Raw genomic sequence first — 114,098 nt, 5'->3', positions numbered from 1 at the left:
GATTTATTTGAATAGCATTAAAAAAGATAATGATGCCGAGATACCTTTAGGGTTTTTTAATGACGAATACATGAGTGAGATTAGTGCTGTTATTTTTAGTTGTAATGCAACTTGGTCTAAACTAAGAAAATACAAAAAAACTTTGATGTTTCTAACCTTAGATGGCCTTGTTGCGGAAAACACATATGAGCTTGTTGAGGATGGATTATTTATTTTTCATAATCCGTATGCAAAGTATCCTTTGGATAGGTCTGTTTTTAAGCGAAACAGGGTTTGTCAGGTATATCCTCCCAGCAGTAGGTTTGGTGAAATCAAAAATGCGATCTATATATGTCTAGAAAACGGCAAAGAGTTGGTTGTGGATTTTGGTGAAAAACATATGACGTTTAGGTGTCCAATTGTTACTTAAATCACTCCCAAAATCTTTTTATAATTACTAAAAATCGGCGAATCCTCGCCAAAATACAAACTCATCGCGCGCACGTATCGATCGAGCGGATTTTGGATACGATTTAGCGCCAGTCGCTCGCGAAAAGGCAGGTCGTAACTGCTTAAAATCACGCTAAAAGGCACGGGAAAATCGGTGCCGAAAAGGATTTTGTCGTGGATTTGAGTTTGGGTTTTTAGATGCGGCAGGATGCGGGCCTTGTTTATGCAAAGCAGCGCCGAAATGTCGGCGTAAAGCCCGTCAAATTCGCGCAGCCAACGAAGTAGAGTGAGGTAGTTGGCGCCCAGTTTCTCTGGATCGCGCGAAAACATAGACAAAACGCCGTCGCTTGAGGCGCCCATATGAGCGCAGACGATGCGGCAACCAAGATTTAGCGGGGATTTTAGCTGCTCGATGCTCTCAAGCGCCTTATTTGAGGCGAGCGAGTTTTCGTCGCCCACGTGGATAACAAGCGGTAGCCCAAGCTCGCTAAGTAGCCTAAAATAGGGCTCATATCGCTTGTCGTTTAGATCCGTCTCCCAGTAAGAGTGCAAAAGCTTGCCGCCTTTAAAGCCCATTTTGTGGTATTTTTCGATCAAATTTAGCGCGTCTTTGCGGTTTGGATTTACGCTAAAAAACGGCACGACCTCGTTTGGATTTTGCTCGTAAAAGGCAAAAACATCTTCGTTTGAGGCGCAGACGGTTTTGTCCTTGTGCACGAGGTTTCCGCTCTCGTCAAATTTCGCATCGACGCCGAAAACCACGGACTTTTGGACGAAATTCGAGCTTTTTATCAGCCGCGCGAAGTTGCTTTTGTAGCCCTCAAAGCCGTTTTTTATAAGCTCGCTCCTGTTTATGTCGAATTTTTTAGCGAAAAACGCAAGCGCTAGCTTGTCGTAAAATCGGTCGAATTTCACGTCCGAGCTAAGCAAGTGTGAGTGGATATCGACGGTTTTTATCTGCGTTAAATTTGCGCTTTGCAAGCCGCCAAATTCGCTTTCCCGCACGGCGGTTTCGTTAAATTTACCCCGCGAAAATCCGCCCGAATTTGCTTCGTTTGCGGTTAAATTTACGCTCGCTTTGGCAAATTTATCTTTGGCGCAAATTTGATCCGCCGCGTTTTGGCAAAACCCGAGCGTTTTTGGCGCAGCCGTCTCGCTCGCTCTCAAATTTGAGCTCAAATTTACCCGCGCGTTCTGCTTGGTTAAATTTGCGCGAGTTAAATTTTCCTCCGTTTTGCGAGCTACTAAACCAAAGCTTGTCGCCGTTTTGCCGGCTCTTAAATTTACGTCAAAACCCAAAGCGTCCAAGCGCTCGTTCGCGCGGTTAAAAACATCTCGAAACATCGTTTCTCCTTTTTAAAATTTGGCGAAATCATAGCCTAAATTTTAGAAAGTGTCAAGTGACGCTTTACGCTTTATGGTTTTCTAAGCTAAATTTGCGTAATATTTCGTCAAATTTAACGAAAGGAAAGAGATGAGCTACAAGATGAGCGAGCTTTGCGAACTCTCGCAAACGCCCAAATCAACGATACTCTTTTACGTCAAAGAAGGACTTCTGCCCGAGCCCGTGAAGGTAAAAGACAACGTACATCAGTATGGCGAGGATACGCTTTTGATGCTAAATTTCATCAAATACGTCCAGAGCAATTTCCACCTCAGCCTAAAAGAGGTAAAGGCGCTCACGCAGCAAAAGGGCTTTAGCTTTAAGCGCTGCTACGAGGTGCTTTTTGATTCGCTCGACACCTTTATGGGGTCAAATTTCGCCCAGACGCTAAGCGCCGAGCAAGCGTGCGAGAGGCTGGGTATCACGGAGACTGAGCTAGATAAATTTATCGAAGATGGATTTATCTTTATGCGAGGCGGCAAGCTAACGCAAAAAGAGGTCGAGATCCTGCAAATCGTGCTAGAAACGCAAAAAAGTGAGCACGGGCGGGAAATTTTACAGACCTATATAAATTTAGCCAAACAAACGGCCAAAATCGAAGCCGAGTGCGCGCGCGAAATTTACGCGAAAGCAAAGGATAAAAACGCGGCTCTAAAGCTCGTTTTCGACAATATCTTGATCCTAAAACCTTACATCTTAAATTTCCACACATTCGATGCCTACAAAAAGGAGAACAAATGAAAGGCGTTTTTTCGGTTAGGGGCTTTTTGCCCTTTTTGATCGTTATGTTTATCAACGCAGTCGTAGATCTTGGCCACAAAATCACGATCCAAAACATACTTTTTAAGAGCATCGAGGATGAAAATTTACAGATCATCCTGACCTCGCTCGTAAATTTGCTAATCTTGCTGCCCTACATTATGCTTTTTAGCGTTTCGGGCTTTTTAAACGATAAATTTTCGCGCACCCGCATCACGAGATATGCGGCGGCAAGCGAAATTTTACTCACGCTTTTTATCACTATAAGCTACCTTTGCGGTTGGTTTTACGTGGCGTTTGGCACGACGCTGCTGCTAGCGGTGCAAAGCGCGGTATATAGCCCCGCCAAATACGGCCTTATCAAAAAAATCGTGGGCGGCGAGAAGCTGGGCGCGGCAAACGGTATCGTGCAGGCCTTTACTATCGTGGCGATACTGCTTGGCTCGTTTGTTTTCTCGGCGATTTTCGAGAGCTACGCCGTAGCGAGCACGGACGCCGGAGAGATGATAAAATCAGTCTGGTTTATCGGTGCGATACTTTTTGTTTGCTCGGTAGCCGAGACGATTTTTACGTTTAAGATTCCGTTTTTTGAAGCAACCGACGCAGGGCTTAAATTTGACGCGAAAAAGTACTTTAAACTAGGCTACTTAAAAGAAAACACGAGGCACATCTTTAACAACAAAAACGCCTTTTTATGTACGCTTGGGCTTTCTGTTTTCTGGGCGGTGGCGCAGCTGGTTATCGCCGTTTTCCCCGCTCACTACAAGGCTATGAGCGCGGATAACAACGTCATGATCGTGCAGGCTATTTTAGCCGTTAGCACTATCGGTCTGGTCGCCGGCTCGGCGTTAGCTGGCAGCTACTCGAAAAATCACATCGAGATGGGCATCGTGCCTTTTGGCGCGCTCGGGCTTTTTGCTTCGCTGCTTATGTTCGCTCAGGGCTCTAGCGCGGCGTTTATGACGCTGGCGTCCTTTTTGTTCGGCTTTAGCGGCGGTATTTTCATTGTGCCGCTAAACGCAAATATCCAGTTTTTCACGCCCGAAGAGCAGATGGGCCGCACGCTGGCGGGCAGTAACTTTATCCAAAACATCTTTATGGCGGCGTTTTTACTGCTTGCGATGGCGTTTAGCATATTTGCCGTTAGTACGCCGGGGATCTTCGTCATTACCTCCTTTAGCGTGCTTATCTGCGCGCTGGCGACGATAAAATACCTGCCGCATCTTTTCGCGCGTTTGCTTATCATGCCGTTTTTTAGGATCGGCTATACGATCAACGTCGACGGCGTCGAAAATATCCCGCAAAAAGGCGGCGCGCTGCTGCTTGGCAACCACATGAGCTGGATAGACTGGGCGGTGCTGCAGATGGCCTCTCCGCGTCCGATCAGATTTGCGATGCATAAGAGCTTTTATGAAATTTGGTACCTAAAATGGCTGTTAAATTTATTTGACGTGATCCCGATAGGCGCGGGAGCTAGCAAAAGTGCGCTAGAAAAGATCCGCGAGTGCCTAGACGCGGGCGACGTGGTGGCGCTGTTTCCTGAGGGGCACATCAGCTATAACGGCCAGATAGACGAGTTCCAGCACGGTTACGAGATAGCCGCAAGCGATACGAACTCCGTCATCGTGCCGTTTTATCTGCGCGGTCTTTGGGGTTCGAGCTTCTCGCGCGCTCAAAAATACTACCAAAGAATCAGCCGTAAAGTAGACGGCAAGCGCGCTATCAGGGTGAGCTTCGGCGCGCCTTTGGCACCTGAAACCAAAGCCCCACAGGTGCGCGAAAAAGTAGTCGAGCTATCGTTTTTTAGCTGGGCCGAGTATCTAAAAACTCTAGAGCCTATGCAGTTTAGCTGGCTAAAACACGCTAAAGCGGATCTGTTTAAACGCTCGATGGTAGATAGCACGGGCGCTGATCTAAACAATCTCAAGGTTATCGCTACGGTGCTAGTATTTTTGTCTAAATTTAAATTCTCGTTTTTAAAAGAGCGAAACGTCGGCGTGATACTGCCGTCCTCGGTGATGGGTAGCATTATAAATTTGATGTTATTTATTAGAGGCAAGATAAGCGTAAATCTAAACTACACGCTCAGCGAGCAAAATTTGATCGGCTGCGCGGACAAGGCGGGGCTAAGAAGTATAATCACGTCGCGCCAGTTTATCGCCAAACTAAAGGCTCGCGGCTTTGAGCTAGAAGAATCTCTAAAAGGCAGACTAATCTATCTCGAAGACGTCGCGCAGGGCATAAGCAAGGCTGATAAAATTTGCGCGATGCTAAAGGCGGTTTTGATGCCGCGCTGGCTGATTGAGCTTATATATTTTCGCGACGTTCGCATAGACGACGATGCGACGATACTCTTTAGCAGCGGCAGCGAAGGCACGCCAAAGGGCATCGTGCTAACGCATAAAAACATAATGGCTAACATCAAGCAAATTTCAGAGATCGTAAACACGGACGGCAACGACGTGATCTTAGCATCGCTACCGATATTTCATTCGTTCGGGCTTACCGCGGCGACATTTTTCCCGCTTAGCGAGGGTATCGCCTCGGCTCACGTGCCCGATCCTACAGACGCCTTTGCCGTGGGCAAGATGGTTGCCAAATACCACGCGACGATAATGTTTGGCACTTCGACGTTTTTTAGGCTCTATACCAAAAACAAAAAGCTAAATCCGCTGATGTTTTCTACGATCCGCTACGCCATCGCGGGTGCGGAGAAGCTAAACGCAGCCGTTAAGCGCGAGTTTAAGATGAAATTCGGCGTCGAAATTTACGAAGGCTACGGTACGACCGAGACTTCGCCCGTCGTTAGCGTAAATACCGCAAACGTACTAGAGCCCGAGTTTTTTAAAGAGCTCGTTTTTTCAAAAGAGGGCAGCGTGGGTCTACCGACAGCCGGCACGATAATACGAATCTGTGATCCAACAAGCCTAGAAAAGCTAGAAAATGGGCAAGCAGGCCTAATCCTAATCGGCGGCCATCAGGTGATGAAGGGCTACTATCTAGATGAGGAGCGCACGAAAGAAGCGATCGTCGAGCTAGACGGCGTGCGCTACTATAACAGCGGCGACATCGGCTTTTTAGACGAGGCGGGCTTTTTAACCATCACGGATAGGCTATCTCGCTTTGCTAAAATCGGCGGCGAGATGATAAGCCTGGGCGCGCTCGAGGCTCAAATCTCAGGCGTGCTGGGCGATGAGGTTACCTTTGTCTGCACCAATGTCGCCGACGAGAAAAAGGGCGAGCAAGTCGTCATGCTCTTTAGCGGCGAGATAAGCCAGGAGGAGCTAGCCGCGCGTATCAGAGCTTCTGCGATACCTTCTATCATGCAGCCTTCAAAGATTTATAAAGTAGGTGCCGTACCGGTGCTGGGAACGGGTAAGGTGGACTTTAAATCAAGTAAAAAGCTAGCGGCCGAGCTTGTTGCTGGTGAGGGGAATTTAGGCGCGGCGGAGGAAGCGTGAATTTGAGCGGTAAATTTAGGGCGGCAAAATTTGACGCCCTAAATTTGCAAATTCGACGAAACGGGCTTAAATTTGCGAGTTAAATTTAAGCCCGCCAAAGCTAGCGAAATAACGTAAATTTGACTCAGCAAACGAGTCAAATTTACACCAAATCCCTGCTGCTAAAGATAAAATATCCGCCGACAAGCATAATCGCGCCTAAAATCAGCGGGTAAAAAATCGAGTAAATAACAAATCCAAACGCGCTAAAGTTGTTTAGCACGAAATTTGACGCCACTCCGATAACGGCTAAATTCGGATCAAACAGGCTAATCGCCGCGATCCTAAAGACCTCGATCGGGTTAATGAGCGCGATAAAAAAGATGATATCCTCGCGTACGTTAGTTTTCATCAAAAAGCCGATCAGCGCGAGATCCAAAAACGCCAGCAAGATAAGCCAGAGTAAAAACGCGACGCCTTGACCCATTTCTTGATTTTTTATAGCCGAGGAGATGAGAAATCCAAATGACAAAAACACGAAGCTAAGCGCGAAAAGTAGGGCGGTGTAGAGGCTTAGGATATCCCACGGGATTTCGATTTTTTTAACCAGACCCGCGACTACTGCTAAAACGAAAGAGAGCAAAAGCGGCACGAAAATAACGAAAATGCGCCCCAAAGCTTTGCCGAAATAGTATTCGCCCAGGCTAACGGGGAAGCTAAGCATGTATTCGAGCAGATTCGTATCGCGGTCGGCGCTGATGCTGCGCACGGTCGAGATGAGGATAAAAATAGGCACGATAACGATGCAAATTTGGATAAAAAGCAACAAAAGCCGCGTAAGTCCGCTAAAACCCAGCACCCGCGAGTCCGTCACGCCGCTAAAGATAAAAGTAACGATAAGCCCCATAAAAACTAGCATATAGATGAGGAACCAGCGCGAGCGTAGCGACTCGGCGACGTCTAGTTTGGCGATGAGTAACAGGTTACGCATGAGCGCCTCCTTGAGAGATTAGCTCGTCTTTTATGATCTGCCCCAGATCCATCTCGACGTAGCGGTTTGATATACCCTGCACCTCATCAAGCCTGTGCGAGATGAAAACCAGCGTCTTTTCGCGCGCGAACTCGCCTAACAAGTCCATAAAATTTCGCCTGGCTTTGGGGTCTAAATTTGCCGTCGGCTCGTCAAACATCATAGCTTCGGTATCTTTAGCAAAGGCGATTGCGATTAGCATTTTTTGCTTCATACCGCCTGAGAGTTTGTAAAAGGGCTTGTGAAAATTTCCTTTTAGATCAAGCTCCATTTTCTCGCAAAATTTCTCTATGTTTTCCTGGGCAACGTTTGAACTTTTGCAGACGAACTCGCAAAGCTCTTTTAGGTTAAATTTAAGCGGCGGCGGCGTTTGCGGGACGAAAGATATCACGCTAAGGGCTTCTTTGCGCGCGGTAAAAGGATCAAAGCCGTTTACTCGCACCTCGCCGCTGTTTGGTTTAAATTCGCCCAGGATTATGCGCATCAGCGAGCTTTTGCCCGCGCCGTTTTGTCCTAGCACGACCGTTTTTTGTCCTTTTTCTATGCTTAAATTTACGTTTTGCAGTATCTTTTGCGAGCCAAAAGCCTTGGTGATGTCTTTTAAGATTATCAAATTTATCCTTTTAGATGAGCTTTTTAAAGCCGTTGTCGAATTTCAGCGCGTCGTGGTGACACACGTCGATACAGCGTCCGCAAAGCGTGCAGTCGCCGCCCACGAGACGAAATTCTTTTTTATTTTCGTCGCCGTCTAGTTTGGCGTTTTTCTTCGTGATTTCAAGCACGTGCGGCACGAGGCAGGTATCGATGCAGACTAAACAGTGATCGCAGCGATCTTTGTTCCAGCTGACTTTAACGGCGTTGGTGCGGGTTAGCAGCGAGTAGGTCGCGCCGATGGGGCAGACGTAGCGGCACCAGCCTCTGCGGGAGTAGAAAATCTCGACTAAAAGCACGAAAAGGGCAAACCAAATCGCGTGAAAATAGCCGTAAATAACAAACCTAGACACGATACCCGTCACGCTAAAAATCTCAAACACGAGCTGCGAGCTAGCAAAGCTCATCGCTATAAAAAGCGCGGTAAAGACGTAGCGCCATTTCGGATCGAAATTTCGGCGTTTGATTATCTTTTTGGCGGCTAAATTTTCGTGTATTTTCTCGCCGATCTCACCCAGAAAAGTATAAGGGCAAATCCAGCCGCAAAAGGCTCGTCCGCCCACAAGCGCATAAAAAAGTAAAATCGTAGCCGTGCCGATGATCAAATTTGTCGGAAACTCGTGCGTCGCGGCAAATACCTGAAAGCTCATAAAAGCGTCGGTCAAATGAAAGCCTAAAATCCTTGATCCGCTGATGTCGCCTTCTAAAATTTGAATATCCGCGCGGTAAGAAAGCACGAACAAAATATGCACGAGCGCGATAACGATAAGCCGCCAAGCGCGGATGCTAAGGCGCTTTTTGCCCTCGGCGTTTTTTACCGTGAGCGTGCTTAGAAACGGGACTTTGGCGACCGTGCAGCGCGTGGCGTACTTGTCCATTTTCTACTCTTTAAATTTTGAAATTTCATCAGCTAACGCGCCTAGATCCTCGTCTGAAACATTTGTAAGAAGCCCCTTCATCAGGCTATTTGGCACCTTGCCCTCTTTGTAGTTTTTTAGCGAAGCTAGGATTTCGTCCTTGCTTTTGCCCGCGATGCTAGGCGCCATCACGCCCTTGCCGTTTGCTCCGTGGCAAGGCGCGCAGGAGGTTAGGTATCGTTTGCTAACGCCCTCGCTAGGCTGATTTGAGACGCTGTTTTGTAGCTGTTTGATCTTTTTTATCTCTTCGCTATCTTGCAAATTTAGCTCTTCGTTTACGACTTTTTGCTGCGTTTGCTGCGCCGGTTTTAGCTCGGGCCTGCTGGCGTCCTTTATGGGTGCTGAGGGCTGGCTAGTCAGCATAAAAACCATGAGCGCAAGTACCAAAACTCCAAAGATTATCGCTATTTTCTTTCCCATTTTAGCCTCCTATTTTTTTCTAAATTGCTCGTTAAATTCGCTAATCTCGTTAGCCATCGCTCTGATCTGCGTATCGTCCATGCCGCGCACCAGATCTTTCATCAAAGGATTTGCCTTTTGCTTGCTCTTATACGCGGCGATCATGTCGTAAATTTGATCCGAGGTTTTATTTAGCAGCGACGGGCCGATGATGCCGTTGGCGTAGTCGTCGTGGCAGGCGGAGCATTTTACGATAAAGTCCTTGCTAAGTCGCCCTTTGATGAGTTTTAAATTTATACTTTGCAGCGGGCTTCGCACCATCGCTAGTGCGCCGACTGAGCGGCTAGTCTCGCTCTCCTCGTCGTCCAGGCCGAATTTGACTCTTTTTTTACCGTTTATATCGTAGGTCATAAACTGATCGTAGTCTTTTTGCGCGGTTGCGTTAGCGTCCGCTTTTTGCGTCTCTATCATGCCTGCGGCGGCGGGAGTCGCTTGCGTTTTTGCCGCTTGCGTCGTCGGTTTTTTATCATCCTTGCTCTCGCAGCCCGTTATCAGCGCGGCGGCGGCGAGGGCGACGAGACAGCCTAAAATTTTATTTCTCATTTTTATCCTTTGTAAATTTCGTCATAGCTGCGGTTTGGCGCTATATCGATGATCTGTGCCGGGCAAACCTCGGCGCACACTCCGCATCCGACGCAGCCTTGTTTAAATTCGGGCAAATTTCGCCCGTCGCTTTTAGCCATCGATATGGCGGCGTCTCCGACCGGACAGAGGCTAACGCACAGATCGCAGGGCTTATCCACGCTATTTTGAACGGCGTCTTTTACGGCTTGCTCGCGGTCGTTGTAAATTTTACGCTCGAGCATTTTCGTAACGCCGCTTAAATTTACGTTTTCGTTTTTATAAGCAAGACAGGCCTCGCGCCCTCGCAGCACTCCAACGCCCATCTTTACGTCGCTGATTTGCGTCGTGGCGTGATCTAGCGCGCCGCTGGGACAGGCTAAAACGCAAGGAAAAAGGTCGCACAGATAGCAGCCTCGCTTGTGCGCGTCAATGTAGGACGTGCCGTTTGAGTAGCCCTGCGCGATGTCTAGTAGCTCGATACTGTGATAGGGGCAAACCTGCACACACTGGCCGCATTTTATGCAGAGCGATTCGAAATTTTTAACCGCTCCGGGAGGCCGTAAAAAAAGCTCGTCCGCGCGCGTTTTAGGTAAAAAATATCCGATGCCGTAGCCTGCCGCTGCCGCGCCTGCCGTTAGGGCGATAAAATTTCGTCTATTCATAGCGTTGCCTTTTGAGCGTTATTGGGGCGCATTTTAGGAGAGCCGTCCTCTAAAAGCTTAAGCGGCTCGGAAAACGGCGCAAGCTTAGCTAGGAAATTTAGCCCGCTAATCACGGTCGAACCGTAGAAAAAGCGCAGAGTGGGATAATACTGCCAAAGCTTGTCGGCGTAAACGAAGTGCAAGTATGGCGTATCGCCGATCCCGTCTCTATCGACGTCTAGGCCTTCGTATTCGTCGAAATAATTACCGCTCCACTCGTTTAGCTCGATCTTTGAACCCGGAGTATCGTTGATAGCCGTTTCCATGTTGCCGATAAAATCATTGCCCTTAAACACGCTTTTTTCCTGCGTCGCGTGCATTTGCAGCCCGATGACGTTGTATAAAATTTGATTGTTTTCTATGGTGTTTACGGTGCCCGGATTTAGCGGCGAGCGGTCGGAGTAGATGCCGCGCGAGTTATACAAAAAGGTATTTTCTCTGATGTTAAATCCCGAGGCATCTTTTAGCGCGATACCCACGCCAAACGCTCCGTTTGAGTTGATTATCACGTTTCGGCGCACGAGAGAATTCGTAGAAAACATAAAATACATCCCCACTGCTCCGCCGCTAAATTCGTTATCCTCGATGAGGTTGTCCGCCGAATACATCGTATGCACGGCGTAGCGGTTATTTTTGCCGAAATTTTTGCGGATTACGTTGTTACTGGAAAACCACGCCACAATATCGCGGCTGTTATAGACGTAGTTTCGCTCGATCAAATTTTCGTGCGAATACCACGCGCGCACGGCGTCGCCGCGTCTAGGCACGTCAAAGCCTTCTTTTGAGGTGATGTTGTTGTCTCTGATGACGGCTTGGTTGCACTCTGATAGCTCGATACCAAACAGTACGTCTTTAAAGCGGCTTTTTTCTACCAAAAGATTATTGCCTTTTAGGCAGCTAACGCCGGCGTCCAGCTCCATCTGGCTCGTGCCGCTGCCTTCGATGTTTAAATTTATGAGTTTAACGTTTTTTGCCGTTACTTTTATCACGCTTGATTTGCGGTCGCCTCGTATCACGGCGCCATCGCCTTTGCCTATTATCGAGAGCGGTTTATCGATTACGATATTTCCTTCGTAAAGGCCGTCGTTTAGGCGCAAGATGTCGCCGGGTTCCGCAGCGTTTATAGCGTCTTGCAGCGGGCCGGCGAAGGCCGTCAAATTTAGCGCGCAAAAGAGCAAAAGCTTAAATTTCATTTCGCGTCTTTGAGCTCTTTTTTCTTTGAAAATACGGCTAGGATACAAAGCGCGCTCATAGCCATCATCACCCAAAATCCTATGCTAGGATACGAGTGCGTGGTAAACTGTGCGACCTTGCCGTCGCCAAGCACGGTCGGCATAAACGGTTTGATCTTAAACGCGCCCCACTCTTGCATATTGTGCCCGTACCAATAAAGCCAGCCCGCAAACGCGCCCATAAAAAGTAGCGGAGCGATGGTTGGAAGCACCATTAGCAGGGAGTTAAATTTGCCGTCATAGTATAAAAAGGCTAGCATGCAAAGCGTGGAAATGAGCAGATAATAAGGCGCAATCGCGCGCTCGACGTTGCCGCCGTGCTCCATCGGATACATGCCGATGTAGTGGTTTATGGTGTTCATCTCGTGCACGTCGCCGCTGTATCCGTCAACGTGAAAATAAACCGGAATGCCGTCTGGAAAGGCGTCTTTTGGATAGTTTGGCGCTTCAAGCGCGACGTACCAGATAGGAAAAGACGGCGTGCCGATCTCGGCTTTTTGCTCGATCATCTTTTCTAGGCTACTGGCGACGTCCTTTGGCATCAGGTGGTTTTTGTACTGAAACGAGGTGTAAAGGTCGTAAATTTTATACGAATACCCGGCAAGCGGCTCGCCCGCGGCGATCTTGGCTTTGGCTCCGAAAAAGCCCAGCACCGGGATCGTAAAACAAACGGTCATCAAGACTAACGCGATAATAGTGTAAATTTGATACTTCTTCATCGTTTCTCCTTTATTAAATTTAAAAAATTTTTCGCAAAACGCTTTTTAAATTTAACATAGGAGGCTCGGGTTACGCGCGCCGAGCCTTAAATTTAGCGTACTGATTCGGACCGCTAAGCCCGAATCAAATTTTGATTACATTCCTGCGTTTTCGTCGATCCATTTTAGGTATTCGATGATATCTTTGATCTCTTGATCGCTCATGTGCTGATTAGGCATTCTTAGGTTAAAGTAATCGATCATAGACTTGATATACTCGTCGCCGTAAAATTTAGCTGGATCTTTGATAAAGTCAAACACCCATTTCTCGCCGTTTTCGTGACGCAAAAGAACGCCGGTTAGATCTGGACCCGAGCTAACCTGACCGATGACGTGGCAGCCGTTACAACCGCCTTTTAGATAGGCTTCCTCGCCTTTGGCGGCAGCCGGGCTCATAGGCGTGGCGATCTCTTTAGCGAGATTGTTTTTAGCTCTTAGGCCGACGTCTGCGGTTTTAACCATATACTGCCATACTTGGTACTCCCATAGTATCGCGCCGTTTACGTCGCCTTTTTTATAGGCTTCGTCGGCTTTTGCTTTTGCTTCAGGGATTTTGCCGTATTGATCTAGCGCGTCCGTAACTAGCTCTTTTACCTTAGGATATTTTTCGTAATGCTTCTCTTTTAGATACGTAACGACGCTTTGGATAACCTCGTCGGTAGCTTTGTTCGTAGCGATTACTTTATCGTATTCGGCTTTTAGAGCTTCCGGGCTTAGGGTTTTTAGCTTGCTTGCTTTGGCGGATTCGTATTTTTTGTTCGGATCTTTAACTAGCAAGTAACCCATCATCTCAAGGTGCAGCGCAGAGCAAAACTCGGTGCAGTAGTAAGGGAATACGCCCTCTTCGTCCGCTACGAAATTTACGGTCGCTGTTTTACCCGGCTCTAAAGAGGCGTGGATGTTGTAAAGATCCACGGTAAATCCGTGCGTCTCGTCCTGGGCGCGCTCTAGGTTCGTTAGGTGGATAGTTACGTTGTCACCTTTATTTACTTCGATGTGTTCAGGGTTGATGTGGCTTCTGATCATCGTAGCGTAGACGGTTACGTTTTTGCCGTTACGCTCGACTCTCTCCTGTCCGGCAAGAGTTACGAACGGACTTTCTTTGCCCGTGCGAGAGTTTGTTCCCATAGTATAGGTAGTGGCCGGTTTTAGCTTGCTAGCCGCGATAGAAACTACGTCGTGAGGCTCGCCAAGAGGTATCGGCATATCGTACAAAAGCTCCATCTTAGCACCCGTGATGTCGATAAGCTGGTGGTTTTGCGGGTGAAGAGGACCTACCGGGTTAAAGCGATCGATTGAAAGTTTATCAAGAGCGATAGCGTATTTACCCTTAGGTTTTGACGATTTGCCCTCCATAGTATCAAGGTGTCCGATGTTGTAGTGGACGTTGATCCTATCTAGAACTTTTAGATTTTTATAGTCCCATTTCACGATCTGGCTATCGACGTAAAGAGAGGTATAGATGATGCCATCTTTCTCGTCAAAAGAGTTGTGCAGAGGTCCAAGGCCAAGTTCCACTTGTCCTTGCAAGCTCTTTGCCATATCAAGCACAGGGATACCGTACGGATCAGTGCCGGCGAACTCTTTTTTGTCGATTAGGTTTTTGATCTTTTTAAAATCATAAACCGTCGCGTGAGTATCTAGCTTGCCGCCGATAACGATATAGCGACCGTCAGGAGTGACGTCTACGCCGTGCGGGCTCTTTGGTTCAGGGATCAAAAATAGCGCGCCGGCTTTAACCGCGGCGTCTATGGTAACTACTCTATGGCCGTTTATCTCCATGTAGTTTTTCTTATCCTGAGCTAGTTTTTCTAAAATTTGCCAGTTATAAACGTGCAAATAGTCAGTGTCGTTTCTGCTGGCGCCCGCTTCAAACGGAGGCAAGCCCTTTTCGATACCGCCCGTATACATCTCGGAGTTTATCGAGTTTGTAAACGCCCAGCCGAAGCTCTCGCCCTTACCGGCGTCGCTTAGGTCCTGCCAGTACGGAGGAAGCTCGAGCGAGAAGGAGGCTTTCTCGTCTATCTTGCCTTTTGGATAGTCGAATTTCCAAAACGTTACCGCACCGCGGTATGCGCTTTCGTACTCGTCTATCGAGTGGTAGCCGTTATCTAGCGGAGCCGCGTACTGCGCCGCTTCGATGACGTATTCGCTATTTGGAGTGATGAAGCTGCCGCCGTGTTCGCTTTTTACGATTGGATTAACGACGATTTGCGTAGTTTCGAAATCGTGCAAATTTATCACCGCGATGCGAGGGTTGGCTTTGTCGTTGATGAAAAGATAATCGCCGACGTATTCGCCGTTTTTCTCGGTTAGAGCAGGGTGGTGAGTGTCGCCCCAAGTTATCTCTTTGCCTCTAATAGCTCCGCTTTTTAGGATAGCCTTAGACTCCTCGTCGTATCCGTATCCCTGCCAAGGCTCGGGCGTAAAGACGCCGATAAATTTGTAAATCCTCATTGAAGGCACGCCGTAAACCATCACTTGCCCGCTTTGGCCTCCTGATGAGAAGACGATATAGTCGTCCTTCTTGCCGCTCGGCTGATACGTTTTAGCAGCCGCCAGGATGTCTTTTTCCGTTAGACCGCGCGCTTTCATGATAGCTTGCAGGTCGCTATCCGATGCACACGCACTGCTAACGGAAAACGCGAGGCCTGCAGCCGCAACGATACCGCAACTAAGTAGTTTGTTCATTGAAAATCTCCTTTCCTAAGATTTTTTCTTGTAAATTTGGATCTCGCCGTTTATGCTAACGGCTATGATGCTATCTTCGTCGTTAAAAATTTTTATCACGGCGTCGGAGTTTTTGCCTATTTTTTCTATCTGTTTAAACTCCGCGTCGCTTCGTAAAATTTCGCCGTTTCCAAGCCCGATATAAACTTTATCCTGCACGACCAGCAGGCTTTTAACGCGCGAATTTGAGATTTTGTAAATTTGAATTTCTGCGTCCGTCAAATTTGCGTTTGCTTTGCCGTTAGTTAAATTTAAATCTGCTCTGTTTTGCGCGTTTTTGACGGAGGTCAAATTTGAGCTAGCGTTGTATTTGTCGTTTATTTTCGTCAAATTTGCTTCGGCGGTCAAATTTGCCGCGCTAGGCTGCTTGCTTGCTAAATTTTCATTCGTCAAATTTTCGTCTGCGTCAAATTTGAGGCTAGCTATCTCGCCGCTAGCAAGTCCGAAAATCACGCCTGAATTTATCTCTGCCGCGCTCAGAGCTACGGATTTTAATCTGCCTAGGTTTTTTGCCTGCATCGTGTTTAAATTTATGGCAAAAACCGATCTATCCCAGCTAGTTACCAGCGCGGCGCCGTTTAAAATTTGACAGGTTGCGATACGGTATGCGCCGTCAAAATTTGCGCGCGTCAGCTTTTTTGACGCAAGATCGTAAGAGATAAAGACGTTTTTGCCGGCGACCGCGTAAATTTTGCCGTTTGCGACGTGAAGGTGCGTTACCTGCGCATCAAGGCTTAAATTTGAAAGATTTAGCGCGCTAGCATAAGAACTAAAATCCTCGCTAAATTTAGCTATCTCGCCGCTCGCAAATCCTGCATATAAATTTGCGCCGTCAAAGGCTAGCGAGGTTATCTCGTTTGTTTTAAAGTCAAATTTGCTTATGGGTTTTAAGTCTTTTTGATTAAGTATTTTTAGCGAATTTTTGGTATCGTAGACGGCTAGGGTTTTGTTCTGCTCGCTATACGCGCAGCTTTTTACGTCGATGCTAGCCGTAGCGCTAACATCGCTTGCGAAGGAGAAAACAAATAGAGCGCATACGAGCGCTATAATTTTCATAAAAGTCTTTCAAATTTAAATTTTCTATTAATGAAACTATACAACTGGAAGGCTTAAAGTATATTGATTTAAATCAAAATCGTTAATAATTGAGTATAAAAAAATATCTTTGTGTTATAACGTAACACCTACAATTTACGAAATAATAAAGCTGTTATTATTTCAGATTTTCCAGCGTTTTCTTGATGTTTTGCGCCGTTAGATTGGAGATTTCGGCGACGAATTTATCGTTTTTGTCTAACACATAAAGCGAGGAGCTATGAGCGACGGAGTACTCTATCGCCGATTTTTCAAGCAGCACCTTTTGATACTTCACGCCGTAGTTTTTTGCAACCTTAGGCAGATCGTCTAACACTATGCCGTAAGAATTCGGATAAAAATACTTCGCATACTCGTCGACGTTTTTAGCCTCGTCGCGCTCCGGATCGAGAGTGACGAAAATCACTACGATATCGTCTCGTTTAAGCTCGTTTAAAACGCCCGAAAGGATACCTAGAGCCGCAGGGCAGACGTCTGGGCAGGTGGTGTAGCCGAAGTAGATAATCTTATTTTTGCCCTCAAAGCTCTTTAGACTCACCGCGCCGTTTGCGCCTTGGCCGGTAAGGGCGTATTTGTTTGAGTAGAGTGCGAGATAACCTGCACCAAGAACCGTTAAAATCAGTACAAGTACGATAAGAAGCTTTTTCATCATCTGCCCTTTCAAGTGAAATTTGCGCCTATTGATGCAAGTCGAAGTCTATATAAAGTCCGCTTTTTTTACCGTTTTCTAGCACCTCGAAACGGTACCTCATGATGTTTATCAGGCACGCGCTTAGCACGATGTTTGATACGTAGGCGTTGTCGCGCTTTTCGACTTCGGCTTTGATGACGCCCATGTCCATATTTACGCCGTGGATCTCAAGACTCGGGTTTTTAAACCCTTCTAGTCCCTCGATACGCACGATAGTCGGTTGCATCGTGTAAACGGGCTTTGGCGAGAGGCTAAATTTAACCGTCTTGCCGCGAAACTCTACGCCGCAGGAGTGCTCGGCGTTCATATCGCAAGAAAGCGGGGTTAAATTTGCCCCCACGTCCTCTGCGCTCAAAAAGTCCTCTTGCGCTTGCGGTTTAAAAAACAGGTACGCCGAAGTACCTAAAACACTGACTAGCAGGACTAAAATAATGAGAAATTTTTTCATTAATGCTTATGATGTCCGTCGTGATCGTGCGCGCCGTGATCGTGTCCGTGTTCGCCGTCTTTTTTAGCTACGACCGACTTTGCGACGATATCTTTTAGCTCGAGTTTTTGTCCGTTATCAAACTCTAGCGTAGCATCTAGTTTGTCGCCCTCTTTGATCGGAGCTTTGATGTTCATCAGCATCACGTGCAGACCGCCAGGTTTTAGGCTCACGGCGCTTTCCGGCGCTACTTCGATGCTATCTATCTGCACCATCTTTTTCATGCCGTCTACTTCTTTGTGCGTATGTATCTCGCCCGTAGCTGCTGCCGGCGAGCTAGCGCCGATTAATTTTATAGGTTTGTTGGTGTAGTTTTTGATCTCAAAAAATAGAGCCGTATTTTTGGCGCCAGGAGGCGTAGCTTTAGCGTAGATATCAACGATCTCGATATCTGCGGCATTTGCAAAGCCCAAAGAGGCGACTAATAGAGATAAAGCTAAAAATTTGCTTTTCATTTTTTGCGTCCTTTACGTATAATTTTGATATTCGCTATTGTAACACAAAATAAAAGCTTTTTAAAATTTTTAAGAGAAAATGTAATATAATTCTGGCCTTTATTACGAAAATACTCAACGTTAGGAAAATTTTGAAAAAACTACTCGGCTTACTTATTTTTTCTGTCTTTTTTTCTCAAATTTTATCCGCCAATGTTCTAGCGGACGCAAATTTGACGGGTACAAAATACTGGCTGGAAAAGCTAGCCGCAGCCGACGTCAGATACGGCTACTACGAGGCTAAAACCAAAATCATCGTCGTAAATAAAGCGCAAAAAACCCTGCAAAGCTTCGAGTATGCGGGCGGCGCGCTGGAGCAAATCTTTTCTCAAAGCGTGATAACTGGCAAAAGCGGGGATAAATTTAAAGAAGGCGACCTAAAAACGCCGGTCGGGGTTTACGACATCACGGACAAATTTACGCCGCCCGATCCCTTTTACGGGCCGCTTGCTATGTCGTTATCGTACCCAAACGCCCACGATAAGGCTGCGCAAAAAACGGGCGGAGGCATCTGGATACACGGCCTGCCGATGAAAGGCAAACGCGAGGACGAGGTAAAAACGCGCGGTTGTGTGGCGTTTAACAACGATGCGCTGGTGAAATTCGGCCAACTGATCGGCAGCGAGGGCGTCGTGATAATCAGCGAAAGCCAGAAGGTAGACGCTAGCAAAGACGACGTCGCGCGCGTGCTGGCACATCTGCACGAGTGGTTGCAGGCGTGGCGAGATAACGAAACTAAAATTTACCTCGGCTTTTATGCGGACGAATTTGTAAAAATAGACGGCAAAAACGCTCTAACGAGGGCTAAATTTGCCGAAAATAAAAAGAGAATTTTCGCGCTAAACGAAAAAAAGAGCATAAAAGCTTCAAATTTTAGCGTGACGCCGTACCCAAACGTCAAAGGGCAAAATCTTTTTAGAGTGGTTTTTGACGAGGATTATACTGCGCCCAGTCACGAATTTAAGGGGCAAAAAGAGCTCTACGTGCGGCTAGATAAAGATAAATTTAAAATCTTAACGGAGAAGTAAATGCAAGAAAAAAAAGAAATAGTAAAAAATCAGATCGAGGAAATTTTAAAGGCTAGAGGCGAGTTTTTCGCCGAGCTAGACCGCCAAGTGCCAAAGGTTGCGGGCACTGACGTGTTTGACTTCGCGGCGGTTAAAGAGGCAGATCTAAAGGCGCTTTACGCTAAATTTTACTCTTACGATTATAGTATTAGGAAGCTGCTTCCTAACGTTTATGAGGCGTTTGGCGTAAAATTCAATGTCTGAACTCGTTTTAAACAGATCCGCCTACATCCACAATCTAACTAAAATTTGCGCCAAAGCCGGCGGCAAAGATCGCGTGATTTTGGTGTTAAAAGACAATGCCTACGGGCACGGAGCGGCGCTTGTGGGGCGTGAGGCGGCGAGCTACGGCATCAAATTTTGCGCAGTCAAAAACGAAGTCGAGGCGCGCGAGCTGGAGCCCTTTTTCGAGCACATCCTCATCCTTTCGCATATCCCTACGGGCGGCGAGAGCGAGCGATTTATCTACGCCATAAACGACATTTCGCTGATTGCTAAATTTAAAAAAGGCGCACGCGTGCATATCGCCGTCGATACGCTCATGCACCGAAACGGCGTCTCGGTGGGCGAAGTGCGCGCGGCATGCGAGTCGGCCTTGGCGCACGGACTGCAAATTTGCGGCGCATTTACGCACTTTAGAAGCGCCGAAGAGCTTAGTAGCGATTATTTTGTGCAGAGGCGAAATTTCGCCGCGGCAAAAGCCGTGGTGCGCGAAATTTGCGGCGACGGTTTGGCCTTTCACTCGCATAACTCCGCTGCGACCGAGCGCTTCGGCGAGCTAGTGGACGAGTACGTGCGCGTGGGCATCGCCGCCTACGGCTACGCGCAGTTTGACGATAGTTTGGGGCTAAAGCGCGTGGCGTCGCTCTGGGCGCATAAGGTTAGCGGCAGAGTGCTAAAAAAAGGGCAATGCGCGGGATACGGCGCTAAATTTTGCGCGGACGAGGACATGCAAATCGCCGTTTACGACCTGGGCTACGGAGACGGATTGCTGCGCTACGCGGGCGAGGGCGAGCTAAAGGCTGCCTGCGGACGGCGGTTGCTCGGCAAAATGTCGATGGATAGCTTTTGCTGCGAAGATGCGGGCGATAAAATTTGCGTATTTGATGACGCTAGCGTTTGGGCGGATTTTTTCGGAACGATCAGTTATGATGTTTTAACCAAGCTCTCGCCTAGCATCTCGAGGCGGTTTGAGTAAAACTTCTCACAGTCCGCTTGAGTGCGCAGGCGGCAAACTCTGCGCGCATAACTACCGATCAAAGCTAGCTTTCCAAATTTATGAGCTTAGCCTGCTATCTTTAAAAGCGTAAATTTGTCGTCTGATTCAAATTTACGCCGAATTTTAGATTTTAACGAAAGCTTTCCGCGAGGCTTTTTACGTATTAGCGGAGACCTATCTAAGGTTTATATCATTAACGCTAAAGGCGACAGTATGGAGCCTACTATCGCTAACGGCGAACTTCTTTTTATAAGTACGGCAAATGCAGGTGGCGTAATAAGCGGCAATATATACGTCATAAACTACGGCGGAGACGTATTCGTCAAACGATTAGAAAAACCCGATAACAAGAGCCGTAACGTTATTTTCGGATGATGAAAAATACGAGCCTATCGTAATAGACGGCGAAAATTTAGAAAATTGCGCTATCGTAGGACGCGTCGGCACATATCAGAAAAGGTGTGATTTAAAGGGACTTTGAAGCTATCTTTGAAGTTTTTGAAGCAATTTGAAACTTTAGCTTTCAAATTGCAAAAAAAAATGCCTAAATTTTGCATTTTGAGTTCTCATTTTTTACCCTATGTCCCTATCTGCTAAAATAACGCTCTTAACGCTATTTGCTCCATATTTTTATCTGTTCTCATTTTTTTACCTTTTGCATAAGATTTATCAGAATTTTACCTAATATCGGCTCGCGATTTTGTAAATTTATGACATCGTTCGGCAGTCGTAAAAATTTATCGCTTTTTCTTGGGCGGCATCATGCTAATTTTACCCAAGCGTCAGGTTTGCTAAATTTTGTTTACTGATTTATAGCCCGCCATATCAGCGGGCAAAGCATTTTATGTTTTAGGGCACTACCGTATTTGCTTTTATGCCTCTACGCCGGCGTTTTTAATTTGGATTTGCGATAAAATCGGACGAGATTCTATGCGGCTAAATTTTCGTAGCGGCGTCAAATTTACGCTGGGTTGGCGCGAGCCGCATTTTGCAAAAACCGAAGCGGAGCATTTGGCTAAGCAGGCAAAATTATCTAAATTTACTTCAAAATATCCCGAAGCGCCGTTTTTAGATCGCTAAATTTAAAGCTAAATCCGCTTTTTATCAAGGCTTGCGGATAAACTTTCGCACCCTCAAGCAGTACGCTTGATCCCTCGCCCAGCATCAAATTTAGCACGAATTTAGGCACTTTAAAAAACGTCGGTCGCCCCAAAACCTCGCCTAAAATTTGAGTAAATTCGCCGTTTGTACTAGGAGTCGGCGAAACGAGATTAAAAACGCCGCTTTGACGGTTTTGTAAGACAAATTTAAACGCTTCCAGCAAATCCGTTACGCAAATCCAGCAAAACGCCTGCTCGCCGCTACCGATCTTGCCGCCAAGACCGAGCCTGAATGCCGGCAGCATCTTAGCTAGCGCGCCGCCTCGACCTAGCACCACGCCTAAGCGAAATATCGCCGTTTGAGTTCGCGCTTTAGCGGCCTGGCTCTCCCACTCGCATGCTAGTTCACCCAAAAATCCGCGGTCAAATTTGACCGAGCTCTCGTCGTGGCCAAGCCCGTTTTCATATATCCCGACGGCTGAAGCGCTGATGAAAAAGGGCGGATTTTCTAGCTCGTTTATAGCGCAAACCAGCGTGCGCGTAGTCTCTATCCTGCTTGCGCGAAGGCGCTTTTTGTAGGCCTCGCTCCATCTTGCGGCGATGGAGGCGCCGGCTAAATTTATAACCGCGTCGCAGCCTTTGATGAGATTTTGGAGCGCGTCTTTGTCGGCGTAGGCGGCCCTTGGGATAGCTACTATCTCGTGCCCCTGGGCTCTAAAAAAGCGGCAAAGTTCGCCGCCGATAAATCCGCTCGCGCCGTTTACGGCTATTTTCATGTTTTGCCTTTTTGATAAATTTACTTTGACGCGGGCGGTCAAATTTGACGCGGCTTTTGTAAAATAAGCGTTTAAAACGTAGCCGTCTTTCGCGAGAAAACGCGGCGAAAATTCGTAAATTCGCAAGCTCGAAAAACCGTAAATTTAGCCGAAATTAGGTCGAATTAAAGTCTTAATTTGGCGCGCGAAAACCTGAGTTTATGCGATTTTGCTGCTTAAATTTTAACCCACACAAGCCTAACCTCGGCGCTTAAATTTGACGGCAAGACCTGCGCTTAAATTTGCCCGTCAAATTTACTTTCTAAAATACTCTTTCACACCGTTTTCACCCTCTAATTGCGAGCGTAAATTTTCTAGCGCGGCGATGCGGTCTTGAGTACTCGGGTGCGTGCGAAACAGCGAGCCTAGCGCGCTTTTTACGCCGCTAAAAGGGTTGATGATAAATTTGACGGCAAGACCTGCGCTTAAATTTGCCCGTCAAATTTACTTTCTAAAATACTCTTTCACACCGTTTTCACCCTCTAATTGCGAGCGTAAATTTTCTAGCGCGGCGATGCGGTCTTGAGTACTCGGGTGCGTGCGAAACAGCGAGCCTAGCGCGCTTTTTACGCCGCTAAAAGGGTTGATGATAAACATATGCGCGCTTTGTTCGTCGGCGTTTGCCATCACGCGTCCGCGCGCGTAGTCCTCGAGCTTTCGCAGTGCGCCGGCTAGGTGCTGAGGCTTGCCCGTTATCATCGCAGCGCCCCTATCTGCCTCAAACTCCCGCGCCCGCGAGATCGCCATGCGTATGATCGTGGCGGCTAGCGGCATGATGACGGCTAGAGCGATTAGCATTAGAGGATTTTGCTTGCCTTGACGATTTGCCGCGCCAAACTGCGCAAAATTCGCTAGTATCGCGATCGCGCCAGCAAATACCGCCGCGATAGAGCCAGTTAGGATGTCGTAGTGGCGCACGTGGCTTAGCTCGTGAGCTAGCACGCCCTCGATCTCGTCTTTGTTTAGCAGATTTAGCAGCCCCTCGGTCACGGCTACTGCGGCGTGGCTGGGGTTACGACCCGTGGCGAAAGCGTTTGGAACGGCTTCTGGTATGATGTAGATCTTTGGCATCGGCAAATTCGCCTTCGCGCAAAGCTCGCGCACGATCTGATAAAGCCCCGTCGCGTGCGCTTCGTCTACCGGCACGGCTTGGTAGTGCTTTAACACGAGCGTATCCGAGAAAAAATATGAAAAGAAATTCATCCCAAGCGCAATCAAAAATGCGACCATCATACCGCTAGTGCCGCCTATCGCGCCGCCCACGGCAACAAAAAGCAGCATCAGCACGGTCATCAAAAACGCGGTTTTAAAAAGTTCCATTTGTTTCCTTTTTTGATCTATCCCAAACGATAGCGTTATCAAATATCGCTACGTCGGCTTGATACCCCGCTATCTCGCTAAGTTCGATTTCATCGCCGATTATACAAGCGACTTTGGCGTCAAAGAGATAAAATTGGGCCAAATTTGCGGCCTTTGGCGTAAACTCTCGCCTCGACATAACAAGCAGGTTCGCGCCCGCCGCATTTGCGATTATGCACTCGCTTACGTTCTCGCAAGCTACGCTAAATTTAGCCCCTTTTTCTTGCGCCGCTCTTATCATCTCGCTATTAAAATAAAACATATTTTGTAATTTCGCGTCGATTTCGTCTGTATTCGTGCAAAAATACAGCTTTTCGTACGGCACGAGTTCGTGTCCGATTAATTGCATTTCTACTCCTTTTTGCTTTGTATGCAGTCTTGACAGATATAACCGCCGCCGCTTATTACGGAGTCTTTTGCCTCTATAAAGGTGCCGCACTTTTTGCATTCGACGAAATTTTGGGCCTCTTTGTCCTCTTTTTTTGCGCCGCCTTTTACGCCTCTTTTGACGCGAGTTTTAAAAAATATCAAATAAATCGCAATTAAAACCGCTAAAAAAGCCAAAATTTTAAATAACATCGCCGCCCTTTATAAGTACGTAATTTCGGTTGCCGCGTCCGTAAATTTGAGCTTTGAGCCCGTATAGCTCGCTTTGCACGCTGCTTCCTTTGTAGAGTAAAATTTGAGTTTGCGCGTCAAAAAAGCCGTCGCAAATCCCAAGCAAATCTTTCGTTTTCATTAGCGCGCGGCTAGTGATTAGCTGTGCCGCGAAGGACTCGCTGTCCTCGATCTTGCAAGATTTTACGCGGACGTTGGTTAAATTTAGCTCGGCCTTGACGTAGCTTAGAAACGCCGATTTTTTCGGGCTGGGTTCAAAGAGGTGCCACTCGCACTCCTTTAAAATCATCGCGAGAAATATCGCTGGAAAGCCCGCTCCGCTGCCGATGTCGATCGCCGTTTTGGCGCCCCAAATTTGCGGAAAAATTTCAAGCGGAGCTATGCTATCGGCGATCTGCTCGTTTAAATTTTTATAGTTTGTGAGGCTGTGTACGCGGTTAAATTTAGCCAAAATTTCGCTAAATTTCGCCGTTTGCACATCAAAGTCTCGTGGCAGGTCAATTTTCATCTAGCATATGCCCCATCTGCTCTTTTTTCACGCGCAGGTAGTTTTCGTTAAATTTGTTCGCGTGTATGACGATCGGCACGCGAGAGACGATTTGCACGCATTTTAGCCCCGACAGTTTTTTTGGGTTATTGGTTAGCAAATTTATCTTTTCGATGCCGAAGTGCTTTAAGATAAAATCCACGATCTCATACGTTCGCTCGTCGGCCTTAAAGCCTAGCTGGTGGTTTGCCTCGATGGTATCAAAGCCCTGGTCTTGCAGGTGGTAGGCGTTTACTTTGTTTAGTAGGCCGATATTTCGCCCCTCTTGGCGCAGGTAGATCACCATGCCGCCGTGCTCCTCGATGTATTTTAGGCTTGCTTCCAGCTGGTCGCGGCAGTCGCACTTGAGGCTACCGATCGCATCGCCAGTTAAGCACTCGGAGTGGATGCGGACGTTTACGACCTCGCCGAAAGGTTTTTTGTAAATCGCCAAATGTTCCTTCTCCCCCTCCTTAAATGCCTTTATCTCAAATATCCCGAAACGAGAGGGTAAATTTGCCGTATTTGAAAGCTCGATATTCATAAAATTTTAACTCCTATTATGTTACACTAAGCGTAAATTGTAGCGAAGTAAAAGGAAAATTATGTTTAAACGTTTTAGAAGACTCAGGATAAATCCCGCTATCAGAGAGATGGTGCGCGAAAATAGCGTTGCGGCGAGCGATTTTATCTATCCGCTTTTCGTCGTCGAAGGCAATGGCGTGAAAAAAGAGATAAGCTCGATGCCGGGCGTCTTTCAGATGAGTTTGGACGAAATTTTAAAAGAGTGCGAAATCGTGCGAAATTTAGGCATAAAAGCGGTGATATTGTTTGGAATCCCTAGCCTAAAAGATAGCGTAGGCAGCGACGCTCTAAGCGATGATGGCATCATAGCGACCGCGCTTCGGGCGATAAAGGATAAATTTGCAGATCTCGTCGTGATAACCGATCTTTGCTTTTGCGAATACACCGATCACGGCCACTGCGGTATCCTAGATCACGTCCACCAGACCGTCGATAACGACGCGACGCTGGAAATTTCTGCCAAACAAGCGCTGATCCATGCTAGAAACGGCGCCGATATGATCGCTCCAAGCGGCATGATGGACGGCATCATCGCTACCTTGCGCGGGGCGCTGGATTTGAGCGGATATGAAAATTTACCGATTATGGCGTATTCGACCAAATTTGCTTCGGCATACTACGGGCCGTTTCGCGACGTAGCGGAATCAGCACCGAGTTTCGGCGACCGAAAAAGCTACCAGATGGATAGCGCAAACCGCCTAGAGGCCGTGAGCGAGAGCCTAGAGGACGAGGCGCAAGGGGCCGATATCTTGATGGTAAAGCCCGCCCTTGCGTATCTAGACGTCATCCGCGATCTGCGCGAAGCGACGAGGCTGCCGATCTGCGCGTATAACGTGAGCGGCGAATACGCCCTGCTAAAAGCTGCGGCAAAAGCCGGTGTCATCGACTATGAGCGCGTGATGATGGAGACGTTAGTCGGGTTTAAGAGAGCGGGGGCGGATTTGATAATAAGCTATCATGCTAAAGAAGCCGCCGCTTTACTAAGAAAATAGCGGCTTGTCTCGCGAGTATTTTTGCTTAATTTCGCAAATTTCGCCCTGCGATAGGCTGCATGCCTTATCTTGGGACGAAATTTACTTCTTCTATTTAGCTACAAGCGTAGCGAAGTAGGAAACAAGCAAATCTATCTCGCGATACTTCGCCTTAAAAATTTTTGGGCAAATTTGGGAATTTAAGGGGGGGCAAAATGCGACACTTTTTGACGCTAAACGACTTCGGTAAAGACGAAATTTTAGAAATGATAAATTTGGCGCGCGAGATAAAAAAAGAGGCAAAGGCGCGAGATTTTAAACCGTATCTCAAAGATCAAAAATTAGCGATGATATTTGAGAAAAGCTCGACTAGAACGCGCGTAAGCTTTGATGTGGGGATGAACGAGCTTGGCGGACACGCGCTGTTTCTCAGCTCGAGCGATATCCAGATCGGGCGCGGCGAACCGATAAAAGATACCGCTCGCGTGATCTCGCGAATGTGCGACCTCGTCATGGCTCGCGTTAATCGTCACGAGACGCTCGAGGAATTTGCCAAATTTAGCCGAGTGCCCGTGATAAACGGCCTTAGCGATAAATTTCACCCAGCGCAGCTGATGGCGGACTACCTCACGATGCTGGAATTTGACGCGGGCGGATGCGTAGCCTACGTCGGCGACGGCAACAACATGGCTCACTCGTGGCTGATGCTTGCCTCTAAACTCGGCTTAGAGCTAAGAATCGCGACGCCCGCGGGCTACGAGCCGGACGGCGAAATCCTAAATTTAGCGATGAAAAATGCTAAAATTTCGGGAGCTAAAATTTATCTAACTCATGACGTAAAAGAAGCCGTCTCGGGCGCCGACGTCGTCACTACCGACACCTGGGTCTCGATGGGGCAAGAGGCGGAAAAAGAAAAGCGCCTGAGAGAATTTGCCGGATTTTGCGTGGATGAAAATTTGATGAAATTAGCCACGTCTGGCGCGATATTTTTGCACTGCTTGCCGGCCTACCGCGGATACGAGGTGAGCGAGGCGATTTTTGAAGCGCATGCGGATGAGATTTTTGCCGAAGCCGAAAATCGCCTGCACGCGCAAAAAGGCGTGATGGTTTGGCTCGATCGCCGCAGAAACGGGTAAGTTAAGGAAGTAAATGAAAGAAAAAAATCTACAAAAAACATACGAAAAAATAGATGAAATCTCAGGCGAGCTCGGGATAAAAGAGGGCGAAAAAACGATATTTGAGATCGTGCCGACAAGCGATCCGAGTCAAATGAGCCTTAGCCTAAAAAGCGGCTCGTGGGACGGGGTGGAGCCGTGGTTCGGTATTGACGAAAATCAAAATTTACACACGATGGTTTCGTTAAAATCGCTCTCGCAGCTCATCGAAGCCTACCGCAACGTCCAAAAAGAAAATTTCGAGCTAAGGCTTGAAAAGACGATCTGGCAAAACGTGCCGATAGACTTCGCCGACGTTTGGGTCGTTGCGATGGACGAGATACGTAAGATCGCCGCAAAAAATAAAAATAAAAAAAGCATAGACGTAAATTTGGAAAAACTGGTAAAGGGTATCAAAAAGCAGTATCCGAATTTGTTCGTCGATATGGAGAATATAATGAAAAATGCGAGGAATAAAACGCTATGATAGATTTTGACGCTTACGTGAAGTATTCGCGCCCGGGACCGCGATACACGAGCTATCCGACCGCGCCCGAGTTTAGCGATAAATTTAGCTACGAGGACTACCTGCGGGAGCTAAAAAACCGCGACGCCTCACGCCCGCTTTCGCTTTATTTGCACCTGCCGTTTTGCCGCAGTGCCTGTTATTTTTGCGGTTGCAACGTGATCTATACGAGCAAAGAGGATCGCAAAACGCGCTATATGGAGTATCTGCAAAAAGAGCTCGATCTGCTAGCGGCAAATCTCGACACGAGCGCGCCTGTGCTACAAATGCACTTTGGCGGCGGCACCCCGACGTTTTACGGCGCGGATCAGCTAGATGAAATCATAAAAATGATAAAAGGTAAATTTAAAAACTTCTCGCCCGAGGCTGAAAACAGCTGCGAAATCGATCCGAGATTTTTAACTCGTGAGCAGCTTGACGTGCTGGTTTCTCACGGCTTTAACCGTATCAGCTACGGCGTGCAGGACTTTGACGAGCGCGTGCAAAAAGAGATCCACCGCATCCAGCCCTACGAGATCACCAAAAACGCCGTAGATATAGCGCGCGCTAAGGGCATAAACTCGATAAATATGGACTTGATCTACGGCCTGCCGTATCAGACGCTAGAGAGCTTTAAAGCGACGCTGGATAAGGCTCTGACGCTATCTCCCGACCGCCTGGCGGTGTTTAACTACGCGCACGTGCCGTGGATAAAAAAATCTATGCGCAAATTTGACGAAGCGACTCTGCCTAGCCCTAAAATCAAGCTTGAAATTTTAAAATACACGGCCGAGTTTTTTATCAAAAACGACTACAAAATGATCGGAATGGATCACTTTGCAAAGCCTGGCGACGAGCTTTTCGGCGCGCTTGCTAACGGCACGCTTCATCGAAATTTCCAAGGCTACACGACTAAGGGCGGAGCCGATCTCATCGGCATCGGGCTAACTAGCATCGGCGAGGGGCAAAGATACTACGCTCAAAATTTCAAGGACATGGACGAATACGAAAAGGCCCTAGATAGCGGCGTTTTGCCGTACTGCAAGGGCATATATCTAAACGATGACGATCTAATCAGAAAAGCCGTGATAATGAGCCTGATGAGCAACTTTGCGCTCGATATCAAGGCGGTCGAGGCCAAATTTGACATCAAATTTTTCGAGTATTTTAAGGATGATTTGGTCGAGCTTGAAAATTTGAGCGAATTCGTAACCGTAACGCCCGAAAAAATCAGCGTAAACGAGACCGGCACGCTAATCATCCGAAATATCGCGATGTGCTTTGACGCGTATTTGAAAAAAATACCGGAAAATTTACGCCGATTTTCAAAAACGGTTTGATGGGCGGATATGTTTAAATTTAGCGAAATTTCAGATAAATGCGTAAAATGTGGCAAATGTATCCAAGTCTGCACGATCCACAAGATAAACTCCGACGAAACGACCTCTCCGCGCGGCTTTTTGGATCTCGTGGGAGCTTACGAGCGCGGCGAGCTAAAGCTAGATAAAAGCGCGAAAAATATCTTTGAGAGCTGTTTTTTATGTACCAACTGCGTCGAGGTATGCCCAAACTCCTTGCGCGTGGATACGGCGATAGAAAACGTCCGCCGCGATATCGCGGATAAATTTGGTATCGCGTGGTACAAAAAAGCGTTTTTTTGGTTGCTTCGCCACCGCGCGGTGATGGACTTTTGTGCGAGGCTGGGATATGTGTTTCAAAGCTGTGCGTTTAAGATCCGCGAAGGCGCGATGAGTCCGAGATTTAGCCTGCCGATGGTGAAAAAAGAGCGGCTTTTGCCCACTGCTAGCAAAAAGAGCTTTTTAAACTCGCACGCCGAGTTTATCGATAACGGCGGCGATAAAACCATCGGCGTTTTTATCGGCTGTATGGGAAACTACGCGTATACAGGCATCGGCGAGGCTCTGGTTAAGATCGCGCGTGAGCTTGGGTTAAATTTAAATTTGATGAAAAAACAGGCCTGTTGCGGCGCACCGGCGTATTTTACGGGAGATTTTGCGACGGTTGAGGTCTTGGCAAAGCGAAATATCGAGTATTTTGAAAAAATGCTGGGCGAGATAGACGCTATCATCGTGCCTGAGGCGACCTGTTCGGCGATGATAAAGATCGACTACGAGCACTTCTTTCACGATGACGAGCAGTGGCGAGAGCGTGCAAAGGCGGTGAGCAAGAAGATATTTTTAGCGACGGAGTACTTTGAGAAATTTACTAATTTGGCTGAAATTTTGGCTAAAAAAGGCAAAAATTTAGCCTCCGTGACCTATCACGACCCTTGTCACGCTAGAAAAATGCAAGGCGTCTTTAAAGAGCCTCGCAAACTGCTCGCTCAAAACTACGAAATAACAGAAATGAGCGATCCAAACGAGTGTTGCGGTTTTGGCGGAGTGACGATGCAGTCTGAAAAATATCATCTAAGCCGCGCAGCCGGACAAAGAAAATCCGAGATGATAAAAAACTCGGGCGCAAAAATCGTAAGCGCAGAGTGTAGCGCCTGTAAAATGCAAATTTCAAATGCGCTACATATCGGCGGCTCAGACGTGAAATGCGAAAACCCGATAGAGTTAATCGCAAAAGCGCTTTTGTAAATTTATAACTTTTTTATTTTTTATAATATATAATCGCGGGTTAATGTATCAGCGTTAATTTAAAATAAATTACAAAGGATTTCTATGAGAAAAGCAGCAGCGATTAGCTTTTTAGTTTGCGGTTTGTTGTTCGCAAATGACGAATATAACGTATTTGTGAGCAGCTTCGGCGACGACGTAAAAGAAGAAGCGATAGAGAGTGCCAGAGCTAGCGTAGAGCGCAAGGTAGGTGACTTTGACGGAGTGGAAAAAGTAGTAAGCGGAACTTTCGGTAAATACCGTGCCGTAGCCGTTAAAACCAAGTCTTTAGATAAAGACAGCATTAAAAATTTAACGGCTAAAATCAAGGCAGCAGGATACGTAGACGCTTATAGCGCAGTTGCTAAAGACTCTGTTTCTTCAGGCGATGAAACGCAAAATTTTGGCGAAAGCAAAGATGCCGCTAAAGCTCCAAAGCCTGGCCTAAGAAAAAAACAAGATTTGACGTTTAAAGAAGCGCCGGAACCGATGGGAGCTGCCTACCTTGAAAACGGCGCGCAAGAGAGCGGTCAAGTGAGCCTAAACACGGCGGTTAAAAATTTACTTCTTGAAAACCCGGGTCTAAAAGAGACCGAATATGCCTATATGCAAGTCGGAAAAGACCTAAATATCGCCAATAACGCCTACTATCCGACATTTGATATCGGCGGAACTTACGGCTACAGAAAAGAAAAAATAGATAACGGCATAACCGTACAAAAAGGTAGCGGCAAAAGGCTTACGGCAAACGCGACGCTAACGGAAAATTTATACAACGGCGGAGCCGATAAAAACAGAATGATCTCTCAAAGCCACAGGATGGATGCGGCCGCTTATAGCGTAGCGCAAAAAGCCGACAGACTTACGCTTGAGTTTGCAAACGCATACATCACCGTGCTTCAAACTAAAGAGTTGCTAGAGATCGCACAATCAAACGTAAAAACTCACGAGGAAATTTACTCTCAAATCAAAGATAGAACAAGCTCGGGCTTTGCTAGAGGCTCCGAGGAGAGACAGGCCGGTTCTCGCCTTACGCTAGCTCAGGCAAATTTGATCTCTCGCGAAAATAACTATAACGACGCTCTAAGCACCTTTGAGAAACTTTACGGCAAAGGAATCGCGGCGGAAAATTTGGTCGCTCCAAGCTTTGAGTTGCCGCTACCGGGAAGCGAAAGCGCGGTATATAACATCGCTATGAAATGTAACCCGAGCGTTCTTTTGCAAGATGCAAACATAAAAATGAATCAATCGGTCGTTAATGAGAAAAACGCTGCTTTTAGACCGAAGGTGGATCTTGAAGCCAGCGCAAATCACGAGAGAAACGATGTATTTTACGACGATTATAAAGATACCTCTTACGACGTTTTGCTAAGACTAAAATATAATCTTTACAACAAAAACTCAGATAAGCTAGAGAAAGAAAAAGCCGTTCTAGCCGTTACCGAGTCGTCTCACGGGCTTGAGAGGGTAAAAAGAGAGCTTTCGGAGAGTCTTAAATTTTCATGGCAGACTTACGTGCTAAATCAAAAAAGACTCGAGTATCTAAACGAGCACGTTAAATACGCAAAAGAGACGCTTGATGCGTATAGGGACGAGTTTAGGATCGGCAGACGCGATCTTATAAATTTGCTTGATGCCGAGAGCGAATACAACAACGCTTTGGTTGAGATCGTAAATACTCAAAAAGAGCTTTTATATGCTAAATTTAGGCTTCTTGATAATATGGGCATGATTACCGATAGCTTTGAGCCTGGATTTGCTAAAAAATATATCCAAGGCGCGTGCTCGATAGCCGAGGACCTAAGATAGTCTTAGACTAAAATTTAGATAAATTTTATGAAATTTGGCATAAGCGCGGGCAAATACAGGAGGGCGTTTTTAGCGAGCGCCCTTTTTGTGTTCGCGATTTTTGCGGGAGGCGAGTTTATAAAAGCCTCCACCTACGACAAGATCGCTAAAGTTTACGGCCAAAACGCCAAAAAAAGAGTGGTTGCCTTAAACGAGCTCATGGTGAGCTTAAAGGATGCCACGGAGCAAGAAAAACTCGTAAAAGTAAATGATTTTTTTAACCGCTTACAGTGGAAAGACGACAGGGAAGTTTGGGGGCAAAAGGACTACTGGGCTACGAGAATGGAGTTTTTGGGCAAGGGCGCCGGGGATTGCGAGGATTTCGTTACGGCGAAGTACTTCACCCTAAAGCAGCTCGGCGTTTCCACGCAAAAGCTTTATTTCACTTACGTAAAAGCGCTTGATTACAACCAAGCGCACATGGTTTTATCTTATTATGATAGCCCAAAGTCCATACCGCTAGTTTTAGACAATATCAACCCAAACATCAAAATAGCTACGCAAAGAAAAGACTTAGCGCCCGTTTATAGTTTTAACGGCGATTCGCTATTTTTATCAAAACAAGAAGGCTTGGGGCAGGCCATCCCCGGCGGAAACAAAAAACAAAATCCAAAATGGCTAAATTTAGTCGACAGAATGAAAGAGGACGGATAGATGACGCTTTTAAAACAAATAATGCTGGCGATAATTTCCTTTATGTTGGTTATTTTCGTAGCCGTCGGGATTTTAAATTTTACGACGACGAACGACTATATCTCCGCTCAGCTAGGCACTAACGCCAAGCATACGGCAAATTCGCTAGGTCTTGCCATAGCGTCGGTAGCAAATCCAAATGATTTATCCGGCATTGAAACGATGATAAATTCGGTATTTGACAGCGGATACTACTCGATGATAAAGCTAGCCGGAGTAGATGGCGAGACGCTGATAGAAAACTCGCAGCCTCTAGTGGTAAATAGCGTTCCCGAGTGGTTCGTAAAAAACGTAAAACTAGAAGCTCCGGTGGCGCAAAGCGAGATAATGCTCGGCTGGAGTAAATTCGGCACTATTTACGTACAAAGCAACACCGGTATCGCTTATTACGAGCTTTACAACATAGTTAAAAAGGTATTTTTCGTGCTTTTCGTGATGTCGCTATCGGCTCTGCTTATTAGTTATTTTGGCGTAAAGATAATTTTTATCCCGCTCAAAAAGGTTCAAAAGCAAGCCGAGGCCATACTGCAAAACAGTTTTATTTTACAGGAAAAAATTCCTTTTACGCTAGATATTAGGCAGGTCGTCCTTGCGATGAACGTGATGATAACGCGCGTTAAGGACGTGTTTGAGCAAAGCGCCAAGACGCTAAGCAAATACGAAGAGCTACTTTATAAAGACGAAGAAACCGTACTTTTTAACAGAAGGTATTTACAAAATAACTTTAAAGATTATATCTCGAGCGAGGAGTATTCAAGCGGCGCCGCATCGATGATAACTTGCAAAGATTTGCGAGATCTAAAACAAGAGATCGGCTTTAACGCGCAGCAAAAGCTTATAAAAACTATCGCGTCAGTAATATCCCAAAATGCCATAGGTATGCTGCGAGCTAGGCTAAACGACGATGACTTTATGATCGTAGCCGCAAATTTAACGACGCAAAACGTCAAAGCCATAACCGATAAAATTTTACTAACGATACAAGAAGAATTTATCAAATTTAACGTAGATATGGACAAGCACCCGGTCTTTGCCGCGATCGTGCCTTACGGACCGAAAACTCCGCTAAAAGACGTGCTCATAACGGCCGACATCACGCTAGCAAGAGCTAAAGAGGGCTCAAATTTCTCCTCCCTGATCTATAAGAGCGACAAAGAGATCATGCTAGGAAAAGAGGAGTATAAAGAGCTCATCGAAACCTCTCTTAAAAACGGTATGTTTAAATTTGCGGGACAAAAAGTGGCGTCAAATTTTGCTGAAATAGCGCACTGCGAGCTGTTTATCAGACTCGTCGACGGCGAGGGTAGATGGCAGACGGCGAGCTACTTTATGCCGATGGTAAACGAGCTAAAGATGGCGGTGGATATCGACCTTTACGTTTTAAACAAATTTGCCGATATGCTAAGAGACGGCAAGCTTAAAACTATGCAATATGCGCTAAATTTGGGCAAGGATATCTTAAACTCTACTCAGCACTTTACCGAGCTTGAAAATGCGCTCAAAAAGATAAGACGATATGCGCCTGCTAAAATTTTTATCGAGATCCCGAACAAAGACGACATAGACGTGGCGGTTCTTGACGGACTTCACCAGAGATTGCGCGCGCTCGGTTTTGGCTTTGGACTAGATCACTTCGGATTTGACGCGAAAAGTATCGAAAGGCTCAATGCCGTTAGCCCTGATTACGTCAAAATCCCGGTGGCAAATTTGATAGACTTTTTGGGTGAGAGAACGTCGGAGCAAAGAAGCTCGTTTGAAGCGATGATGAGAAGCAAGGGCGTAAAAATCATAGCTATGGGCGTAGAAAACGAAGAGCAAGAAAAGAGACTGCATACCCTAGAAATCGACTATTTGCAGGGAATTTTCATATCTCAAATAGAAAATATCGGATAAAAAATGCAAGAAAAGAAAAACGACGAACTGCTTGATTGTTTGGTGATATTTACCAAGCTGCACAACAACCCATATACCGCCGATGCGCTAGTGGCCGGGCTACCGACTAACGAAAACGAAGATATCGAGCTTTTTTCGCTTAGCGGCTCGAAATCTCTTTTTACCAGAGCGGCGGCTAGGGCAGGGTTTGTTTCAAGTTTGGTAAATAAACGAGTCGAGGATATCTCGCCCTTGGTGCTGCCTTGTATCCTGCTTTTACGCGGGAAAAAGGCTTGTATATTAGAGAGTTTTGAGGGCAAAACGCACGCTAAAATCATAACTCCCGATATGCCAAACGGCTCAAATTTGATAGAAATCGAAAAGCTAAAAGAGGAGTATCTGGGCTATAGCTACCTGCTAAAGCGCGAATTTATCCCCGAGGATAATAAGCCAAATTTGATAGACACCAAAACTAGCCACTGGTTTTGGGGTACGCTAAAGCGCTCGAGGAAAATTTACATCGACGTTATCGTAGCTAGTATAGTGATAAATTTGTTTGTTTTAGCCAGCCCGCTTTTTACGATGAACGTTTACGACCGAGTCGTACCAAATAACGCCGTAGAGACGCTTTGGGTACTAGCTCTTGGCGTGGGCGTGGTTTATCTTATCGATCTGTTTTTAAAATTTATACGCACGTATTTTCTAGACGTCGCGGGCAAGAAAAGCGACATCATCATGAGCTCGTTGCTTTTTGAGCGCGTGATGGATATAAAGCTCTCCGTTAAGCCAAAATCGGTTGGCTCGTTTGCTAATAACCTGCGCGAATTTGACACGGTTAGAAATTTTTTCACTTCAAGCACTTTGGCTGTTCTCATCGACCTTCCGTTTGCGATTCTGTTTTTGCTGATTACTTATTTTATCGCGAGCTACTTGGTAGTCGTGCCGCTGTTTTTTATGGCAGCCGTGCTTTGCTACACGCTTTTTATCAAAAATCCGCTCCAAACCAGCATAAAAAGTACTTTTGAGGCTAGCGCGAAGAAAAACGGAATTTTGATCGAGACGCTAAACGGTCTTGAGACGATAAAAACCATGGGCGCGACCGGAAACGTACAGTGGAACTGGGAAGAGGCTACCGGCGAGATAGCAAATAAAAGCATAAAATCAAAGCTGATCTCGGCGTCGATAAATACGGTTACGTCGTTTTTCGTGCAGTTAAATACGGTCGGCATCATCGTCTTTGGTGTATATATGATACAAGACACCAAGCTCACGATGGGCGGACTCATCGCGGCCGTGATGCTTAGCTCGCGCGCTATCGCTCCTATGGGGCAGTTTGCGAGCCTGCTGGCAAACTACGAACAGACGAAAACCGCCTACGAGAGCCTAAAAAAGATAATGGAGATGCCTGTCGAGCGTCCAGAGGGTAAAAAATTCGTTCGCCGAAATACCTTTAACGGCAAGATCGAGTTTAAAAACGTATGCTTTACCTATCCGGAAAGCACCAAAGCCTCGCTAGATAGGGTAAATTTTACTATAAACGCAGGCGAAAAGGTGGGCATCATCGGCAGAAACGGCTCTGGGAAAACCACTATTGAAAAGCTTATTTTGGGACTTTATTCGCCGACTGAGGGCTCGATCCTGATAGACGGCATCGATATAAATCAAATCGACCCGGCCGACTTGCGCCGAAATATCGGCTACGTCCCGCAAGACGTGGTTTTGTTTAAAGGCACGGTAAGAGGCAACATCGTCTACAAAGCCCCGCACGTCGATGATATGCAGATTATACGCGCGGCAAAGGTTAGCGGCGTAGACGAATACGTAGACGCGCATCCGCTAGGCTTTGATATGCCGGTGCATGAGCGCGGCGAGGGTATAAGCGGCGGACAGCGCCAAGCTATCGCCGTAGCGCGCGCCTTTTTGTTAGATAGTCCGATTATATTGCTCGACGAGCCGACCAATTCTCTTGATAGCAGCGTGGAAAATAAGCTAAAAAACAATCTCAAATTTAACACGAAAGATAAAACTATGCTGCTTATAACGCACAAAACGTCTCTGCTCGAGCTAGTAGATAGACTCATCGTCGTCGATAACGGCAAGATACTGCTAGACGGGCCGAGAGATGAAATTTTAGCTAAGCTTGGCGGAAAGTAGCGAGCATGGATAAGAAAAATTTAGAAATACAAGAAAATATCGGGCAAAATTTAGAAGCTTCGACTCAAAATATAAAAAAGATCATTCAGTCTAAAAACTACGACGCAAACGATCTTCGTTTTATGTCAAGCCTATCGGAGGCGGTGTTGGCTAAGGCGCCGTCGGGATCTAGGAAAATTTTATACATCGTTGCTATAACCGTTTTTTGGCTCGTGGTTTGGGCGTCGTTTGCGCAGATAGACGAGATCACGCGCGGCAACGGCAAGATCATCCCGTCGGGCAAAAATCAGATCGTACAAAATTTGGAAGGCGGCATAATCGAGGAAATTTACGTTCGCGCGGGCGATGAAGTAAAGAAAAATCAAATTTTGCTAAAAATCGACGACAAGAGCTTTTCTAGCGTCTACGGCGAGTCCAAATTTAGACTAAACGAGCTTCAGGCAAAATACTTGCGCCTTTACGCCGAGTCAAACGACGAGGAATTTGATGCGAAAGAGACGGGAGATAAGGACTACGACCGATTCGTCGGATTTGAAAAGAGTCTTTACGATACGAACAAAGCAAGGCTAAGGGAGCAAATCGGCATCCTAGAGGAGCAAATAAAACAGCGCCAAAGCGAGCTAAGGGAGCTTGAGAGCAAGATCGACCAGACTCAAAGCAGCTATAATCTACTACAAAAAGAGAAGCAGATAACCGAGCCGTTATTTAGAAAAGGGCTTGTGAGCGAGGTTGAGTACTTGCAACTCCAAAGGCGCGTAAACGATCTAAGGGGCGAGCTAAGCGCGGCGAAACTCTCTATCCCTAGAGTGCAGTCTACGATAAAAGAGGTAGAAAATAAAATAACCGAAGCCAAGCTTGCCTTTCAAAATAGCGCAAAGAAAGAATTTAACGAAGTTTCGGCTGAAATTTCTAGGCTAAACGAAAGCCAGGTAAATTTAAGCGACAAAGTAGAAAGGACGCTCGTGCGCTCGCCGGTGGACGGCATAGTAAGCAAGCTGATGGTAAATACCGTCTCTGGCGTCATAAAGCCGGGCATGGACATCGCCGAGATCGTCCCCGTCGAGGATAGCTTGATAGCCGAGGTAAAGGTAAAGCCTGCGGACGTGGCGTTTTTGCGCCAAGGACTAAAAGCGATGGTTAAGCTTACCGCTTACGACTTTGCGATATACGGCGGACTAGAGGGCGAAGTGACGCAAATCTCAGCCGATACGGAAACAAACGAAAAAACTGGCGAGAGCTACTATCTAGTCAGGATAACGACCGAAAAAAATTACCTAGGAAGCGAAGATAGACCGCTTCGCATCAAGGTGGGCATGATAGCTAGCGCCGACATTATAACCGGTAAGAAAACGGTGCTTGATTATTTATTAAAACCGATATTAAAAGCTAAACAAAACGCTTTGAGAGAACGATAGGAGCGCGGATATGAGAATTTTGGCATATTCAGGAAATGTAGCCGTAATAAACGAGATAAAAGATAAGTTGGCTGCGAGCGAGGTAACAGCGACGCAGGAAAAAGATATTTTTTTAGAGCTTGCTTACAGCAAAGACTACGACGTAGTTTGCGTGGATATTTGGGATGCCGACAAAGAAGCAAGAGAGCTTTTGAGTACGGTGGAGGGTATTAAAATTTTGATACTTTCTCATGAGCCTAAATTTAACGAAGGTAGAGAGTTTTTGCACCTTGGTGCAAAGGGCTATGCAAACGCGCGTATGCTTGAGGTGCATTTTCAAGATGCGCTCGAAGCGATCGAAAGAGGCGAGGTTTGGCTCTATCCGGAATTTATCCAAAGCATGATACAAATGATGACAAAGGAAATTTTGCCTTCAAATTCGTCAAATTTGCTAGAAAAGCTAACAACTAAGGAAAAAGAGATAGCACAACTGGTCTATAAAGGGCTAACAAATCAAGAAATCGCTGAGATTTTACAAATAACCGTAAGGACGGTAAAAGCGCATGTAGGCACTATTTTTGAAAAAACAGGAGCGAAAGATAGGATAAATTTGATTTTATTGATGCAAAAAATGGAATAATTTTCTTAAAAACCTTGACTTTGAAAAGAAATTGGGCTATAATCCAACTTTCATAAATCAGGATGCTGGTGTAGCTCAGTTGGTAGAGCTACTGCCTTGTAAGCAGTGGGTCGGCGGTTCAAGTCCGTTCACCAGCTCCATTTCATAACAGTGTTTGACCAGAAATACCATTGCAAAGCATTTATTTTTTAAAATAGGGTGAGATACTCAAGTGGCCAACGAGGGCAGACTGTAAATCTGCTGACTATGTCTTCCGTGGTTCGAATCCACGTCTCACCACCATGCTACGCGCGGGAGTAGCTCAGTTGGCTAGAGCATCAGCCTTCCAAGCTGAGGGTCGCGGGTTCGAGCCCCGTTTCCCGCTCCAGATTTTGGAACTAAACTGGGAGCTGTAAGATGATAAAAATATTAAATTTTATACATTTTCTACGGCACACCTTTTTAATTTCATTTAGTTGTTTATGCTTTTCAAAAATTCTCTAACGCCAAGCGTTTATAGCGCTCATATGGCTCAGAGGTAGAGCACTTCCTTGGTAAGGAAGAGGTCGCGGGTTCAAGTCCCGCTATGAGCTCCACGGATTTTAGAGAAGTAAAATTAAGCATAAATTTGAATTGCAAATATCATTACGGAGGAAGAGATGGCAAAAGAAAAATTTTCACGTAACAAGCCACACGTAAACATCGGTACCATCGGTCACGTTGACCATGGTAAAACAACTTTGACAGCTGCAATTTCTGCTGTTCTTTCAAGAAAAGGTCTTGCTGAGTTAAAAGACTATGATAATATCGACAACGCTCCAGAGGAAAAAGAGCGCGGTATTACCATCGCTACTTCTCACATCGAGTACGAGACTGAAAATCGCCACTATGCTCACGTTGACTGCCCAGGCCACGCCGACTATGTTAAAAACATGATTACCGGTGCGGCTCAAATGGACGGTGCTATCCTAGTTGTTTCTGCTGCTGACGGCCCAATGCCTCAAACCAGAGAGCACATCTTGCTATCTCGCCAAGTAGGCGTTCCATATATCGTTGTTTTCATGAACAAAGCTGATATGGTTGACGATGCTGAGCTTCTTGAACTAGTTGAGATGGAAATTCGCGAGCTTCTAAACGAGTACGACTTCCCTGGTGACGATACTCCAATCGTAGCAGGCTCGGCTCTACAAGCTCTTAATGAGGCTAAGGCTGGAACAGACGGCGAATGGTCTGCAAAGGTTCTTGAGCTTATGGCTAGAGTTGATGAGTATATTCCAACTCCAGTACGCGCAACAGATAAAGATTTCTTGATGCCTATTGAGGACGTTTTCTCTATTTCTGGTCGCGGTACGGTTGTTACCGGTAGAATTGAAAAAGGTGTGGTAAAAGTCGGCGATACCATCGAAATCGTAGGTATTAGACCAACTCAAACTACTACAGTTACCGGCGTCGAGATGTTTAGAAAAGAAATGGACCAAGGTGAAGCAGGCGATAACGTAGGCGTTCTTCTAAGAGGCACAAAAAAAGAAGATGTTGAGCGCGGTATGGTTCTTTGCAAACCTAAATCAATTACTCCTCACACTAAATTTGAGGGCGAAGTTTATATTTTAACAAAAGAAGAAGGTGGACGCCACACTCCATTCTTTAATAACTATAGACCGCAATTCTATGTAAGAACGACTGATGTTACAGGTTCTATCACTCTTCCAGAAGGAACAGAGATGGTTATGCCTGGTGATAACCTAAAGATAACTGTTGAGCTTATTGCGCCAGTTGCTCTTGAAGAGGGAACTCGCTTTGCGATCCGCGAAGGCGGCAGAACGGTCGGTTCAGGCGTTGTTTCTAAGATTCTGGCATAATCTAATTTATAATTTTTAGCGGAGATTCTTCTCCGCTTTTTCAAAGGGAATTTATGGCAAAAGGTAATAGAATAAAAGTTGGTCTTAAATGTTCTGAATCAGGTGATATAAATTACACTACAGTAAAAAACAGCAAGACAACAACTGAAAAATTAGAACTAAAAAAATATTGCCCAAGATTAAAAAAACATACTGTTCATAAAGAAGTTAAGTTAAAGAGCTAAGGCTTTTTAGGGCAATAGCTCCAACGGTAGAGCGCTGGATTCCAAATCCAATGGTTGGGGGTTCGAATCCCTCTTGCCCTGCCATCAAAAGGTTAAAAATGGAAAAAATAGTAAATTATATAAAGCTTTCTCGCGCCGAGATTGGAAAGGTAATTTTTCCGCTCAAAGAGCAAATAAGAAATGCTTTTATAACAGTTTTTGCCGTAGTGGCTATTGTTTCGCTCTTTTTAGCTCTTGTTGATGCAATTATGTCTTTCTCTCTTTCAAAGCTGATTTAAGGTTGAATTATGGCACATAAATGGTATGCGATTCAAACTTATGCCGGTAGCGAAATGAGCGTAAAGAGAGCTATTGAAAATTTGGTTAGAGATAATCACATTGAAGAACAACTAAAAGAGATTATAGTTCCTACTGAAGATGTAATAGAAATCAAAAACGGTAAGAAAAAAATAAACGAAAGAAGTCTTTATCCAGGATATGCTTTTGCGCATCTTGATTTGGATACGGCTCTTTGGCACAAAATTCAGTCTCTTCCTAAGGTCGGTAGATTTATAGGTGAGGCAAAAAAACCTACGCCGTTAAGCGAAAAAGATATAAATTTAATTTTAGAAAAAGTTCAAAAGCGAGCTGCTCCTAAGCCAAAAATTTTCTTCGATAATGGAGAAAATGTTCGCATCACAGAAGGACCTTTCGCGAATTTTACCGGTATAGTAGAAGAGTACGATATGATACATGGAAAGCTAAGACTAAATGTTTCGATATTTGGCAGAAGTACTCCAGTTGAGATTTTATATTCACAAGTCGAGAAGATAGTATAAGGAGAAGTTTATGGCTAAAAAAGTTATAGGCGAAATTAAATTACACATTGCTGCTGCAAAAGCAAATCCAAGCCCTCCGGTAGGTCCGGCTCTTGGTCAGCAAGGCGTTAATATTATGGAATTTTGTAAAGCATTTAACGAAAGAACAAAAGATATGGCTGGCTTTAGGGTTCCGGTTGTTATCACTGTTTATGCAGATAGAAGCTTTACATTTATCACAAAACAACCGCCTGCTACGGATTTAATTAAAAAAGCTGCAGGCATTGAAAAAGGTTCGGATAATCCGTTAAAAAACAAAGTAGCTAAGCTTACAAAAGCTCAGGTGCTTGAAATAGTTGAGAAAAAAATTGCCGATTTAAATACTAAAGATAGAGAGCAAGCAGCTAAAATTATTGCCGGCTCGGCTCGTTCAATAGGGATTACGGTAGTAGACTAATCCTTTTACCACATAAGGATTTTTTTAAAGTTAAATTTATAAACACGCGTTAATATTTTATGACGCGTGTGTTTTAAATTTGGCAATGTGGAAGCATAAAATTTAAAAATGCGGAGAAATTAATGTCAAAAAAAACTACAAAAAGATTTGGTAAGCTACTTGAAAAAGTTGATACCACTAAAGCTTACTCTTTAGCAGAAGCTATCGATACTGTAAAATTACTAAAAAGCGCTAAATTTGACGAAACAGTCGAAATAGCATTAAAACTTAACGTCGATCCAAGACATGCAGATCAAATGGTTAGAGGCTCAGTTGTGCTTCCTGCGGGAACCGGCAAAACCGTTCGTGTAGCCGTTATAGCAAAAGATGCGAAAGCCGACGAAGCAAAAGCTGCTGGTGCCGATATAGTCGGTAGCGATGAACTTGTCGAGGATATCCAAAAAGGAATTATGAATTTCGACGTTCTTATTGCCACTCCAAATTTAATGGGCTTAGTCGGTAAAGTAGGACGAATTTTGGGACCAAAAGGTCTTATGCCAAACCCAAAAACAGGCACTGTTACTATGGATGTAGCTCAAGCGGTTAATAACGCAAAAAGCGGTCAAGTTAATTTCCGCGTAGATAAGCAAGGAAATATACACGCCGGTCTTGGCAAAGTTAGCTTTTCAAAAGAACAGTTAAACGATAATATTTCAACCCTTATTAAAGCAGTAAATAGACAAAAACCTGCGGCAGCAAAAGGTAGATATATTAAGAGCGCCGCTTTATCATTAACTATGAGCCCTTCTGTTCTACTTGAGACTCAAGAGCTTATGGATCTACGCTAATTTTTAGCTAATAAATTTTTATCTTAGATTGGAGATAGCAGAGGCTTTTGCTTAATCGTGCTTTTATGCCGCTCTGCTTGAAATCACTAGTCGGAAAGGAGAAAAACTAGATGACGAGAAACGAAAAATCTGAAATAATCAGTAAACTTGAGGCCGAATTTAAAGAAAATGAAGCGATTATAGTTTGCGATTATCGCGGTCTTAGCACTAAAAAACTAGAAGCATTAAGAGATGCTGCTAGAGTTTTAAACGTAAAAGTTCAAATCGTAAAAAATACTCTTGCAAATATCGCTCTTAATAACGTTGAAAAGTCTGGTATGGTCTTAAAAGATACAAATATCTTTATCTGGGGCGATCAGCTTTCAGCTACTAAGGTTGCGGCTAAATTTGAAGAGACCAACAGCGAACTATTCAAAATCAAAACCGCTCATATTGACGGCGAAGTTGCAAGCGTCGAGAAGGTCAAGGCTCTATCTAAGATGCCTAGCCGTGATGAGTTACTTGCTATGCTTTTGCAAGTTTGGAATGCGCCTATCCAAAATTTCACTATTGGACTAAATGCGCTTAAAGAGAAAAAAGAAAAATCAGCATAATATAAAAGGATAAAAAATGGCAATTACTAAAGAGGACGTATTAGAATTTATCTCTAATCTTTCAGTATTAGAGCTAAGTGAGCTAGTAAAAGAATTTGAAGAGAAATTTGGCGTAAGCGCTGCTCCGGTAATGGTAGCAGGCGGCGCAGCAGCAGGCGGCGCAGCCGATGCAGCTGAAGAGAAAACAGAATTTAACGTTGTTCTAGTTGACGGCGGCGACAAGAAAATCAACGTTATTAAAGTCGTTCGCGCTCTTACAGGTCTTGGTCTTAAAGAGGCTAAAGACGCAGTTGAGCAAACTCCTTCTGTTATTAAAGAGGGTGTTAGCAAAGACGAGGCTGAAGCAGCTAAAAAAGAGCTTGAAGAAGCTGGTGCTAAAGTCGAACTTAAATAATTTCACTTATTTTTACAAAGGAGGCGACGCCTCCTTATTTAATTTTTACAAAGATGCCGCAGACGTGCGGTTATTTACTTTCTTTCAAACTTATACCATGAGGTAGAATATGCTAAATAGTTTATACTCAGGAAATCGTCTTAGGGTTGATTTTTCAAATGTTGCCAAAGAGATCGATGTTCCTAACCTACTACAATTACAAAAAAAGAGTTTTGACCAGTTTTTAAACGTAGATAAAAATCAAGGCGAAAGCGGTATAGAAAAAGTTTTCAAATCAATATTTCCTATACACGATCCACAAAACCGCTTAAGCTTGGAATACGTAAGCTCTGAAATCGGAAAACCAAAATATACGATCAGAGAGTGCATGGAGCGCGGGCTTACTTATTCTGTAAATTTAAAAATGAAAATAAGGCTGATCGTTCACGAGAGAGATGAAAAAACAGGCGAGAAGATCGGTATAAAAGATATAAAAGAGCAGGAAATTTTCGTTCGCGAAATTCCTTTGATGACGGATAGAATTTCATTTATTATTAATGGCGTCGAGCGTGTCGTGGTTAATCAGCTTCACAGAAGTCCCGGCGTTATCTTTAAAGAAGAGGAAAGCCCGACAGTAGTAAATAAGCTTATTTATACGGCTCAAATCATTCCTGACCGCGGTAGCTGGCTATATTTTGAATACGACACAAAAGACGTACTTTATGTGCGTATCAACAAGCGCAGAAAAGTGCCGGTAACTATCCTATTTAGAGCGCTTGGATATAAAAAACAAGATATTATCAAGTTATTTTATCCTATACAAACTTTAACAATAAAAGATAATAAATTTTTGACGCCATTTAACCCAGATGATTATCAGGGCAGGGTTGAATACGACATAAAAGACGAAGAAGGCAATGTTTTACACGAGGCCGGAAAAAGACTAACCAAGAAAAAGGCTGATAAGATCATCGCTGACGGCGTCAAATTTGTCGAATATCCGACTGAAATTTTGGTAAATAGGTTTTTGGCTCACCCGGTTATTGACAAAAACAGCGGCGAGGTGCTTTATGATACTCTTGCACAGCTTGATGAAAATAAATTGGTTAAAATTTTGGCTGATCAAGAGAGTATCGAGATAGCAAACGACCTAGCGGCAGGCGTGGACGACGCTATCATAAATTCATTTATTGCCGATAACGAGACGCTCAAACTACTACGTCAAACCGAAAACGTCGATGACGAAAACGATCTTGCGGCGATAAGAATTTATAAAGTTATGCGTCCAGGCGAGCCGGTTGTCAAAGACGCTGCTCGCGCTTTCGTAAATGATCTATTCTTTAATCCTGAAAGATATGATTTGACGGGTGTTGGCCGTATGAAAATGAACCACAAGCTGGCACTTGAAGTACCTGAATACGTAACGGTTTTAACCAATGAAGACATTATAAAAACGGCAAAATATTTGATAAAGGTCAAAAACGGACAAGGACATATCGACGACCGCGATCACCTCGGCAACCGTCGTATCCGCTCTATCGGCGAGCTTTTGGCAAACGAGCTTCACCTAGGCTTTGTAAAAATGCAAAAGGCTATCAGAGATAAATTTACGACGCTGGGTAATACCGAAGAGATTATGCCTTACGATTTGGTTAATCCAAAAATGATAACCACGACGATAATGGAATTTTTCACCGGCGGTCAGTTGAGCCAGTTTATGGATCAGACCAACCCGCTTAGCGAAGTTACTCATAAACGCAGACTTTCGGCGCTAGGCGAAGGCGGTCTTGTTAAAGATAGAGCCGGCTTTGAAGTGCGCGACGTTCACCCGACTCACTACGGCAGAATTTGTCCGGTAGAGACTCCGGAGGGTCAAAACATCGGTCTTATCAACACCCTTTCTACTTATGCAAAGGTAAATAACCTAGGCTTTGTCGAAGCTCCGTATAAAAAAGTCGTAGATGGTAGGGTAACCGATGAAATCGTCTATCTAACGGCAACTCAAGAGGAAAATTTGGTTATCGCTCCTGCATCTACCGCGCTTGACGAGAGCGGCTATATAGTAGAGGATTTGATCGAAGCTAGACAAGACGGCGAGATGATACTGGCTAAACGCGAGGATGTTAAACTCATCGACCTTTGCTCAGGTATGATAGCCGGCGTTGCGGCATCGCTTATTCCGTTTTTGGAGCACGATGACGCAAACCGCGCCCTAATGGGATCAAACATGCAACGCCAAGCGGTACCGCTACTTCGCTCATCCGCTCCTATCGTAGGTACGGGCATGGAGAGCACCGTAGCTCGCGACGCATGGGAGGCGATCAAGGCTAGACGCGCGGGAGTGGTTGAAAAGGTGGACAATAAAAATATCTTTATCCTCGGTGAAGACGAGGCAGGTCCATATATCGATCACTACTCGATGGAGAAAAATTTAAGAACCAACCAAAATACGACATTCTCCCAACACCCTATCGTTAAAAAAGGCGAAAGCGTAGCGGCCGGGCAGATCATCGCCGACGGTCCGTCTATGGAGCGCGGCGAGCTAGCTATCGGTAAAAACGCCCTTATAGCTTTCATGCCGTGGAACGGTTATAACTACGAGGACGCGATCGTAATCAGCGAAAAAATGATCCGAGAGGATGCGTTTACGAGCGTGCATATTTACGAAAAAGAGATCGAGGCGCGCGAGCTAAAAGACGGCGTTGAGGAGATTACTAAAGATATCCCGAATATCAAAGAAGAAGATCTGCTTCACCTAGATGATAGCGGTATAATAAAAATCGGCACGCAAGTAAAACCCGGCATGATCCTGGTCGGCAAGGTTTCCCCAAAAGGCGAGGTTAAGCCAACGCCTGAGGAGCGCTTACTTCGCGCGATTTTCGGAGAAAAAGCTGGCCACGTGGTAAACAAATCCCTTTACGCGACTGCGTCAATGGAAGGCGTCGTAGTAGACGTTAAAATTTTTACCAAAAAGGGCCATGAAAAAGATAGCCGCTCAAATAAAGTTTATGAGGAAGAAAAGGCGGCTTTTGAAAAAGAACACCACGATAGACTCTTGATGCTAGACCGCGAAGAGATGCTAAAAGTGGGCGCTCTGCTTTGCAAAACGCCTTTGAGCTCGGCTCAAACTATCGGTAAAAAAACCTATAAAAAGGGCGAGAAGATCGATAAAGAAGAGTTTGAAAACATCAACCGCTTTACTCTAAGCGCGATCGTTAAAGGCTTTTCAAAAGACGTTCAAAAATCATACGACGACATAAAAAATCATTTCCAAAACGAGAAGAAAAAGCTCAAAGAAGAGCATGATGCGAAGATGGAAATTTTAGAAAAAGACGACATCTTGCCAAGCGGCGTAGTTAAGCTCGTTAAAGTCTATATCGCCACCAAGCGCAAGCTAAAAGTGGGCGATAAGATGGCGGGTCGCCACGGAAACAAAGGTATCGTCTCAAACATCGTCCCTGAGGTTGATATGCCGTATCTACCGAGCGGCCAACCGGTCGATATCGTACTAAATCCGCTGGGCGTTCCTAGCCGTATGAATATCGGTCAAATTTTAGAAAGCCACTTGGGCCTTGTCGGCTATCGCTTGGGCGAGCAGATAAATCAAATTTTCCAAGAGAAAAAAGGCGAGTGGGTTAAAGAGCTACGAGCCAAGATGATCGAGATAGCTTCAGCGTCTAAATTTATGGATGCCAAAAAGACTCTAGGCAAAATGAGCGACGACCTACTTTTAGACTATGCTAGAGACTGGGCTAACGGCGTCAAATTTGCCACGCCTATATTTGAGGGCGTAAGGGTTGATGAGCTAATGAAGCTGTTTGAGCTAGCTAAGATAGATATGGATGGCAAGACCGAGCTTTACGACGGACGCACGGGCTCAAAGATTAAGGAGCGCGTAAACGTCGGATGTATGTATATGCTAAAGCTTCACCACCTAGTCGACGAAAAAGTCCACGCTAGAAGTACGGGACCATACAGCCTTGTTACTCAGCAGCCGGTCGGCGGTAAGGCGCTATTTGGCGGACAAAGATTCGGAGAGATGGAGGTTTGGGCGCTTGAGGCATACGGTGCGGCTCATACGCTTCGCGAGATGCTAACGGTCAAATCAGACGACGTCGAAGGACGCTTGTCTGCGTATAAAGCCCTAACTAGAGGCGAGAATGTGCCTGAAACTGGCATTCCTGAGACATTTTTCGTTCTAACAAACGAGCTAAAATCATTGGCGCTTGATGTCGAGATATACGATGAGGATGAAAATAATGAGTGAGTTAAAACCTATTGAGATAAAAGAAGAACGCAGACCGCGCGATTTTGAAGCGTTTCAGCTTCGTTTGGCTAGCCCTGAGAGGATAAAGTCATGGAGCCACGGCGAGGTCAAAAAACCCGAAACCATAAACTACCGCACGCTAAAACCTGAGCGCGACGGTCTATTTTGCGCTAAGATTTTCGGCCCGATTCGCGACTACGAGTGCCTTTGCGGTAAGTATAAAAAAATGCGCTATAAAGGCATCAAGTGCGAAAAGTGCGGCGTCGAGGTAACTAGCTCAAAGGTGCGCCGCTCTAGAATGGGCCACATCGAGCTCGTGACTCCTGTAGCGCATATCTGGTACGTAAATTCGCTTCCAAGCCGCATAGGAACGTTGCTCGGTATAAAGATGAAAGACCTTGAGCGCGTGCTTTACTACGAGGCGTATATCGTCGAGAGCGTTGGCGACGCGTTTTACGATACCGAAAATAGCAAAAAGGTAGAAATTTTCGACGTTCTAAACGAAGAGCAGTATGTTTCCCTGGCTTCTCGCTTTGAAGAGAGCGGATTTAGAGCTAGGATGGGCGGCGAAGTTATCCGCGATTTACTAGCAAATATCGATTTGATCGAGCTTTTAAATACCCTAAAAGATGAGATCAGCGCGACAAATTCGGAAGCCAAGAAAAAAACCATAGTAAAAAGACTAAAAGTCGTTGAGAGCTTTTTAAATTCCGGTAACCGTCCTGAGTGGATGATGATTACGAATTTACCTGTCCTTCCGCCGGATCTTCGTCCACTAGTTAGCCTTGACGGCGGTAAATTTGCGGTTTCTGACGTAAATGATTTGTATCGCCGCGTTATAAATAGAAACGCGCGTTTAAAACGCCTTATGGAGCTTGATGCGCCTGAGATTATTATCAGAAACGAAAAGCGTATGCTTCAGGAGTCCGTGGATGCGCTATTTGACAACGGACGACGCGCAAATGCGGTAAAAGGCGCAAATAAACGCCCTCTAAAATCGCTTTCTGAGATCATTAAAGGTAAGCAAGGCCGCTTCCGTCAAAATTTGCTCGGTAAGCGCGTGGATTTTTCCGGTCGTTCGGTTATCGTGGTCGGACCAAAACTACGTATGGATCAGTGCGGACTACCGAAAAGAATGGCTCTTGAGCTATTTAAGCCGCACTTGCTAGCTCGCCTTGAGGAGAAGGGCTACGCTACGACCGTAAAACAAGCCAAAAAGATGATCGAGGATAAGACGAACGAGGTTTGGGAGTGCCTAGAGGAGGTCGTTAAAGATCACCCGGTTATGCTAAACCGCGCTCCGACGCTTCACAAACTATCTATCCAGGCGTTTCACCCGGTACTCGTCGAGGGCAAAGCTATCCAGCTACATCCGTTAGTTTGCGCCGCATTTAACGCGGACTTCGACGGCGACCAGATGGCTGTTCACGTGCCGCTATCTCAAGAAGCTATCGCAGAGTGCAAAATTTTGATGCTTAGCTCGATGAACATCTTGCTTCCTGCAAGCGGTAAGGCTATCACGGTTCCTAGCCAGGATATGGTTTTGGGAATTTACTACCTAAGCCTAGAAAAGACCGACAGCAAGGGTGCTAATAAAATTTTTGCATCCGTAGACGAAGTAATGATTGCCGAGGAAGCGCACTGCCTAGAGGTACACTCGAAAATCAAAACGATGATTGACGGCAAGACGCTATTTACGACTGCGGGTCGCCTTATCATCCGCTCGATTCTGCCTGATTTCGTTCCTGAGAATATGTGGAACAGGGTTATGAAGAAAAAAGATATCGCAAATTTGGTCGATTACGTCTATAAAAACGGCGGCCTTGAGGTAACGGCGGGATTTTTGGATAAGCTTAAAAATTTGGGCTTCCGATATGCGACCAAGGCCGGTATCTCGATCTCTATCGCCGATATCATCGTGCCTGACAGCAAACAAAAATATATCAACGAAGCCAAGAAAAAAGTTCGTGAGATACAAAATCAATACGGCGCGGGCTTGCTAACTGACTCCGAGAGATATAATAAAATCATCGACATCTGGACAGATACGAACAACGTCGTCGCGGGCGAGATGATGAAGCTCATCCAGGGAGATAAGGGTGGATTTAACTCTATTTATATGATGGCCGATAGCGGCGCAAGAGGCTCTGCAGCGCAAATTCGCCAGCTAGCCGGTATGCGCGGCCTTATGGCGAAGCCTGACGGCTCGATCATCGAGACGCCGATCATATCAAACTTCCGCGAAGGTCTAAACGTTCTTGAGTACTTTAACTCAACCCACGGCGCTAGAAAAGGTCTTGCGGATACCGCGCTAAAAACGGCGAACGCCGGATACCTAACCAGAAAGCTAATCGACGTCGCGCAAAACGTAAAAGTCACTATGCACGACTGCGGTACTCACGAGGGCGTCGAGATCACCGAGATCACCGACAACGGCGAGCTTATCGAGAGTTTGGAAGAAAGAATTTTAGGCCGCGTGCTAGCCGACGACGTGATCGATCCGATAGCAAACGAAGTGCTATTTAGCGAAGGTACGCTAATAGACGAAGAAAAAGCCAAAGCGATAACCGAAGCAGGTATAAAATCGGTAAGTATAAGAACGCCGATAACTTGTAAAGCCGCAAAAGGCGTTTGCGCAAAATGCTACGGCGTGAATTTGGGTGAAGGAAAGCTGGTAAAACCGGGTGAAGCCGTCGGTATCATCTCGGCTCAATCTATCGGCGAACCCGGTACTCAGCTAACGCTAAGAACCTTCCATATCGGCGGTACGGCATCGACTGAGCAGCAAGACTACCAAGTTGTTGCGCAAAAAGAGGGCTTTATAAGATACTACAATCTAAACGTTTATGAAAACGGCGGCAAGAGAATCGTAGCAAATCGCAGAAACTCAGCCGTCTTACTCGTCGAGCCTAAGATCAAAGCTCCGTTTGACGGAAAGATCGAGATCGAGGTTGCTCACGAGGACGTAAATATCATCGTAAAAGGTAAAAAAGAAGAGGTAAAATATACTTTAAGAAGAGGCGACCTAGCGAAACCTAACGAGCTAGCCGGCGTTAGCGGTAAGGTAGAGGGTAAAATTTACATCCCTTATGCCGATGGCGACTCAGTCAAAGAGAACGAGAGTATCGCAGAGGTCATCAAAGAGGGCTGGAACGTACCGAAACGTATCCCGTTTGCCAGCGAGATAAAGGTAGAGGACGGCGAGCCGATCGCTAAGAAAATCCTTGCAGGTGCAAACGGCGTGCTTAAATTTTATATCTTAAAAGGCGATTATTTAGAGCGCTTAAGAAATATCAAAAAAGGCCACGTCGTAACCGAAAAAGGACTATTTGTCGTAGTTGCCGACGAGGACGATAGAGAAGCGGTTCGTTACTATATCCCGCGAAACTCTATCATCAAAGCAAACGATAGCGATATCGTGGATAGCAAAGCAGTTATCTCTGAGCCGGAAAGCCAAGAAAAAACCGTCATAGCCGAGTGGGATCCGTACTCTACGCCGATCATCGCCGAGGCTGCAGGTAAGGTTACGTACGAGGATATCGAGCCAGGCTATAGCGCCGCCGAGCAGTACGACGAGGCGACCGGCCAGAGCCGTCTAGTTATCAACGAGTATCTACCTTCGGGCATCAAGCCTACGATCGTTATCAGCACCGATGATGGCAAAATGATCCGCTATCAGCTAGAGCCAAAAACCGCGATATTCGTAGCCAACGACGAAGTGGTGAAGCAAGCCGATATCCTAGCTAAGACGCCTAAAGCCGTCGCGAAGTCGAAAGACATCACGGGCGGTTTGCCGCGCGTATCCGAGCTATTTGAGGCTAGACGTCCGAAAAATACGGCTATCATCGCTGAAATCGACGGCACCGTAAGGTTTGAAAAACCGCTTCGCTCTAAAGAACGCATCGTGATCGAGGCCGACGACGGCGCTACTGCCGAGTACTTGATAGACAAAACTCGTCAAATTCAAGTTCGCGACGGCGAATTTATCCACGCCGGCGAGAAGCTAACCGACGGACTAATATCAAGCCACGACGTTTTGAGAATTTTGGGCGAAAAGGCGCTGCACTATTATTTGATCAGCGAAATTCAGCAAGTTTACCGCTCTCAAGGCGTTGCGATCGCCGATAAGCACATTGAGATCATAGTTTCTCAGATGCTTCGCCAGGTTAAGATCGTCGATAGCGGCGATACGAATTTCATCACCGGCGATATGATCTCTCGAACGAGATTTAAGGAAGAAAACGAGCGCATAATGCGAATGGGCGGCAATCCTGCGATCGCCGAGCCTATTTTGCTAGGCGTTACGCGTGCTGCTATCGGAAGCGATAGCGTGATCTCGGCCGCATCGTTCCAAGAGACAACCAAGGTTCTAACCGAGGCTTCGATCGCAGCCAAGATCGACCACCTCGAGGATCTAAAAGAAAACGTCATTCTAGGACGCATGATCCCTGTCGGAACGGGTCTTTATCAAGATCAAAAGATCAAGCTAAAACAAAACTAAAATTTAACCCCACAAGCCTCGCCAAATTCGGCGGGGCTTAAATTTACCTCGCTTTAAAACTAATCAGATAAAATCAATCCTTTAAATTTGAAAATTTGGAGTAAAAATGAAAAATTTCGATTTGGGAATTTTATTTGCGAGATTGGGGCTTGGTATCTGTCTTTTTATGCACGGCTTTGCTAAAATTTTACACGGCATAGGCGGCGTAAAAAGTATTTTAACAAAAAGCCGGCTTGCCTGAGATTATTGCATACGGCTCATATGTCGGCGAGGTTGTTGCGCCGCTAATGATAATTCTAGGGATATTTTCAAGGATCGCAGCATTGCTCATTATCGGCATGAGCCTAACGATAATGTACGCCTATCACGGACTCGGAAATTTACTAGAGCTTACAAATGCCGGCGGCTTTAAGGCCGAAATTTTATATCTTTACATCGCTTTATCGCTTTGCATTATCTTTAGCGGAAGCGGAAAGTACGCGATTAGAAAAGATTAGCATGATAAAACTCGGCCTTAAAGATGAAATTTACCTTATATTAAGCCAAATTTAAATAAAATCAAGTCTTTTTAATAAATTTAGTCGAAAGGAATTACTGTGCCAACCATTAATCAATTGGTCAGAAAAGAGCGCAAGAAAGTGACTTTTAAGTCAAAATCTCCAGCGCTAAAAGAGTGTCCTCAAAGAAGAGGAGTTTGCACCAGGGTCTATACTACGACTCCTAAAAAACCAAACTCGGCTTTGAGAAAAGTTGCCAAAGTTAGGCTTACAAGCGGATTTGAAGTGATCAGCTATATCGGCGGTGAAGGCCACAACCTACAAGAACACAGCATCGTGCTAGTGCGCGGCGGTCGTGTTAAGGACTTGCCGGGCGTTAAATACCACATCGTACGCGGCGCTCTTGATACAGCCGGCGTTGCGAAAAGAACAGTTTCTCGCTCAAAATACGGCGCTAAACGTCCAAAACCTGGTCAAGCAGCAGCCGCAGCGGGTAAAAAGAAATAAAAATTTAGGTTCGCAGACCATGCCATTAGCGGCATAGGTTTGAGTAAAATTTATAAAATTTGAAGGAATAATCAAATGAGAAGAAGAAAAGCTCCCGTCAGGGAAGTAATGCCGGATCCAATTTACGGCAATAAGGTAATCACTAAATTTATTAACTCTCTTATGTACGACGGCAAAAAAAGCGTCGCTACCGAGATCATGTACGGCGCTATCAAAGCTATCGAGAAAAAAAGCGGCGACGTAAAAGGTATAGACGTATTTAACGATGCTATCGAAAACATTAAGCCTCTTATGGAGGTTAAATCTCGTCGCGTCGGCGGCGCTACCTACCAAGTACCGGTAGAGGTTCGCCCGGCTCGCCAACAAGCTCTTGCTATCCGCTGGATCATCGGTTTTGCTAGAAAAAGAAGCGAAAGAACCATGATCGACAAGCTAGCTAACGAGCTACTTGATGCGGCAAATTCAAAAGGCGCGTCTTTCAAGAAGAAGGAAGACACCTACAAAATGGCAGAAGCTAACAAAGCGTTTGCTCACTACCGCTGGTAAGAGGAGGCTAGTATGGCAGATAGAAAAACCCCTTTACATATGGTTAGAAACATCGGTATCGCTGCTCACATCGATGCCGGTAAAACTACGACCAGCGAAAGAATTTTGTTCTTTACGGGTATGAGCCACAAGATCGGTGAGGTTCACGACGGCGCTGCTACGATGGACTGGATGGAGCAAGAAAAAGAGCGCGGCATTACGATTACGTCTGCGGCGACCACTTGCTTTTGGAAAGATCACCAGATAAATTTGATCGACACTCCGGGCCACGTCGACTTTACTATCGAAGTCGAGCGTTCTATGCGCGTTCTTGACGGTGCTGTTTCGGTATTCTGCTCAGTCGGCGGCGTACAGCCTCAGTCTGAGACCGTTTGGAGACAAGCAAATAAATATCACGTCCCAAGAATCGTTTTCGTAAACAAAATGGACAGAATCGGCGCAAATTTCTTTAACGTCGAGTCTCAAATCAGAAACCGCCTAAAAGCAAATCCTGTGCCTATTCAAATTCCTATCGGTGCAGAGGATAACTTTAGAGGCGTGGTCGATCTTGTTAAGATGAAAGCTTACGTTTGGGAAGACGACAAAAAGCCGACCGACTATAAAGAGATAGAAATCCCTGCAGAGGTAAAAGAAAAAGCCGAAGAGTACCGCACTAAGTTGATCGAAGCGGTTTCTGAAACCGATGATAGTTTGATGGAGAAATTTTTCTCGGGCGAGGAGCTAAGCGAAGAGGAGATTAAAAAAGGGATCAAAGCAGGCTGCTTAAGAATGACGATAACTCCGATGCTTTGCGGAACGGCATTTAAAAACAAAGGTATCCAGCCGCTACTTGACGCAGTCGTAGCGTATTTGCCTGCTCCGGACGAGATCGAGGCGATTAAGGGCGTTTATGAAGACGGTAGCGAAGTAACGGTAGAAAGCACCGATAACGGCGAATTTGCGGCTCTTGCGTTTAAGATTATGACCGACCCGTTCGTCGGACAGCTTACCTTTATCCGCGTTTACCGCGGTAGTCTTGAGAGCGGTAGCTATGCTTACAACACAGTTCAGGATAATAAAGAAAGAATCGGTCGCTTGCTAAAAATGCACTCAAACAAACGCGAGGAAATTTCGATTCTTCACGCGGGCGAGATCGGCGCGGTCGTAGGTCTAAAAAATACCCTAACCGGCGATACGCTTGCAAGCGAAAAAGACAAGGTTATCCTTGAGAAGATGGACTTCCCTGAGCCGGTTATCAGCGTTGCCGTCGAGCCAAAAACTAAAGCCGACCAAGAAAAAATGGCTATCGCGCTTCAAAAACTAGCTCAAGAAGACCCAAGCTTTAGAGTAGGTACCGACGAAGAGAGCGGTCAAACCATCATCAGCGGTATGGGCGAGCTTCACCTTGAGATCATCGTAGATAGAATGCTACGCGAATTTAAAGTCGATGCCGAAGTAGGTCAACCGCAAGTCGCGTACCGCGAGACTATCCGCAAAACAGTCGAGCAAGAGTATAAATACGCCAAACAATCAGGAGGTCGCGGTCAGTACGGACACGTATTCTTGCGCCTTGAGCCGCTACCTGCGGCTAGCGGATTTGAGTTCGTTAACGACATTAAAGGCGGCGTAGTTCCTAAGGAGTACATCCCTGCGGTTGAAAAAGGCTGCAAAGAAGCGCTTCAAAACGGCGTACTTGCCGGCTATCCGGTCGAAGACGTTAAAGTTACGCTATTTGACGGTAGCTACCACGAAGTCGACTCGTCTGAAATGGCGTTTAAACTTGCTGCTTCTATGGGCTTCAAAGAGGGCGCTAGAAAAGCGGGTGCGGTTATCCTTGAGCCTATGATGAAGGTCGAGGTTGAGACGCCTGAGGATTATATGGGCGACGTTATCGGCGACTTAAACAAACGTCGCGGACAGGTAAACTCTATGGACGAGCGAAACGGAAGCAAGATTATCACGGCTTTCTGCCCGCTAGCCCAAATGTTTGGTTACTCTACGGACCTTCGCTCTATGACGCAAGGTCGCGCGACTTATTCTATGGAATTTGACCACTATGAGGAAGTTCCAAAGAACGTTAGCGAAGAGATTATTAAGAAAAGAAACGGCTAAGCCGAATTTGGCGGGGATGTTAAATCCTCGCCTTTAAATTTAATCCACATTTTAGCCTTTGCGATTAAAATGGCTTTTATTTTGCAAATTTAATATATTTTCTGTCCTCATAGCTCAGCTGGATAGAGCGCAGAATTCCTAATTCTGAGGCCACAGGTTCAAATCCTGTTGGGGACACCACCGAAAAGTATTCTCAAATTTTTACTTTCCTTTTTCCTGATAAAATATTCGGCGCCCTCAAATTCCGCCTACCCATTTCCAAAAAATTCTAATTTATCCCCAATTCCACCCAAGCCAACTCTTCTGTCTCTAAATTCCCACACCCCACCCCAAATTTAACCGCATAAAATTCAAATTTATTTTAGCTCTACTCTACCCCGATATAATCACGTTTTGAGGCTAAATAAATCTTTAAGTATTACTAATAAATTATAAATTACACCTTCATTTAAGCTTATTCTTTAAAGTTAAGTCCTATAATAACACTAGCTAAAATAAATTTAATCTAAGGAGGACGCCCAAAAGACGCCAAGAGTAATAAAGGTATTTAGAGTAGAGTCGTAAATTAAAGATTTACAGGTAATAGCTAAGTAAATTTAAGGAGAAGCTATGAAAAACTCAAACGTTTCAAGAAGAGATTTTGTTAAGTTAGGTATGGTAGGTGCCGGAGCTTTAGCTCTAGGCGGAGTAAATGCGCAAGCAGCCGTAAACTCTAAAGACGTCAAATTTGACGAGGAGTGGGACGTAGTTATCGTGGGCTCCGGTTTTGCCGGACTTGCGGCGGGTATCACTGCAGCCGAAAAAGGCAACAAAGTCCTAATCCTAGAAAAGATGGGACGCGTCGGCGGTAACTCCGTTATCAACGGCGGCATATTTGCCGTTCCAAACAGCGACAAACAAAAAGCTGAAGGCATCAAAGATAGCAACGAGCTATTTATCAAAGACTGCCTAAAAGCGGGCCGCGGCCTAAACCACGTAGACCTCATCGATACCATCGCTACTCGCGCGCAAGACGCATATAAACTAACTCTAAAATGCGGCGCTAAATATATAGATAAAGTTACTCACGCAGGCGGACACAGCGTACCTAGATCGCTTCAGACCGCTAACGGCTCGGGTTCGGGTATCGTTCAGCCGATGGTAGAATACTTCAAAAACCTACAAGGCTGCGAGCTAAGACAAAGAGCTAAATTTGACGAATTCGTCCTTGGCGAAGACGGCGGCGTAGACGGAGTGATCATCAGAGAGGATTATAAATTTGATCCAAAGAGCCAAAAAGACGACGCCGAAAACACTACCGGAACTAAAAAAGTTATAAAAGCTAAAAAAGGCGTAGTGCTAGCTGCGGGCGGATTTTGCCGCGACGTATTTTTTAGACAGGTTCAAGACCCTTCAATCCTGCCTACTACGGATAGCACCAACCACCCGGGCGCAACCGCAGGCGCTATGAAAGAGGCGTTTAGGATCGGCGCTACCCCAGTGCAACTTAGCTGGATACAATTCGGTCCATGGGCATGCCCTGATGAAAAAGGCTTTGGCGTAGGCTCTATGTTTAACGTAAACGGAAGCTTCCGCTACGGTATCTCAGTCGATCCAAGAACCGGCAAACGCTACATGAACGAGCTAGCAGACCGCCGCACCCGCTCTCAAGCTATGTTTAAAGTAATCGACGCAAAAGCCGATATCTATCCGATCAACTTCTGCGACTCTGATGGCGTAAAAAATATGGTCATACCTGAACACTACACTAAACCGCTGGAATCAGGCGTACTAAAGAAATTTGAAACTCTAGACGAGCTAGCGGCGGCTTATAAAATCCCTGCCGCAGAGCTAAAAAAGACCGTCGAGAGATATAATAGCTTCGTTAAATCGGGCAAAGACGAGGACTTTGGTAAACCTATGGATAAAACCACCACAAACGGCGTAGATATCTCTAAACCGCCGTTCTACGCTATGCGCGGTACGCCAAAACTCCACCACACTATGGGCGGTATCGATATTAATACCAAAGCCCAGGTCATCTCTCTACAAACAGAGATGCCTATCCCAAGATTATTTGCAGCAGGCGAGATCACCGGCGGCGTACACGGAGCTAGCCGCTTAGGTAGCGTGGCGATAGCTGACTGCTTAACGTTTGGTATGATTGCGGGAGAGAATATAGGCTAATTTGCGGCGTCTTTTGAGCGTCTTTACAGAAACCACGCCCAAGGCGTCGCTTCGCTGGTTTTGAATGAGTTTGAAAATTTTGTCCTACGATGAACCGCGTGTTCTATCTTGGACAAAATTTTCCGCACAACATTCAAATCCATCTCAAAATACTCGCAAATACTATTTCGTATCGCAAGCCAAATTTAAGATTCAATTTCGAGAATTCGGCTTGCGGTGCTTTTAAATTTTGTAAAAACGGTTTCAATCACTTTCAAATTTACCGAATTTTTAAATCAAATTTTGCCGAGTAAAATTTGATTTTCCACCATCTTTCTTAACCCAAATTTCGCTACAATCTCTCAAATTTATACGAACAAGGGGTCAAATTTGCAAAATACTCAAAAACCTAAAATCCGCTGCGACTGGGCAGAGAAAAGCGAGCTGGAGCGCGTATATCACGACGAGGAGTGGGGTAAACTCATAAAAGACGATGCGAAATTTTTCGAGCTCATCGTGCTGGAGGGCTTTCAAGCGGGCATCTCGTGGCATGCCGTGCTGCTTAAGCGCGAGGCGATGCGGGCGGCGTTTGACGGATTTGACGCGCATAAAATTTCGCTCTACGGCGAGGAGCAGACGGCAAAATTTATGCAAAACCCTGCACTCATCAGAAACCGCCTGAAGCTAAACTCGCTTGCCGCAAACGCCCGCGCATTCCTCGCCGTCGCAAGCGAGTTTGGCAGCTTTTACGACTATCTTTGGGGCTATCTTTTGCCTAAATTTGATCCCAAATTTGAGGGCAAACCCATCATAAATCACTACGAAAATATAAAGCAGATCCCCGCCACCACGCCGCTTGCCGACTTCGTTGCAAAAGAGATGAAAAAGCGCGGGTTTAAATTTCTGGGGCCTACGAGCGTCTATGCGTTTTTGCAAAGCGCGGGCGTAGTGGACGATCATCTGGACGCCTGCTTTTGCAAAGGAGGCAGATGATGCCCGCACGGAAGCGGATTTTTAGCTACATCGAGGAGAAATTCGGCGCTCAGGGCGAGCGGATATTTGACAAACACCCGGAATTTGCCGTGTTTCGCCACGCGAAAAATCAAAAATGGTTCGCCGTTTTTATGCGCGTGGACGGCGGCAAGCTAGGGCTTAAAAGCACAGAGGCGCTAGAAATCCTAAATCTAAAATGTAAGCCCGATCTTGCGGCGATCCTGCGCGACGCAGATCAAATTTTGCCCGCATATCATATGAATAAAAAGCACTGGATCAGCGTAAATTTAAGCTCCAAAATCGCGCCCGAGCAGGTGGAGGATCTGATCGATCTTAGCTTTGAGCTTACAAGATAGCTGGCTAAAATTTACGCCAGCGGGTTTTGCGCCGAGAAATCGGTTTTTTAGCTTTCGTCTGATAAAATGCGGGTCAAATTTAAAATCAAGGAGAAAAAATGAAATTTAGCGGAAAAAACGTGCTAATCACGGGAGCTAGCCGCGGTATCGGCGCGCAGATAGCCAAAACCCTGGCGCAAATGGGACTAAAAGTCTGGATAAACTATCGCTCAAAGCCCGAAATCGCCGATGCATTGCAAGCTGAGATCGTAGCAAACGGCGGACAGGCCGCGGTGGTTAAATTTGACGCTACGGACGAGGATGAGTTTATAAAAGCTATAAATTTGATCGCGGACGCCGACAGCGAGCTAAGCTACCTCGTAAATAACGCCGGTATCACGAACGACAAGCTCGCGCTTCGCATGAAGACGGAAGATTTTACTAGCGTGATAGGCGCAAATTTGACCTCGGCCTTTATCGGATGCCGCGAGGCGCTAAAAGTAATGAGCAAAAAACGCTTCGGCGCCGTCGTAAACGTAGCCTCGATCGTGGGCGAGATGGGCAATGCCGGGCAGGCAAACTACGCTGCAAGCAAGGGCGGAATGATCGCGATGAACAAAAGCTTCGCCAAAGAGGGTGCGGGGAGAAATATTCGTTTCAACTGCGTAACTCCAGGCTTTATCGAGACGGATATGACGAGCGAGCTAAGTGACGAGATCAAAAAAACTTACAGCGACAACATCCCGCTAAAGCGATTCGGAAGCGCTAGCGAAGTGGCCGAAGCCGTGGCGTTTTTGCTAAGCGATCACGCCAGCTATGTCACGGGCGAGACGCTAAAGATCAACGGCGGACTATATATGTAAGCGCGTAAATTTTACGTTTTTGCGAAAGTTTAAGCTAAAATATATTAAAATCACGAAATTTTTATTTTTAGGAGAAGAAAATGGCAATATTTGATGACGTAAGAGACGTAGTAGTTGAGCAACTAAGCGTGGCTCCGGATGCAGTAAAACTTGAGTCTAAGATTATCGAGGATCTAGGCGCAGACTCGCTTGACGTGGTTGAGCTAGTTATGGCTCTTGAGGAGAAATTTGAGGTAGAGATACCTGATAGCGACGCTGAAAAGCTGATCACTATAAACGACGTCGTAAGCTACATCGAGAAACTAAACAAATAAGTTTTTGTAAGGAGAGATCTTGAAAAGAGTCGTAGTAACCGGGATTGGGATGATCAACGCTTTAGGGCTCGACAAAGATAGTTCATTTAAGGCTATCTGCGAAGGTAAAACCGGCGTAAAAAAGATAACCTCTTTTGACGCGAGCGATTTTCCAGTTCAGATTGCTGCCGAGATAACGGACTTTGACCCGCTTAGCGTGATGGACGCTAAAGAGGTCAAAAAAGTCGATAGATTTATCCAGCTTGGATTAAAGGCTGCTAAAGAGGCCATGGCTGATGCAAATTTCGGCGAATTCGACGCTGAAAATTTCGGCGTTAGCTCGGCTGCCGGCATAGGCGGCTTGCCTAATATCGAAAAAAACTCTAATATCTTGCTTGAAAAAGGCTCAAGACGAATTTCTCCGTTTTTTATACCTTCTGCGCTAGTGAATATGCTTGGTGGCATAGTTTCGATAGAGCACGGCTTAAAAGGGCCCAATATCTCTAGCGTAACGGCATGTGCGGCATCTACTCACGCCATCATCGAAGCGGCTAAAACCATTATGGTCGATGAAGCGCAAAAAATGCTAGTCGTAGGCTCCGAGTCTACGGTTTGCGGCGTAGGCATCGGCGGATTTGCGGCTATGAAGGCGCTTTCTACTAGAAACGACGATCCGCACACGGCATCAAGGCCTTTTGATAAAGACAGAGACGGCTTTGTAATGGGTGAAGGAAGCGGCGCGCTCGTACTTGAAGAGTATGAAAGCGCTAAGGCTAGAGGGGCTAAAATTTATGCCGAGATAGTAGGGTTTGGCGAGAGCGGCGATGCGTATCACATAACTTCGCCTTCACTTGAAGGACCGCTTTCTGCGATGAAAAAAGCCTTGAAAATGGCTGGAAATTTGCAGATCGACTACATCAATGCACACGGCACCTCGACGCCGACAAATGATAAAAACGAAACTGCAGCCCTTAAAGCTCTTTTTGGCGGCAATGTACCTCCGGTTAGCTCTACTAAGGGGCAAACGGGACACTGCCTTGGTGCGGCTGGCGCGATAGAGGCCGTCGTATCCATAATGGCTATGCAAGAAGGCCTTATACCGCCTACTATCAACTACGCAACCAAAGACGAGGAGTGCGATCTAGACTATGTGCCAAACGTGGCTAGAAAAGCTGAGCTAAACGCCGTTATGAGTAACTCTTTTGGATTCGGCGGTACGAATGGCTCTATTATATTTAAGAAGATATAATGGCAAGTTATCTAGACTTTGAACAAGGTATCAAGCAAATAGATGATGATATCGCAAATGCGAGGATTCGCGGCGATGAACATGCGGTAGAAATTCTAAATAAAAATTTAGAAAAAGAAACTGCTAAAATTTACAAAAATCTTAACGAGTTTCAGCGCCTTGCTTTGGCTCGTCACCCGGATCGCCCGTATGCTATTGATTACATCAAAGGCATGATGAGGGATTACTATGAGCTTCACGGCGATAGAGCGTATCGCGACGATGCGGCAATAGTTTGCTTTATCGGCTATATAGGCTCTAAAAAAGTCGTCGTTATAGGCGAGCAAAAGGGTCGAGGAACCAAAAATAAACTAAAAAGAAATTTCGGCATGCCTCATCCAGAGGGCTACCGTAAAGCTTTGCGGGTAGCTAAAATGGCTGAGAAATTCGGACTCCCGATACTATTTTTAATAGATACTCCGGGCGCATATCCTGGCGTTGCAGCTGAGGAGCGCGGTCAAAGCGAGGCGATAGCTAGAAATTTATTTGAATTTGCAAATTTAAAAACTCCAATGATAGCCGTCGTTATAGGTGAAGGCGGAAGCGGCGGTGCTCTAGCCATAGGCGTAGCCGACAAGCTAGCCATGATGCGAAATTCAGTTTTTTCGGTTATCTCGCCGGAGGGTTGCGCAGCTATACTTTGGAACGACCCGTCAAAACAAGAGCAAGCCACTAAAGCGCTGAAAATAACCGCCGACGATCTAAAAAGCTTAAATTTGATAGACGACGTCATAGAAGAGCCGATAAACGGCGCTCACAGAGATAAAGAGACTGCCGTAAAAGCCCTCGCAAGCTATTTTATAACCGAGCTAGATAAACTTGAAAAGCTAAAAGTGGATGAGCTTTTAAATGCTAGAATAGCTAAAATCTTATCTGCAGGCGCATTTGAAGAGGGCAAATAGCGCTAAAAATGGCACTCTTACAAAAAGTTTCTTGAACTTTTTGTAAGTTGCTTATTTATTTCCGAATTATTCAAATTTGCACGAGTCTTACGCAAAATATCCCTATAACCAAAAATAATCTTACTAAATTTAGTTTAACGACTTCTTGGTGTCAAAATACCTGTTTTATGTTATGTAGAAAAATTATAAAATAGTATTTAAAAAATCTATTTGAGTCAAAAGATAGTTTGAAAAATAAATTTGGCTACATAAATTTTAAATTTGCAAATTTTAAATTTACCCGCCCGCCGCTTTTAAATTTATTCCGAAATATCCTTATCAAAATATTTCATCGATATTTCTTTTAATTTGCCTTCGGCTCGTAGCTCGTTTAATGCTTTTTTATTGCTTCTAGTAGCTCGGCGTTACCTTTATGCACGATTGCGGCCGTGTACATCGGACATTCACCCGCTTTTATCAGCTTTATCGGGGTTTTTGGGTGCTTTTTGTAGTCGTAGAACATCGCAGCGTCGTCTATCATGTCGTCGGCGCGCTTGGTGATTTGAGATTTATCTGGTCGCTTGGGTTATCGGCTACGACGAGTTTTGCTCCGTATTTTTCAACGGTCGGTATCCACATGCTATTTACCGAGTGCGTGGAGCGCTTGCCCTTTAGATCGTCGAAACTCTTGATATCGTCGTTGTCCTCGCGTACGATGATCGCCGAGTATGAGTTCGTGTAGGGCACAGAGTGGTCGCACTTTTTCTTACGCTCTTCGGTGATGCTTGCTGGTTAAACACGGTGTCTGCTTTGTCTGGGTCAAACGCTGCCAACATAGCGTCCCGCGAGGCTTCGATAAATTTAGGCTTTAGTCCTAGTTTGTCCGCGACGACTTTCGCCATCTCGGCGTCGTAGCTCATTAGTTCGTCTTTAAAATCGCGACCGCGATATAAATTTAAATTTACCAGACCGATAAAAGCCGACAAAATCCGCCGTAACCCAAAGCCCTTAACCTTCGCAAAGCTTGCCGCATGCATCGGCGCGGCACCTGCTGCAGTGAGTCATCTGTGCCATTGAGCCACCGATTAGCTTGCGCATGCCGCGAATTTCTTCATTTGATGGCGATTTGATATTTGCAAAAGGGGTATCATGCACGGGGATCATCGCCATACAGTTCATGATATCGGCCTGCCACTCCTTGGCTTTTTGCGCGATTTTGGGGACGTGATCCATATTTACGCCAGGGATTACGACAGTATTGATTTTGACGATCATGCGGGCTTCTTTTAGTTTGCGAATACCCTCCTCTTGGCACGCCTGAAGAATTCTAGCGCCTTCTTCGCCGCGGTAAATTCTATTTCCGTGGCGTACCCACGCATAAATTTTGCCGCCCACTTCGGGCGTTACGGCATTGACCGTTACCGTCACGTGGCTCACGCCGATGCGCACGATATCATCCACGTGCTCGGGCAAAGATAGACCGTTTGTGGATAGACAAAGCAGGGCGTGAGGGAAGCGGGCTTTGCATTTTTCAAAGGTAGACAAAGTCTTGTCGGCATCGCACATAGGATCTCCGGGCCCTGCGATACCGATGACCGAGATATCTTGTCTAAATTTAAATAGATTCTCCACGTATCTTACGGCCTCGTCTGGGCTCTGCACCTTTGCCGTTACGCCGGGGCGATTTTCGTTTGCGCAGTCGTAGATGCGGTTGCAAAAATTGCATTGTATATTACAATGCGGCGCTACGGGAAGGTGCACGCGCCCGTAGGCGGCGGACGCTTTTTTATTAAAACAAGGGTGATTATTTAAAAATGCCCGAGTATAAAAATTCATCAATCTTTTTTCCTTCCGAATTTTATGGCGTCCGCGTGGCAAACATCCATACAATCGCCGCAGTTCGTGCAGTTCATCTCGTCCGGTCTCGTGCCCATTTCGCATTTGCGCAAACAGGCGTTGCAGTTATCGCAGGCGCTCGTTTTATAAACGCGAAATATTGAAATTTTACGCAACAGCTCCATTATGCCGCCGCTAGGACAGGCGAAGCGGCACCATAAATTTGCGACGATCAAGGATGCGGCGATGAGGGCTACGACGACGGCAGTGCGAACCGCCCAGTACCAGTCGGAAAATTTAAAGGACATGATAACGGCGTTTAGGTACTCGTCGCTGGTGCGAATAGGGATCATAACTCGGGGGTTTCCGTAGATAAAATACACGCCCGCGCTAAGCAAAACGGCTAGAACCATGCCTATCTGCGCAAATCTAAGCTTTTTATTGCGAATTTTAAGCTTAAAAATAGCAAATTTACCTAGCATTTGATTTACGAATCCGCCCGGGCAAAGCCAGCCGCAAAACGCGCGCCCAAGGAAAATAACCAGCACAGGTATAAACAGCCAAAATCCGAAAAATACGGTCGCGATCCGCCCCCAGCACGTGACGATCGGACAGGATTGGCAGTTTACGAAAGGCACTATAAAAGGACATCTAAAAATTCCGTAATACGCCCATTGCCCGATCGCGCCGATAAAAATCAGCTGCACTAAGCGACGAATTTTAGTTAGCCTAGAGACTTTTTTCATCTTTGCCATATTTACTATACTAAACATCTTTTACACCAAACCTTTCTATGAGTTCAAGCCCGCGCGCCGAATGGATGGAGGTAAAGCCGTGTCGCTCGAAAATTTCCTGCCCCTCCACGGAGCAGACGAAGTCCGCAAAATCGTCGGCCAGCTTCTCGTCCTTTACGTACTTCATGATATTTAGCGTAAAGGTAAGCGGACCGGGCGGAATTAGTTTCTCGTCGATAGGCATATATTCGATCTTGTCTTTAAACCTATCGTGCGTCGTTAGGCGCTTTTCGATGATGGACGCATCGCCCTTGCCATCTACGAGATCGCACATCATCTGGATGACGCATGAGCCGTTGGCGACCATATTTTTCATAACAGACTCGGTAAGACCTGAATTTTTCAAAATTCCCTTTACCGGTCCGCTACCAGGAGGCGATGCCCTTAGCGGCAGCATCACCCTTACGCCTGGCTCTGCCAAATCCTTTAAGTCGCGAATGCCCGCGGGATTGCCCTTTGGCACTACTAAAACGTAGTCGGTAAAACATAGCGGTCTAAAGCGAAGGCTAAGCCCAGCCTTGCGCAGTTTTTGAGAGAGCTCCAAAACGCGGGCGCCGAAAACCTCCGTCTTGCCCTGCAAGGCTAGCAGCGACTTTCCGAGCGCACCCGCAAAGGCGCCGGTGTATTGGATATTATGTCCCGTTCTTGACTCATAAATGGCGTTTAGCTCGTTAAATGCTTCGGACAATCCTCCGCACGACCAAACCTGCAGGGAACCTGGCTTAAACGGCGTATAGCCAGCGAACATCGCTTCAGGTCCGGCGATGGCGGCAGCCGCCAAAGCTCCTTTAAAAAGCCGCGACGAGATTCGTCTATCTCCTTAAATTTCATGCAACCTCTCCTTTCTTTGGTTTGTTTTTAAATTTAGAAAATTCTTCATTTTAAAATTTCAAACAGCATCGATTAAAGTAGCTCGATAAACGCTTCCAAGCGCGTGCGAATTTGCCCGACGTCCTGTTTTGAATAATCGGTCTTTAGCGACATATAGTTCGCTCCCGCTTCGCGGCTCGCCTCTTTGATCTTGTTCGTCTCGATCGCGTAGGTGTGGCAGCCGCTTAGCACGACATCGATGACACCGTCTGCTTGATACTCGTGGATAAATTCCTTGATGATATCCGAGCGTGCGTCGTTTTGATACATCACCGAACATGGAATTTTAAGGTAGCGCTCGGCGATATTTGCGACCAGATCGCCTTCATGTCTTGCCCGCCCACATCGATGACGGTGCAGTCTTGCTCAAATAAAAAGTGTGCCCCAAGCCCGTGGCATAAAATTTCGCTCATGCTAAGTCGCGCGTACTCTACGCTAACGCGTCCGTAGCCCGTAGCCGTCACGAAGCCCTTTGCGTAGTCTTTTTGCTCTAAAGCTTGCTTGATCTGGCGCGCGACCTTGACTGCGCTAAAGCCGCTTGGCAGCAAAAATAGCTCGCAAAATTCGCCGCGCTCGTCCATAACGGCGAGCTTTGACGACGCCCCGCCGATGTTGGTACCGATAAAATGCATACTCTGATCCGTAGAAAATTTTTCCGGCACGCGGAACTTCGTTAAACTCAAGTGCAAATTTGAGCTCGGGTTTGGGTAAATTTGCAAAAACCGTAATGAAGATAAATTTTATGCAAACGTAAATCGCGACCGCGATCTGCTTTGGTTGAAATTATAGCCAAAATCGGGCATAAAAAGCGAGGGAAAGTTAAAAATATTATTTTGCGCGTTAAATTTGAGATTTTTGACGGGGCGAGCGAGGGTAAAATTTGACGACGGAAATTAATGTACGGCGTTAAATTTGAAGATAGGTTTTGAGGTAAGCGGCAAGCAAATTTGATGGTCGTGAGAGGCGAGAGCAGGCTGTCAAATTTGACTGGCGCAGCATGTAAATTTAGCCCGATCAAAAACGGGCTAAAACGCTAAAATCCTACTAGCTAAAAAGAGCCAGTCTACCGATAAACCTCGCCGTCGATGATCGCCATAGTTTTATTGTCCTTGCTCAGCGGCGGAGCGTAGAAAAAGCTGTGGCGAACGACCGTACCGTCGTCGTATTTGAGCGTTAGCTCGCCTTGATCGAGCGTGTATGAGCCCTCGTCGCTGCGTGATTTTGAGCTGCCCCCGTCTATGCTGCCGCCTGGGGTACCCGAGGTTGCCATAGCATACGACGATCCGCCCGAGCTAAAGCGCCCTTTGCCGTCAAAGCAGTAGTATCCGCTCACGCCTACGCTCACCGTATCGCTGCCGCCCGACCAGCCGTACAGGGACGACGAGCTGGCCTTGCGAAATGAGAAGCACTCTTTTGGCATTTGGCTTGAGATTTGCGCCTGAAACATATAATATCCCGTGCCGATTGAGTTCCACAAAAAGGTGCAGTCGTCGTTCTCGCAGTAGTAGCTCGTGTCGTAGTCGTCGTTGCTGGTTATCGTTAGGATGCCGTCTTTGACCTTATACGTGCCGTCGATGCGCGTGCGCCAGTCGGACTTTTCTAGGCGGCTAGCGTAGGTGCCGTCGTCGCGCAGGTAAAAAGAATAATCCTCGCTCGTGTTTAAAAGCATGTTAAATTTCGTACCGCCAAATACCCCCGAGCCTTTTTTGCTTGCTCCGGCGCTACTGTGTTTGACGCTAGAGTCCTTTGCGGGTTTTGCGGACTCGGCCGAATTTGAGCTTGATTTGCTTGCTTTTGCTTGCGCGCTACTTGCGCTTTTTTTAAAGACGAATAAGACCTCTTGTCCGTCCGCGACTTGTTTGTATTCGAGCATGCCGTCTTTTAGCCAAAACTCGCCCAGCCCTTTAGCGCTAAGCGCGTATTTGCCGCCGCCTAGACTTTCGTAGCCGCTTTTGCCTGCGCTATTGTTGCACGAACCGTCCGGGTTTACGCCCACGATGCCTACCGTCGCTTCATCGCCGCTGATCTCAAAAAACGAGTCGCCGAAGCACTTTTGTCCCGCGACTTTAAAGCTCTGCCCCTGCGCCTTTAGCGAGACTAGCTCCCATCTGCCCTCGATCTCGCTTAAATTTGACCCGCCGAGGCCTGCTTGATTTACGGCGCCGTTTACGATGCCGGCTAAATTTACCTCGTCTTTTTTAAAGGTAAATACGACCTCGCCGCCGTCCGTGCCTTGTTTGTATTCGAGCGAGCCGTTATTTAGCCGTAGCTCGCCGCCGCCAAGCGAGTATCTGCCGCCGCCTAGGCTTTTTAGAGCGAAGTCTTGTTCGGCTTTTTCGCAGGAGTTGCCGTTCGCGCTGCTTAGGCTTAGGCGCGCGCTATCGCCGCTAGCCTCGATAAAAGAGTCTTCGAGGCACTTTTGTCCTGCCGTTTTAAACGTCTGTCCCTGCGCCGTAACCGAAACGATGCTCCATCTGCCCTCTAGCTCGCTAGCGCTTAAATTTAACCCGAGGCAAAGCGCCGCGAGGATTGCAAAAAATTTAAATTTAGCCATGTTTTTCCTTTCATAAATTTAGGCTTGGTTTGCGCGAACCCGTCCGCAAATTTACCGAATGCGGCAAATTTGCCCTGGTTTTGCTATTCGTCCAAAAAATATATCGCGCCGTCTACGACCGCTCCGCCCGCTTTTCCTTCGCTAGTGGGCGGGATGTAAAAAAAGCTATGTCGCTGCGTCCGTCCGTCGTCGTATCTGAGCGTGAGCTCGCCCGCATCTAGCGTATATGAGCCCGCGCTACTGCTAGATCTTGTTCCGCCGCCGCCCACATTGCTCATGGCGGCGGAGGAGTAGGCCCAACTGCCGTCCTTGAAGCGGCCTTTGCCGTCGAAGTCATAGTACCCGCTCACGCCGCCGCCCACGATATCTGTGTCGCCCGAGGCGTTGTAAACGGACATGGAGCCAACGGCGGTGAATGAGTAGCTGCCCTTTGGCACCTCATTTAAGATTTGAGCGTTAAAGAGATGGTATCCGCCGTCGCTCCACAAAAACGTGCAGTCCGCATTCTCGCAGCTATATGTGCTTTGCTCGCCGTCGTTGGCGGTTCGTACGATTTTTTTGCCGTCTTTTTTATACGTGCCGTCGATGCGCGTGCGCCAGTCGGGCTTTTCTAAACGGCTCGCGTAAGTGCCGTCGTCGCGCAGATAAAAGGATATGTCGGTATTGGTGTTTATGAAGAACCACTTGCCCGCAAACACGCCCGTGCCTTTTTTGGTGGCTTTTGCGTCGCTATGCTTGACGCTAGGGTCTTTTTGGGGCTCTAAATTTGAGTTTGATTTGGCTTGCGCCTGGTTTGAGCTAGCGTGTGCCGCGCGGCTTTTTTTAAAGGTAAACAAGACGCTGCCCGCGCTTTGTTCGTATTCGAGCGAGCCGTTTTTTAGCCTAAATTCGCCCGCGTCGTTATCTAGCGCGTACCTGCCCGCGCCAAGGCTTTTGTAGCCGCTTTCGCCCGCGCCGGTTTTGCACGTGCCGTCCGGATTTGCCGCTACGATGCTAACAGTCGCTTTGCTGCCTGCTATCTGGAAAAACGAATCCTCAAAGCACTTTTGGCCCGCCGTTTTAAACGTCTGCCCCTGTGCCGTGACAGAGTCGATCTTCCATCTGCCCTCTAGCTCGTCCGCGCTCAAATTTGAGCCGGCTGCGGTTGCCATAGCTTTGTTTGCGGCCGCGTCTTTTTTGAATGAAAAAACGATAAATTTGCCGTCGTCTAAGGACTGTTTTACCTTTAGCGCGCCTTCTTCTAGCCAAAATTCGCCGATAGGGCCCAGCGCGTATTTGCCAGCACCCATGCTTTTAAAGGCGTAGCTTGCCGCGCCGCTTTTGCATGCGCCGTCCTCGCCTACGGAGCTAAGGCCTAGCTTTGCCTCGCGGCCGCTAACCTCGAAAAACGAATCTTCAAAGCACTTCTGCCCCGCCGTTTGCACCTCCTGCCCGTCTATGTTTGCCGAGACGATGCTCCACCTGCCCTCCAGCTCGCTAGCGCTTAAATTTAACCCGAGGCAAAGTGCCGCGATCGTACCGAAAAGCTTGGCTGTAAATTTGAGACCGTTCATATTTACCCTTTTTTTGAAATTTGCAAATCAAAATTGATAGCCGATTTTAACATCGGGAAATAAATTTAAAGACGACCTAAATCAAGAAAAATTATGAAAAAACTAAAGCAAGCTGAGCTCTAACTTAAAAATGTGCCTATAAATCACGCTGCTTAGCTTACCGCCGCCAAGAAAATCCAAATGATTTTGCCGTATTGCTTCGTCCATATCGTAAAAAAGCTGGATCGGTAACACGTTCTTAAAAACGCTGTAAAATGTATATTTATAGTTTCTGTTGCGCTCAAAACGTATCCAAATTTAAACTATAGGCACGTAAAATTAGTATTTGTTTGCGGTCAAATTTGAGCCTAGACAAGGCACCGCGAGTGCTGAGTAAATTTTACGACGGCTTCTAAATCGGTAGATAAATTTTAGAAATTAAGGAGTAAATTTAAAGAGAAATTTGAGCCCGGAGTCGGGCTCAAATTCTAGTGTAGGTCAGACCAGACTTTGCGTTTCCAAAGCCATCCGAATATACCGAAAATCAAGAAGTAGATCATCGCGTTTATGCCTAGGCTTTCGCGCTCGGCTTTTTTAGCGTCGCCTGCTTTTTCCATATAGGCTACGACTTTGTCCTCGCTGGCTTTATTTAGACCTACGCGAGGCATCGAGGTGCCCGGTAGCATTTTTTGCGTGTCGTTTATAAATTTATGCAGATAATCATCGCCTTTTGAGCGGATCATCATCGATAAATCAGGAGGGTTTGAGCCCATGTAGGCGGCCAAATTTACGCGGTTGCTTAGCGCGTATTTGTTTTCGTATTTCAAGTCGTGGCATCTTTGGCATGCGTCGCGAAACACCTGCTCGTCGCTGACTTCTTTAGGCGCGATGGACTTTAGATACGCGACTATATCGGCGATCTCGGCATTTGGATCTTCTCCGCCCGCTCCGAAAAATGCCGGCATCGGATAAGGCTTTTCGTCGTTAAATTTATGCGTTAGTTTTAACGCCTTGGTCGGATCTTTGATAAGGGCTGCCAAGAAATGCTCGTCGTATATCGCTCCCGCGTTGCTAAGATCGGGCGGCACTACGCCGTACGCTTCGCTAAGTTCAGCAGCGCTCATAGCTGTCGGCATACCCGCAGCCTCGACTCCGTGACAGCCTGCGCAGCCAGCATTTGCAAAGGTTTCTGCGCCTTTAGTCGCGTCGCCTTTGGCTAAATTTATAGCCTTTATATCGTTCCAAAACGCGGTGTAGTCTTCGAGAGATTTTTGTGCCTCTTCGAGATCTTTTTGTGCTCCGGCGACTTTTTTCTCGTCATTTAGAGCTTTTGCCGCATCGAGGGCTTTTTGTCTAGCTTCTACTACGGATTTGGCTTGATTTATATCCTCGGCGCCAAAGTCGTAATCGGCCGCGCCGACGTGCGGATGCATGACGTTGTGCGCGTAAGGCTCGATACCCCAGTATGTTACGCCGGTTAAAATAACTACGATTATGAAAATTTTTAACTCTCTCATTTTACCGCTCCTTTTTTCTCAAGAGTCGTTATGATAGGTAAAACGACAAAAAGCAGAACGAAAAACGTAATGGTCGAGTAAAATCCTATCCATGAGTTTGAAATACCAAGCGTTACGCCGTCGGCAGGCAATTTGCCAAAAATCGTGAGGATAATCATATCGACGATCAATAGCCAAAACCATACGAAAAAGCCCTTTCTCTCGTGAGCCGGAGCCACGACGTCGCTTCTGTCGTAAAGCGGCATGAAAAATAGAGCTACGCCTGCGATCGCAAATGCGATAAGGCCGATATTGTAGGCTTTAAATCCGAAAATATCAAAGAAAAATCCGCGTAAAATCTCATACTGCCATAAGAAATACCATTCAGGATAGATGTGCGGAGGGGTTTTTAGAGCGTTGCCCGGCTCGAAATTTATCGGATCCATCGCAAAGTTGAAATGGAAACAGACTAAATAGAAAAAGAAAATCATAAAAAAGCCGATGTACATAAAGTCTTTTGCCAAAAATCCCGGCCAAAACGGAATAACTTTCGCATTTTTCGTATCGCCGCTTAGGTATTTTTCGGCTTCTACTTCAAAGTCTATCTCCTCGCCCGTTTCGTTATTTACGTGCGGAACGCGAAGCGTATAAAAGTGTATCGCGACGACTGCTATAAGCACGATCGGTAGCAAGCAGACGTGAAGCATAAAAAATCTCGTCAAAGTCGGATCGCTAACGGCGTAGTCGCCTCTGATCCACTCGACTACCGCGTCGCCGATAACCGGGATGCCGCCGAATAAATTCGTAATAACCATCGCCGCCCAGTAGCTCATCTGCCCCCAAGGTAGCATATATCCGCTAAACGCCTCGGCAGAGAACAAAATGAAAAGCAACATGCCGCTGACCCAAATCATCTCGCGGCCTTTTTTATAAGAGCCGTAGTAGATCGCCGTAAAGGTGTGGATGTAGATTATGAGAAATACGACTGAAGCCGCAACCGCGTGGATATGGCGCCATAGCCAGCCGTACTCGACCTCTTTCATTATAGTCAAATTTACGCTGTCAAAGGCTAAATTTATGTCCGGCTTGTAGTACATAACTAGCATAAATCCAGTAAAAATAAGCAAAGCAAAAAGCGTCGTGAGTATAACGCCCATCGCCCAGAGGAAATTTATATTTTTCGGTATCCAGTATTCGCTGACGAGGACTTTCATTAGCTTGTTTAGGGCGATCCTTTGATCCAGCCAGTCTAAAACGCCCGTTGATTTTCTGATGTGCATCTTCCCCTCCTTACGCTTGAGCCGTTAGTTTTTCGTATTCGGGGCTGGTCTCTCCCAAAACGAGTTTCGTGCCGTCTATCTTAAACGGCGGTATGTCTAGCGGGCGCGGAGGAGGGCCGAAGGTATTTACGCCGTCTGCGTTAAATTCGCCTCCGTGACAGGCGCAAACGAAAAGTTGCTTGCCCGGTTTCCACTCGGGAATACAGCCAAGATGCGTACAAAGCCCGATCGCGACCATATATCTAGCGCCCTCTACTACGATATCGCGCTTGTCGTTAGGCGCCATCGAAGCATCCTTTTTTAGAACGAATATCGGCTTTTTACGCCACTCGATTTGGCGCATCTCGCCCTCTTTCATCGGGCTAAGATCTACAGTCGTAAATCCGGCCGCCTTTACGCTAGGAAGCGGGTCCCAGGTCTTTTTAACGGCTACGAGAGTCGCTGCGCCGCCGACTGCGGCTACCGCGCCAAACGCTAGACCGATAAAATCTCGTCTTTCTTGTTTTACGGACATTACTTTCCTTTCAACGGTTTTTGAAGAATAATCGAGATTATACTCTTATGAAAATTAAACTTTTATTTTTCTTGTAAATAGTATAAATATTTAAATTATTTTTAAATAATCATTTACTATGTCGTATTTTTAAGGCTTTCGGAGCTAAAATTTGAATCCAAATTTGGCTTGGGTGATTAAATTTAACGGTTTGTAAGTCAGCTAAATTTAAATTCGGTTTTGATTTGCCTGCACCGTAAAATTTACGCCGAGCGTCCTTAAATTTACGCCGTCAAATTTGCCGTTTTTGACGGGCAATGTTTGGTTAAATTTGATTAAAAGGAGAATTTGTGCGTATCGTTTCGATCGATCATATCGTTTTAACCGTCGCCGATTTGCAACGGACGCTTGATTTTTACGTGCGCGCGCTGGGTATGCGCGAGGTTGATTTCGCAAACGGACGCAAAGCTCTGGCCTTTGGCTCGCAAAAGATAAATTTGCACGTAAAAGGCGAGGATATTTTGCCAAACGCGCGAAACGCAAACGTGGGAACGGCAGATATCTGCTTGCTTACCGATACGCCGCTTGAGTCGGTTTTAGAGGAGCTGGAGGCTTCGGGTATCGCCGTAGAGCAGAGGGTAGTGCCGCAAACCGGAGCGCTTGGAGCTATAAGCTCAATCTACGTGCGCGACCCGGATGGGAATTTGATAGAGATTAGCAGATACGATTAAATTTGACGGGTTTAGAAATTTAACGCCAAAAAGGCGGAGCGTTAAATTTAACCTCAAATTTAACGCTCATCCTTGTTAAATAGCATTTTATCGCGGCTTACTGCGACTCCCTCGCGTTCATCTTTATATAGATGTGCAAGATATCTATCGCAGCAGGCGTCACGCCGCTGATTTCGCTAGCCGCAAAGAGCGTTGGCGGGGCGAATCTCTCGAGCTTTTCGACCACTTCGTTGCTAAGCCCGCTGATACCACGGAAACTAAAGCTTTCTGGGATTTTCACGCTCATCATATCTTTCATACGGTCGATCTGCTTTTTTTGCTCGGCGATGTAGTGTTGGTATTTGGCTTCGGTTAAAATTTGTTCCAAGCTCGCCTCGTCAAGCGCCTCGAAAAATGGATCTAGTTTGCGTAGCTTTTCGCCCGTGAAGCTCTTTCTGGCAACGATTTTTTGCAGGGTCAAATTTTGGCTGATTATCTCCTCGTCAAGGCTAGCTAAAAGCTCTAAATTTCGCTTCGTCGGCGTGATCTCGGTGCCGTTTAGCAGCTCTAGTCCGCGAGTCAAATTTGACCTTATGGCTTCGATTTTCTCAAACGTCGCTTCGTCTAGCAAGCCAAGCTCGCGGCCGTATCCGCCTAGGCGCAGCACGGCATTATCCTCGCGCAGTAGCAGCCTGTACTCGGCGCGGGATGTAAACATGCGGTAGGGCTCCTTCGTGCCTTTAGTCACTAGATCGTCGATGAGAACGCCGATGTAGGCCTCGTCGCGGCGCAGGACGAACGGCTCTTTGCCATCAAGCGCAAGCGCTGCGTTTATGCCCGCCATTAGCCCCTGCGCACCCGCTTCCTCGTAGCCCGTGGTGCCGTTGATTTGGCCCGCGAGATATAGTCCGCGCGCTTTTTTGGTCTCTAACGTGTGCTTTAGCTCGGTAGGCTGGACGTAGTCGTACTCGATCGCGTAGCCGTGGCGCACGATGCGAGCGTTTTCAAAGCCTCTGACCGAGCGCAGCATCGCAACCTGCACTTCATACGGCAAGCTCGTAGAAAAGCCGTTGATATAGTACTCCGTGGCCTCTAGCGTCTGCGGCTCGACGAAAAGATGATGTCTGTCGCGGTCGCCGAATCTATTTATCTTATCCTCGATGCTCGGGCAGTAGCGCGGACCCACGCCCTCTATCTGGCCCGTAAATAGCGGCGCTTTGTCGAAATTTGAGCGTATGATGTCGTGGGTGGTAACGTTGGTGTAGGCGATGTAGCACGGCAGCTGCGTAGGCGCGAAGTCTCTCGTGCGGAAGCTAAAGGGGCTTGGATCCTCGTCGCCGCCTTGGATTTCCAGCGCGCTAAAGTCGATGCTTTTGGCGTCCACTCGCGGGCAAGTGCCGGTCTTTAGCCGACCGACTTCTAGGCCAAGACCGCGCAGGCTATCGCTTAGATTTTTAGCGCTTAGCTCGCCCACGCGGCCGGCTTCCAGTTTGTTAAATCCGACGTGAATTAGCCCGTTTAAAAACGTGCCCGTCGTGATGATGAGTTTGCTGGTTTTGTACTCGTTGCCTAGGTGGGTTTTTACTCCCGTGATTTCGCCGTTTTGGCTTAAAATTTGCGTCGCGATCTCTTGGCTGATTTCAAGATTTGGCGTATTTAGCAGTAAATTTCGCATATAGACGCGGTAGCGGTCCATATCTATCTGAGCGCGGCTGCCTCGCACGGCAGGCCCCTTGCTCTCGTTTAGCACGCGAAACTGTATGCCCACTGCATCGGTCGTTAGCCCCATCTGCCCGCCTAGAGCGTCGATCTCTTTTACGAGGTGGCCTTTTGCTAGGCCCCCTATTGCCGGATTGCAGCTGGCTGCGCCGATCTGCTCGGCTAGGATGGTGATTAGCAGCGTTTTTTTGCCCATTCTTGCGGCGGCGAGGCTGGCTTCGATGCCCGCGTGACCGCCTCCGACGACGATAATATCATAGTTCATATTCAAATTTTCCTTGTCCTTAAAATTCGCGATTTTATCAAAAAACAGATAAAATATACAAAAATTTAAGGAGAAAATATGAGGAAATTTATCTTGATTTTAGCTTTTTTTAGTGCGGCGTTTGCGAGCAAGATCACGCAAAACGCGCAGATTGATTGTTAAAAAGTCGATATGGGCGCTTGCGCGGATTTGGGTAAGATTTACCAAAACGGCCTTGAGGGCGAGGTGGTAGACTACGAAAAGGCGTTAAATTTAACCAAAAAGCCTGCGACGGCGGTGTTTTGGCGGCCTGCGCAAACCTTGGTCTGATGCACGCTAGCGGGCAGGGTACGGACGAAAATTTCGCCAAAGCTGCCGAGCTTTTCGAGCGAGTCTGCGCTGGCGCAGGGAAGTTTGCCTGCTCAAATTTGGGCGTGATGTACCTCGAACACGCTGGCATTGCCGAGGACGTGCAAAAGGGGCTAAATTTCTTACAAAAAGCCTGTGATAGCGGGGCCTTCGGCGGTTGCGTAAATCTAGCCGAGCACTACGAGTAGGCGGGCGAGCTAGCCACTGCGGCGAAATACTACGCCAAGACCTGCAAAATCGGCAAAGACGACTTTGACGCGCAAAATATCGAATACAATAACAAGGCCTGGAAAAAGGCGTACGAGAAGCAAAATTTGAAGTGAAATTCGGCTGCTTTTGCGGCGCGAGCTTTTTAGGTTTGTTTTTTTGAGGATTTTGGGCGGAGTCGGCCTTGTGCGGCGATAAATTTGAGTAGATGCGGAAAAGGAGCTTTATTTTGCGCAAATTTATCCGCTTTGCTTGCGATTTTGGCACTAATAACACGGCGAGTTTTTTGATTTAAATTCAAAGCTTAAGTAGGGCCGGCAAATTTACGAGAAAATGCGGCATTTTTGATTAAATTTAGTAGCGACAAGAGGTTAATTTGCTGGGTTCAAATTTGCTTGTGAGGCTTGTAGCTTGGGCTCAAATTTTACTTTATGCGACTCTGATTTTTTTGCGCTCGGGCATAAATTTAGCCCGCATAACGGCGATCTTTACGGCGATAAATTTTGCAGCTAAATTTGAGCGACTTTTGGAGTGCATTGTTTGGATTAAATTTAGCCGCTCTACGTATGGCCGACCTATAAGGATGTCGCGGAGCAAAGTAAAATTTAGCTTCCGTACGGCACGCGTTTTAAAAATAAACTTTATCTATCTCATCGATATTTACGCCGTGTTTGGATAAAAAGTATCCTTTTACTTCCCTATACGTCTCTTTATCGACTATCGTGATCGTAAAATAATTACCGTGCGGCACACCCCAAAAACTGCCGGGTTTATTGTGCGGCTCGTCTATACAAATAACTAAAAAAGATGAAAATTTAGCATTCCTTCCGCCTAAGATAAGGCAGAATAAAAACTTGGTCAAGAAATTTCCGATAAGACCAAACACCGCAATACAAAGAGCAATATGTGTAACATACGAAGATAACGTCATAATGTAAATAAAGTAAAAAGCTGGGGGAGTTATGGCAAGCAAATATATCCAACTCCTAGGCCTATTACTGCCGGAAAAAAATGGTTTATAAATAAACTTCCTTAAGTCGTCGCGTTTTGATACGAATACTCTTTTGCCTTTTTCGTAAAATTCTATACTGCTATTTTTTATCTTTAAAATGGGTTGTTCTTTTTTATAGCCGATAAATTCCAATAACACAAAAAATAGTATCAATAAAAGCATAAGTGCGCATGAGCCAAGAGTATCGCCTATACTGTCATCATAGTCGTAATTGCTATTTAAAATAAGTGCGCCATATAGCCCGATTATAAGCGGCACAATCACTAATAAAACCTGATACGCTTCCTCGTAGTTTTTGATAACTATCGGCTCTTTGTCGTAATCTCTCGCAAATTTGCCCGAGTCCAAATTTGCCAAATTTGAGCTTTGAGGATCGTCGTTTAAATTTGAGGTTTGTTTGTTTGCCGTATTCAAATTTTACTCCCGTTACCCGCTAAATTTACCCGAATTTTAGCAAAATTTTGAGTTCAATTACGAGAGCGCGTCAAATGTACAAACTTAACTCCGTGCGCGAAATAAAAATAAACTCAAATCTCCCTCGCGATCTTGTTCATCTTAGCAAAAATTTCCGCTCGCTCGCCGTCTTTTAGGCTGCCCATCTCTAGCTTCGTCATCATCTGCATAAAATCAAATTTCTTAAACATTTTCGCGGCTTCTTTGGCTTCGCGTTCTAGTTTGGAGTAGATTTGCGCTTCGTTTTCGTCGCGGGCTAAATTTAGTAAAAACGAGCCCGCCTCGCCGCCGTGAAATTTATCCGCGTCAAATTTATCCGTCGCACTGCTTGAACTTGCTTTTTCGTTAAATTTATCTACCATATTTGCAAAATCCGTCAAATTTGCCGCCGCAAGCGTAGAGCCTCCTAAAAATTTATCGCCTTTTTGACCCTGGGCGACTCGGTTTGCTAAGGTCTTTAAAATCTCGTTTGAGGCGCCGTTTTTGATCTGCATTTTTATCCTTTTTATATTACTAACGGCGAGTTTTAGCAAAAAGTATTCCGTCAAATTTGAAACGATGAGATTAAATTTTGCCTTAAGCTTTCTGAGGTATTATAGGACTAAAACACTCTTTTTAGTGCATTAGATAGCCTATGCGTAATATTTTTATATTTGCATAAGTTTAATAAAGTGCCTACTTTACCGCAAATTTAAAGATAAGCTTAAAAATAAATAATTCATAAAAATTAATATAAAAAATATAAAATTCGTCAGCTAAATGACGGAAATAAATTTCTAAAAGTAATACAATTAGCTCAAGATTTAAGAGAAATCAAGAATCGTAAAACAAGTAGAAAGGAGAATTTATGAAACAACATAAATTTGTGATCGCCGATTACAAACGTTGTATCGGTTGCGCTACTTGCATGGCGGCCTGTTTTCGTAGCGCTTACGAGCGCGGTAAGCTTTCAAAAGCTAGACTAACAGTGCTACGTCAAGCAAAAGGCGTCATGCCGACGCAGTGTCGCCAGTGCGATGACGGTCCTTGCGCGAACGTATGTCCTACCGGGGCACTCAGGTTTGACGATAACTGCATCGAGCTTCACGAAGAGATTTGTATAGGCTGCAAACTCTGCACTATCGCTTGCCCTTACGGCGCGATAAGCTCAAGTGCCGAGCTCATGCCGTCGGTTAATTACGCGGTAGAGCCTAAGTACTACCTCGAAATCGAGAGCCAGGCGGGCGCGAAAAACACCGCGATAAAGTGCGATATGTGCTTTGGACGCGAAAACGGCCCTGCGTGCGTCGAGGTTTGTCCGACCAGCGCTATCATAATGGTCGATCCTTTGCACAGCCATCACAAGCTTGGCAACAAGATCGAACAAGAGGCAGCTCAGGCTTTCGTCGATAAAATTTTACGCGGAAGTGGAAATTTAAAAGAGCCTCATGTTTTAGCCGATATCGGCGCTCAGGACGTAGATGCGGAGGGCGACGTCATCGTCATCAAGGAGCTTGACAAAACTCCTAGCGAGCAGGCAAGAGAGCAAGCGGCGTCAAATTCGCGCGCTATGAACGACGAAAATAGCGGCGCAAAAGGGGGTGCGAGATGGTAGGCGTGTATCTGCTTTTCTTAGTTAGCGCCGCCGTTAGCATCCTGCTCTACGGCGCTCAAAAATCAGCCGTAAAAATCGGCTTTGGATTAAGCGCGATCAGCTGCTTTTACGCGCTTTGCTACTTTGTGGCGCATATGGGGACGATACAGGGCTTCGCTCTTGGCGGCGATTTTTTATACGCGCCTAAATTTGAGCTAACTCCGCTTGGAAATTTCTTTAGCTTCGTAGTCGTCTTTATCGGCTTTGCCAGCAGCGTCTACGGTATGAGCTATGCGGAGGAATACATAAAAAAAGCAAGCGTAGGCGTTTTTGCCTGTTTGTTTAACCTTTTCATCCTTTCGATGCTTCTAGTCATCAGCGCAAATAACGTATTTTGCTTCGTCGTTTTGTGGGAGCTTATGACGCTTATCTCGTCTTTCCTCATCCTCGTAAACGACGGCAAAGGCACGCTAAAAGCGGTAATGGTGTATCTTGGCATCGCTCAAGTCGGCGCGTTTTGCATCACTTGCGGACTGCTAATAATGGCTCACTACGCCGGCAGCGCCGAGTTTAGCAAATTTGCCCACCTAAATATGCCGACTGCGGCTAGCGTCGTGGTGTTTATACTGTTTTTGGTCGGTTTTGGCAGCAAGGCGGGTATGTGGCCGTTTCACGTATGGCTACCGATGGCTCACCCGGCCGCTCCTTCAAACGTCTCTGCTTTAATGAGCGGCGTAATGATAAAGGTTGCACTATTTACTCTAGTTAAATTTACGCTTTTCTTGCCTTTAAGCATTTACTTTGGCTTGACCGTTTTGATTTTGGGCGCGGCTAGCTCGCTTTTTGGCGTTCTTTACGCTCTTTGTCAGCACGACTACAAGGCGCTTCTTGCCTATCACTCTGTTGAAAACATCGGCATTATCTTGCTCGGTCTTGGTACAGGTTTGTACGGACTAGCTGCGGGAAATACGACTCTTGCCGCAATCGGATTTTTAGCCGGATGCTATCACGTGGTTAACCACGCGATATTTAAAGGACTATTGTTTCTTTGCGCGGGTTCGGTTTTGCACGCTACGCACACTCGCGATATGGACGTGCTAGGCGGCCTAGCTAAAAAGATGCCTTGGACTTCCGTTGGTATGTTTATCGGTATCATGGGTATCGCGGCGCTTCCTCCCGTTAACGGCTTCGTATCAGAGTGGTTTACCTATCAAGGTATGCTTCAAGGCGCGCTAGAGCATGGCATCTTTACTAGATACGCATTTACGCTTTCAGTCGTCGCGCTAGCGCTTACGGGCGTGTTAGTCGGCATGCACCTTAAGCTTTATGCCGTAATCTTTGCGGGAACTCCAAGAGATCAGAAAATTTGGGAAAACGCCAAAGAAAGCCCGATATTTATGGTGCTTGGCATGATAGTGCTAATGATCGGCTGTATAGGCTTTGGTATCGGAGCTAACGTAGTCGTCGGTTACATCCAAACGGCCGTAAATTCCATAGGCGGCGCAGGCGGTTACGTAGCTAGCCACGGTATAAATTTAACCTCAAATTTAGGCAGTGTGGTTTCAACTCCGCTTATAGCCATTATTTTGTGTTCTACTATGGTTTTGCCTTTTGCGATTTTAGCCGTGATGAAAGCAAACCGCGAGAAACCTCGCGAGACCGATCCTTGGGCTTGCGGATTTAAATACAGCTCTCGCATGCAAATGACGGGCGGCCCTTTCACGGGCGATCTAAGACGCATAATGAACTGGCTGTTTAAAGGCGAGAGAAAAGTCGTGACTAAAGGCTATTTTAACCCGGTCGAGTATCACAACCATCCAAAAGATATCTGGTGGGGGCTATTTTACGAGCCGGTAATTAAATTTACCGAAAAGGTCGCCGATAAAATAGGCATAATGCAAAGCGGCTACACCAACGTTTACGCGCTATATATCCTAATATATCTTTGCGCGATACTAGCGGTTAGCTACTTTTTGATATAGGGGGCGTGAGATGGAAATTTTACAGACTATACTTTTGATGATATTTCAAGTAGTCGTCATCGTCTTGGTTGCGCCCTTGTTTGACGGTATGGCTAGGAAACTAAGAGCCAAACTGCAATCAAAACAAGGCAGCGATTTCTTCCAGACGTATCGCGACATCATAAAGCTATTTAGACGCGGTAGAACCGTGCCCGCATGCTCTCACTGGGTATTTAGGCAGGCTCCGTTTTTCTTGTTTGCTACTTCGGCGGCGATACTAGCGGCTATTCCTATTACTTATAGTAAAAGCACGATTTTTGGAGCATATTCCGATATATTCGTGATTCTTTACCTAGGCGCGCTACTTCGCTTTGTTTTCGGCGCTGCTTCTATGGATAGCGGCAACCCGTTTGCGGCAACGGGCGGCGGTAGAGAGCAGATGCTAGCCGTCTACGTAGAGCCCGTGATGATAATGTGCCTAATCGTCGTTATGCTTGCAGCCGGAACGTCAAATTTAGTAGAAATCCAATCAATGGTAAAAAGCGGCCAGATCGGATATCAGATCCCAAGCTTTGCGGTCGCTTCGATAGCGTTTTTGTGGTGCATATACGTTGAAACGGGCAGAAAGCCTTTTGACCTAGCAGAAGCCGAGCAAGAGTTGCAAGAAGGCTTGCTAGGCGAATACGCGGGCTCTGATTTAGGCCTAGTTCAAGCTTCGCTTATCTTAAAACAATTTGCGATGATCGGACTTTTCCTCGCGATTTTCGAGCCGTGGAATTTTAGCAATCCTTTCCTAGCCGTTATAATTTTCGTTTTAAAGGCGGGAGTGTTTTACGTAGCGGCCGTGTTTATAGACAACTTCGGACCGAGGTTTAGAATGACTTCGTCCTTGCGTAAAAACGCGGTAGCCGCTCTAGCCATATCTTTCGTGGCTTTGACGCTTTACGTCGTGGGGGTGTGAGATGAATGCAGATATGACTATGTTAGACGCATTAGCTATCGGCATGATAGTAACGTCTTTGGCGGTATTTGGGTTACGTAACCTAAAGCTATCCGTCATCGTTTATGCGATAGAGACGCTACTTTTAGTCGGTATATTTTCTATGTTGGCGTCTAAATTTAACGCGTCGCAGCTATCCATGTGGGCGGTAGTGGCGTTTTTTACGAAGGTTTTATTCGTACCGGCGATCTTGCTTTGGTTGATTAAAAAGCTTAACGTCGTTAGCGAGGATGAGCCGGTGGGCGGCTTTTTCGTAAGCCCTGTTATAGCGATGGGATTTTCTCTAGCTTTAGCGATGAGTATCAACCCGATATTTCTTCAATTTTCGCTAATCCAAGAAAAAATAATGCTACTAGCGGCGGTTTGCGTGTTTATGATGGGAGTTTTTGGCTTTATGCTTAGAAACTCTTTTATCAAGCAAATTTTAGCCTACTGCCTTTTTGAAAACGGCATACATCTAAGCCTAGCGCTCATGGCTTACAACTCAAACGAGCTTGTCGAGCTTGGTATCTTAACGGACGCGATTTTCGCCGTTATCATCATGAGCGTTCTTGCGATTAGATTTTATAAAGCATACGGCAGCCTTGATACGTCTAAGGCTACGAATTTAAGGGGATAGAGATGGATAGTTTAACTTTGATATTAATTTTACCGCTTCTTGGAGCGATACTGCTATTTTTCTCTCCGAAAAATTACGCGACTTTGAGTTTGCTTCACGTAGCAGTTAGCGCCGTTACGTCTTTGGCGTTGCTATTTAACGTAAGCAAGGTTTTAATGGGCGGTACTTTTTACGCGCATGATAAATTTTTGTTTTTAGACAGCCTTGGCTGCGTGTTTTTAGTGCTTATCGCGGTTACGGGATTTTTGGTAAATTTGTACGCGACTCACTATATGAAATGGGAGCTCGAAGAGGGCCATATAAATTTAGACGCGCTCAAAAAATACTACGCGCTTAGCCACGTATTTATCTTTACGATGACTTTAAGCGTCGTCTGTAACAACGTCGCGTTTATGTGGGCTGCGATCGAGGCTACTACGCTTTCATCGGTGTTCCTAGTCGCGATCCTAAAAGATCAAAAATCAACCGAGAGCGGCTATAAATACATAGTCCTTTGCTCTATCGGCCTAGCGTTCGCGCTTTATGCGACCGTGCTTCTTTACTCTGCGACCTTTGCGGAGATAAAAGACGGCGAAACTGCGATGCTATGGACCGGCATAATGGCAAACGCTAAAAATTTGAGCCCTGACGTCGCAAAGCTAATATTCGTCTTTGCACTTATCGGTTTTGGTACGAAAGCCGGCCTTGCTCCTACGCATACTTGGCTTCCGGACGTTCACGCCCAAGGCCCTGCGCCGATTTCGGCTCTGCTTTCAGGCGTTTTGCTAAAGTGCGCGATGCTAGCTCTTTTTAGATATTACGCTATCGCGGCTCAAGCTACGGGCATGGAGTTCGTTCAAAGCGTGATGATAATCTCAGGCCTTATTACTCTATTCGTCGGAGGTATATTCCTCGTTAGACAACACGACGTAAAAAGGATGTTTGCCTACCACTCTATCGTGCATATGGGCGTTATCGCCTTTGCATTGGGAGTGGGCGGACCTTTGGGGCTATTTGCGGCGATTTTCCACTGCTTAGCTCACAGCTTTACAAAAGCTCTTGCGTTTTGCTCAACCGGCAACATCGCTAGAATTTACGGCCACAAAGATATGACTAAAATGGGCGGCATGGTCAAGATAGCTCCGATAACTACGATGATGTTCGGCGCAGCGGTTTGTTCGCTAGTAGGCGTTCCTGCGTTTGCAATATTCGTCAGCGAATATAACGTATTCGTCGGCGCTATAAACAGCGGTCAATATTTTAGCACCGCGCTATTTGCGATAGCTCTTGCGATCATCTTTATCGCGGACTTCTCGCACTTTAACATGGCGAGTTTCGGCGAGCCTAAAGCCGCGGTCGTTCACAATAAAGAGATGAGCATAGTAGAAAATTTACCGCTTATCCTGCTTTGCGCGCTAATCATAATATTTGGCGTTTGGCACGTAGAAAACTTTTACGCTCTAGTCAATGAGGGCGTCAAAATAATGATGGGAGTTTGAAGATGAGAGGCGATAAATTTGTAGAAATTTTAAAAACGAAGGTAAAGGTTTTAGAAGTAACCCGCCAAGCCGACGACCAAATCACGGTTCTAGTTGATAGAAACGACCTTCCGCTTGCGGTTAAGACCCTTTACTATGATATCGGCGGCTTTTTGAGCACGATGATACCAAACGACGAGAGAACGATAAACGGCTGTTTTGCGCTTTACTACGCGATATCTATGGAAGGCAGCAAGATGACCGAGGCGGATGATTTCGCCGCAGAGGATAAGTGCTTTATCACCGTTAAAACGCTGATCCCCGGCGTCGATCCGACGTTTCCGTCCGTTACTCCGCTAGTTCCTGCTTGCGTGTGGTACGAGAGGGAGGCTTTTGATATGTTCGGCTTAGTCGCCGAAGGCTTGCCTGATAAACGCCGCCTAGTTTTAGCGGACGATTGGCCAGACGGTCTTCATCCGCTTAGAAAAGACGCGATGGACTACCGCTATAGACCAGACCCCGTCGCTCATCAAGACGAGCCTGACGCCGAGTTTTTATTTCCTAGCGGCGATAGCGTAGTGGACGTACCGCTTGGACCTTTACACGTCACATCTGACGAGCCTGGACACTTTAGGCTATTTTGCGACGGCGACGAGATTATAGATGCAGACTACCGCCTATTTTATCAGCACCGCGGTATGGAAAAGCTGGCCGAAAACCGTATGAACTACGATCAGATGGGTTACCTTGCAGAGCGCGTCTGCGGAATTTGCGGTTACGCTCACGCGATTGCGTGTATAGAAGCGGCGGAAAGGGCTATAAAGCTTGAAATCCCGTTAAGAGCGCAAGCTATCCGCGTGATTTGCCTTGAGATCGAGCGCCTTCACAGCCATCTTTTAAATATCGGTCTAGCTTGCGAGGTAACGGGTAACTATAACGCCTTCATGCATATTTTTAGGGTGCGCGAGTACTCCATGGAGCTAGCCCAACTCGTAACCGGCGGCCGCAAAACCTACGGTAACGTCATCATGGGCGGACTTCGCCGAGATATGACCGACAACGAAATTAGGCAGGGTATTGCTATCATAAACAAACTCGACGTTCAGATTACTGAAATTTGGGACGCCGTGATGGAGGATAAACGCCAACTAGGACGCTGGAAAGGCGTAGGCGTGCTTGATAAACAAGTAGCTCGCGACTTTAGCCCGGTCGGTCCAAATATGCGCGGTTCCGGCTTTAAGCGCGACAACCGTTACGACCACCCTTACGACTTCTTTAAGCATATCGAATTTGAAGTCGCGGTCGAGCACGGCGGAGACGTATTTAGTCGCGAAGTCGTGAGATACAAGGAACTAAAACAGTCTATCCATATCATCAGACAGTGCTTTGAGCTAATGCCTCAAACGCCGATCATGATAGATCCTGTGACGATGATCAAGCCTGAAAATTTCGCGCTCGGATACGACGAAGCTCCTCGTGGAGAAAACGTCCACTGGATCATGCAAGGCAGCGCGCAGAAGGTTTTCCGCTGGAGATGCCGCGCGGCTACGTATAACAACTGGCCGAGCCTCCGCTATCAGTTCCGCGGAAATAATATATCGGACGCGGCGCTAATCGTCTGCTCGCTCGACCCGTGCTATTCATGCACCGAGCGCGTTACGGTCGTAGACGTAAATACTAAAAAGAGTAAAATTTTAACCGAAAAAGACCTTAAGAGATTTTGCCAAACCGGCAAGATTAGCAAAAAGGATTTAAGATGATGAAGTTATTTGACATAACCGAAAAATACGGAAAGGCGACCTACGCCTATCCGTTTGAGCCCTACAAAGTGCCCGACAATTTCCGCGGGCAGCCGTTTTATACCTACGAGCTTTGCGTAGGTTGCGCGGCGTGCGGCGTAGCGTGCCCTAGCAACGCCATAGAGCTAAAGATGAACGAAAAGCAAGATAAGCTCGTGTGGCAGTTTGATTGCGGACGTTGTATATTTTGCGGACGCTGCGACGAGGTTTGCCCGACTGGCGGCGTGCGCCTAAGCCAGGGTTTCGAGCTTGCGGTTAAATTTGACAAAAGCGCGCTAATCCAACGCGGCGAGCTAGAAATGCAAAAGTGCAAATGCTGCGGCAAGCCGTATACGCCGGTTCGTCTCATCAACTATACTTTTTCAAAGCTTAGTACGGCAAATTTACTCCCGGGTAGGCTAGAGGAAGCTAAAAACTATCTCTATATCTGCCCTGAGTGCAAAAAAGCGCAATCTGTCGAGCGCTTAACTAAAGACGTAGAGGAGGGGATAAAATGAGCCTTTATCAAGTTCCCGAAAACATAAAAACGGCAAACGACCTAACCGCAAAGCTAGAGCATTTAAAAAATATCAAACGAAGCTTTAGCGTTTACCGCATCGACTGCGGAAGTTGCAACGGCTGCGAGATCGAGATCTTCGCCGCCATCACGCCGATGTGGGACCCTGAGCGCTTCGGCTTTAAGCTCGTAGCCAACCCTCGCCACGCAGATATCCTAGTCTGCAGCGGCCCGGTTACGCGCCAGATGTACTATCCGCTACTTCGCGCTTACGAAGCGGCTCCAGATCCAAAGATCGTGGTAGCGTTTGGCGCATGCGGTAGCACGGGCGGTATCTTTTACGACGCTTATAGCGTTTGGGGCGGTATAGATAAGATTATCCCCGTAGACGTCTATATCCCGGGCTGTCCTCCGCATCCGGCTAGCGTCATATACGGCCTTGGTATGGCTCTTGGCATCATAGATCAAAAGCTACAAAAAAGAAGCTTCGAACAAGACGACTGCAAAGCTCCGGCCGTTGCGGAGTCTATCATGGGCAATATCCTTTTCGAGCGAGATTTGGAAGCCGAGTCAAAGAGGCTAATGAGCTATATATTCGGCAGGACGCTGTTTGCTAAGTATATGGACGCAGCTAAAACATCGCCCGATATCCACGACGTAGCGGCCACTAAAAAAGCAATGCTAGAGGCTATCCATAAAGAAGAAGACCCTAGATACGCCGAGTGTATGGGGCTGCTTTACAACGACGTCTATCTAAAATACGCCAAAGCAAAACGCGATACGCAAAACGCCATCGACGTTAAAAAAGAAATTTGGGATAAACGATGATAAGAGTCTATAAACTCGCCCGCCGCCACATGGACGAAAACGAAAAGATGCCAAAAGAGCTAAAAGATATCAAGCTATTTTCCGTCTGCGTCGGACACGGCGTGGGGACGGTGGACTTTAGCGAAAAATCGCTCGAAATACCCGACGAGGAGTTTGAGCGTATCGTAGCTAGCGGCGGCGAATACGTCAAATTTAAGCTGGGAAATTTAAGCAAGTATTTTGAAGTGGAGATATTTAGGGAGCATGCGGTTAAGCTCATCCCCGAGCTTTGCGAATGCGAGCTAAAAAAAGAGCTTGAAAATCTGCGCGAGGGATATCTGGTGCTTAGGAAGGACTTTTGATGAAAATTAGCTCAAATTCGGCAAACGCTTACGGATTAAATTTAGCGCGCGGAGGGCTTTTGGGATGAAAAAGGCGCTTCTTTGCATCGGCAATCCCATGCGCGGCGACGACGACGTAGGCAACGAAACAGGGCGGATCGTCAAGGCAAATTTGAAAGATTGGCGGGTATTTTACGGACAGGACGTGCCTGAAAACGAGTTTGGCGCGCTTAGAGAATTTGCGCCTGACATCATCGTCGTGGTAGACGCGATGAGCGGGTTTAAAGACGGCGCGATCGAGTTTTTTGATCTAAGCAACGAGCGCGACTATATCTACTCGACGCACAACCTACCCACGCCCGTACTTTTAAGCTACCTGCGTAAAATTTGCCCCAAAACGCTGTTTTTGGGCATTAGCGTTTTGCTTGAAAACGTGCTTGATTTTAAAGAGGGCTTAAGCGAAAATGCGAAAAAAAGCGCGCAAAAAGCCTTTGAACGTATCTTGGAGATAGATAAAAATTTAAATTAGGAGGAGAAGATGTTAAATCCTGCAGAAACCGCGCAAGCGGTGTCAAATTCGATGGAGCACAAGGCGCATACTCCGTTAGTAAGCATTATTTTTCTAGCTATCATGGCGGGCGCGGCGATCGCGATGGGCGATATTTTTTGGGCGCACTCGACCGTGGGCATGGCTGAAAAGCAGTCTATAGGACTAGCAAATTTCATCGGCGGCATCACCTTTAGCTGCGGTCTCATGATGGTCGTTTTCTACGGCGGACATTTATTTACGAGCTCGGTTTTAAGCGGCGTTAGCGCGTATGAAGGCAAGCTAAATTTAGGCAAAACCATTAACTACTGGGCGATCGTTTGGGTTTTTAACTTCGTCGGCGGCGCGCTAATTGCTTATATGTATTATTACTCGGGCTTACCGCTAAAATACGACGGCTATATCTTGCAGCACTTCGTACCGGCCGGTATCGGCAAGATTACGGCGCCGTTTCACGAGCTGTTTATCCGCGGTATCTTTTGTAACGTGTTTGTCTGTATGTCTATTTGGACTGCGACCAGCGAGAGCAACCTTGCGGGTAAATTCTTTGCGATCATGTGGATGATCGGCGCGTTTGTCGCATGCTCTATGGAGCACTGCGTGGCAAATATGTTCATCATCACCGAAGCTATCATCTCTAAAGCTCACTATATAGCAGCAAGCGGCGGCGACGTCAATGCAGCAGCAGCGTTGCTCCACACTACGGCCGATAAGCTAGATGTGCTAAATTGGGGTAACTTCATAGGTAAAAACCTAGTTCCGGTTACGCTAGGCAATATCTGCGGCGGTCTTTTCTTTGTGGGACTGGTTGGATTTATGGCGAATAAATTCGACATGAAAAAGAAGTAATTCCCCATAAATGAACGGATTTTAAAAGTAGTTTTTGATTAAGGCGCTCGGTCACATACTACATGTATGCTCCCGTCACGCCTAATCAAAAACTATTTAAACTACGCCTATTCTGTCTTGAATATTTATTACATAGCTTACTAAATTTACAAATTTAACTACATTAAATTTAAAAACTCAAATTTAGCGTTTTTGCCGTGCGGTTTTTGGTATGTAAATTTAAATTTTAGTTCGTATAGCTTTGCAGCTTTTCATAATCCACTATCAAAAATTCATGCGGCGTTATGCGTCTGATGATGTCGTCTTTGATTAGTTCGTTAAAGGCCGTGCTTGCGCTTTGGCGTTTGAGTCCGACGAAGCTTGAGAGCACCTTTAGCGAAAAGGGTAAAAAGACGTAGTGGTAGCCGTTTTGCGTCAAATTTTGCTCGGCGGCGAGCTCGATGAGAAAGTTTGCTATGCGCCCCTTTGCGCTTTCAAAGAGTATCGATTTTATGATCTGGCGCTGCAGCAAGGAGATGTTTACGAGCGTATCGGCGTATGCTTTGGCAAATCTCTCGTTTTTTAGCAGCTCGCCCATATCGCTCGCGTCGATCGAGTAGATCTCGCTGTCCTCCAGGATCTCCAGCACGCACACGTCGTCCACGATCGAGATGTTGTCTTTTTGTAGATGATAGACGATAAACTCCTCGCCGTCCTCGAAAAACGAGAGCTTGCCCGAGCCGCTTTTAAGTATCACGACTTTGATGGATTCGGCGTAGATCGTAGCGCCTTTGGCCAGAAACTCGCGGTTAAATTTAGCAAGCTCGTTTTGATCCAAAACGTCTAAAATATCGGTCTCGAGTAGGCCTAGTCGTGATTTTTTCAAGTTTATCGTTTCTTATGATTATTATTTGGCGATTATTTTATCTTAAATATTTTTAAAGTGTATTAAATTTTGATCAAGCTTTGGGTGATTACTCTGCTGGTTTTGCATATTTGCGCCGCGGTAAAAAGCGAGCTGTAAAATTTGGGCGGCAAATTTAGCCCGTTCTGAGGCTAAATTTTATAAAATAGCTCAAAATTTAAGGACGAAAAATGTTTAACGGACTGATTAGGGAGATCGCGCAGGTTGCGAGCTATTCGCAAAATACTCTGCGACTAAAAGCCGCATACCGCCCAAATTTAGGCGATAGCGTCGCGGTAAACGGCGCTTGTCTTAGCGTGACGCAGCTGCACGCAGACGGCTTTAGCGTGGAGCTTAGCGCCGAGACTAGAGCGCACATCGCGACGGAAAATCTGCGCGGACGCGTGCATATTGAGCCAGCGATGCGGTTAGCTGACCGCGTGGACGGGCACCTACTACAAGGCCACGTAGACGCTATCGGCGAGGTCGCGCGTATCGAGCGGCGCGAAAACGGGGTCGATTTTTATATAAATTTGCCCTCTGGCGTCATGCCTTTGATGGCGAACAAAGGCAGCATCGCGGTCGAGGGCGTGAGCCTCACGATCAACGAAGTTTTGCCCGCAGGCGTGCGCCTCACGATCATCCCGATCACGTTTCGCGAGAGCTTGTTTGGTGAGTTTGAGCCGGGACGCCGCGTAAACGTGGAGAGCGACCTGCTCGCGCGCTACGTAGCTAGGCAGCTGGAGTTTGGCCGCGGTGCCAAAAATGACGGAAAAAGCGAGATCAGCTGGGACGAGTCGCAGCATATCGCGAGTCTTTATTAGGCCTGATGGGTTAAATTTAGCGAAAATGAAGCGGGAAATTTTAGACGTAGTTTTTGAAAGCGAGCGCTTGAAGCTTGGCTTTACGACGCGGTTTGGCGGCGTGAGCGAAGGCGCGTACGAGGGGCTAAATTTGGGTGATCACGTCGGCGACCTGCCCGCAAACGTAGCTAAAAATCGCGAAATTTTAGCCGCTGCGCTTGGTATTACGTCTCGCAATCTAAAATTTATGCGTCAAATTCACTCAAATCGCGTGGAAATTTTGCGAGATTTAGGGGATGAGCTGCCGTCTTGCGACGGCGTGATAACGGCGCTTAGAGGCGTTACGCTTTGCATTTTGGTCGCCGACTGTTCGCCCGTTTTGATCGCGGACGAGAGGCGGGGCGTGGTTGCCGTCGTGCATGCGGGCAGAGCGGGCGTAACGGGTAAAATTTGCACGAATGCACTCAGTCTGATGAAAAGCGAGTTTGGCTGCGAGGCGAGCGATCTGCGCGTATTCGTCGGCGCAAATATCAAGGCGCGAAACTACGAGGTGGGAGAGCTTGATCTTGGCGAGTTTAACCGCTATAAAAAAGATGGCAAATTTGACATGGAGACGGCCTTGCGGGACGAATTTGCCGCGCTTGGCGTAGGGCGAGCGGAGTTTGATCCGCGCTGTACGTTTGAAATGCAAGAGTTGTTTTCATATCGCAGAGATGGCGTCACGGGGCGATTTTGCGGTTTTGCGATGAATAAAATCTTGCCAAAATAGCCGTACGGGCTCTAAATTTGGGCGCCGACGAGAGTGAGGCTCGGCAAGTTTAGTTAAAATTTCATTTATGTTTATCAAAAAGGGCTAAAATTTAAACTGATACCTCATAAAAAGGAGCCCAAATGAGAAAAATTTTACTTTGTTTGATTGTTGCGGCGAGCATGCTTTTTGCGGCGCAAACAAGATCCTCAAACGAGATGACCGGTGCCCCTGCGAGCGCGCCTGCAAATTCGGTAAATAAGCAGTTTGAAGACGCGTTAGCGATGTACCGAGTCTCGGATTTTAGCGAGGCGGCGAGACTGTTTAATCTAGCGTGCGAGGGCGGACACGCGCGTGCCTGCTACGATATAGGCGCGATGATCGCTAGTGGCAAGGTCGCGGCGAAGCAGCCCGGGACGGCGGCTAGATTTTACGAGCGAGCGTGCAAAATGGGCGACAAGCTGGGCTGCTACGCGCTAGCGTACGCGTGCCAGACGGGTGCCGGCATAGCAAAAGATGAAGCTCGGGCGTACGAGCTCTATAAAAACACATGCGAGCTTGGGCTAGCTAAAGGCTGCAACGAGGCGGGCTTTATGAGCGAGCGCGGTATGGGCGTAAACGCGGACGTCAAAGCCGCGGTTAAATTTTACGAAAAAGCGTGCAAGATGGGGCTAGAGGTCGGCTGCGAAAACGCTAAAATCTTAAAGCGTTAAGCCGGGGGCTGGAGCCTTAAATTTAACTCGGTCGCGCGTTTTGCGCTTTGCAAGGTGCGCGCCGAGTTTAAATTTGAGCCAAAATTTCACTAAAAATCGAGAAAAATGCCATACGAAAATTTTAAATCAAAAAATCCTCTCGCGGCAAAAATCGCCGCAAATGCGAGAAAATTTGACGTCCAGACGCTACAAAACGAAGATCTTGTAAATTTGCTTTTAAACGAGAAAAAGATCGAAATCTCGGGCGAGCAAAAAGAGGCCGCCAGGCGCGTATTTACGGGGCTAATAAAGATAGAAGAGAGCGTGCAACTAAGCGGATAGTCGGCTAAATTTGACGCCCCGCTAAATCTACAAAAATAAAACCAAGCATCACTCAAACTACCGCTTCTCCAATAAAACCGAAATATCTAGTTTTTATCAAATTTGATGTAAAATGACGGCGTGACATCGCAATGAAAATAAGCCGAAAAACATAAATTTAAAATCAAAAATCCAAAGCAAAGGAGAAAATATGCTGTTACTTAAAAATGCCGATCTATACGCGCCAGAACACGTCGGCAAGAGCGACATTTTGCTCGGCGGAGGTAAAATTTTAGCCGTTTCCAAGAGGCTTGATTTTCGTATTGAGGGACTTGAGGTTTACGATCTAGAGGGTAAAATTTTAGCGCCTGGGCTCATCGATCAGCACGTGCACATCACGGGTGGCGGCGGCGAGGCGGGCTATCACTCTCGAACGCCCGAAATAACGCTATCTGGGATCATCCGCTACGGCACGACGACGGTCGTGGGGACGCTGGGTACGGATGGGTGCACGAGGAGCCTCGAAAATCTCTACTCAAAGGCCAAAGCGCTTGAATACGAGGGCATTTCGACCTTCATCCACACAGGCTCTTATGCGCTGCCTAGCGTCACATTTACTGGCTCCGTCACGCGCGATCTGGTGCTCATCGACAAGGTCATCGGCTGTAAGATCGCGATGAGCGACAACCGCGGCAGCTACCCGACCGCGCAGGAGCTAATTAGGACCCTGACGCAGATACGCATCGGCGGCATGATCTCGAAAAAAGGCGGCGTGCTGCATATGCACATGGGCGGGCTCGCGGATAAATTTGACCTGATTTTTGGCGTGATCAAGGACTATTCGTTCCCGGTTAATTACTTTTCGCCGACGCACTGCGCGCGGACAAAGGAGCTTTTTGACGAGGCGATCAAATTTCAAAAAATGGGCGGCTATATCGACATCACGAGCGGCGGAAGCCAGTTTATGCCGCTTCACGAAGCTATCGAGTACGGGCTAGCTAACGGGCTAAATTTAGAGCGCCTAACGATGAGCTCGGACGGCAACGGCAGCGTGCCTAGATTTGACGAGAACGGCGCGCTAGTGGGCTACGGCTGCGCTTCGTGCGAGACGAATTTAGAGGTCTTGCAAGCCTGCGTGAAAAATAAAATCCTAACCATCCCGCAAGCGCTAAGCATGATGGGTAAAAACGTCGCAAAATACCTAAATTTAAGCGGTAAAGGCGAGATAAAGGTAGGTTTTGACGCCGATTTTGCGGTATTTGACGAAGCACTAAACCTAGATAGCGTGATCGCGAAAGGGGAGTTTTGCGTGAAAGAGGGCAAGCTCGTGAAAAAGGGATTTTTTGAGTGAAATTTCGCCGCTTTATTAAATTTGGCGAGTTTAAATTTGACGTATGATCTTGCTCGCACCGCTTGCGAGCATCTCATCTTTGCAGCGCAAAATTTAACCGCGCCTAGGCTTGGATTATATTAAATTTAGCTTTAATTTAGCTATTTTTAAATATAATCCAAGCTTCAATTCACACACACCAGTCCTAAAATTTGGTTGCGTTTGTTAAAAGCAAATGTTAATGGGTGTGGAGGAGAAACCTAAATTTCGGGGAAACCCACAAGGAGAAAACTCATGGTAACAATGAGAGATTTACTGGAGTGCGGCGTTCATTTCGGACACCAAACACGCAGATGGAATCCGAAGATGAAAAAATTCATTTTCGGCGAGAGAAAAGGTATCTATATCATAGATCTACAAAAAACTATCCGCTACTTCCGCTACACTTATAACGTCGTTCGCGACGCAGCTGCAGAGGGTAAGACTATACTTTTCGTAGGTACTAAAAAGCAAGCCGGCGCAACCCTAAAAGAGTATGCCGAAAAATGCGGCATGCCGTACGTAAATCACCGCTGGCTAGGCGGCATGATGACGAACTTCGGCACTATCCGTCAATCTATCCGCAAGCTCGAAGTAATCGAGGCTATGGAAGAAGACGGCTCTATAAATTTATTAACTAAAAAAGAAGCTCTAATGCTTCGCCGCAAAAAAGAGAAGCTTCTAGCGTCTCTAGGCGGTATCAGAAACCTAAAAACCGTGCCTGATATGATTTTCGTCATCGACACCGTAAAAGAAAAAATCGCCGTACAAGAGGCTAACCGCCTAAAAATCCCTGTCGTAGCTCCGATCGACACAAACTGCGATCCTGACGTTATCGACTTCCCGATCCCTGGCAACGACGACGCGATCCGCTCGGTTCAGCTTTTCTGCCAAGAGATGGCTGAGGCTATCATCGAGGGACGCTCTCAGCTTGAAAAAGACGGCGGTGAGCTAGAAGAAGGCAAAGAGGCCGTAAGTCAAGCCGAAAAAGACGCAGTCGTAAACGAAGCTGTTAACGAAGACTTCTCAGAGGACTTCAGCGAGGACGAAGAGTAATGGAAATCAGCGCACAAATGGTAAAAGAGCTCCGCGAATCAACCGGAGCCGGAATGATGGACTGCAAAAAGGCGCTAGCCGAGGCTAACGGCGATATGGAAAAAGCCGTCGATATCCTGCGCGAAAAGGGTCTAGGTCAAGCTGCTAAAAAGGCTGACCGCCTAGCTAGCGAGGGTCTTGTGAGCGTTGTTGTTTGCGATCACTGCAAAACCGCAACCATCAGCGAGATAAACTCTGAGACCGACTTCGTCGCTAAAAACGCTCAGTTTCAAAATTTGACCAAAGACACTACGGTGCACATCCAAACAAATTTGATAAAAGACGTCGAGAGTCTAAACGCAAGCGTTATCAACGGCGTTAAATTTGAGGATTATTTCAAAAGCCAGATCGCTACTATCGGCGAAAATTTGGTCGTTCGCCGCTTTGAGACTATAAAAGCGGACGACAAAGGCGTAGTAAACGGCTACGTACACTCAAACGGCCGCGTAGGCGTACTAATCGGCCTAGCTTGCCAAAGCGCAGAAATCGCAAACAAAGCGGCTGAATTTGCAAGAAATTTGTGCATGCACGCAGCTGCTATGAAACCAAGCGTTATAAGCTATAAAGACCTTGACAAAGAGTTTGTCGAGAAGGAATTTATCGCGCTTCGCGCCGAACTTGAAAAAGATAATGAAGAGCTAAAACGCCTAGGTAAACCGCTTCATCACATACCTGAGTATGCTAGCCGCTGCCAGATAGGCGATGCAGAGCTTGCAAAAGCTACAAAAGCAATCGAAGAAGAGCTAAAAGCCGAGGGCAAACCTGAGAAAATTTGGGATAAGATCATCCCTGGCAAGATCGAGAGATTTTACGCGGACAACACCGTTTTAGATCAGCGCCTTACGCTACTTGGACAGTTTTACGTAATGGACGATAAAAAAACTATCGAGCAAGTCGTTGAAGAAAAAAGCAAAGAGCTAGGCGGCAAGATCGAAGTAGTAAAATACGTTCGCTTCGAGCTTGGCGAAGGCCTAGAGAAGAAAAACGAGGACTTTGCGGCCGAGGTTGCGGCGCAAATAGGCTAAAATTTAATGGAAATCTTAAAGGGCGTAAATCTAGGCTTTGCGTATGATTATACGCTCTTTGAGGATGTAAATTTAAGCGTAAATGCCGGCGGCAGCTGCGCCATAACGGGCGTCAGCGGCTGCGGCAAATCAACTATACTCCATATACTTTCCACTCTTTTGCGACCCAAAAACGGCGAAGTTATCTACGGCGGTAAGTCGCTTTACGATCTAACGGCAAATGAGCTTTTGCGTATCCGCAGATTTGATTTCGGTATCATTTTTCAGGCGCACTATCTTTTTAAAGGCTTTAGCGCGCACGAAAATATCGAGTTGGCCTCCGTTTTATCCGCGCAAAAAATCGACGATGAAATTTTGGCAAATTTAAAGATAGACGGCGTAATGAATCAAAAAGTAGGCGAGCTAAGCGGCGGGCAGCAGCAGCGCGTCTCTATCGCTAGAGTGCTTTGTAAAAAGCCGCGCGTGATATTTGCCGACGAGCCGACGGGAAATCTAGACAAGCAGACCGCAAACGAAGTGATGCAAACGCTATTTAACTATATCAAAGCAAATGATGCGGCGCTGGTTTTGGTCACTCACGACAACGAGCTTGCGCAAAGATGCGACGAGGTTTACCGCCTCGAAGACAAAAAATTCTCTTTAATTTCTCCTGAAGCTATTTAAATATTTTTATAGGCGGCGAGTTTTCAAATTTGCCATTTAAAATTTGTGCGCCAAATTTACGAGCTATTTTTTAAGTCAAATTTATCTTAAGACGCTTTGGATTCGCAAGGCGTAGCGACTTGTTAAATTTGCCGCGGCAGGCCTAGTTTTGACTTCGGTAGCCAACAAAAACGAACGGCTATATCTTATCGTCCCGCAAAACTAAAATTTAACCCAAAAACAAAAATTCAAGGCGGTCGATAAAATTAAACGGTCCGAATTGTAAATGGGTAACTGCGTGCACAAATTTAGCGCTCAAAGCAGCATTTACCGTGCTCGGCAGCGCCAAAATTTCGGCACGTTTTCATTCAGCTTTCAAATTTACCGAATTTTCAAGGATTTAACCCTAAAATAACGGCATTTAAATTTAAAACGAAAGAGTCAGGTGGAACTAGTCGAGTTTTTCGCGCCCGAGCGCGTCATCACCTTTATGCTACTGTTTGCGCGTATCGGCGGGCTGATGCTATTTTTCCCATTTTACGGACACGAGCAGATCCCTATGAGCGTCAAGACCGCGTTTTCGTTTTTACTCACGCTATTTTTGTTTCCGCTTGCTAGCATTAAAAACGGCGAAATTTACTATCTAGCCGTCGAGATCGTGAGCGAGGCGGCGCTGGGTGTTTGCGCAGGGCTGCTACTTCACATCGTTTTTGCTAGTTTGCAGTTAGCGGGCGAGCAGATATCGATGATCATGGGTTTTTCAATGGCTTCGGTGCTTGATCCGCAGACCGGCCTTAGCTCGCCCGTGATCTCAAATATCATAAATTTTCTCGCGCTCATGACCTTTTTGGCCTTCGACGGGCACCATTTGATCTTGCTTTTTATCTCAAATTCCCTCACGCACGTGCCGCTGGGCGGCTTTTATCCGAGTCCCGATATCGTGCAGTACGCCTCAAAGTCCATGATAAATTTGTTTACCTTCGGATTTATCATTTCATTCCCGATTTTGGCGCTTTCGCTGCTTTCTGATTTGATTTTTGGCATGCTGATGAAGACGATGCCGCAGTTTAACCTGCTAGTCGTGGGCTATCCGATCAAGATCACAATCGGCTTTGCTGTGCTGATTGCGATACTAGCGGGCATGATGGAGCTTTTTAGGCAGCTGGTGCTTCGCGTTATCAACGACCTTCCGTCGCTATTTTTCTAAAACTAAGCTTGAAGTAATGGAAAATGTTTTAAAATACGTTTTTTAGGTATAAAAAGGAGAATTCGTGAAAATCGTTCTTGTAAACGCCAATCCCGCGGTATCGCGCTTGGCGACGCTGGCTCTTAGCAAAATGGGTTACGAATACGTCGAGATCGGCGACGCTAGCGAGCTTAGCGGAGTTTTTGACGTGCTTATCATCGACAGCGATATCGACGCAAAAGAGATGAACCTAAAAGAATTCGCAAATAAAATTTTATACCTTTCCTCTAAAAATTCTCCGACCTTTGAAAATGCCGACAGGATACTGCCAAAGCCGTTTTTGCCGACGGAATTTATCACTATCGTGGAGGATCTGGCGAGTAAAACAAAGAGCGCCGAGCCTGCTGCGGCAAGAGACGAAACCGCCGAGGCCTTGGTCAAAGGGTTTGAGTTTATAGACGATCCGGCTGAAGACGTCTTTGAAGACGAGATCATGGAACTGGATCCGGGCGAGCTTAGGCTAGACGACGAGCTTGACGATATTTCGCAAGCGGCATCAGGCAAAGATAGCGCCTTTGACGAGCTAAACGAGATCGTAAAAGCTATCGACGATATGGACGAGCTAAGCGAAAAACTCGGAGACGAAGAGCTAGATTTGGACGGTGTGGACGATGAGGCTATGGAATTTGACGAGTTTGAAATAGCCGCAAAAGACGATAAATTTGACGATCTTTCTGCGGATTTGGATGCGCCGGATGAGCTTATGGATATAAAATTTGAGACGGCGGACGAACCTGAACTCGGCGCAACGGAGTTTGTCGCCGCGGACGGCGAAGAGGAGCTCGAAGAGGCTCAAGATAAATTTGAGCTTGACTTTGACGGCAGTATCGAGGATATCAAGCATCAAATCGATGAAATAGACAAGATGGACGAGCTATCTGAAAATTTGGATGCGAGCAACGAGCCTTTGGAGGCTAAATTTGAAACGGCGGACGAGCTTGATATAGCCGAGTTTTCCGATATGGATAGCGCGGACGAGCCTGAAGTTCCGCAAAGCCTTGAACAAAAGGAAAATGACGATAAGTTTACGATAGAAGAAGCCAAAGAGCAAGATGATATCTTTGCCGACGTAGATATGAAATTTGACGAGTCCGACGAGCAAATGGTACAGGTCAAAAATAGCGCCTTAGGCGATGAGTTTTTGCCGGGCGACACAGAAGCGGCCGGCGAGACGGAGCTGGCGGAGTTTGCGACTGAGGAAAATTTGGCGCAAGATGTTTTAGACGGCGAGCTTGCGGAGGATATTTTTGCTGCGGATGAGCAGCAAGACGAGGCGGAAGCGGGCTTGGAGCAAGACGTGCAAGAAATCATCGAATCTGACGACATACAAAACGAGCCTGAAATAGTGCAGGAACTCCATCCGAGCGAGTACGGCGATATCGAGCAAATCAGCGAAAAAGATATGGCCATGGCGCTTAACGAAAGCGGATTTGATGGCGGCGAAGCGGCAAATTTGAGCTCGCAAAAAGCTCAAACGACGTCAAAGATAAACGAGCTAAAGGCTCAAATTTCAGACGCCGTAGCTAAAAATCTAGAAAATTCGTTGCAAGACGGCGAACTGCGAGAGGCGCTAAAAAATCTCAACATAAAAATCAATATAAGCTTTGAGGAAAAATAGTTGAAAGGGCAAATTTTAATCGTCTCAGGCCCTAGCGGTAGCGGCAAAAGCACGCTTTTAAGCCGTCTTTTAAAAGAGGAAAACGATCTTTATTTTTCGATCTCAAGCACCACGAGAGCGCCGAGGCAGGGCGAGGTCGAGGGTGTGAATTATTATTTTATAGGCGAAGACGAGTTTAAAAAAGGTATAGACGCGGATGAGTTTTTGGAGTGGGCGTGCGTGCACGGCAACTACTACGGCACCTCGCTAAAGCCCGTTTTAAAGGCGCTTAAAGAGGGCAAAATAGCTATTTTTGATATCGACGTGCAAGGCTTTAACATCGCAAAATCAAAATTTGCCGAAAATATCACCTCCGTTTTTATCACGACTGCCAGCAAAAACGAGTTAAAATCAAGGCTGCAAAATCGCGGCACCGATAGCGCGGAAGCCATCGAAAAGCGCCTGATAAACGCGGTCGGCGAGATGGAGCATATCTTAGAGTACGATTATTTTTTGATAAACGACGACTTGCAAAACTGCTACGAAAATTTGCGCGGGATTTTGCGCTCGATGCGCCTAAAAACGTCAAATTTAGATGCAAAAGAGATTATTAACAAATGGAATAATTGATAAAATTATGCTAATATAACGAAAATCAAAAGGAGAAAAAATGGGTCCAAGCGTCCAACAATTGCTTATTATTTTACTTATCGTGGTCTTGCTTTTTGGAGCGAAAAAGATCCCCGAGCTCGCAAAAGGACTAGGTAAGGGAATAAAGAGCTTCAAATCGGAAATGGAAGACGATAAAAAAGCCGAGAACGTAGAAAAAGTAGAAGAGAAAAAAGAAGAAACCGCAACCGCCGCAAAGACTGAAGATACGGCCAAAAACGCGTAAGGAAAGGCGTTGAAAAAAAGCGTAATAAACGAGATAAAAGGCGCCGCAAGCTTTGACTTTGCGCTGGAAAAGCCAAAAGATAAGGGCTTGGCGCACTACGCGATGCCTACTTTTAGCCTAGCGAAACAGCTCAAAAAATCCCCCGTAGCCATCGCAGCCGAGCTAGTGTCTAAATTTGAAAATAGCGAAGTTTTTGAGGCTACGGCGCTAAACGGATATATAAATTTTAAACTAAAGCCCGCATTTTTGGATAAATTTGCTTCAGCTAGCCTCGCAAATCCGAGCGAGTTTGCAAAAGGCGGCGCAGCTAGCGGCGAGAAAATTTTGCTCGAGTACGTCAGCGCAAATCCGACCGGTCCGCTTCACATCGGGCACGTTAGGGGCGCGGTTTTCGGCGATACGTTAGCTCGCGTCGGGCTTCACATTGGCGAAAATATCGCGACTGAATACTACATCAACGACGCAGGTAATCAAATCGAGCTTCTAGGCACGTCCATTTCGCTTTGGGCGCGCGAAAATTTATTTGGCGAAAACGTGGCGTATCCGGAGAAATTTTACCGCGGCGACTACATCGAGCCTATCGCAAAAGAAGCGCTAGAGAAATTCGGCAAAGAGATATTTTACGACGAGAGTCGAAATCTCGAGCTGGCCGAATTCGGCAAGGATAGAGTGCTTGTTTTGATCAAGCAAAATTTAGCCGATGCGCAAATTTTCATCGAGAACTGGGCTAGCGAGAAGAGCTATTATGACAAGCTTCCGCTCACGCTAGAACGCTTAAAAAACGAGGGCGGCATCTATGAGAGCGAGGGTAAAATCTGGCTAAAATCAAGCGAAGTAGGCGACGAAAAAGACCGCGTCATCGTGCGCGAAGACGGCCGCGGCACGTATCTGGCCGGCGACGTGGTATATCACGACGATAAATTTAGGCGCGGATTTGATCGCTGCATCAACATCTGGGGCGCCGATCATCACGGCTATATCGCGCGCATGAAGGCCGCGCTGCATCTGCTTGGATACGACGAAAATCGCCTCGAGATTATACTTTCTCAGATGGTGAGCCTGCTAAAAGACGGCGAAGCCTACAAGATGAGCAAGCGCGCTGGCAACGTCGTGCTGATGGGCGACGTGGTCGAGGAGATCGGCTATGAGGCGCTTAGATTTATGTTTCTTAGCAAGCGCTGCGACACGCACCTGGAGTTTGACGTGGACGAGCTAAAGCGCGAGGATAGCTCAAACCCGGTATTTTACATCAACTACGCGCACGCAAGGATTAATCAAATTTTCGCAAAAGCTGGCAAGAATGTCGCCGATGTCGCTGGAGTGAAATTTGCAAATTTGAACGAAGACGGCAAAAATTTGTTATTTGAGGCGCTTGCGCTAAACGATGTTTTAGTCGATAGTTTTAACACGCGCGCGGTAAATAAAATTTGCGACTATCTAAAGAGCCTGGCTGCGAATTTTCATAAATTTTACAACGAAAATCGCGTCGTAGGCAGCGAAAACGAGGACGAGCTTTTAAAGCTTTTCGCCGTCGTCGCGCTCTCTATCAAAACGGCTCTAGGGCTAATGGGCATAGCCGCAAAAGACAAGATGTAGAGCCAAATTTGAGTAAATTTAGAAGCGCTAAGCGGCGCTTCTGGTTAAATGCAAACCATTAAAATCCATGAAACTTTCTAAAATTTCCGCTGCGTTTTTCTTTATATTTTTGATAGCCATAGAGTATCTCGCCCTCACGCCCGCGCAGATAAAACTCATCGAAAACAGCTGGGATAAAGCAAATCATTTCATTGCATTCGCCGCGCTTTACGTTACTTTGCATTTTGGCTTTTCTGGGTTAAATTTGGGCGCAAAGGTCGCTATTTTGCTAGCTTACGGTATCCAGATAGAAGTAGCGCAGTCGTTTGTGCCAAATCGCTATTTTAGCTTGCTCGACGTCGTCGCAGACGGTATCGGTATAGTTTTTGGTATCTTACTGGTGAAAATTTTGAACGGATTTAAGGCTAGATTTTAAATTTAATACTCCAAATTTGACTAGCGCTAGCTTCTTTTTGTATTACGCCGTTTTGTTTTATTTTAACTCAAATTTTATCGTCAAATTTAAACTAGTCGGCGGAGTAAAGCGATAAATTTATAAATAGTCGCTAAAATGCGCCGTAAAATTTAGCGGCAAGCGGCAAGAAACAGCGCAACTGCGGCTAAATTTAAACGCAAAATCCAAAATGAAAGAGTAAAAATGAAATGGCAAGACAGCAGACGAAGCGACAACGTCGAGGATAGGCGGCAAAACAGCGTAAACAGCATGGGCTCGCTGGGCGCGCTCATACCGATTATCAGATTTTTACTGGGCTCAAACATCGGCCGCGTGGTTTTGGTTATTGGCGCAGTGGCGTATTTTATGGGCTTTAATCCTCTCGCGCTGCTTGAGGGCGGCGGTACCGGCGGTCAAAGAGCGGCGCTAGATAGCCCGCAGGAGAAAGAAAAAGTCGCCTTCGTTTCAGCCGTGCTGGCGCAGACCGAGGACGTGTGGAGCAGGGTGTTTAAGGCGGGCGGCGCGCAGTACAAGGAGCCTAGTCTGGTGCTTTTTAGAGACGCAGTCTCTAGCGCGTGCGGCACGGCGAGCTCTCAGACGGGGCCTTTTTACTGCCCCGTGGACAAAAAAGTCTATCTCGATCTTAGCTTTTTTGACGAGCTAGAAGCCAAATACAAGGCTGCCGGCGACTTCGCGCAGGCCTACGTGATCGCCCACGAGGTCGGACATCACGTGCAAAATTTACTAGGCACGCTCGGTAAAATAAACGAGCTAAAATCGCGCACGAAAAGCCCGGTAGAGCAAAACGCGCTGCAAGTCAAGGTCGAGCTGCAGGCTGACTGCTATGCGGGCGTTTGGGCGCACTACATGGGGCGCTACAAGGTGCTAGAAGACGGCGACATCGAGGAGGCGCTGAACGCCGCGAGCGCGATAGGCGACGACGCGCTACAGAAAAAATACCAAGGTCGCGTGACGCCGGACTCGTTCACGCACGGCTCGTCAAAGCAGCGTATGACGTGGTTTAAAAAGGGTTTTGAAGGCGGACAGCCAAGCTCGTGCACGTTTGAGATCTAAATTTGACTTTTTAGCTCTTTGGCCGCGTTTGGCGAGCGCGAAATTTCTACTCGGCCGCATTTAGATAAATTTAAACGCGGCTTTTTGGGCGTCGTTTGGCGGAATAAAATTTAAATTTCTGTGATTTTAAATAAATTTGGGCGCGGCACGGTTTGCTCGGCGCGCGGCTTGTAAATTTGATGAGGCAAGCGATAAAATCGAAAAAACGGAGCGAAAATGAAAAGAAGAGAGTTCATAAAGGGCGCGGCGACTTGCGCGGTGGGGCTTGCTACGGGAGTAAATTTGTTTGCCGAGCGTACTATCGAGACTAGTGCGGCAAATTTGACGGACGGCGTAGATCTAAGCGGTGCAAAAAACCTCGGCGAGAAGCTTGCCGCCATGACGCCGTATCTCACGCTAAATAATAGAATTTTGATGCCGATCATCGGGCTTAGCGCAGATAAATTTGACGGCTCAAAGGATCAAAACGCGCTGGAGACGGCCCTCGGGCTAGGCTACCGCCTGATCGATACGGAGGGTGACAAGGAGGAGGTCGCGGCTACTGCATTTGCGGCTAGCGACTTAGAGCGCGGTCAGCTGTTTATCCAAAGCTCGGTGGGCGCTCAAAATGCGGACAAAAACGGCATGATAAAAAGCTTTGAACGTTCGCTAAAAAAATTAAATACCGACTACGTCGATCTACTTTTGCTGCGCGTGGGGGCGAGCGATGCTAGCTCTGCGTGGCGCGTTTTGCAGAGGCTTTACCGCGAGGGACTTGCGGCTGCGATCGGCATCTGCGACCGTCTCGGAGAATTCGGGATCGAAAATTTAGCCAAAATCGCGCAAGGTAGCGAGGTTAAGCCCGCTGTTTATCAGACGCCTGCGCGCTCCTATCTGCGGCATTTTGTTACGCGAGGCAAGCTTACCGACCATGGCGTGCAGGTGCAGCTACGATATGAGCCTGGCGAGGAGCTAAAAGAGGCTGCGATTGCGCAAATTGGCGAAAAATACAGCAAAACGAGGACGCAAATTATCTTGCGCTGGCTCGTGCAGCACGGTGTCTGCGTTATAGTAAACGCCGGCAGCAAAGAGCGTTTGCTTGAAAATATAGATATTTTCGGCTTTGAGCTAGCGGACGAGGACGCCGCGCAGATAGCAAAACTCTGGCGGAGTTAGCAGGCGAGGCGGATCGCCGCGCTATAAATTTGCTAGTTTGAGAGACGTTAAATTTAGCTACAAAACCTCGCAAATCGCACCCAAAAAGCGAGATAACGCACCTAAGGAAAATCAATGAAAAACTTGGACTACGAGATGCTTAAGGCGGAGTGGCAGAAAGAGTGAAATGAAAAGGGCGAGAAATACGCCAAGGCCGTAAACGATATGGTGGCGTTTGCGGAGGTTCACGGCTGGGATGCCTACAAGGGCGAAGATCCGATTGATGAGCGCGAGGGTATGACGCAGCTTTGCGAGGCGGTTTTTGAGCTGCTAAAGGAGGCTAACGAGCGCGGCGAAACGGCGAAGTTTAGAGCCGATTTTCCGCCCTCAAACGTCATCTTTGAGGGGTGCGAGGATGAAACCGGCAATGCCGGCAAAAAGGATAAAATAGGAGACAAGCTGGGGGATATTGATCAAATTTGTTCTTTGCTAGGCGAGAACATCCTTTTTATCACCTCAAACGACGACGGCAAAACGCTGTATCTGCTAGAAGGCAAGTGCGTGAGCGAGGTGACAAAGGGCGTCATCGCCGTGGGCAAGTCTAAGCGAAACGAAATTTACGCCCTGCTTAGGAGGGGTGAGATCGAGCTTATAAAAGGCTACGACGGCAGGGGCGGCGGCGAGCCTATCGCAAAATTTAGCCACGACGTGGAGCTGACATACGACGAAGCTGAAATTTTACCATTTAACGACGGTAGCAAGGTGCTTTTGAGTTGCCACGACGGAATTTTTTTGATCTCGCAAAGCGGCGCGAAGCTCATCCATCCGATCTACGAGGACGGGCAGCTTTGCAAGGACGATGAGGGCAATGCCCGCACTCTACATCGATATGGCCAATGCGACCCTCTCAAACGACAACGAGCTCATCGTTGCTGGCGAGCAGTGCGACGACCACATCCTGATGGATAGCGAGGGCGAGCGGCTGGGCGGCATCGGCGCGCAGAGCTCGTATCCGCACTTTTGTCTCTTTAGCGCGGACGATACGCAGCTCATCACGAACTCCTGCCACTTTTACAACGGCGTTACGATCGGCGTGGATAGGGCGCTGCTAAAGCGCGGGCTGGAGGTCGGCTTTTACGATCCAGACAGCGGCGACGAGCAAAATTTCACGTTGATCGACGATGCGATGAGGGTTTACGCGGGCGTGGCGACGCGGGACTTTTACATCCTCGGCGACGCATACGGCTACATCAAAGCAGTCGGCAAGGACGGGCGTAAAATTTGGCGCCACTATCTGGGCGGCACGATAAAGTCTATGGCGCTAAGCGAGGACGGGGGCGTGCTGTTTGTGGGTACATACGGCGGCAGGCTGCATAAACTACGCCTCGGCGCGGGCCAAGACAGCCATACGATCGGCAACGGCAACCACAAAGAGGAATTTAGGCTGATCGCTTACGAGGATAAAATTTATCGGTGGTAGCCGCGGCGCATTGTTTTAGCGATGCTTTGCCTTGTGGGCTCTTGCGAGTTTGACGTGCGACATTTGTTTGTTTTTGCATTTTTTTTGATTAGCTAGCGTTTTAGCATGCCGAAAAATCGCTTGGCTTTTGCGTATCGAAAGAAAAAACTCCAAATTTTGCCCATTTTTGGCGTAAATTTGCCGCTCGTTAAAAGCTTGCTGAAGGTTAAATTCTGTACAAAAATAGTTGCTAAAACTGGTCAAATTTAAATAAGTGTAAAAGCCTGCGCGTCGGATTTTGGCTCAAATAATCAAGCGCGCAGCCTTTGCGAGATCAAGCAAAATTTATCGTTTATGGCAGAGGCGGCTTTAGTCAAATTTGGCCGTCCGCTTTGCGCTTTAGGTAAATTTGACGCTATCCGTGCGGCAAGCTAAATTTGACTTATGCTTTTGCCTCTTTTAGCTTGCTTAAAAACTCTTCGATGTTGTATTTGGTGCGGTACTGCGCGCTCATGAGGTGGATGAGTATGTCGCCAAGATCGATTACGACCCAGTCGCCGGAGCTTTCGATGCCTAAAAACTGCTCGCCTTCGTCCTTTAGTCCCTCTTTTAGGTCGTCGGTTAGCGAGTAGGCGTGGCGCTCGCCCATCGTGGTGGCGATGATGACGCATTTTGCGATGTATTCGCGCCCGCTCATGTCAATAGCTTCGATGGCTTCGGCCTTTTTGGCGTCTAGGATTTTGATGATTCGTTCGATTCTTTCTTGCATGTTTTTCCTTGGTAAAATTTCGCCGCCTCGTCCGCTATGCACGGTATCATCAGGCTTTTGTCTAAATTTTGCCTGATTTGCGAGGACGAAACGGGCTCGTTTATGTTTAAAATTTTAAAATTTTCAGGCACGGCTACGTCGCTGCGGCTGGCTACGACGAAGGTCGCGAGCTTAAAGAGCTCGTCTATCTCGTGCCATTTATCCAGGCTTGCTAGATGATCGGCGCCGATGATGAGGTAAAGCTCGCTCACGGCGTAAATTTGCCGTATATGCCGCACGCTTTCTATCGTCGGTACGGGGCGATTTTGCGCGATCTCGTAGTCGCTCACGCAGACTTTAGCTAGCGCGCCCCAAGCCTCGTTCGCCCATCTTAGCCGAAGCAGCGGCGGAGCGGAAAACTCGCTCTTAAACGGGCTGATAAAGGTCGGCATGATGATGAGCTTATCCGCGTCTAGCCGCTCTAGCGCAGCCTTAACGACGGCGTCGTGCCCGAGATGAGGCGGGTCGAAACTGCCGCCGAAAAGCGCGATTTTCATAAATTTGCCTTTAAAATTTCGGTGCAGTTTATCGAATTTGAAGTGAATTTCGGTTGAAAATCAAAAAATTCGCCGATAAAGCGCAAATTAAATGGAGATTTTGTAAAATTTGGGGATTTTTGGGCTTTGACGGGCTTGCTTTTGGCATCCGTGCAGGGCTAAATTTGCAAAAGGCGGGCTTTGGGGCGGCTTAAATTTACGCGCCTAGCGACGAGCAAAGGCGGGTAAATTTAACGCGCAAAAGCTAAAAGTACGAAAATAACCTTTCTGGGCGCCATAAAGCGGCCGGAAAATCTAGCACAAGGAGCTAAACATGGTAAAAATCGCGATCAACGGTTTTGGACGTATCGGCAGGTGCGCTGCTCGTATTATTTTAGAGCGAGACGACGTTGAGCTTGTCGCTATCAACGACACGGCGACGCGCGACATGACGCGCTATCTGCTCAAATACGACAGCGTGCACGGCGAATTTAAGCAAGACGTTAAGGTGATAAGCGACGATTTTATAGAAGTAAACGGCAAAAAGATAAGAGTTTTTTCAACAAGAGATCTAAACGAGCTTAGCTATGCAGACTACGGCGCAGACGTGGTTTTGGAGTGTACGGGCAAGTTTTTAACTACAGAAAAATGCGAGCCCTATCTAGCTCGCGGCATCAAAAAAGTTGTCATGAGCGCTCCAGCAAAAGACGATACGGCGACGTTTGTAGTCGGCGTAAACGACGATAAATACGCAGGCGAAGCGATCGTCTCAAACGCAAGCTGCACCACAAACGGCCTAGCGCCCGTCGCAAAGGTGCTAAACGATAAATTCGGCATCGTAAAAGGGCTCATGACCACGATCCATGCCTACACCAACGGTCAGAGCCTAGTAGACGTAAAGGCTAAAGACTTCCGCCGCTCGCGCGCTGCGGCCCTAAATATCGGGCCTACGACCACCGGAGCCGCAAAAGCGATCGCAAAAGTACTTCCCGAGCTAAGCGGCAAGATGCACGGCCAAAGCGTACGCGTGCCGGTCGCTAACGTCTCTATGGTCGATCTAACGGCGGTGTTAAAAAGACCTGCTAGCAAAGAGGAGATAAACGAGGCGTTTAGAGCGGCTGCTGAGTCAAATTTAAAGGGAATTTTATTCGTCGATGACGATTATAGAGTTAGCAGCGACTTTTGCACGAGCGCGTACAGCAGCATCGTAGCGAGCGACACTACGCAGGTCATCGCTGATGATATGGTGAAGGTCTTTGCATGGTACGACAACGAGTGGGGCTACTCGACAAGGCTTGTGGATCTAGCTAAGATCGTGGCTACGAAGTAAATTTAAAGGGTGAAAAATGAGTGAAATTTTATCGATCAACGATCTTGAGCTCGGCGGCGCGAAGGTATTTGTTAGGTGCGATTTTAACGTGCCGATGGACGAGTTTTTAAACATCACCGATGACCGCCGTATCCGCTCTGCGATACCTACTATCCGCTACTGCCTGGATAACGGCTGCAGCGTGGTTTTGGCTAGCCATCTAGGACGTCCGAAAAACGGCTTTGAGGAGAAATTTTCGCTGCGAGGCGTGGCAAAGAGGCTTTCAAGGTTGCTTGATAGAGACGTGATATTTGCCGAGGACGTCGTCGGCCCGGACGCCAAAGCCAAAGTCGCCGCACTGAAGCCCGGCGAGATTTTGCTTCTTGAAAATTTACGCTTTGAAAAGGGCGAAACCAAAAACGATGAAACTTTGGCAAAAGAGCTTTCTAGATTCGGTGAATTTTACATAAACGACGCGTTTGGCGTCTGCCACAGAGCGCACGCATCGGTTGAAGCGATCACTAAATTTTACGATGAGAAGCATAAGGCGGCGGGATTTTTGCTACAAAAAGAGATAAATTTCGCTCAAAATCTCATCAAACACCCTGCGCGTCCGTTTGTGGCGGTCGTCGGCGGCAGCAAGGTAAGCGGTAAGTTGCAAGCCCTGCACAACTTGCTTCCGCGCGTAGATAAGCTGATAATAGGCGGCGGCATGGCGTTCACGTTTTTAAAATCGCTCGGCGAAAATATCGGAAACTCGCTGCTTGAAGAAGACCTCATCGAGGACGCGAGAGAAATCTTACGCAAGGGCAGGGAGCTTGGCGTTAAAATTTACCTGCCCGTAGACGTCGTCGCAGCCCAGACCTTTTCGGCCGAAAGCGCCGTGAAATTCGTTCCTGCCCAAGAAATACCTAGCGGCTGGATGGGGCTAGATATCGGGCCTGCGTCGATTAGGCTCTTTAAAGAGGTCATCGCCGACGCGCAAACCATCTGGTGGAACGGGCCGATGGGAGTTTTTGAGATGGATAAATTTAGCAAAGGCAGCATCAAAATGAGCCACGCCATCATCGATACTCACGCGACTACGGTCGTTGGCGGCGGCGATACGGCCGACGTGGTCGAGCGCGCGGGAGATGCCGACGAGATGACCTTTATCTCGACTGGAGGCGGCGCGAGCTTGGAGCTTATCGAAGGCAAGGAGCTACCCGGCATAAAACCGCTTAGAAAGGCTGCGGAGTGAGGTTTTTAGCAAATTTAAAGTGCAATCACACGAGAGCGAGCTTTGCTAAATACGCTGAAATTTTAGACGCAAATTTAAGCGCAAACGACGACGTGACGGTATTTCCTCCGTTTAGCGCGCTTGATTTTGCGGCTCATAAATTTAAACTCGGCGCGCAAAATTTCTACCCGTGCGAAAGCGGCGCTCACACCGGCGAGATCGGCAAGGCGATGCTGGACGAGTTTGGCGTAAAAAGCGTGCTGATCGGACACTCCGAACGGCGCGAGCTAGGCGAGAGCGAGGAGTTCTTGCGTGCTAAATTTGACTTCGCCGCAGAGGCGGGCTGGCAGATCGTCTACTGCATCGGCGAAAATTTGAGCGTGAATGAAGCGGGTCGCGCGAAGGAGTTTTTGGCGGAACAGCTAAAAAATATCGACCTTGGCTACGAGCGGCTGTTGATCGCCTATGAGCCGATCTGGGCGATCGGTACGGGCAGGAGCGCGAGCGCGGAGCAGATAGAGGAGATTTTAAATTTCATTCGCGAGCAGACGAGCGCGCCGCTACTTTACGGCGGCAGCGTAAATATCGCAAATATCGGCGGGATAGCGGGGATTAAAAACTGCGACGGAGTGTTGGTAGGAACAGCCAGCTGGGACGCCTCTGGTTTCTTGGAGCTTATACGCGTTGTCTCGTGAGCGTCTTTTAATGAGTTGGAAATTTTAAGTCTGCGACAGGCTATGTGCCTAGTCTTGACTTAAAATTTCTACACAACATTAAAATTCATCTCACGATACTACCGCTATCAAATTTGGTTTCAAATTTGAATTGTAAATTTTTAAGTCAAATTGCGAAGGATTTTGAGATGATTTTTGGGGCTTTGCAGTTAAAATTTTGCGTAGGCTAGACGGATGGTCTGCCGAGCAAAATTTTAACAAAATCGCCAAAAAGCGCTCAAAAGCCAAGCAAAAATAGAAAGGAGAAATAATGATTTTAAAAGGCAAAAAAGGCCTCATCGTCGGCGTCGCTAACGCCAAATCTATCGCTTACGGCATTGCCGAAGCTTGTCACGCGCAGGGTGCACAGATGGCGTTTACCTACCTAAACGACGCGCTGAAAAAACGCGTAGAGCCGATCGCGGAGGAGTTTGGGAGCAAATTCGTCTATGAGCTTGACGTAAATAACCAAGCTCACCTAGACGGCCTTGCGGATCGCATCAAAGCAGACCTCGGCGAGATAGATTTCGTCGTACATGCCGTGGCCTATGCGCCGAAAGAAGCGCTAGAGGGCGAGTTCGTAAACACTAGCAAAGAAGCCTTTGATATCGCGATGGGCACGAGCGTGTATTCGCTACTAAGCCTCACGCGCGCAGTGCTACCGGTGTTAAAAGAGGGCGGCTCGGTGCTAACTCTTACATATCTTGGTGGACCAAAATTTGTGCCTCACTACAACGTCATGGGTGTTGCAAAAGCGGCACTTGAAAGCTCAGTTCGCTACCTAGCACACGACCTTGGCGCGAGAAATATCCGCGTAAATGCGATCTCTGCGGGCCCGATCAAAACGCTTGCGGCAAGTGGCATAGGCGATTTTAGGATGATTTTGCGCTACAACGAGGTAAACAGCCCGCTAAAACGCAACGTCACGACGCAAGACGTCGGTAACAGCGCGATGTACCTGCTTAGCGACCTAGCTAGCGGCGTGACCGGCGAGGTGCACTACGTCGACTGCGGCTACAACATCATGGGTATGGGCGACGTGGCGACCGACGCCGAGGGTAACACTATCCTAGCTTGGGACGCAAAATAATACACTAACACAAATTTGGCGGGGCGACTCGCCAAATCCTTCTTTTAAATTTAATCAAATTTATCGCAAGAACTCGCAATGAGAGCTCTAGAGCTGCCAATAGACACAAATGAGCCGGGCTGGGAGTTGGTCGAAGAGCGGCTAAATAAGCTAAAAATGATTATGAAATTTTGCTTCGCGATGAGAGCAGGGCGCAAAGCGAGCTTTTGGGGCTTCAAGTAGCCACTCGGTCGCCCATGGGTGCGTTTGCCTATGAGCAGCGGCATCGTGATAGACGGCGGCTAACTGCGCGTGCTTGGCTCAGGATGTGAGCAGGTGAAGCGTGGAATTTACGATTTTAACCTTGGCAAAAACTTTAGCGAAGCGGGGCAGATGCCTAGCTATCTGCTCGTGGCAGACGATGTTTTGGGTGGATTTTTCGCGATAAACGGCGGCGCCTTTCGTGGTAAAGCGGGCAATGTCTTTTACTATGCGCCAGATAGCGGCGAATGAGAAGACACACAGCTTGGCTACTCGCGTTTTTTACCGAGCGCTTTGCGGCGATACATCTAAATTTTACGAACTTTACCGCTGGGACGGTTGGCGCGAGAACGTGAGAAATTTTAGCTTTGGCAAAGTGATGTTTGCGATGTCGCCGCTACTATGGGCAGGACGCTAGCGTAAAGCTAAGACTAAAGCAGATAAAAAAGGCGGCATGGATACAGATGAGTACTTTGCTTCTATTTTTAACGGCGGCGAGTAAATTTCAAATTTGGCGGAAGCTAACATAATAGTTGATTTACGCTTTAGCCCTTACAATCTCATCCGCTCGAAAGCGGTCGCTAAAATCCGCCACGCGAGTTAATAAATTTAAACAAATATCCTAAAATAACCGCAAATAATTTTTAAAGGATTTCTCATGCAAAGCTTGCTTTTCTCGCCGCTACAAATCGGCGATCTAGAGATCAAAAACCGCGTCGTCATGCCGCCGATGTGCATGTACAAGGCCAAGAACGAAAACGGCCTACCTAGGTGCTTTCACCGCCTGCACTACGCCGCACGAGCGCTAGGAGGCGTCGGGCTCATCATCGTCGAGGCTACGGCGGTTGAGCCTAGAGGCAGGATCACGAGCTGCGATCTGGGGCTGTGGAACGACGAGCAGCTAGAGGCGCACGCCAGGCTCGTCAAAGAGTGCG

Annotated in this window: 117 protein-coding genes, 6 tRNA genes and 1 pseudogene (2 of these 124 running past the window's edge); 86 read left to right on the top strand and 38 right to left on the bottom strand. The window is 46.8% G+C overall.

The features are described from left to right. Window positions 1-409, top strand: the 3' portion of a protein-coding gene (locus tag E4V70_RS03725; protein ID WP_122861822.1) for a hypothetical protein. It extends 386 nt beyond the left edge of the window; the window shows 409 of its 795 coding nt (coding positions 387-795); the start codon falls outside the window, past its left edge; its stop codon occupies window positions 407-409. Here E4V70_RS03725 and E4V70_RS03720 read toward each other — a convergent pair. After that, on the bottom strand, window positions 406-1,773 hold the full coding sequence (locus tag E4V70_RS03720; protein WP_122861823.1) for an amidohydrolase family protein: 1,368 nt from the start codon (window positions 1,771-1,773) through the stop codon (window positions 406-408). The genes E4V70_RS03725 and E4V70_RS03720 overlap by 4 nt on opposite strands. Window positions 1,774-1,903: 130 nt before the next feature. Between E4V70_RS03720 and E4V70_RS03715 the strand changes: the two genes are divergently transcribed. Then, window positions 1,904-2,554: a MerR family transcriptional regulator gene (locus E4V70_RS03715; protein ID WP_122861824.1), complete on the top strand. Its 651-nt coding sequence runs from the start codon at window positions 1,904-1,906 to the stop codon at window positions 2,552-2,554. Next, window positions 2,551-6,033: an acyl-[ACP]--phospholipid O-acyltransferase gene (locus E4V70_RS03710; protein WP_122861825.1), complete on the top strand. Its 3,483-nt coding sequence runs from the start codon at window positions 2,551-2,553 to the stop codon at window positions 6,031-6,033. Before E4V70_RS03715 ends, E4V70_RS03710 begins: the two co-directional genes overlap by 4 nt. Window positions 6,034-6,175: 142 nt before the next feature. On the opposite strand, the gene E4V70_RS03705 is transcribed toward E4V70_RS03710, so the two are convergent. The 13 genes from E4V70_RS03705 to E4V70_RS03645 all read right to left on the bottom strand — a co-directional run bounded on the left by E4V70_RS03705 (window position 6,176) and on the right by E4V70_RS03645 (window position 17,782). After that, window positions 6,176-7,003 carry an ABC transporter permease gene (locus E4V70_RS03705; RefSeq protein WP_122861826.1) on the bottom strand — a complete coding sequence of 276 codons (828 nt, stop codon included), beginning with the start codon at window positions 7,001-7,003 and terminating at the stop codon, window positions 6,176-6,178. Continuing rightward, window positions 6,996-7,655, bottom strand: coding sequence for an ABC transporter ATP-binding protein (locus E4V70_RS03700; protein ID WP_122861827.1), 660 nt, complete (start codon window positions 7,653-7,655; stop codon window positions 6,996-6,998). Before E4V70_RS03700 ends, E4V70_RS03705 begins: the two co-directional genes overlap by 8 nt. A 10-nt stretch (window positions 7,656-7,665) precedes the next feature. Next, window positions 7,666-8,571, bottom strand: a complete 906-nt coding sequence (locus tag E4V70_RS03695) for a NapH/MauN family ferredoxin-type protein (RefSeq protein WP_122861828.1) — start codon at window positions 8,569-8,571, stop codon at window positions 7,666-7,668. 3 nt (window positions 8,572-8,574) lie between these two features. Continuing rightward, window positions 8,575-9,030, bottom strand: coding sequence for a c-type cytochrome (locus E4V70_RS03690; protein WP_122861829.1), 456 nt, complete (start codon window positions 9,028-9,030; stop codon window positions 8,575-8,577). 9 nt (window positions 9,031-9,039) lie between these two features. After that, complete coding sequence (locus E4V70_RS03685; protein ID WP_122861830.1) at window positions 9,040-9,612, bottom strand: c-type cytochrome; 573 nt, start codon at window positions 9,610-9,612, stop codon at window positions 9,040-9,042. A 2-nt stretch (window positions 9,613-9,614) separates the two neighbouring features. Next, a complete protein-coding gene (locus tag E4V70_RS03680) occupies window positions 9,615-10,295 on the bottom strand; it encodes a 4Fe-4S dicluster domain-containing protein (RefSeq protein ID WP_122861831.1) in 681 nt (226 codons plus the stop codon). After that, window positions 10,292-11,527 carry a nitrous oxide reductase family maturation protein NosD gene (locus E4V70_RS03675; RefSeq protein WP_122861832.1) on the bottom strand — a complete coding sequence of 412 codons (1,236 nt, stop codon included), beginning with the start codon at window positions 11,525-11,527 and terminating at the stop codon, window positions 10,292-10,294. Before E4V70_RS03675 ends, E4V70_RS03680 begins: the two co-directional genes overlap by 4 nt. Next, window positions 11,524-12,285 (bottom strand): cytochrome C, encoded by a 762-nt coding sequence (locus tag E4V70_RS03670; protein ID WP_122861833.1) that lies wholly within the window; start codon window positions 12,283-12,285, stop codon window positions 11,524-11,526. Before E4V70_RS03670 ends, E4V70_RS03675 begins: the two co-directional genes overlap by 4 nt. A 135-nt stretch (window positions 12,286-12,420) precedes the next feature. Then, a complete protein-coding gene (gene nosZ, locus E4V70_RS03665; protein WP_122861834.1) occupies window positions 12,421-15,015 on the bottom strand; it encodes a Sec-dependent nitrous-oxide reductase in 2,595 nt (864 codons plus the stop codon). A 15-nt stretch (window positions 15,016-15,030) separates the two neighbouring features. Further along, the gene (locus E4V70_RS03660; RefSeq protein WP_122861835.1) at window positions 15,031-16,110 is read right to left on the bottom strand and encodes a PQQ-binding-like beta-propeller repeat protein; all 1,080 of its coding nucleotides are present in this window, start codon (window positions 16,108-16,110) and stop codon (window positions 15,031-15,033) included. Between the two features lie 157 nt (window positions 16,111-16,267). Continuing rightward, window positions 16,268-16,798, bottom strand: coding sequence for an SCO family protein (locus E4V70_RS03655; protein WP_122861836.1), 531 nt, complete (start codon window positions 16,796-16,798; stop codon window positions 16,268-16,270). 28 nt (window positions 16,799-16,826) lie between these two features. Beyond that, complete coding sequence (locus E4V70_RS03650; protein WP_122861837.1) at window positions 16,827-17,288, bottom strand: hypothetical protein; 462 nt, start codon at window positions 17,286-17,288, stop codon at window positions 16,827-16,829. Continuing rightward, window positions 17,288-17,782, bottom strand: coding sequence for a copper chaperone PCu(A)C (locus tag E4V70_RS03645; protein WP_122861838.1), 495 nt, complete (start codon window positions 17,780-17,782; stop codon window positions 17,288-17,290). The genes E4V70_RS03650 and E4V70_RS03645 overlap by 1 nt, the downstream gene beginning before the upstream one ends. 131 nt (window positions 17,783-17,913) lie before the next feature. On the opposite strand from E4V70_RS03645, the gene pgp2 reads away from it, so the two are divergent. The 4 genes from pgp2 to E4V70_RS03625 all read left to right on the top strand — a co-directional run bounded on the left by pgp2 (window position 17,914) and on the right by E4V70_RS03625 (window position 20,482). Beyond that, window positions 17,914-18,849 carry a cell shape-determining L,D-carboxypeptidase Pgp2 gene (gene pgp2, locus E4V70_RS03640; protein WP_122861839.1) on the top strand — a complete coding sequence of 312 codons (936 nt, stop codon included), beginning with the start codon at window positions 17,914-17,916 and terminating at the stop codon, window positions 18,847-18,849. Beyond that, window positions 18,850-19,092, top strand: coding sequence for a CmeU family protein (gene cmeU, locus E4V70_RS03635; protein ID WP_122861840.1), 243 nt, complete (start codon window positions 18,850-18,852; stop codon window positions 19,090-19,092). Further along, complete coding sequence (locus E4V70_RS03630) at window positions 19,085-20,086, top strand: alanine racemase (RefSeq protein WP_122861841.1); 1,002 nt, start codon at window positions 19,085-19,087, stop codon at window positions 20,084-20,086. Before cmeU ends, E4V70_RS03630 begins: the two co-directional genes overlap by 8 nt. Window positions 20,087-20,200: 114 nt before the next feature. Beyond that, complete coding sequence (locus tag E4V70_RS03625; RefSeq protein ID WP_122863673.1) at window positions 20,201-20,482, top strand: S24 family peptidase; 282 nt, start codon at window positions 20,201-20,203, stop codon at window positions 20,480-20,482. A 664-nt stretch (window positions 20,483-21,146) separates the two neighbouring features. Here the strand turns inward: E4V70_RS03625 and E4V70_RS03620 are convergent. From E4V70_RS03620 to ribA, 6 genes are all read right to left on the bottom strand, one after another. After that, on the bottom strand, window positions 21,147-21,983 hold the full coding sequence (locus tag E4V70_RS03620; RefSeq protein WP_122863108.1) for a TIGR01777 family oxidoreductase: 837 nt from the start codon (window positions 21,981-21,983) through the stop codon (window positions 21,147-21,149). Window positions 21,984-22,466: 483 nt separating this feature from the next. Beyond that, a complete protein-coding gene (htpX, locus tag E4V70_RS03610) occupies window positions 22,467-23,342 on the bottom strand; it encodes a zinc metalloprotease HtpX (RefSeq protein WP_122861843.1) in 876 nt (291 codons plus the stop codon). Further along, window positions 23,329-23,730 (bottom strand): hypothetical protein, encoded by a 402-nt coding sequence (locus E4V70_RS03605; RefSeq protein ID WP_122861844.1) that lies wholly within the window; start codon window positions 23,728-23,730, stop codon window positions 23,329-23,331. Before E4V70_RS03605 ends, htpX begins: the two co-directional genes overlap by 14 nt. 2 nt (window positions 23,731-23,732) lie before the next feature. After that, window positions 23,733-23,960 (bottom strand): PP0621 family protein, encoded by a 228-nt coding sequence (locus E4V70_RS03600; RefSeq protein WP_122861845.1) that lies wholly within the window; start codon window positions 23,958-23,960, stop codon window positions 23,733-23,735. Further along, on the bottom strand, window positions 23,950-24,507 hold the full coding sequence (rsmG, locus tag E4V70_RS03595) for a 16S rRNA (guanine(527)-N(7))-methyltransferase RsmG (protein WP_122861846.1): 558 nt from the start codon (window positions 24,505-24,507) through the stop codon (window positions 23,950-23,952). The genes E4V70_RS03600 and rsmG overlap by 11 nt, the downstream gene beginning before the upstream one ends. Continuing rightward, window positions 24,497-25,069 (bottom strand): GTP cyclohydrolase II, encoded by a 573-nt coding sequence (gene ribA, locus E4V70_RS03590; protein ID WP_122861847.1) that lies wholly within the window; start codon window positions 25,067-25,069, stop codon window positions 24,497-24,499. The genes rsmG and ribA overlap by 11 nt, the downstream gene beginning before the upstream one ends. 61 nt (window positions 25,070-25,130) lie before the next feature. On the opposite strand from ribA, the gene hemB reads away from it, so the two are divergent. The 38 genes and pseudogenes from hemB (at window position 25,131) to accA (ending at window position 63,299) form a co-directional block, all read left to right on the top strand. After that, window positions 25,131-26,102, top strand: a complete 972-nt coding sequence (gene hemB / locus E4V70_RS03585; protein WP_122861848.1) for a porphobilinogen synthase — start codon at window positions 25,131-25,133, stop codon at window positions 26,100-26,102. Window positions 26,103-26,296: 194 nt separating this feature from the next. After that, window positions 26,297-27,217: an ornithine carbamoyltransferase gene (gene argF / locus E4V70_RS03580; protein ID WP_122861849.1), complete on the top strand. Its 921-nt coding sequence runs from the start codon at window positions 26,297-26,299 to the stop codon at window positions 27,215-27,217. Between the two features lie 13 nt (window positions 27,218-27,230). Next, window positions 27,231-27,722: a DUF2603 domain-containing protein gene (locus tag E4V70_RS03575; protein WP_122861850.1), complete on the top strand. Its 492-nt coding sequence runs from the start codon at window positions 27,231-27,233 to the stop codon at window positions 27,720-27,722. Continuing rightward, window positions 27,719-29,080, top strand: coding sequence for an oxygen-independent coproporphyrinogen III oxidase (gene hemN / locus E4V70_RS03570; protein WP_122861851.1), 1,362 nt, complete (start codon window positions 27,719-27,721; stop codon window positions 29,078-29,080). The genes E4V70_RS03575 and hemN overlap by 4 nt, the downstream gene beginning before the upstream one ends. Before the next feature lie 9 nt (window positions 29,081-29,089). After that, complete coding sequence (locus tag E4V70_RS03565; protein WP_122861852.1) at window positions 29,090-30,343, top strand: (Fe-S)-binding protein; 1,254 nt, start codon at window positions 29,090-29,092, stop codon at window positions 30,341-30,343. A gap of 84 nt (window positions 30,344-30,427) precedes the next feature. Beyond that, a complete protein-coding gene (locus E4V70_RS03560) occupies window positions 30,428-32,170 on the top strand; it encodes a TolC family protein (RefSeq protein WP_122861853.1) in 1,743 nt (580 codons plus the stop codon). A gap of 27 nt (window positions 32,171-32,197) precedes the next feature. Beyond that, window positions 32,198-32,863 carry a transglutaminase-like cysteine peptidase gene (locus tag E4V70_RS03555; RefSeq protein WP_004322117.1) on the top strand — a complete coding sequence of 222 codons (666 nt, stop codon included), beginning with the start codon at window positions 32,198-32,200 and terminating at the stop codon, window positions 32,861-32,863. Then, window positions 32,864-34,795 carry a bifunctional diguanylate cyclase/phosphodiesterase gene (locus E4V70_RS03550; protein ID WP_122861854.1) on the top strand — a complete coding sequence of 644 codons (1,932 nt, stop codon included), beginning with the start codon at window positions 32,864-32,866 and terminating at the stop codon, window positions 34,793-34,795. Window positions 34,796-34,798: 3 nt separating this feature from the next. Further along, the gene (locus tag E4V70_RS03545) at window positions 34,799-36,928 is read left to right on the top strand and encodes a type I secretion system permease/ATPase (RefSeq protein ID WP_122861855.1); all 2,130 of its coding nucleotides are present in this window, start codon (window positions 34,799-34,801) and stop codon (window positions 36,926-36,928) included. 5 nt (window positions 36,929-36,933) lie between these two features. After that, window positions 36,934-38,343, top strand: a complete 1,410-nt coding sequence (locus tag E4V70_RS03540; RefSeq protein ID WP_122861856.1) for an HlyD family type I secretion periplasmic adaptor subunit — start codon at window positions 36,934-36,936, stop codon at window positions 38,341-38,343. Window positions 38,344-38,353: 10 nt separating this feature from the next. Beyond that, entirely contained in the window at window positions 38,354-38,962 is a 609-nt protein-coding gene (locus E4V70_RS03535; protein WP_122861857.1) for a response regulator transcription factor, read from the top strand. 64 nt (window positions 38,963-39,026) lie between these two features. Beyond that, window positions 39,027-39,102, top strand: a tRNA-Thr gene (locus E4V70_RS03530). A gap of 57 nt (window positions 39,103-39,159) precedes the next feature. Further along, a tRNA-Tyr gene (locus E4V70_RS03525) sits at window positions 39,160-39,244 on the top strand. Between the two features lie 8 nt (window positions 39,245-39,252). Next, a tRNA-Gly gene (locus tag E4V70_RS03520) sits at window positions 39,253-39,329 on the top strand. Window positions 39,330-39,462: 133 nt separating this feature from the next. Continuing rightward, window positions 39,463-39,537 (top strand) — tRNA-Thr (locus tag E4V70_RS03515). Between the two features lie 63 nt (window positions 39,538-39,600). Continuing rightward, window positions 39,601-40,800 (top strand): elongation factor Tu, encoded by a 1,200-nt coding sequence (tuf, locus tag E4V70_RS03510; protein WP_002947618.1) that lies wholly within the window; start codon window positions 39,601-39,603, stop codon window positions 40,798-40,800. Between the two features lie 53 nt (window positions 40,801-40,853). Continuing rightward, window positions 40,854-41,024 (top strand): 50S ribosomal protein L33, encoded by a 171-nt coding sequence (gene rpmG / locus E4V70_RS03505; protein ID WP_004322121.1) that lies wholly within the window; start codon window positions 40,854-40,856, stop codon window positions 41,022-41,024. Between the two features lie 8 nt (window positions 41,025-41,032). Then, a tRNA-Trp gene (locus E4V70_RS03500) sits at window positions 41,033-41,108 on the top strand. A gap of 14 nt (window positions 41,109-41,122) precedes the next feature. Further along, on the top strand, window positions 41,123-41,302 hold the full coding sequence (gene secE, locus E4V70_RS03495) for a preprotein translocase subunit SecE (protein WP_122861858.1): 180 nt from the start codon (window positions 41,123-41,125) through the stop codon (window positions 41,300-41,302). 6 nt (window positions 41,303-41,308) lie between these two features. Continuing rightward, complete coding sequence (nusG, locus tag E4V70_RS03490; RefSeq protein ID WP_100067254.1) at window positions 41,309-41,842, top strand: transcription termination/antitermination protein NusG; 534 nt, start codon at window positions 41,309-41,311, stop codon at window positions 41,840-41,842. 10 nt (window positions 41,843-41,852) lie between these two features. Then, window positions 41,853-42,278 (top strand): 50S ribosomal protein L11, encoded by a 426-nt coding sequence (gene rplK / locus E4V70_RS03485; RefSeq protein WP_004322124.1) that lies wholly within the window; start codon window positions 41,853-41,855, stop codon window positions 42,276-42,278. Between the two features lie 122 nt (window positions 42,279-42,400). Then, window positions 42,401-43,105: a 50S ribosomal protein L1 gene (gene rplA, locus E4V70_RS03480; protein WP_122861859.1), complete on the top strand. Its 705-nt coding sequence runs from the start codon at window positions 42,401-42,403 to the stop codon at window positions 43,103-43,105. A gap of 110 nt (window positions 43,106-43,215) precedes the next feature. Further along, complete coding sequence (gene rplJ / locus E4V70_RS03475; RefSeq protein ID WP_002947610.1) at window positions 43,216-43,698, top strand: 50S ribosomal protein L10; 483 nt, start codon at window positions 43,216-43,218, stop codon at window positions 43,696-43,698. A 16-nt stretch (window positions 43,699-43,714) separates the two neighbouring features. Further along, the gene (gene rplL / locus E4V70_RS03470; protein WP_002947609.1) at window positions 43,715-44,092 is read left to right on the top strand and encodes a 50S ribosomal protein L7/L12; all 378 of its coding nucleotides are present in this window, start codon (window positions 43,715-43,717) and stop codon (window positions 44,090-44,092) included. 109 nt (window positions 44,093-44,201) lie between these two features. Beyond that, entirely contained in the window at window positions 44,202-48,338 is a 4,137-nt protein-coding gene (rpoB, locus tag E4V70_RS03465; protein ID WP_122861860.1) for a DNA-directed RNA polymerase subunit beta, read from the top strand. After that, entirely contained in the window at window positions 48,331-52,839 is a 4,509-nt protein-coding gene (rpoC, locus tag E4V70_RS03460) for a DNA-directed RNA polymerase subunit beta' (RefSeq protein WP_122861861.1), read from the top strand. Before rpoB ends, rpoC begins: the two co-directional genes overlap by 8 nt. Before the next feature lie 106 nt (window positions 52,840-52,945). Then, window positions 52,946-53,336 (top strand): annotated as a pseudogene (locus E4V70_RS03455) (DoxX family protein). Between the two features lie 99 nt (window positions 53,337-53,435). Then, on the top strand, window positions 53,436-53,843 hold the full coding sequence (rpsL, locus tag E4V70_RS03450; protein ID WP_004322129.1) for a 30S ribosomal protein S12: 408 nt from the start codon (window positions 53,436-53,438) through the stop codon (window positions 53,841-53,843). A gap of 75 nt (window positions 53,844-53,918) precedes the next feature. Continuing rightward, entirely contained in the window at window positions 53,919-54,389 is a 471-nt protein-coding gene (rpsG, locus tag E4V70_RS03445) for a 30S ribosomal protein S7 (protein ID WP_002947591.1), read from the top strand. 12 nt (window positions 54,390-54,401) lie between these two features. Continuing rightward, entirely contained in the window at window positions 54,402-56,480 is a 2,079-nt protein-coding gene (fusA, locus tag E4V70_RS03440; protein ID WP_122861862.1) for an elongation factor G, read from the top strand. A gap of 103 nt (window positions 56,481-56,583) precedes the next feature. Then, a tRNA-Arg gene (locus E4V70_RS03435) sits at window positions 56,584-56,660 on the top strand. Between the two features lie 429 nt (window positions 56,661-57,089). Next, window positions 57,090-58,646 (top strand): flavocytochrome c, encoded by a 1,557-nt coding sequence (locus tag E4V70_RS03430; RefSeq protein ID WP_122861863.1) that lies wholly within the window; start codon window positions 57,090-57,092, stop codon window positions 58,644-58,646. 369 nt (window positions 58,647-59,015) lie between these two features. Then, entirely contained in the window at window positions 59,016-59,618 is a 603-nt protein-coding gene (locus E4V70_RS03425) for a DNA-3-methyladenine glycosylase I (protein WP_122861864.1), read from the top strand. Then, window positions 59,615-59,974, top strand: a complete 360-nt coding sequence (locus E4V70_RS03420) for an MmcQ/YjbR family DNA-binding protein (RefSeq protein ID WP_122861865.1) — start codon at window positions 59,615-59,617, stop codon at window positions 59,972-59,974. The genes E4V70_RS03425 and E4V70_RS03420 overlap by 4 nt, the downstream gene beginning before the upstream one ends. Window positions 59,975-60,072: 98 nt before the next feature. Continuing rightward, window positions 60,073-60,816: a 3-oxoacyl-ACP reductase FabG gene (gene fabG / locus E4V70_RS03415; protein ID WP_122861866.1), complete on the top strand. Its 744-nt coding sequence runs from the start codon at window positions 60,073-60,075 to the stop codon at window positions 60,814-60,816. An 80-nt stretch (window positions 60,817-60,896) separates the two neighbouring features. Continuing rightward, entirely contained in the window at window positions 60,897-61,130 is a 234-nt protein-coding gene (gene acpP / locus E4V70_RS03410; RefSeq protein ID WP_002953553.1) for an acyl carrier protein, read from the top strand. 19 nt (window positions 61,131-61,149) lie between these two features. After that, window positions 61,150-62,358, top strand: coding sequence for a beta-ketoacyl-ACP synthase II (locus tag E4V70_RS03405; RefSeq protein ID WP_122861867.1), 1,209 nt, complete (start codon window positions 61,150-61,152; stop codon window positions 62,356-62,358). Further along, window positions 62,358-63,299, top strand: coding sequence for an acetyl-CoA carboxylase carboxyl transferase subunit alpha (accA, locus tag E4V70_RS03400; protein WP_122861868.1), 942 nt, complete (start codon window positions 62,358-62,360; stop codon window positions 63,297-63,299). Before E4V70_RS03405 ends, accA begins: the two co-directional genes overlap by 1 nt. A gap of 370 nt (window positions 63,300-63,669) precedes the next feature. On the opposite strand, the gene E4V70_RS10910 is transcribed toward accA, so the two are convergent. From E4V70_RS10910 to E4V70_RS03345, 12 genes are all read right to left on the bottom strand, one after another. Beyond that, window positions 63,670-63,819, bottom strand: coding sequence for a type 2 periplasmic-binding domain-containing protein (locus E4V70_RS10910; RefSeq protein WP_232037812.1), 150 nt, complete (start codon window positions 63,817-63,819; stop codon window positions 63,670-63,672). Then, a complete protein-coding gene (locus tag E4V70_RS10905; protein ID WP_232037811.1) occupies window positions 63,816-64,025 on the bottom strand; it encodes a type 2 periplasmic-binding domain-containing protein in 210 nt (69 codons plus the stop codon). The genes E4V70_RS10910 and E4V70_RS10905 overlap by 4 nt, the downstream gene beginning before the upstream one ends. A 261-nt stretch (window positions 64,026-64,286) precedes the next feature. Continuing rightward, entirely contained in the window at window positions 64,287-65,114 is an 828-nt protein-coding gene (locus tag E4V70_RS03390; RefSeq protein ID WP_122861869.1) for a radical SAM protein, read from the bottom strand. Next, window positions 65,114-65,887 (bottom strand): 4Fe-4S binding protein, encoded by a 774-nt coding sequence (locus tag E4V70_RS03385; RefSeq protein WP_122861870.1) that lies wholly within the window; start codon window positions 65,885-65,887, stop codon window positions 65,114-65,116. The genes E4V70_RS03390 and E4V70_RS03385 overlap by 1 nt, the downstream gene beginning before the upstream one ends. Next, a complete protein-coding gene (locus E4V70_RS03380) occupies window positions 65,880-66,689 on the bottom strand; it encodes a substrate-binding domain-containing protein (RefSeq protein ID WP_232037810.1) in 810 nt (269 codons plus the stop codon). Before E4V70_RS03380 ends, E4V70_RS03385 begins: the two co-directional genes overlap by 8 nt. Window positions 66,690-66,811: 122 nt before the next feature. Further along, on the bottom strand, window positions 66,812-67,048 hold the full coding sequence (locus E4V70_RS03375; protein WP_232037809.1) for a 2-hydroxyacyl-CoA dehydratase family protein: 237 nt from the start codon (window positions 67,046-67,048) through the stop codon (window positions 66,812-66,814). Then, on the bottom strand, window positions 67,048-67,410 hold the full coding sequence (locus E4V70_RS03370) for a BadF/BadG/BcrA/BcrD ATPase family protein (RefSeq protein WP_197730458.1): 363 nt from the start codon (window positions 67,408-67,410) through the stop codon (window positions 67,048-67,050). The genes E4V70_RS03375 and E4V70_RS03370 overlap by 1 nt, the downstream gene beginning before the upstream one ends. 431 nt (window positions 67,411-67,841) lie before the next feature. After that, on the bottom strand, window positions 67,842-69,332 hold the full coding sequence (locus E4V70_RS03365) for a hypothetical protein (RefSeq protein ID WP_122861871.1): 1,491 nt from the start codon (window positions 69,330-69,332) through the stop codon (window positions 67,842-67,844). 83 nt (window positions 69,333-69,415) lie between these two features. Beyond that, complete coding sequence (locus E4V70_RS03360) at window positions 69,416-70,885, bottom strand: hypothetical protein (RefSeq protein ID WP_122861872.1); 1,470 nt, start codon at window positions 70,883-70,885, stop codon at window positions 69,416-69,418. A gap of 467 nt (window positions 70,886-71,352) precedes the next feature. After that, window positions 71,353-72,381, bottom strand: coding sequence for a c-type cytochrome (locus E4V70_RS03355; RefSeq protein WP_122861873.1), 1,029 nt, complete (start codon window positions 72,379-72,381; stop codon window positions 71,353-71,355). Further along, window positions 72,378-73,640 carry a cytochrome b gene (locus E4V70_RS03350; RefSeq protein ID WP_122861874.1) on the bottom strand — a complete coding sequence of 421 codons (1,263 nt, stop codon included), beginning with the start codon at window positions 73,638-73,640 and terminating at the stop codon, window positions 72,378-72,380. Before E4V70_RS03350 ends, E4V70_RS03355 begins: the two co-directional genes overlap by 4 nt. 10 nt (window positions 73,641-73,650) lie before the next feature. After that, on the bottom strand, window positions 73,651-74,154 hold the full coding sequence (locus tag E4V70_RS03345) for a Rieske 2Fe-2S domain-containing protein (RefSeq protein WP_122861875.1): 504 nt from the start codon (window positions 74,152-74,154) through the stop codon (window positions 73,651-73,653). A 329-nt stretch (window positions 74,155-74,483) separates the two neighbouring features. On the opposite strand from E4V70_RS03345, the gene E4V70_RS03340 reads away from it, so the two are divergent. Beyond that, window positions 74,484-74,864, top strand: coding sequence for a VOC family protein (locus E4V70_RS03340; protein WP_122861876.1), 381 nt, complete (start codon window positions 74,484-74,486; stop codon window positions 74,862-74,864). Between the two features lie 97 nt (window positions 74,865-74,961). Here E4V70_RS03340 and mnmG read toward each other — a convergent pair whose 3' ends face one another. Continuing rightward, entirely contained in the window at window positions 74,962-76,827 is a 1,866-nt protein-coding gene (gene mnmG, locus E4V70_RS03335; protein ID WP_122861877.1) for a tRNA uridine-5-carboxymethylaminomethyl(34) synthesis enzyme MnmG, read from the bottom strand. Window positions 76,828-76,998: 171 nt separating this feature from the next. Here mnmG and E4V70_RS10685 point away from each other — a divergent pair, with 171 nt between their 5' ends. Together E4V70_RS10685 and E4V70_RS03330 are read left to right on the top strand one after the other, a co-directional pair. Beyond that, window positions 76,999-77,136 carry a hypothetical protein gene (locus E4V70_RS10685; RefSeq protein WP_172603245.1) on the top strand — a complete coding sequence of 46 codons (138 nt, stop codon included), beginning with the start codon at window positions 76,999-77,001 and terminating at the stop codon, window positions 77,134-77,136. After that, complete coding sequence (locus E4V70_RS03330; protein WP_134482477.1) at window positions 77,109-77,363, top strand: tetratricopeptide repeat protein; 255 nt, start codon at window positions 77,109-77,111, stop codon at window positions 77,361-77,363. Before E4V70_RS10685 ends, E4V70_RS03330 begins: the two co-directional genes overlap by 28 nt. 647 nt (window positions 77,364-78,010) lie before the next feature. On the opposite strand, the gene E4V70_RS03325 is transcribed toward E4V70_RS03330, so the two are convergent. Together E4V70_RS03325 and E4V70_RS03320 are read right to left on the bottom strand one after the other, a co-directional pair. Then, window positions 78,011-78,808 (bottom strand): hypothetical protein, encoded by a 798-nt coding sequence (locus E4V70_RS03325; RefSeq protein ID WP_122861878.1) that lies wholly within the window; start codon window positions 78,806-78,808, stop codon window positions 78,011-78,013. A gap of 113 nt (window positions 78,809-78,921) precedes the next feature. Next, window positions 78,922-79,341 (bottom strand): hypothetical protein, encoded by a 420-nt coding sequence (locus E4V70_RS03320; RefSeq protein ID WP_232037808.1) that lies wholly within the window; start codon window positions 79,339-79,341, stop codon window positions 78,922-78,924. 353 nt (window positions 79,342-79,694) lie between these two features. Here E4V70_RS03320 and E4V70_RS03315 point away from each other — a divergent pair, with 353 nt between their 5' ends. The 11 genes from E4V70_RS03315 (at window position 79,695) to E4V70_RS03265 (ending at window position 90,296) form a co-directional block, all read left to right on the top strand. Further along, window positions 79,695-80,441 (top strand): 4Fe-4S dicluster domain-containing protein, encoded by a 747-nt coding sequence (locus E4V70_RS03315; RefSeq protein WP_122861879.1) that lies wholly within the window; start codon window positions 79,695-79,697, stop codon window positions 80,439-80,441. Next, window positions 80,435-82,402, top strand: a complete 1,968-nt coding sequence (locus tag E4V70_RS03310; RefSeq protein ID WP_122861880.1) for a proton-conducting transporter transmembrane domain-containing protein — start codon at window positions 80,435-80,437, stop codon at window positions 82,400-82,402. Before E4V70_RS03315 ends, E4V70_RS03310 begins: the two co-directional genes overlap by 7 nt. A 10-nt stretch (window positions 82,403-82,412) precedes the next feature. Next, window positions 82,413-83,342 carry a respiratory chain complex I subunit 1 family protein gene (locus tag E4V70_RS03305; protein ID WP_122861881.1) on the top strand — a complete coding sequence of 310 codons (930 nt, stop codon included), beginning with the start codon at window positions 82,413-82,415 and terminating at the stop codon, window positions 83,340-83,342. Window positions 83,343-83,355: 13 nt separating this feature from the next. Beyond that, window positions 83,356-84,000 (top strand): hydrogenase 4 membrane subunit, encoded by a 645-nt coding sequence (hyfE, locus tag E4V70_RS03300; protein ID WP_172603262.1) that lies wholly within the window; start codon window positions 83,356-83,358, stop codon window positions 83,998-84,000. A 2-nt stretch (window positions 84,001-84,002) separates the two neighbouring features. Beyond that, entirely contained in the window at window positions 84,003-85,478 is a 1,476-nt protein-coding gene (locus E4V70_RS03295) for a hydrogenase 4 subunit F (protein ID WP_122861882.1), read from the top strand. A 2-nt stretch (window positions 85,479-85,480) separates the two neighbouring features. Next, window positions 85,481-87,217 (top strand): hydrogenase large subunit, encoded by a 1,737-nt coding sequence (locus tag E4V70_RS03290; RefSeq protein ID WP_122861883.1) that lies wholly within the window; start codon window positions 85,481-85,483, stop codon window positions 87,215-87,217. Beyond that, window positions 87,214-87,753 carry a formate hydrogenlyase complex iron-sulfur subunit gene (locus E4V70_RS03285; protein ID WP_009492720.1) on the top strand — a complete coding sequence of 180 codons (540 nt, stop codon included), beginning with the start codon at window positions 87,214-87,216 and terminating at the stop codon, window positions 87,751-87,753. The genes E4V70_RS03290 and E4V70_RS03285 overlap by 4 nt, the downstream gene beginning before the upstream one ends. Continuing rightward, a complete protein-coding gene (locus E4V70_RS03280; RefSeq protein ID WP_122861884.1) occupies window positions 87,750-88,580 on the top strand; it encodes an NADH-quinone oxidoreductase subunit B family protein in 831 nt (276 codons plus the stop codon). Before E4V70_RS03285 ends, E4V70_RS03280 begins: the two co-directional genes overlap by 4 nt. Next, window positions 88,577-88,921 (top strand): formate hydrogenlyase maturation HycH family protein, encoded by a 345-nt coding sequence (locus tag E4V70_RS03275; RefSeq protein ID WP_122861885.1) that lies wholly within the window; start codon window positions 88,577-88,579, stop codon window positions 88,919-88,921. The genes E4V70_RS03280 and E4V70_RS03275 overlap by 4 nt, the downstream gene beginning before the upstream one ends. A gap of 64 nt (window positions 88,922-88,985) precedes the next feature. Further along, entirely contained in the window at window positions 88,986-89,429 is a 444-nt protein-coding gene (locus E4V70_RS03270; RefSeq protein ID WP_122861886.1) for a hydrogenase 3 maturation endopeptidase HyCI, read from the top strand. 9 nt (window positions 89,430-89,438) lie between these two features. Continuing rightward, window positions 89,439-90,296 carry a formate/nitrite transporter family protein gene (locus tag E4V70_RS03265; protein ID WP_122861887.1) on the top strand — a complete coding sequence of 286 codons (858 nt, stop codon included), beginning with the start codon at window positions 89,439-89,441 and terminating at the stop codon, window positions 90,294-90,296. 226 nt (window positions 90,297-90,522) lie between these two features. Here the strand turns inward: E4V70_RS03265 and E4V70_RS03260 are convergent, their stop codons facing one another. Beyond that, window positions 90,523-91,161 carry a Crp/Fnr family transcriptional regulator gene (locus tag E4V70_RS03260; RefSeq protein ID WP_122861888.1) on the bottom strand — a complete coding sequence of 213 codons (639 nt, stop codon included), beginning with the start codon at window positions 91,159-91,161 and terminating at the stop codon, window positions 90,523-90,525. A 209-nt stretch (window positions 91,162-91,370) separates the two neighbouring features. Between E4V70_RS03260 and E4V70_RS03255 the strand changes: the two genes are divergently transcribed. From E4V70_RS03255 to E4V70_RS10895, 18 genes are all read left to right on the top strand, one after another. Beyond that, on the top strand, window positions 91,371-92,003 hold the full coding sequence (locus E4V70_RS03255) for a riboflavin synthase (RefSeq protein WP_122861889.1): 633 nt from the start codon (window positions 91,371-91,373) through the stop codon (window positions 92,001-92,003). A 25-nt stretch (window positions 92,004-92,028) separates the two neighbouring features. Continuing rightward, window positions 92,029-92,751: a purine nucleoside phosphorylase YfiH/LACC1 family protein gene (locus E4V70_RS03250; protein WP_122861890.1), complete on the top strand. Its 723-nt coding sequence runs from the start codon at window positions 92,029-92,031 to the stop codon at window positions 92,749-92,751. 122 nt (window positions 92,752-92,873) lie between these two features. Next, window positions 92,874-93,443 carry a tetratricopeptide repeat protein gene (locus E4V70_RS03245; protein WP_122861891.1) on the top strand — a complete coding sequence of 190 codons (570 nt, stop codon included), beginning with the start codon at window positions 92,874-92,876 and terminating at the stop codon, window positions 93,441-93,443. Between the two features lie 105 nt (window positions 93,444-93,548). After that, complete coding sequence (locus E4V70_RS03240; protein WP_122861892.1) at window positions 93,549-93,764, top strand: acetyltransferase; 216 nt, start codon at window positions 93,549-93,551, stop codon at window positions 93,762-93,764. Between the two features lie 190 nt (window positions 93,765-93,954). Next, window positions 93,955-95,094, top strand: coding sequence for a beta-aspartyl-peptidase (gene iadA, locus E4V70_RS03235; protein WP_122861893.1), 1,140 nt, complete (start codon window positions 93,955-93,957; stop codon window positions 95,092-95,094). Window positions 95,095-95,367: 273 nt separating this feature from the next. Beyond that, a complete protein-coding gene (gene rpsB, locus E4V70_RS03230; protein WP_122861894.1) occupies window positions 95,368-96,168 on the top strand; it encodes a 30S ribosomal protein S2 in 801 nt (266 codons plus the stop codon). Next, window positions 96,168-97,232: a translation elongation factor Ts gene (tsf, locus tag E4V70_RS03225; protein WP_122861895.1), complete on the top strand. Its 1,065-nt coding sequence runs from the start codon at window positions 96,168-96,170 to the stop codon at window positions 97,230-97,232. The genes rpsB and tsf overlap by 1 nt, the downstream gene beginning before the upstream one ends. 6 nt (window positions 97,233-97,238) lie before the next feature. After that, the gene (locus E4V70_RS03220) at window positions 97,239-97,895 is read left to right on the top strand and encodes an ABC transporter ATP-binding protein (protein ID WP_122861896.1); all 657 of its coding nucleotides are present in this window, start codon (window positions 97,239-97,241) and stop codon (window positions 97,893-97,895) included. A 424-nt stretch (window positions 97,896-98,319) separates the two neighbouring features. Next, window positions 98,320-99,081, top strand: coding sequence for a flagellar biosynthetic protein FliR (gene fliR, locus E4V70_RS03215; protein ID WP_002950075.1), 762 nt, complete (start codon window positions 98,320-98,322; stop codon window positions 99,079-99,081). A 64-nt stretch (window positions 99,082-99,145) separates the two neighbouring features. Then, window positions 99,146-100,738, top strand: coding sequence for a saccharopine dehydrogenase (locus E4V70_RS03210; RefSeq protein WP_122861897.1), 1,593 nt, complete (start codon window positions 99,146-99,148; stop codon window positions 100,736-100,738). Continuing rightward, window positions 100,739-101,347 (top strand): guanylate kinase, encoded by a 609-nt coding sequence (gmk, locus tag E4V70_RS03205; RefSeq protein ID WP_122861898.1) that lies wholly within the window; start codon window positions 100,739-100,741, stop codon window positions 101,345-101,347. Window positions 101,348-101,387: 40 nt separating this feature from the next. Beyond that, window positions 101,388-101,612: a twin-arginine translocase TatA/TatE family subunit gene (locus tag E4V70_RS03200; RefSeq protein WP_002952710.1), complete on the top strand. Its 225-nt coding sequence runs from the start codon at window positions 101,388-101,390 to the stop codon at window positions 101,610-101,612. Window positions 101,613-101,621: 9 nt separating this feature from the next. After that, window positions 101,622-103,208, top strand: coding sequence for an arginine--tRNA ligase (argS, locus tag E4V70_RS03195; RefSeq protein WP_122861899.1), 1,587 nt, complete (start codon window positions 101,622-101,624; stop codon window positions 103,206-103,208). 67 nt (window positions 103,209-103,275) lie between these two features. Beyond that, entirely contained in the window at window positions 103,276-103,623 is a 348-nt protein-coding gene (locus E4V70_RS03190) for a VanZ family protein (protein WP_122861900.1), read from the top strand. Window positions 103,624-103,845: 222 nt separating this feature from the next. After that, a complete protein-coding gene (gene ypfJ / locus E4V70_RS03185) occupies window positions 103,846-104,715 on the top strand; it encodes a KPN_02809 family neutral zinc metallopeptidase (RefSeq protein WP_122861901.1) in 870 nt (289 codons plus the stop codon). A gap of 216 nt (window positions 104,716-104,931) precedes the next feature. Further along, a complete protein-coding gene (locus tag E4V70_RS03180) occupies window positions 104,932-105,870 on the top strand; it encodes an aldo/keto reductase (RefSeq protein WP_122861902.1) in 939 nt (312 codons plus the stop codon). A gap of 204 nt (window positions 105,871-106,074) precedes the next feature. After that, window positions 106,075-106,818, top strand: a complete 744-nt coding sequence (locus E4V70_RS10900; RefSeq protein ID WP_232037807.1) for a hypothetical protein — start codon at window positions 106,075-106,077, stop codon at window positions 106,816-106,818. Then, the gene (locus E4V70_RS10895; protein WP_232037806.1) at window positions 106,718-107,329 is read left to right on the top strand and encodes a PQQ-binding-like beta-propeller repeat protein; all 612 of its coding nucleotides are present in this window, start codon (window positions 106,718-106,720) and stop codon (window positions 107,327-107,329) included. Before E4V70_RS10900 ends, E4V70_RS10895 begins: the two co-directional genes overlap by 101 nt. A gap of 421 nt (window positions 107,330-107,750) precedes the next feature. Here E4V70_RS10895 and rsfS read toward each other — a convergent pair whose 3' ends face one another. Further along, window positions 107,751-108,077: a ribosome silencing factor gene (gene rsfS, locus E4V70_RS03170; RefSeq protein ID WP_122861904.1), complete on the bottom strand. Its 327-nt coding sequence runs from the start codon at window positions 108,075-108,077 to the stop codon at window positions 107,751-107,753. Then, window positions 108,041-108,613 carry a nicotinate (nicotinamide) nucleotide adenylyltransferase gene (gene nadD / locus E4V70_RS03165; protein WP_122861905.1) on the bottom strand — a complete coding sequence of 191 codons (573 nt, stop codon included), beginning with the start codon at window positions 108,611-108,613 and terminating at the stop codon, window positions 108,041-108,043. The genes rsfS and nadD overlap by 37 nt, the downstream gene beginning before the upstream one ends. A gap of 53 nt (window positions 108,614-108,666) precedes the next feature. Here nadD and E4V70_RS10680 point away from each other — a divergent pair, with 53 nt between their 5' ends. The 9 genes from E4V70_RS10680 to E4V70_RS03130 all read left to right on the top strand — a co-directional run. Next, window positions 108,667-108,807: a hypothetical protein gene (locus tag E4V70_RS10680; RefSeq protein WP_163026435.1), complete on the top strand. Its 141-nt coding sequence runs from the start codon at window positions 108,667-108,669 to the stop codon at window positions 108,805-108,807. 119 nt (window positions 108,808-108,926) lie between these two features. Next, window positions 108,927-109,922, top strand: a complete 996-nt coding sequence (gene gap, locus E4V70_RS03160; RefSeq protein WP_122861906.1) for a type I glyceraldehyde-3-phosphate dehydrogenase — start codon at window positions 108,927-108,929, stop codon at window positions 109,920-109,922. 16 nt (window positions 109,923-109,938) lie between these two features. Continuing rightward, window positions 109,939-111,141, top strand: coding sequence for a phosphoglycerate kinase (locus tag E4V70_RS03155; protein WP_122861907.1), 1,203 nt, complete (start codon window positions 109,939-109,941; stop codon window positions 111,139-111,141). Then, window positions 111,138-111,815, top strand: a complete 678-nt coding sequence (locus E4V70_RS03150) for a triose-phosphate isomerase (protein ID WP_122861908.1) — start codon at window positions 111,138-111,140, stop codon at window positions 111,813-111,815. The genes E4V70_RS03155 and E4V70_RS03150 overlap by 4 nt, the downstream gene beginning before the upstream one ends. A 289-nt stretch (window positions 111,816-112,104) precedes the next feature. Continuing rightward, window positions 112,105-112,923 (top strand): enoyl-ACP reductase FabI, encoded by an 819-nt coding sequence (gene fabI / locus E4V70_RS03140; protein WP_122861910.1) that lies wholly within the window; start codon window positions 112,105-112,107, stop codon window positions 112,921-112,923. Between the two features lie 170 nt (window positions 112,924-113,093). Continuing rightward, complete coding sequence (locus tag E4V70_RS11080; protein ID WP_269472416.1) at window positions 113,094-113,234, top strand: DUF2625 family protein; 141 nt, start codon at window positions 113,094-113,096, stop codon at window positions 113,232-113,234. Between the two features lie 4 nt (window positions 113,235-113,238). Beyond that, window positions 113,239-113,415, top strand: coding sequence for a DUF2625 family protein (locus E4V70_RS11075; protein WP_269472415.1), 177 nt, complete (start codon window positions 113,239-113,241; stop codon window positions 113,413-113,415). Continuing rightward, window positions 113,381-113,581, top strand: coding sequence for a DUF2625 family protein (locus tag E4V70_RS11070; protein WP_269472414.1), 201 nt, complete (start codon window positions 113,381-113,383; stop codon window positions 113,579-113,581). The genes E4V70_RS11075 and E4V70_RS11070 overlap by 35 nt, the downstream gene beginning before the upstream one ends. 240 nt (window positions 113,582-113,821) lie before the next feature. Continuing rightward, window positions 113,822-114,098, top strand: the start of a protein-coding gene (locus E4V70_RS03130; protein WP_122861911.1) for an NADH:flavin oxidoreductase/NADH oxidase. The gene runs 749 nt beyond the window's last position; 277 of the gene's 1,026 nt are visible here — the first part of the coding sequence; it begins with the start codon at window positions 113,822-113,824; the stop codon falls past the right edge of the window.

This window comes from Campylobacter showae (genome assembly GCF_900699785.1).
Classification (GTDB): Bacteria; Campylobacterota; Campylobacteria; order Campylobacterales; family Campylobacteraceae; genus Campylobacter_A; species Campylobacter_A showae_D.
The sequence above is the reverse complement of the archived record's forward strand: the minus strand, read 5'-3'. Positions and strand labels throughout refer to the sequence as shown.

Coding starts and splice junctions, on each gene's coding strand:
- hyfE (WP_172603262.1), top strand. CDS start 83,356: ATGACTATGTTAGACGCATTAGCTATCGGCATGATAGTAACGTCTTTG.
- E4V70_RS03250 (WP_122861890.1), top strand. CDS start 92,029: ATGAAGCGGGAAATTTTAGACGTAGTTTTTGAAAGCGAGCGCTTGAAG.
- E4V70_RS03675 (WP_122861832.1), bottom strand. CDS start 11,527: ATGAAATTTAAGCTTTTGCTCTTTTGCGCGCTAAATTTGACGGCCTTC.
- fabI (WP_122861910.1), top strand. CDS start 112,105: ATGATTTTAAAAGGCAAAAAAGGCCTCATCGTCGGCGTCGCTAACGCC.
- E4V70_RS10685 (WP_172603245.1), top strand. CDS start 76,999: ATGGGCGCTTGCGCGGATTTGGGTAAGATTTACCAAAACGGCCTTGAG.
- E4V70_RS10910 (WP_232037812.1), bottom strand. CDS start 63,819: ATGATAGACGACGCTGCGATGTTCTACGACTACAAAAAGCACCCAAAA.
- E4V70_RS03190 (WP_122861900.1), top strand. CDS start 103,276: ATGAAACTTTCTAAAATTTCCGCTGCGTTTTTCTTTATATTTTTGATA.
- iadA (WP_122861893.1), top strand. CDS start 93,955: ATGCTGTTACTTAAAAATGCCGATCTATACGCGCCAGAACACGTCGGC.
- E4V70_RS03540 (WP_122861856.1), top strand. CDS start 36,934: ATGGATAAGAAAAATTTAGAAATACAAGAAAATATCGGGCAAAATTTA.
- E4V70_RS03715 (WP_122861824.1), top strand. CDS start 1,904: ATGAGCTACAAGATGAGCGAGCTTTGCGAACTCTCGCAAACGCCCAAA.
- E4V70_RS03355 (WP_122861873.1), bottom strand. CDS start 72,381: ATGAGAGAGTTAAAAATTTTCATAATCGTAGTTATTTTAACCGGCGTA.
- E4V70_RS03550 (WP_122861854.1), top strand. CDS start 32,864: ATGACGCTTTTAAAACAAATAATGCTGGCGATAATTTCCTTTATGTTG.
- rplA (WP_122861859.1), top strand. CDS start 42,401: ATGTCAAAAAAAACTACAAAAAGATTTGGTAAGCTACTTGAAAAAGTT.
- E4V70_RS03560 (WP_122861853.1), top strand. CDS start 30,428: ATGAGAAAAGCAGCAGCGATTAGCTTTTTAGTTTGCGGTTTGTTGTTC.
- E4V70_RS03710 (WP_122861825.1), top strand. CDS start 2,551: ATGAAAGGCGTTTTTTCGGTTAGGGGCTTTTTGCCCTTTTTGATCGTT.
- rpoC (WP_122861861.1), top strand. CDS start 48,331: ATGAGTGAGTTAAAACCTATTGAGATAAAAGAAGAACGCAGACCGCGC.
- E4V70_RS03305 (WP_122861881.1), top strand. CDS start 82,413: ATGGAAATTTTACAGACTATACTTTTGATGATATTTCAAGTAGTCGTC.
- E4V70_RS03290 (WP_122861883.1), top strand. CDS start 85,481: ATGAGAGGCGATAAATTTGTAGAAATTTTAAAAACGAAGGTAAAGGTT.
- tsf (WP_122861895.1), top strand. CDS start 96,168: ATGGAAATCAGCGCACAAATGGTAAAAGAGCTCCGCGAATCAACCGGA.
- E4V70_RS03650 (WP_122861837.1), bottom strand. CDS start 17,288: ATGAAAAAATTTCTCATTATTTTAGTCCTGCTAGTCAGTGTTTTAGGT.
- E4V70_RS03345 (WP_122861875.1), bottom strand. CDS start 74,154: ATGTCCGTAAAACAAGAAAGACGAGATTTTATCGGTCTAGCGTTTGGC.
- htpX (WP_122861843.1), bottom strand. CDS start 23,342: ATGGAACTTTTTAAAACCGCGTTTTTGATGACCGTGCTGATGCTGCTT.
- E4V70_RS03705 (WP_122861826.1), bottom strand. CDS start 7,003: ATGCGTAACCTGTTACTCATCGCCAAACTAGACGTCGCCGAGTCGCTA.
- ypfJ (WP_122861901.1), top strand. CDS start 103,846: ATGAAATGGCAAGACAGCAGACGAAGCGACAACGTCGAGGATAGGCGG.
- E4V70_RS03420 (WP_122861865.1), top strand. CDS start 59,615: ATGATGCCCGCACGGAAGCGGATTTTTAGCTACATCGAGGAGAAATTC.
- E4V70_RS10900 (WP_232037807.1), top strand. CDS start 106,075: ATGGTGGCGTTTGCGGAGGTTCACGGCTGGGATGCCTACAAGGGCGAA.
- acpP (WP_002953553.1), top strand. CDS start 60,897: ATGGCAATATTTGATGACGTAAGAGACGTAGTAGTTGAGCAACTAAGC.
- ribA (WP_122861847.1), bottom strand. CDS start 25,069: ATGAATATCGAGCTTTCAAATACGGCAAATTTACCCTCTCGTTTCGGG.
- accA (WP_122861868.1), top strand. CDS start 62,358: ATGGCAAGTTATCTAGACTTTGAACAAGGTATCAAGCAAATAGATGAT.
- nosZ (WP_122861834.1), bottom strand. CDS start 15,015: ATGAACAAACTACTTAGTTGCGGTATCGTTGCGGCTGCAGGCCTCGCG.
- gap (WP_122861906.1), top strand. CDS start 108,927: ATGGTAAAAATCGCGATCAACGGTTTTGGACGTATCGGCAGGTGCGCT.
- E4V70_RS03275 (WP_122861885.1), top strand. CDS start 88,577: ATGATAAGAGTCTATAAACTCGCCCGCCGCCACATGGACGAAAACGAA.
- E4V70_RS03270 (WP_122861886.1), top strand. CDS start 88,986: ATGAAAAAGGCGCTTCTTTGCATCGGCAATCCCATGCGCGGCGACGAC.
- E4V70_RS03565 (WP_122861852.1), top strand. CDS start 29,090: ATGTTTAAATTTAGCGAAATTTCAGATAAATGCGTAAAATGTGGCAAA.
- E4V70_RS03200 (WP_002952710.1), top strand. CDS start 101,388: ATGGGTCCAAGCGTCCAACAATTGCTTATTATTTTACTTATCGTGGTC.
- E4V70_RS03630 (WP_122861841.1), top strand. CDS start 19,085: ATGTCTGAACTCGTTTTAAACAGATCCGCCTACATCCACAATCTAACT.
- E4V70_RS03375 (WP_232037809.1), bottom strand. CDS start 67,048: ATGTATCAAAACGACGCACGCTCGGATATCATCAAGGAATTTATCCAC.
- E4V70_RS03245 (WP_122861891.1), top strand. CDS start 92,874: ATGAGAAAAATTTTACTTTGTTTGATTGTTGCGGCGAGCATGCTTTTT.
- rplJ (WP_002947610.1), top strand. CDS start 43,216: ATGACGAGAAACGAAAAATCTGAAATAATCAGTAAACTTGAGGCCGAA.
- E4V70_RS03310 (WP_122861880.1), top strand. CDS start 80,435: ATGGTAGGCGTGTATCTGCTTTTCTTAGTTAGCGCCGCCGTTAGCATC.
- tuf (WP_002947618.1), top strand. CDS start 39,601: ATGGCAAAAGAAAAATTTTCACGTAACAAGCCACACGTAAACATCGGT.
- rpmG (WP_004322121.1), top strand. CDS start 40,854: ATGGCAAAAGGTAATAGAATAAAAGTTGGTCTTAAATGTTCTGAATCA.
- cmeU (WP_122861840.1), top strand. CDS start 18,850: ATGCAAGAAAAAAAAGAAATAGTAAAAAATCAGATCGAGGAAATTTTA.
- E4V70_RS03695 (WP_122861828.1), bottom strand. CDS start 8,571: ATGGACAAGTACGCCACGCGCTGCACGGTCGCCAAAGTCCCGTTTCTA.
- E4V70_RS03720 (WP_122861823.1), bottom strand. CDS start 1,773: ATGTTTCGAGATGTTTTTAACCGCGCGAACGAGCGCTTGGACGCTTTG.
- rplK (WP_004322124.1), top strand. CDS start 41,853: ATGGCTAAAAAAGTTATAGGCGAAATTAAATTACACATTGCTGCTGCA.
- E4V70_RS10895 (WP_232037806.1), top strand. CDS start 106,718: ATGCCCGCACTCTACATCGATATGGCCAATGCGACCCTCTCAAACGAC.
- E4V70_RS03360 (WP_122861872.1), bottom strand. CDS start 70,885: ATGAACGGTCTCAAATTTACAGCCAAGCTTTTCGGTACGATCGCGGCA.
- fusA (WP_122861862.1), top strand. CDS start 54,402: ATGGCAGATAGAAAAACCCCTTTACATATGGTTAGAAACATCGGTATC.
- E4V70_RS03680 (WP_122861831.1), bottom strand. CDS start 10,295: ATGAATAGACGAAATTTTATCGCCCTAACGGCAGGCGCGGCAGCGGCA.
- E4V70_RS03220 (WP_122861896.1), top strand. CDS start 97,239: ATGGAAATCTTAAAGGGCGTAAATCTAGGCTTTGCGTATGATTATACG.
- secE (WP_122861858.1), top strand. CDS start 41,123: ATGGAAAAAATAGTAAATTATATAAAGCTTTCTCGCGCCGAGATTGGA.
- hemB (WP_122861848.1), top strand. CDS start 25,131: ATGTTTAAACGTTTTAGAAGACTCAGGATAAATCCCGCTATCAGAGAG.
- rpsG (WP_002947591.1), top strand. CDS start 53,919: ATGAGAAGAAGAAAAGCTCCCGTCAGGGAAGTAATGCCGGATCCAATT.
- E4V70_RS03280 (WP_122861884.1), top strand. CDS start 87,750: ATGAGCCTTTATCAAGTTCCCGAAAACATAAAAACGGCAAACGACCTA.
- E4V70_RS03430 (WP_122861863.1), top strand. CDS start 57,090: ATGAAAAACTCAAACGTTTCAAGAAGAGATTTTGTTAAGTTAGGTATG.
- E4V70_RS03285 (WP_009492720.1), top strand. CDS start 87,214: ATGATGAAGTTATTTGACATAACCGAAAAATACGGAAAGGCGACCTAC.
- E4V70_RS03295 (WP_122861882.1), top strand. CDS start 84,003: ATGGATAGTTTAACTTTGATATTAATTTTACCGCTTCTTGGAGCGATA.
- rsmG (WP_122861846.1), bottom strand. CDS start 24,507: ATGAAAATTGACCTGCCACGAGACTTTGATGTGCAAACGGCGAAATTT.
- E4V70_RS03535 (WP_122861857.1), top strand. CDS start 38,354: ATGAGAATTTTGGCATATTCAGGAAATGTAGCCGTAATAAACGAGATA.
- fabG (WP_122861866.1), top strand. CDS start 60,073: ATGAAATTTAGCGGAAAAAACGTGCTAATCACGGGAGCTAGCCGCGGT.
- E4V70_RS03660 (WP_122861835.1), bottom strand. CDS start 16,110: ATGAAAATTATAGCGCTCGTATGCGCTCTATTTGTTTTCTCCTTCGCA.
- rplL (WP_002947609.1), top strand. CDS start 43,715: ATGGCAATTACTAAAGAGGACGTATTAGAATTTATCTCTAATCTTTCA.
- E4V70_RS03390 (WP_122861869.1), bottom strand. CDS start 65,114: ATGAATTTTTATACTCGGGCATTTTTAAATAATCACCCTTGTTTTAAT.
- E4V70_RS03600 (WP_122861845.1), bottom strand. CDS start 23,960: ATGTTATTTAAAATTTTGGCTTTTTTAGCGGTTTTAATTGCGATTTAT.
- E4V70_RS03350 (WP_122861874.1), bottom strand. CDS start 73,640: ATGCACATCAGAAAATCAACGGGCGTTTTAGACTGGCTGGATCAAAGG.
- E4V70_RS03240 (WP_122861892.1), top strand. CDS start 93,549: ATGCCATACGAAAATTTTAAATCAAAAAATCCTCTCGCGGCAAAAATC.
- mnmG (WP_122861877.1), bottom strand. CDS start 76,827: ATGAACTATGATATTATCGTCGTCGGAGGCGGTCACGCGGGCATCGAA.
- E4V70_RS03385 (WP_122861870.1), bottom strand. CDS start 65,887: ATGTTTAGTATAGTAAATATGGCAAAGATGAAAAAAGTCTCTAGGCTA.
- argF (WP_122861849.1), top strand. CDS start 26,297: ATGCGACACTTTTTGACGCTAAACGACTTCGGTAAAGACGAAATTTTA.
- E4V70_RS03315 (WP_122861879.1), top strand. CDS start 79,695: ATGAAACAACATAAATTTGTGATCGCCGATTACAAACGTTGTATCGGT.
- hemN (WP_122861851.1), top strand. CDS start 27,719: ATGATAGATTTTGACGCTTACGTGAAGTATTCGCGCCCGGGACCGCGA.
- E4V70_RS03575 (WP_122861850.1), top strand. CDS start 27,231: ATGAAAGAAAAAAATCTACAAAAAACATACGAAAAAATAGATGAAATC.
- E4V70_RS11070 (WP_269472414.1), top strand. CDS start 113,381: ATGTCTTTTACTATGCGCCAGATAGCGGCGAATGAGAAGACACACAGC.
- E4V70_RS03605 (WP_122861844.1), bottom strand. CDS start 23,730: ATGCAATTAATCGGACACGAACTCGTGCCGTACGAAAAGCTGTATTTT.
- rpsB (WP_122861894.1), top strand. CDS start 95,368: ATGGTAACAATGAGAGATTTACTGGAGTGCGGCGTTCATTTCGGACAC.
- E4V70_RS03365 (WP_122861871.1), bottom strand. CDS start 69,332: ATGGCTAAATTTAAATTTTTTGCAATCCTCGCGGCGCTTTGCCTCGGG.
- E4V70_RS03545 (WP_122861855.1), top strand. CDS start 34,799: ATGCAAGAAAAGAAAAACGACGAACTGCTTGATTGTTTGGTGATATTT.
- rsfS (WP_122861904.1), bottom strand. CDS start 108,077: ATGCAAGAAAGAATCGAACGAATCATCAAAATCCTAGACGCCAAAAAG.
- nadD (WP_122861905.1), bottom strand. CDS start 108,613: ATGAAAATCGCGCTTTTCGGCGGCAGTTTCGACCCGCCTCATCTCGGG.
- E4V70_RS03155 (WP_122861907.1), top strand. CDS start 109,939: ATGAGTGAAATTTTATCGATCAACGATCTTGAGCTCGGCGGCGCGAAG.
- E4V70_RS03645 (WP_122861838.1), bottom strand. CDS start 17,782: ATGAAAAGCAAATTTTTAGCTTTATCTCTATTAGTCGCCTCTTTGGGC.
- E4V70_RS03555 (WP_004322117.1), top strand. CDS start 32,198: ATGAAATTTGGCATAAGCGCGGGCAAATACAGGAGGGCGTTTTTAGCG.
- rpoB (WP_122861860.1), top strand. CDS start 44,202: ATGCTAAATAGTTTATACTCAGGAAATCGTCTTAGGGTTGATTTTTCA.
- E4V70_RS03320 (WP_232037808.1), bottom strand. CDS start 79,341: ATGCAGATCAAAAACGGCGCCTCAAACGAGATTTTAAAGACCTTAGCA.
- E4V70_RS03255 (WP_122861889.1), top strand. CDS start 91,371: ATGTTTAACGGACTGATTAGGGAGATCGCGCAGGTTGCGAGCTATTCG.
- E4V70_RS03620 (WP_122863108.1), bottom strand. CDS start 21,983: ATGAAAATAGCCGTAAACGGCGCGAGCGGATTTATCGGCGGCGAACTT.
- E4V70_RS03685 (WP_122861830.1), bottom strand. CDS start 9,612: ATGAGAAATAAAATTTTAGGCTGTCTCGTCGCCCTCGCCGCCGCCGCG.
- E4V70_RS03265 (WP_122861887.1), top strand. CDS start 89,439: ATGTTAAATCCTGCAGAAACCGCGCAAGCGGTGTCAAATTCGATGGAG.
- E4V70_RS03180 (WP_122861902.1), top strand. CDS start 104,932: ATGAAAAGAAGAGAGTTCATAAAGGGCGCGGCGACTTGCGCGGTGGGG.
- E4V70_RS03670 (WP_122861833.1), bottom strand. CDS start 12,285: ATGAAGAAGTATCAAATTTACACTATTATCGCGTTAGTCTTGATGACC.
- E4V70_RS03655 (WP_122861836.1), bottom strand. CDS start 16,798: ATGAAAAAGCTTCTTATCGTACTTGTACTGATTTTAACGGTTCTTGGT.
- E4V70_RS03690 (WP_122861829.1), bottom strand. CDS start 9,030: ATGGGAAAGAAAATAGCGATAATCTTTGGAGTTTTGGTACTTGCGCTC.
- E4V70_RS03370 (WP_197730458.1), bottom strand. CDS start 67,410: ATGCATTTTATCGGTACCAACATCGGCGGGGCGTCGTCAAAGCTCGCC.